This window comes from Mesorhizobium sp. M0074 (assembly GCF_040322975.1).
In the GTDB taxonomy this organism is placed as follows: Bacteria; Pseudomonadota; Alphaproteobacteria; order Rhizobiales; family Rhizobiaceae; genus Mesorhizobium.
In genome coordinates this window covers 55,774-168,941 of sequence record NZ_JAMYUM010000011.1, presented here as the reverse complement: position 1 = coordinate 168,941, position 113,168 = coordinate 55,774, and the positions used below count along the sequence as shown (strand labels likewise).

The 113,168-nt window shown below is 63.3% G+C and carries 106 protein-coding genes, 1 tRNA gene, 1 other RNA gene and 1 pseudogene (2 of these 109 only partly in view); 42 read left to right on the top strand and 67 right to left on the bottom strand.

Going from position 1 to position 113,168, the window contains the following annotated elements; all coding sequences use genetic code 11:
* The 5 genes from dnaA to NKJ73_RS17090 all read left to right on the top strand — a co-directional run.
* Window positions 1–325, top strand: the end of a protein-coding gene (gene dnaA, locus NKJ73_RS17110; RefSeq protein WP_352570349.1) for a chromosomal replication initiator protein DnaA. 1,148 nt of this gene lie to the left of the window's left edge; 325 of the gene's 1,473 nt are visible here — the last part of the coding sequence; the start codon falls outside the window, past its left edge; its stop codon occupies window positions 323–325.
* Between the two features lie 199 nt (window positions 326–524).
* The gene (dnaN, locus tag NKJ73_RS17105; protein WP_023676920.1) at window positions 525–1,643 is read left to right on the top strand and encodes a DNA polymerase III subunit beta; all 1,119 of its coding nucleotides are present in this window, start codon (window positions 525–527) and stop codon (window positions 1,641–1,643) included.
* A 26-nt stretch (window positions 1,644–1,669) separates the two neighbouring features.
* Window positions 1,670–2,818, top strand: coding sequence for a DNA replication/repair protein RecF (recF, locus tag NKJ73_RS17100; RefSeq protein ID WP_352570348.1), 1,149 nt, complete (start codon window positions 1,670–1,672; stop codon window positions 2,816–2,818).
* A gap of 76 nt (window positions 2,819–2,894) precedes the next feature.
* Complete coding sequence (locus NKJ73_RS17095) at window positions 2,895–3,656, top strand: molybdopterin-synthase adenylyltransferase MoeB (RefSeq protein ID WP_352570347.1); 762 nt, start codon at window positions 2,895–2,897, stop codon at window positions 3,654–3,656.
* The gene (locus NKJ73_RS17090) at window positions 3,653–4,141 is read left to right on the top strand and encodes a GNAT family N-acetyltransferase (RefSeq protein ID WP_352570346.1); all 489 of its coding nucleotides are present in this window, start codon (window positions 3,653–3,655) and stop codon (window positions 4,139–4,141) included. Before NKJ73_RS17095 ends, NKJ73_RS17090 begins: the two co-directional genes overlap by 4 nt.
* Before the next feature lie 64 nt (window positions 4,142–4,205).
* Here NKJ73_RS17090 and NKJ73_RS17085 read toward each other — a convergent pair whose 3' ends face one another.
* On the bottom strand, window positions 4,206–5,207 hold the full coding sequence (locus NKJ73_RS17085) for a 2-hydroxyacid dehydrogenase (protein WP_352570345.1): 1,002 nt from the start codon (window positions 5,205–5,207) through the stop codon (window positions 4,206–4,208).
* A gap of 157 nt (window positions 5,208–5,364) precedes the next feature.
* Between NKJ73_RS17085 and NKJ73_RS17080 the strand changes: the two genes are divergently transcribed.
* On the top strand, window positions 5,365–5,922 hold the full coding sequence (locus NKJ73_RS17080; protein WP_023676915.1) for an SH3 domain-containing protein: 558 nt from the start codon (window positions 5,365–5,367) through the stop codon (window positions 5,920–5,922).
* A gap of 81 nt (window positions 5,923–6,003) precedes the next feature.
* On the opposite strand, the gene NKJ73_RS17075 is transcribed toward NKJ73_RS17080, so the two are convergent.
* Both NKJ73_RS17075 and irrA read right to left on the bottom strand, forming a co-directional pair.
* Entirely contained in the window at window positions 6,004–6,363 is a 360-nt protein-coding gene (locus NKJ73_RS17075; RefSeq protein WP_352570343.1) for a DUF4260 domain-containing protein, read from the bottom strand.
* A gap of 10 nt (window positions 6,364–6,373) precedes the next feature.
* Window positions 6,374–6,805 (bottom strand): iron response transcriptional regulator IrrA, encoded by a 432-nt coding sequence (gene irrA, locus NKJ73_RS17070; protein WP_023676913.1) that lies wholly within the window; start codon window positions 6,803–6,805, stop codon window positions 6,374–6,376.
* 240 nt (window positions 6,806–7,045) lie between these two features.
* Between irrA and fabA the strand changes: the two genes are divergently transcribed.
* From fabA to fabI, 3 genes are all read left to right on the top strand, one after another.
* Window positions 7,046–7,564, top strand: coding sequence for a 3-hydroxyacyl-[acyl-carrier-protein] dehydratase FabA (gene fabA / locus NKJ73_RS17065; RefSeq protein WP_023676912.1), 519 nt, complete (start codon window positions 7,046–7,048; stop codon window positions 7,562–7,564).
* A 122-nt stretch (window positions 7,565–7,686) separates the two neighbouring features.
* Window positions 7,687–8,907 (top strand): beta-ketoacyl-ACP synthase I, encoded by a 1,221-nt coding sequence (gene fabB / locus NKJ73_RS17060; protein WP_352570342.1) that lies wholly within the window; start codon window positions 7,687–7,689, stop codon window positions 8,905–8,907.
* Between the two features lie 13 nt (window positions 8,908–8,920).
* Entirely contained in the window at window positions 8,921–9,733 is an 813-nt protein-coding gene (fabI, locus tag NKJ73_RS17055; protein ID WP_023676910.1) for an enoyl-ACP reductase FabI, read from the top strand.
* 36 nt (window positions 9,734–9,769) lie between these two features.
* Here fabI and NKJ73_RS17050 read toward each other — a convergent pair whose 3' ends face one another.
* The 10 genes from NKJ73_RS17050 to rimP all read right to left on the bottom strand — a co-directional run bounded on the left by NKJ73_RS17050 (window position 9,770) and on the right by rimP (window position 22,138).
* Entirely contained in the window at window positions 9,770–10,783 is a 1,014-nt protein-coding gene (locus tag NKJ73_RS17050; protein WP_352570340.1) for a class I SAM-dependent methyltransferase, read from the bottom strand.
* Window positions 10,784–10,872: 89 nt separating this feature from the next.
* Window positions 10,873–13,020 carry a polyribonucleotide nucleotidyltransferase gene (gene pnp / locus NKJ73_RS17045; protein WP_292654001.1) on the bottom strand — a complete coding sequence of 716 codons (2,148 nt, stop codon included), beginning with the start codon at window positions 13,018–13,020 and terminating at the stop codon, window positions 10,873–10,875.
* 407 nt (window positions 13,021–13,427) lie between these two features.
* Complete coding sequence (rpsO, locus tag NKJ73_RS17040; RefSeq protein ID WP_280940423.1) at window positions 13,428–13,739, bottom strand: 30S ribosomal protein S15; 312 nt, start codon at window positions 13,737–13,739, stop codon at window positions 13,428–13,430.
* 140 nt (window positions 13,740–13,879) lie between these two features.
* The gene (gene corA / locus NKJ73_RS17035) at window positions 13,880–14,974 is read right to left on the bottom strand and encodes a magnesium/cobalt transporter CorA (RefSeq protein WP_023676906.1); all 1,095 of its coding nucleotides are present in this window, start codon (window positions 14,972–14,974) and stop codon (window positions 13,880–13,882) included.
* 133 nt (window positions 14,975–15,107) lie between these two features.
* A complete protein-coding gene (truB, locus tag NKJ73_RS17030) occupies window positions 15,108–16,061 on the bottom strand; it encodes a tRNA pseudouridine(55) synthase TruB (protein WP_352455118.1) in 954 nt (317 codons plus the stop codon).
* Window positions 16,061–16,486 (bottom strand): 30S ribosome-binding factor RbfA, encoded by a 426-nt coding sequence (gene rbfA / locus NKJ73_RS17025; protein WP_023676904.1) that lies wholly within the window; start codon window positions 16,484–16,486, stop codon window positions 16,061–16,063. Before rbfA ends, truB begins: the two co-directional genes overlap by 1 nt.
* 123 nt (window positions 16,487–16,609) lie before the next feature.
* Window positions 16,610–19,177 (bottom strand): translation initiation factor IF-2, encoded by a 2,568-nt coding sequence (gene infB / locus NKJ73_RS17020; protein WP_352570339.1) that lies wholly within the window; start codon window positions 19,175–19,177, stop codon window positions 16,610–16,612.
* Window positions 19,174–19,824, bottom strand: coding sequence for an RNA-binding protein (locus NKJ73_RS17015; RefSeq protein ID WP_352455116.1), 651 nt, complete (start codon window positions 19,822–19,824; stop codon window positions 19,174–19,176). Before NKJ73_RS17015 ends, infB begins: the two co-directional genes overlap by 4 nt.
* Before the next feature lie 38 nt (window positions 19,825–19,862).
* Entirely contained in the window at window positions 19,863–21,458 is a 1,596-nt protein-coding gene (gene nusA / locus NKJ73_RS17010; protein ID WP_023676901.1) for a transcription termination factor NusA, read from the bottom strand.
* Between the two features lie 47 nt (window positions 21,459–21,505).
* A complete protein-coding gene (rimP, locus tag NKJ73_RS17005; RefSeq protein WP_023676900.1) occupies window positions 21,506–22,138 on the bottom strand; it encodes a ribosome maturation factor RimP in 633 nt (210 codons plus the stop codon).
* Window positions 22,139–22,419: 281 nt separating this feature from the next.
* On the opposite strand from rimP, the gene NKJ73_RS17000 reads away from it, so the two are divergent.
* A complete protein-coding gene (locus NKJ73_RS17000) occupies window positions 22,420–22,584 on the top strand; it encodes a hypothetical protein (RefSeq protein WP_352448601.1) in 165 nt (54 codons plus the stop codon).
* Window positions 22,585–22,644: 60 nt separating this feature from the next.
* Here the strand turns inward: NKJ73_RS17000 and trmB are convergent, their stop codons facing one another.
* The 18 genes from trmB to NKJ73_RS16910 form a co-directional block, all read right to left on the bottom strand.
* Window positions 22,645–23,346: a tRNA (guanine(46)-N(7))-methyltransferase TrmB gene (gene trmB, locus NKJ73_RS16995; protein ID WP_352570338.1), complete on the bottom strand. Its 702-nt coding sequence runs from the start codon at window positions 23,344–23,346 to the stop codon at window positions 22,645–22,647.
* Between the two features lie 11 nt (window positions 23,347–23,357).
* A complete protein-coding gene (metK, locus tag NKJ73_RS16990) occupies window positions 23,358–24,647 on the bottom strand; it encodes a methionine adenosyltransferase (RefSeq protein ID WP_023676896.1) in 1,290 nt (429 codons plus the stop codon).
* Window positions 24,648–24,976: 329 nt separating this feature from the next.
* Window positions 24,977–25,396 carry a helix-turn-helix domain-containing protein gene (locus NKJ73_RS16985; protein WP_023676895.1) on the bottom strand — a complete coding sequence of 140 codons (420 nt, stop codon included), beginning with the start codon at window positions 25,394–25,396 and terminating at the stop codon, window positions 24,977–24,979.
* Between the two features lie 137 nt (window positions 25,397–25,533).
* Entirely contained in the window at window positions 25,534–27,120 is a 1,587-nt protein-coding gene (gene lnt / locus NKJ73_RS16980; RefSeq protein WP_352570336.1) for an apolipoprotein N-acyltransferase, read from the bottom strand.
* Between the two features lie 93 nt (window positions 27,121–27,213).
* Window positions 27,214–27,684, bottom strand: a complete 471-nt coding sequence (locus tag NKJ73_RS16975; protein ID WP_352570334.1) for a VOC family protein — start codon at window positions 27,682–27,684, stop codon at window positions 27,214–27,216.
* A 17-nt stretch (window positions 27,685–27,701) separates the two neighbouring features.
* The gene (locus NKJ73_RS16970; RefSeq protein ID WP_023676893.1) at window positions 27,702–28,775 is read right to left on the bottom strand and encodes a hemolysin family protein; all 1,074 of its coding nucleotides are present in this window, start codon (window positions 28,773–28,775) and stop codon (window positions 27,702–27,704) included.
* 28 nt (window positions 28,776–28,803) lie between these two features.
* Window positions 28,804–29,301, bottom strand: coding sequence for an rRNA maturation RNase YbeY (ybeY, locus tag NKJ73_RS16965; RefSeq protein ID WP_023676892.1), 498 nt, complete (start codon window positions 29,299–29,301; stop codon window positions 28,804–28,806).
* A 17-nt stretch (window positions 29,302–29,318) separates the two neighbouring features.
* Window positions 29,319–30,368, bottom strand: a complete 1,050-nt coding sequence (locus NKJ73_RS16960) for a PhoH family protein (RefSeq protein ID WP_023676891.1) — start codon at window positions 30,366–30,368, stop codon at window positions 29,319–29,321.
* Between the two features lie 26 nt (window positions 30,369–30,394).
* Window positions 30,395–31,804 (bottom strand): tRNA (N6-isopentenyl adenosine(37)-C2)-methylthiotransferase MiaB, encoded by a 1,410-nt coding sequence (miaB, locus tag NKJ73_RS16955; RefSeq protein ID WP_352570332.1) that lies wholly within the window; start codon window positions 31,802–31,804, stop codon window positions 30,395–30,397.
* A 63-nt stretch (window positions 31,805–31,867) separates the two neighbouring features.
* The gene (gene olsA, locus NKJ73_RS16950; protein ID WP_352570330.1) at window positions 31,868–32,668 is read right to left on the bottom strand and encodes a lyso-ornithine lipid O-acyltransferase; all 801 of its coding nucleotides are present in this window, start codon (window positions 32,666–32,668) and stop codon (window positions 31,868–31,870) included.
* Window positions 32,669–32,689: 21 nt separating this feature from the next.
* Window positions 32,690–33,184 carry a ribosomal protein S18-alanine N-acetyltransferase gene (gene rimI, locus NKJ73_RS16945; RefSeq protein ID WP_023676888.1) on the bottom strand — a complete coding sequence of 165 codons (495 nt, stop codon included), beginning with the start codon at window positions 33,182–33,184 and terminating at the stop codon, window positions 32,690–32,692.
* Window positions 33,184–33,936, bottom strand: a complete 753-nt coding sequence (gene tsaB / locus NKJ73_RS16940; RefSeq protein WP_352570328.1) for a tRNA (adenosine(37)-N6)-threonylcarbamoyltransferase complex dimerization subunit type 1 TsaB — start codon at window positions 33,934–33,936, stop codon at window positions 33,184–33,186. The genes rimI and tsaB overlap by 1 nt, the downstream gene beginning before the upstream one ends.
* Window positions 33,937–34,095: 159 nt before the next feature.
* A complete protein-coding gene (locus tag NKJ73_RS16935; RefSeq protein WP_352570326.1) occupies window positions 34,096–35,202 on the bottom strand; it encodes a DUF1513 domain-containing protein in 1,107 nt (368 codons plus the stop codon).
* 2 nt (window positions 35,203–35,204) lie between these two features.
* A complete protein-coding gene (locus tag NKJ73_RS16930) occupies window positions 35,205–36,278 on the bottom strand; it encodes an imelysin family protein (protein ID WP_352570324.1) in 1,074 nt (357 codons plus the stop codon).
* Window positions 36,278–37,885, bottom strand: a complete 1,608-nt coding sequence (locus NKJ73_RS16925) for a di-heme oxidoreductase family protein (protein ID WP_352570322.1) — start codon at window positions 37,883–37,885, stop codon at window positions 36,278–36,280. Before NKJ73_RS16925 ends, NKJ73_RS16930 begins: the two co-directional genes overlap by 1 nt.
* A gap of 12 nt (window positions 37,886–37,897) precedes the next feature.
* Window positions 37,898–38,383: a bacterioferritin gene (bfr, locus tag NKJ73_RS16920; protein WP_023676883.1), complete on the bottom strand. Its 486-nt coding sequence runs from the start codon at window positions 38,381–38,383 to the stop codon at window positions 37,898–37,900.
* Window positions 38,349–38,660, bottom strand: a complete 312-nt coding sequence (locus NKJ73_RS16915; protein ID WP_352570320.1) for a (2Fe-2S)-binding protein — start codon at window positions 38,658–38,660, stop codon at window positions 38,349–38,351. Before NKJ73_RS16915 ends, bfr begins: the two co-directional genes overlap by 35 nt.
* Before the next feature lie 56 nt (window positions 38,661–38,716).
* Window positions 38,717–40,006, bottom strand: coding sequence for an imelysin family protein (locus NKJ73_RS16910; RefSeq protein ID WP_352570372.1), 1,290 nt, complete (start codon window positions 40,004–40,006; stop codon window positions 38,717–38,719).
* Window positions 40,007–40,431: 425 nt separating this feature from the next.
* On the opposite strand from NKJ73_RS16910, the gene NKJ73_RS16905 reads away from it, so the two are divergent.
* Window positions 40,432–41,685 (top strand): NAD(P)/FAD-dependent oxidoreductase, encoded by a 1,254-nt coding sequence (locus NKJ73_RS16905; RefSeq protein WP_352570318.1) that lies wholly within the window; start codon window positions 40,432–40,434, stop codon window positions 41,683–41,685.
* A gap of 9 nt (window positions 41,686–41,694) precedes the next feature.
* On the opposite strand, the gene NKJ73_RS16900 is transcribed toward NKJ73_RS16905, so the two are convergent.
* The 13 genes from NKJ73_RS16900 to ffs all read right to left on the bottom strand — a co-directional run bounded on the left by NKJ73_RS16900 (window position 41,695) and on the right by ffs (window position 55,082).
* Window positions 41,695–42,972: a 4-aminobutyrate--2-oxoglutarate transaminase gene (locus NKJ73_RS16900; RefSeq protein ID WP_352448587.1), complete on the bottom strand. Its 1,278-nt coding sequence runs from the start codon at window positions 42,970–42,972 to the stop codon at window positions 41,695–41,697.
* Window positions 42,973–43,258: 286 nt separating this feature from the next.
* On the bottom strand, window positions 43,259–43,573 hold the full coding sequence (locus NKJ73_RS16895; RefSeq protein WP_352448586.1) for a hypothetical protein: 315 nt from the start codon (window positions 43,571–43,573) through the stop codon (window positions 43,259–43,261).
* Between the two features lie 44 nt (window positions 43,574–43,617).
* Window positions 43,618–44,367, bottom strand: a complete 750-nt coding sequence (locus NKJ73_RS16890; RefSeq protein ID WP_352542927.1) for an ABC transporter ATP-binding protein — start codon at window positions 44,365–44,367, stop codon at window positions 43,618–43,620.
* Complete coding sequence (locus NKJ73_RS16885) at window positions 44,364–45,197, bottom strand: ABC transporter ATP-binding protein (protein WP_352570316.1); 834 nt, start codon at window positions 45,195–45,197, stop codon at window positions 44,364–44,366. The genes NKJ73_RS16890 and NKJ73_RS16885 overlap by 4 nt, the downstream gene beginning before the upstream one ends.
* Window positions 45,198–45,207: 10 nt before the next feature.
* Window positions 45,208–46,128, bottom strand: coding sequence for a nickel transporter permease (nikC, locus tag NKJ73_RS16880; RefSeq protein WP_352448584.1), 921 nt, complete (start codon window positions 46,126–46,128; stop codon window positions 45,208–45,210).
* Between the two features lie 13 nt (window positions 46,129–46,141).
* Window positions 46,142–47,209 (bottom strand): ABC transporter permease, encoded by a 1,068-nt coding sequence (locus tag NKJ73_RS16875; protein WP_023676874.1) that lies wholly within the window; start codon window positions 47,207–47,209, stop codon window positions 46,142–46,144.
* 31 nt (window positions 47,210–47,240) lie between these two features.
* Window positions 47,241–48,884, bottom strand: a complete 1,644-nt coding sequence (locus tag NKJ73_RS16870) for an ABC transporter substrate-binding protein (RefSeq protein ID WP_352570314.1) — start codon at window positions 48,882–48,884, stop codon at window positions 47,241–47,243.
* 201 nt (window positions 48,885–49,085) lie between these two features.
* Window positions 49,086–50,357, bottom strand: coding sequence for a lytic murein transglycosylase (locus NKJ73_RS16865; RefSeq protein WP_352570312.1), 1,272 nt, complete (start codon window positions 50,355–50,357; stop codon window positions 49,086–49,088).
* Between the two features lie 178 nt (window positions 50,358–50,535).
* Entirely contained in the window at window positions 50,536–51,141 is a 606-nt protein-coding gene (recR, locus tag NKJ73_RS16860) for a recombination mediator RecR (RefSeq protein ID WP_352448580.1), read from the bottom strand.
* A 335-nt stretch (window positions 51,142–51,476) separates the two neighbouring features.
* Entirely contained in the window at window positions 51,477–52,415 is a 939-nt protein-coding gene (locus NKJ73_RS16855; protein ID WP_352570310.1) for a cell wall hydrolase, read from the bottom strand.
* A gap of 289 nt (window positions 52,416–52,704) precedes the next feature.
* A complete protein-coding gene (locus tag NKJ73_RS16850; protein WP_023676870.1) occupies window positions 52,705–53,028 on the bottom strand; it encodes a YbaB/EbfC family nucleoid-associated protein in 324 nt (107 codons plus the stop codon).
* Window positions 53,029–53,060: 32 nt separating this feature from the next.
* On the bottom strand, window positions 53,061–54,881 hold the full coding sequence (locus NKJ73_RS16845) for a DNA polymerase III subunit gamma/tau (RefSeq protein WP_352570308.1): 1,821 nt from the start codon (window positions 54,879–54,881) through the stop codon (window positions 53,061–53,063).
* Between the two features lie 104 nt (window positions 54,882–54,985).
* Window positions 54,986–55,082, bottom strand: an RNA gene (gene ffs / locus NKJ73_RS16840) — signal recognition particle sRNA small type.
* A gap of 359 nt (window positions 55,083–55,441) precedes the next feature.
* Here ffs and NKJ73_RS16835 point away from each other — a divergent pair.
* Genes NKJ73_RS16835 through NKJ73_RS16825 form a run of 3 tightly spaced genes read left to right on the top strand, consistent with a single transcriptional unit; the run spans window position 55,442 to window position 57,169 of the window.
* Window positions 55,442–55,861 carry an HIT family protein gene (locus tag NKJ73_RS16835; RefSeq protein WP_023676868.1) on the top strand — a complete coding sequence of 140 codons (420 nt, stop codon included), beginning with the start codon at window positions 55,442–55,444 and terminating at the stop codon, window positions 55,859–55,861.
* A gap of 38 nt (window positions 55,862–55,899) precedes the next feature.
* Window positions 55,900–56,841, top strand: a complete 942-nt coding sequence (nudC, locus tag NKJ73_RS16830) for an NAD(+) diphosphatase (protein WP_352570306.1) — start codon at window positions 55,900–55,902, stop codon at window positions 56,839–56,841.
* A 25-nt stretch (window positions 56,842–56,866) separates the two neighbouring features.
* Window positions 56,867–57,169 carry a Dabb family protein gene (locus tag NKJ73_RS16825; protein WP_023676866.1) on the top strand — a complete coding sequence of 101 codons (303 nt, stop codon included), beginning with the start codon at window positions 56,867–56,869 and terminating at the stop codon, window positions 57,167–57,169.
* A 24-nt stretch (window positions 57,170–57,193) separates the two neighbouring features.
* Here NKJ73_RS16825 and NKJ73_RS16820 read toward each other — a convergent pair whose 3' ends face one another.
* The 7 genes from NKJ73_RS16820 to NKJ73_RS16790 form a co-directional block, all read right to left on the bottom strand.
* Window positions 57,194–58,135 carry a 2-hydroxyacid dehydrogenase gene (locus tag NKJ73_RS16820; RefSeq protein ID WP_023676865.1) on the bottom strand — a complete coding sequence of 314 codons (942 nt, stop codon included), beginning with the start codon at window positions 58,133–58,135 and terminating at the stop codon, window positions 57,194–57,196.
* A gap of 95 nt (window positions 58,136–58,230) precedes the next feature.
* A complete protein-coding gene (locus NKJ73_RS16815; protein WP_352570304.1) occupies window positions 58,231–59,862 on the bottom strand; it encodes an ABC transporter ATP-binding protein in 1,632 nt (543 codons plus the stop codon).
* Window positions 59,859–60,998 carry an ABC transporter permease gene (locus NKJ73_RS16810; protein WP_352570302.1) on the bottom strand — a complete coding sequence of 380 codons (1,140 nt, stop codon included), beginning with the start codon at window positions 60,996–60,998 and terminating at the stop codon, window positions 59,859–59,861. Before NKJ73_RS16810 ends, NKJ73_RS16815 begins: the two co-directional genes overlap by 4 nt.
* A complete protein-coding gene (locus NKJ73_RS16805) occupies window positions 60,998–62,092 on the bottom strand; it encodes a microcin C ABC transporter permease YejB (protein WP_352570300.1) in 1,095 nt (364 codons plus the stop codon). Before NKJ73_RS16805 ends, NKJ73_RS16810 begins: the two co-directional genes overlap by 1 nt.
* Window positions 62,093–62,122: 30 nt before the next feature.
* Window positions 62,123–63,991: an extracellular solute-binding protein gene (locus NKJ73_RS16800; RefSeq protein ID WP_352570298.1), complete on the bottom strand. Its 1,869-nt coding sequence runs from the start codon at window positions 63,989–63,991 to the stop codon at window positions 62,123–62,125.
* Window positions 63,991–65,874, bottom strand: coding sequence for an extracellular solute-binding protein (locus NKJ73_RS16795; protein WP_352570296.1), 1,884 nt, complete (start codon window positions 65,872–65,874; stop codon window positions 63,991–63,993). The genes NKJ73_RS16800 and NKJ73_RS16795 overlap by 1 nt, the downstream gene beginning before the upstream one ends.
* A gap of 173 nt (window positions 65,875–66,047) precedes the next feature.
* Window positions 66,048–66,707 carry a c-type cytochrome gene (locus NKJ73_RS16790; protein WP_352570294.1) on the bottom strand — a complete coding sequence of 220 codons (660 nt, stop codon included), beginning with the start codon at window positions 66,705–66,707 and terminating at the stop codon, window positions 66,048–66,050.
* A 192-nt stretch (window positions 66,708–66,899) separates the two neighbouring features.
* Here NKJ73_RS16790 and NKJ73_RS16785 point away from each other — a divergent pair, with 192 nt between their 5' ends.
* Entirely contained in the window at window positions 66,900–67,628 is a 729-nt protein-coding gene (locus tag NKJ73_RS16785; protein ID WP_023676856.1) for a 3-deoxy-manno-octulosonate cytidylyltransferase, read from the top strand.
* Window positions 67,629–67,661: 33 nt separating this feature from the next.
* On the top strand, window positions 67,662–68,525 hold the full coding sequence (locus NKJ73_RS16780; RefSeq protein ID WP_352570292.1) for a prephenate dehydratase: 864 nt from the start codon (window positions 67,662–67,664) through the stop codon (window positions 68,523–68,525).
* 7 nt (window positions 68,526–68,532) lie between these two features.
* On the opposite strand, the gene NKJ73_RS16775 is transcribed toward NKJ73_RS16780, so the two are convergent.
* Both NKJ73_RS16775 and NKJ73_RS16770 read right to left on the bottom strand, forming a co-directional pair.
* Window positions 68,533–68,889 (bottom strand): hypothetical protein, encoded by a 357-nt coding sequence (locus tag NKJ73_RS16775; RefSeq protein WP_352570290.1) that lies wholly within the window; start codon window positions 68,887–68,889, stop codon window positions 68,533–68,535.
* A 55-nt stretch (window positions 68,890–68,944) separates the two neighbouring features.
* A pseudogene (locus NKJ73_RS16770) lies at window positions 68,945–69,888 on the bottom strand (methyltransferase domain-containing protein).
* A gap of 107 nt (window positions 69,889–69,995) precedes the next feature.
* Between NKJ73_RS16770 and NKJ73_RS16765 the strand changes: the two are divergent.
* Both NKJ73_RS16765 and NKJ73_RS16760 read left to right on the top strand, forming a co-directional pair.
* Window positions 69,996–71,006, top strand: a complete 1,011-nt coding sequence (locus NKJ73_RS16765; protein ID WP_352570288.1) for a ligase-associated DNA damage response exonuclease — start codon at window positions 69,996–69,998, stop codon at window positions 71,004–71,006.
* Window positions 71,007–71,247: 241 nt separating this feature from the next.
* Window positions 71,248–72,849, top strand: a complete 1,602-nt coding sequence (locus NKJ73_RS16760) for a cisplatin damage response ATP-dependent DNA ligase (RefSeq protein ID WP_352570286.1) — start codon at window positions 71,248–71,250, stop codon at window positions 72,847–72,849.
* A 102-nt stretch (window positions 72,850–72,951) separates the two neighbouring features.
* On the opposite strand, the gene NKJ73_RS16755 is transcribed toward NKJ73_RS16760, so the two are convergent.
* On the bottom strand, window positions 72,952–74,109 hold the full coding sequence (locus tag NKJ73_RS16755) for a hypothetical protein (RefSeq protein WP_352570284.1): 1,158 nt from the start codon (window positions 74,107–74,109) through the stop codon (window positions 72,952–72,954).
* 355 nt (window positions 74,110–74,464) lie between these two features.
* Between NKJ73_RS16755 and NKJ73_RS16750 the strand changes: the two genes are divergently transcribed.
* Window positions 74,465–74,540, top strand: a tRNA-Thr gene (locus NKJ73_RS16750).
* 36 nt (window positions 74,541–74,576) lie between these two features.
* Here NKJ73_RS16750 and NKJ73_RS16745 read toward each other — a convergent pair.
* The 5 genes from NKJ73_RS16745 to NKJ73_RS16725 form a co-directional block, all read right to left on the bottom strand.
* Window positions 74,577–76,172, bottom strand: a complete 1,596-nt coding sequence (locus tag NKJ73_RS16745; protein WP_352570282.1) for an indolepyruvate oxidoreductase subunit beta family protein — start codon at window positions 76,170–76,172, stop codon at window positions 74,577–74,579.
* A complete protein-coding gene (locus NKJ73_RS16740) occupies window positions 76,165–78,318 on the bottom strand; it encodes a thiamine pyrophosphate-dependent enzyme (protein WP_352570280.1) in 2,154 nt (717 codons plus the stop codon). Before NKJ73_RS16740 ends, NKJ73_RS16745 begins: the two co-directional genes overlap by 8 nt.
* Window positions 78,319–78,360: 42 nt before the next feature.
* Entirely contained in the window at window positions 78,361–78,840 is a 480-nt protein-coding gene (locus tag NKJ73_RS16735; RefSeq protein WP_352455076.1) for a MarR family winged helix-turn-helix transcriptional regulator, read from the bottom strand.
* The gene (locus NKJ73_RS16730; protein WP_352570279.1) at window positions 78,840–80,411 is read right to left on the bottom strand and encodes a phytoene desaturase family protein; all 1,572 of its coding nucleotides are present in this window, start codon (window positions 80,409–80,411) and stop codon (window positions 78,840–78,842) included. Before NKJ73_RS16730 ends, NKJ73_RS16735 begins: the two co-directional genes overlap by 1 nt.
* Before the next feature lie 149 nt (window positions 80,412–80,560).
* Complete coding sequence (locus tag NKJ73_RS16725) at window positions 80,561–81,352, bottom strand: cyclase family protein (protein WP_023676844.1); 792 nt, start codon at window positions 81,350–81,352, stop codon at window positions 80,561–80,563.
* Between the two features lie 117 nt (window positions 81,353–81,469).
* On the opposite strand from NKJ73_RS16725, the gene NKJ73_RS16720 reads away from it, so the two are divergent.
* From NKJ73_RS16720 to NKJ73_RS16645, 16 genes are all read left to right on the top strand, one after another.
* Entirely contained in the window at window positions 81,470–83,044 is a 1,575-nt protein-coding gene (locus tag NKJ73_RS16720; protein ID WP_352570277.1) for a phytoene desaturase family protein, read from the top strand.
* Window positions 83,045–83,151: 107 nt separating this feature from the next.
* Window positions 83,152–84,678, top strand: coding sequence for an ABC transporter substrate-binding protein (locus NKJ73_RS16715; protein WP_023676842.1), 1,527 nt, complete (start codon window positions 83,152–83,154; stop codon window positions 84,676–84,678).
* 64 nt (window positions 84,679–84,742) lie between these two features.
* Window positions 84,743–85,750: an ABC transporter permease gene (locus NKJ73_RS16710; protein ID WP_023676841.1), complete on the top strand. Its 1,008-nt coding sequence runs from the start codon at window positions 84,743–84,745 to the stop codon at window positions 85,748–85,750.
* Complete coding sequence (locus NKJ73_RS16705) at window positions 85,743–86,591, top strand: ABC transporter permease (protein WP_352570275.1); 849 nt, start codon at window positions 85,743–85,745, stop codon at window positions 86,589–86,591. Before NKJ73_RS16710 ends, NKJ73_RS16705 begins: the two co-directional genes overlap by 8 nt.
* Window positions 86,588–87,478, top strand: coding sequence for an ABC transporter ATP-binding protein (locus tag NKJ73_RS16700; protein WP_352455070.1), 891 nt, complete (start codon window positions 86,588–86,590; stop codon window positions 87,476–87,478). The genes NKJ73_RS16705 and NKJ73_RS16700 overlap by 4 nt, the downstream gene beginning before the upstream one ends.
* Window positions 87,471–88,301, top strand: coding sequence for an ATP-binding cassette domain-containing protein (locus NKJ73_RS16695; protein ID WP_352570273.1), 831 nt, complete (start codon window positions 87,471–87,473; stop codon window positions 88,299–88,301). Before NKJ73_RS16700 ends, NKJ73_RS16695 begins: the two co-directional genes overlap by 8 nt.
* Before the next feature lie 80 nt (window positions 88,302–88,381).
* Window positions 88,382–88,981, top strand: coding sequence for a VOC family protein (locus tag NKJ73_RS16690; RefSeq protein WP_352570271.1), 600 nt, complete (start codon window positions 88,382–88,384; stop codon window positions 88,979–88,981).
* A 143-nt stretch (window positions 88,982–89,124) separates the two neighbouring features.
* Window positions 89,125–91,419: a bifunctional salicylyl-CoA 5-hydroxylase/oxidoreductase gene (locus tag NKJ73_RS16685; RefSeq protein ID WP_352570269.1), complete on the top strand. Its 2,295-nt coding sequence runs from the start codon at window positions 89,125–89,127 to the stop codon at window positions 91,417–91,419.
* Window positions 91,416–92,189, top strand: a complete 774-nt coding sequence (locus NKJ73_RS16680) for an SDR family NAD(P)-dependent oxidoreductase (protein ID WP_023676835.1) — start codon at window positions 91,416–91,418, stop codon at window positions 92,187–92,189. Before NKJ73_RS16685 ends, NKJ73_RS16680 begins: the two co-directional genes overlap by 4 nt.
* Complete coding sequence (locus tag NKJ73_RS16675) at window positions 92,183–92,653, top strand: MarR family winged helix-turn-helix transcriptional regulator (RefSeq protein ID WP_023676834.1); 471 nt, start codon at window positions 92,183–92,185, stop codon at window positions 92,651–92,653. The genes NKJ73_RS16680 and NKJ73_RS16675 overlap by 7 nt, the downstream gene beginning before the upstream one ends.
* Window positions 92,650–93,462, top strand: a complete 813-nt coding sequence (locus NKJ73_RS16670; RefSeq protein WP_023676833.1) for an enoyl-CoA hydratase family protein — start codon at window positions 92,650–92,652, stop codon at window positions 93,460–93,462. The genes NKJ73_RS16675 and NKJ73_RS16670 overlap by 4 nt, the downstream gene beginning before the upstream one ends.
* Window positions 93,463–93,686: 224 nt before the next feature.
* Window positions 93,687–94,835: an acyl-CoA dehydrogenase family protein gene (locus NKJ73_RS16665; protein WP_352570266.1), complete on the top strand. Its 1,149-nt coding sequence runs from the start codon at window positions 93,687–93,689 to the stop codon at window positions 94,833–94,835.
* 72 nt (window positions 94,836–94,907) lie between these two features.
* Entirely contained in the window at window positions 94,908–95,303 is a 396-nt protein-coding gene (locus tag NKJ73_RS16660) for a RidA family protein (protein WP_023676831.1), read from the top strand.
* Window positions 95,304–95,481: 178 nt separating this feature from the next.
* A complete protein-coding gene (locus NKJ73_RS16655) occupies window positions 95,482–96,273 on the top strand; it encodes an ABC transporter substrate-binding protein (RefSeq protein WP_352570264.1) in 792 nt (263 codons plus the stop codon).
* A gap of 109 nt (window positions 96,274–96,382) precedes the next feature.
* Entirely contained in the window at window positions 96,383–97,057 is a 675-nt protein-coding gene (locus NKJ73_RS16650; protein WP_292656040.1) for an amino acid ABC transporter permease, read from the top strand.
* A 30-nt stretch (window positions 97,058–97,087) separates the two neighbouring features.
* Window positions 97,088–98,380 carry a cysteine desulfurase-like protein gene (locus NKJ73_RS16645; RefSeq protein ID WP_023676828.1) on the top strand — a complete coding sequence of 431 codons (1,293 nt, stop codon included), beginning with the start codon at window positions 97,088–97,090 and terminating at the stop codon, window positions 98,378–98,380.
* Here NKJ73_RS16645 and NKJ73_RS16640 read toward each other — a convergent pair.
* Entirely contained in the window at window positions 98,311–99,183 is an 873-nt protein-coding gene (locus NKJ73_RS16640) for an NAD(P)H-dependent oxidoreductase (RefSeq protein ID WP_352570262.1), read from the bottom strand. The two genes, NKJ73_RS16645 and NKJ73_RS16640, sit on opposite strands and share 70 nt — an antisense overlap.
* A 93-nt stretch (window positions 99,184–99,276) precedes the next feature.
* Between NKJ73_RS16640 and NKJ73_RS16635 the strand changes: the two genes are divergently transcribed.
* Entirely contained in the window at window positions 99,277–100,197 is a 921-nt protein-coding gene (locus NKJ73_RS16635; protein WP_352570260.1) for a LysR family transcriptional regulator, read from the top strand.
* Window positions 100,198–100,219: 22 nt separating this feature from the next.
* Here the strand turns inward: NKJ73_RS16635 and NKJ73_RS16630 are convergent, their stop codons facing one another.
* From NKJ73_RS16630 to NKJ73_RS16610, 5 genes are read right to left on the bottom strand one after another with little or no spacing between them, the layout of a single operon-like run.
* Window positions 100,220–101,050 carry a dipeptide ABC transporter ATP-binding protein gene (locus tag NKJ73_RS16630; RefSeq protein ID WP_023676825.1) on the bottom strand — a complete coding sequence of 277 codons (831 nt, stop codon included), beginning with the start codon at window positions 101,048–101,050 and terminating at the stop codon, window positions 100,220–100,222.
* On the bottom strand, window positions 101,047–101,922 hold the full coding sequence (locus tag NKJ73_RS16625) for an ABC transporter ATP-binding protein (RefSeq protein WP_023676824.1): 876 nt from the start codon (window positions 101,920–101,922) through the stop codon (window positions 101,047–101,049). The genes NKJ73_RS16630 and NKJ73_RS16625 overlap by 4 nt, the downstream gene beginning before the upstream one ends.
* Window positions 101,923–101,926: 4 nt before the next feature.
* Window positions 101,927–102,844, bottom strand: coding sequence for an ABC transporter permease subunit (locus NKJ73_RS16620; RefSeq protein WP_023676823.1), 918 nt, complete (start codon window positions 102,842–102,844; stop codon window positions 101,927–101,929).
* Window position 102,845: 1 nt separating this feature from the next.
* A complete protein-coding gene (locus tag NKJ73_RS16615) occupies window positions 102,846–103,853 on the bottom strand; it encodes an ABC transporter permease subunit (protein WP_023676822.1) in 1,008 nt (335 codons plus the stop codon).
* 58 nt (window positions 103,854–103,911) lie between these two features.
* Window positions 103,912–105,504: an ABC transporter substrate-binding protein gene (locus NKJ73_RS16610; RefSeq protein ID WP_352570258.1), complete on the bottom strand. Its 1,593-nt coding sequence runs from the start codon at window positions 105,502–105,504 to the stop codon at window positions 103,912–103,914.
* Between the two features lie 13 nt (window positions 105,505–105,517).
* Between NKJ73_RS16610 and NKJ73_RS16605 the strand changes: the two genes are divergently transcribed.
* The 4 genes from NKJ73_RS16605 (at window position 105,518) to NKJ73_RS16590 (ending at window position 108,681) form a co-directional block, all read left to right on the top strand.
* On the top strand, window positions 105,518–105,787 hold the full coding sequence (locus NKJ73_RS16605) for a hypothetical protein (RefSeq protein WP_352570256.1): 270 nt from the start codon (window positions 105,518–105,520) through the stop codon (window positions 105,785–105,787).
* 126 nt (window positions 105,788–105,913) lie between these two features.
* Window positions 105,914–106,132: a hypothetical protein gene (locus NKJ73_RS16600; RefSeq protein WP_352570254.1), complete on the top strand. Its 219-nt coding sequence runs from the start codon at window positions 105,914–105,916 to the stop codon at window positions 106,130–106,132.
* A 61-nt stretch (window positions 106,133–106,193) separates the two neighbouring features.
* Window positions 106,194–107,939, top strand: coding sequence for a long-chain fatty acid--CoA ligase (locus NKJ73_RS16595; protein ID WP_352570252.1), 1,746 nt, complete (start codon window positions 106,194–106,196; stop codon window positions 107,937–107,939).
* An 85-nt stretch (window positions 107,940–108,024) separates the two neighbouring features.
* A complete protein-coding gene (locus tag NKJ73_RS16590) occupies window positions 108,025–108,681 on the top strand; it encodes a class I SAM-dependent methyltransferase (RefSeq protein ID WP_352570250.1) in 657 nt (218 codons plus the stop codon).
* Here NKJ73_RS16590 and NKJ73_RS16585 read toward each other — a convergent pair.
* Together NKJ73_RS16585 and pgi are read right to left on the bottom strand one after the other, a co-directional pair.
* On the bottom strand, window positions 108,665–109,387 hold the full coding sequence (locus NKJ73_RS16585) for an HAD family hydrolase (RefSeq protein WP_352570248.1): 723 nt from the start codon (window positions 109,385–109,387) through the stop codon (window positions 108,665–108,667). The genes NKJ73_RS16590 and NKJ73_RS16585 overlap by 17 nt on opposite strands.
* 5 nt (window positions 109,388–109,392) lie before the next feature.
* Complete coding sequence (gene pgi, locus NKJ73_RS16580; protein WP_352570246.1) at window positions 109,393–111,036, bottom strand: glucose-6-phosphate isomerase; 1,644 nt, start codon at window positions 111,034–111,036, stop codon at window positions 109,393–109,395.
* A gap of 254 nt (window positions 111,037–111,290) precedes the next feature.
* On the opposite strand from pgi, the gene pdxR reads away from it, so the two are divergent.
* Window positions 111,291–112,784: a MocR-like pyridoxine biosynthesis transcription factor PdxR gene (gene pdxR, locus NKJ73_RS16575; RefSeq protein WP_023676815.1), complete on the top strand. Its 1,494-nt coding sequence runs from the start codon at window positions 111,291–111,293 to the stop codon at window positions 112,782–112,784.
* Window positions 112,785–112,978: 194 nt separating this feature from the next.
* Window positions 112,979–113,168, top strand: the 5' end (the start) of a protein-coding gene (locus tag NKJ73_RS16570) for a trimethylamine methyltransferase family protein (protein ID WP_023676814.1). It continues 1,400 nt past the right edge of the window; 190 of the gene's 1,590 nt are visible here — the first part of the coding sequence; the start codon lies at window positions 112,979–112,981; the stop codon falls past the right edge of the window.

Sequence of the window (113,168 nt, the reverse complement as noted above, 5' to 3'; positions counted from 1 at the left end):
TGGCCACATCTATCGTTCGGGCGAACCCAAGCGGGTGCGTATCGAGGACATCCAGCGCATCGTCGCGCGCCACTACAACGTGTCGAAGACCGAACTTCTGTCCAACCGGCGCACACGCACCATCGTCAAGCCACGGCAGGTCGCCATGTATCTGTCGAAGGTGATGACGCCGCGCTCGCTGCCGGAGATCGGGCGGCGGTTCGGCGGTCGTGACCATACGACCGTGCTGCATGCGGTGCGCAAGATCGAGGATCTTTCCGGTGCCGACAACACACTGGCGCAGGAACTCGAATTGCTGAGAAGGCTGATCAACGACCAGGCCTGACGGCCCGAAAAACGCCGGCTCGCGGACTCCGGCCTTTTTATCCCCAGAAAGCCCGTGCAGCCGGTCCGAACCGGTGGCGCGGGCTTGCGTTTGCCGGGTTTTTCCTGTCAGTTTACGCAGATTCTGAGCCTGTTCAGACCTTTCGCGGGGCGCCGCTTGCCGGAGACCCGTTCATTCATTCAAGCGAGCCTGTTTCGTCATGCGTGTTATCCTGGAACGGTCAAATCTCCTGAAGTCGCTCAACCATGTTCACCGCGTGGTCGAGCGGCGCAATACCATTCCGATCCTGTCGAACGTGCTGCTCAGCGCCGAGGGGGCCAGCCTTGAAATGAAGGCGACCGACCTCGACCTGGAGGTGACCGAAGCAACGCCGGCAAAGGTCGAACGTGGCGGGGCGACGACGGTCCCGGCACATCTGCTCTACGACATCGTGCGCAAGCTTGCCGACGGCGCGGAGGTGGCGCTGAAGACCGACGAAGACGGCAACGCCATGACGGTGACGTCGGGGCGCTCGAGCTTCCGCCTGCAATGCCTGCCGCAGTCCGACTTTCCCGAGCTTTCAGCCGGGTCGTTCTCGCATATTTTCCGGCTCGATTCCGTCGGACTAAAGGGCCTCATTGAAAAGACCCAGTTCGCCATCTCGACCGAGGAGACGCGCTATTATCTGAACGGCATTTATCTGCACACGCACGAGGCCGGCGGCAAGCTGAAGCTGCGCTCTGTCGCGACCGACGGCCACCGGCTGGCGCGCGCCGAGATCGATGCGCCGGCAGGCTCTGAGGGCATGCCTGGCGTCATAATCCCGCGAAAGACGGTCAGCGAGCTGCAAAAGCTGGTCGACGATCCCGATGTTGCAGTCACCACCGAGTTGTCCGACACCAAGATCCGTTTCACCATCGGCAGCGTTATCTTGACCTCCAAGCTGATCGACGGCACTTTCCCGGACTACCAGCGCGTCATTCCGACCGGCAACGACAAGAAGCTGATTATCGATCGCCAGAGTTTCGCCGCTGCCGTCGATCGCGTTTCGACCATTTCGTCCGAACGCGGCCGGGCGGTGAAGCTTTCGATCGCCGAAGGGCAGGTCACGCTTGCGGTCAACAACCCGGATTCGGGCAGTGCCACCGAGGAACTGGCGGCCGACTATTCGTCCGATCCGATCGAAATCGGCTTCAACGCCAAATACCTGCTCGACGTTGCCGCGCAACTGACCGGCACGGAGGCGAAGTTCATGCTGGCGGATGCCGGTTCCCCGACGCTGATCCACGACATGGCCGACGAGACCGCGCTCTACGTGCTGATGCCGATGCGGGTGTAGGGCCCGAACGGGGCCATCTTGCTGTCGTGACCAGATCTGCAAAACCGCAGCAGACGTACATAAGTAAGCTCACACTTACGAATTTCCGCAACTATGCGGCGTTGGCAATCGACCTTGATCCCGGTGCTGTGGTTTTCTCCGGCGACAATGGCGCCGGCAAGACCAATCTGCTTGAAGCGATCTCGCTGCTCACGCCGGGCCGCGGCCTGCGCCGCGCACCCTATTCCGAGGTGGCGCGCGAAGGCGGCGACGGTGGCTTTGCGCTGCATGCCCGGCTTGACGGGCCGGAAGGCCAGGTCGAGATCGGTACCGGAATATCGGGCAGCAACGGCGAAGCCGGCCGGCGGGTGCGGATCAACGGCGCGACGGCACGCTCAGCCGAAGACATGCTGGAATGGCTGCGCGTGGTCTGGCTGACACCGGCCATGGACGGCCTGTTCCCCGGGCCGGCTGCCGACCGCCGGCGCTTCCTAGACCGGCTGGTGCTGGCGATCGATCCTGGCCACGGCCAGCGCGCGCTTGACTACGAAAAGGCAATGCGCGGCCGCAACAGACTGCTCGCCGACGGTTCACGCGACGGTGCCTGGTTCGATGCGATCGAGATGCAAATGGCCGAGACCGGCGTGGCGATTGCCGCGGCGCGTGCCGAACTGGTGCGCCTGCTCGCCGCCATGATCGACCGGCTGCCCGGCGACGGACCGTTTCCGCAAGCCGACATCGGCATCTCTGGCGAACTGGAAGGCGAACTCGGTATTTTGCCGGCCGTCGACGTAGAGGAACGGTTCCGTCGTGCGCTTGCCCAGGGGCGCGACCGCGACCGCACCGCCGGACGCACGCTCGACGGCCCGCACCGTTCCGACCTCGTGGTGCGCCACCGGCCCAAGGCGATGCCGGCCGAGCTCTGTTCGACCGGCGAGCAGAAGGCGCTGCTGGTCGGCATTGTCTTGTCGCATGCGCGGCTAACCGGCGAGATGTCGGGCATGACACCGATCCTGCTGCTCGACGAGATCGCCGCCCATCTCGACGGCGGTCGACGGGCGGCCTTGTTCTCGATCCTGGAGGAACTAAACTGCCAGGCCTTCATGACCGGGACCGATGCCGCGTTGTTTGACAGCCTCAAGGGACGCGCGCAATTCCTGACCGTCGATCACGGCACGGTCAGGCCGACCATTTGAATTTCGTCCATGGCGCATTTCTGAGCTGCATGCATTGACGCCTGACAAGTTTTTTCCTCCGTTATATGGTCCGGCGATGATCACAGCCGCCCTCACCGATGAAGAGCTCGAACGCTACGCCCGCCACATCGTGCTGCCCGAGATCGGCGGCGCCGGCCAGCAGCGGCTGAAGCGGGCGCGGGTGCTCGTCATTGGCGCCGGCGGATTGGGAGCGCCGGTGCTCGAATATCTCGCCGCCGCAGGGATTGGCACTCTCGGTATCGTCGACGACGACATCGTTTCGCTTTCCAACCTGCAACGACAAGTGATCCACGCCACGCGCGATGTCGGGGTGGCGAAAACCGACAGCGCCAGAGCGGCGATCATCCGCATCAATCCAAACGTCGTCGTGGAAGAGCACAATTTCAGGCTGACCGTGGACAACGCCCCTACCCTCATTGCCCGTTATGACATCGTCGTTGACGGCTCCGACAATTTCGAGACACGCTACGCGGTGGCCGACGCCTGCGCCGCGGAAAGCCGGCCGCTCGTGCATGCCGCCGTTGGCCGCTTCGACGGCTCGGTCACCGTACTGAAGCCATTCGAAACCGGCCCGGACGGCAAGTTGAACCCAAGCTACCGCGATCTCTTTCCCGAGGCGCCGCCGCCGGGACTGGTGCCATCCTGCGCGGTGGCCGGCATTGTCGGCGCGCTGACCGGGGTCATCGGCACGCTGCAAGCCATGGAAGCGATCAAGCTGATCACCGGGATTGGCGAGCCGCTGGTCGGACGACTGCTGCTCTACGATGCGCTGGCGGCACGCTTCGACACGATCCGCTACAAGCGAACCAGCCCGTGAGCCTGCCTGCCGACGTTTCCATCGTGCAGCTTGCAGCCGATTTCGACCGTTGGGACGAGGTGCTGGCGCTGGTCATGCGCGCCTTCGCCTTTATGGACGGGGTTATTGACCCGCCGTCCTCGGCGCATCGGCTCACCGTTGAAAATCTCAGGGCTAGAGCGCTGGAGGAGACAGCATTCCTGGCGCTGAAGGAAAACGAGATCGTCGGTTGCGTCTTCATCCTGAAGCGCGCAGACGAGCTCTATGTTGGAAAGCTCGCGGTCGAGCCGGTTCTTCAGGGACAAGGCATTGGAAAACAGCTGATGCAGGCCGTCGAAGATCTTGCCCGCAGCCACAACAGGACCGCCATCGAGCTCCAGACCCGGATCGAGCTGACCGGAAATCACGCAGCCTTTGCCCGCCTCGGTTTTCGTGAAACCGAACGGACAGCGCACAAGGGCTACGACCGGCCGACCTCAATCACCATGCGCAAGGCGTTTTCGTAAGCCAAAGCTATCCAACGACGAACGCGTGGTTGCCGCGGCAAGACTGTGCCGGCGTGACGGCAGGTCACGCCCTCAACGGCAGCACGCGGTCGGGCGGGCGATGACCATCGAAGAAGGCGCGGATATTGATGATCACCTTCTCGCCCATGTCGATACGGCCTTCGAGCGTCGCCGAACCCATATGCGGCAACAGCACGACCTTGCCTTTGTGGGCAAGCTTCAGCAGCTTGCTGTTCAGCGCCGGCTCGTGCTCGTAGACGTCGAGGCCGGCGCCGGCGATCTTGCCGTCATGGATGAGCTTGATCAGCGATTCCTCATCGATGATATCTCCGCGCGCGGTGTTGACTATGTAAGCGGACGGTTGCAGAAGCGCCAGCCGCCGTGCCGAAAGCAGATGGAAAGTTGCCGGTGTCGATGGGCAATTGACCGAGATAATGTCCATACGGGCAAGCATCTGGTCGAGGCTTTCCCAATACGTGGCTTCCAACTCCTCCTCGATTGCCGGCAGCACGCGGTGGCGGTTGTGGTAGTGGATCGAGAGGCCAAACGCCTTGGCGCGCCTGGCGACAGCGGTGCCGATGCGACCCATGCCGACAATGCCGAGCCGTTTGCCCCAAATGCGCCGGCCGAGCATCCAGGTCGGCGACCAGCCCGCCCATTTCTTATCGCCGGTCAGCACGTTGGCGCCTTCGGCCAGCCGTCGCGGTACGGCCAGCAGCAGCGCCATGGTCATGTCGGCCGTATCTTCGGTCAGCACGTTCGGCGTGTTGGTGACGGTGATGCCTTTCTTGGCCGCTGCCGCAACGTCGATCTTGTCGACGCCATTGCCGAAGTTGGCGATCAGCTTGAGGTTGTCGCCGGCCTGGGCAATCAGCGCCGCGTCGATATTGTCGGTCACAGTCGGCACCAGCACGTCGGCCTCCTTGACCGCCGCCACCAGTTCCGGCTGCGTCATCGGCCTGTCCTCCACATTCAAGCGGGCGTCGAACAACTCGCGCATGCGGGTCTCGACTAGGTCGGGCAACTTGCGCGTGATGACGACGAGGGGCTTCTTTTTGCCTGCCATTGTTTCCTCGAACCCGATCTCGTTGAGACCTCTTTAACCAAGAACGGCGAAACTGAGAGCCGATCGCGGTACCGGTCATCCATGTAACAAGCGGTTCCGCCGAAGACAAAGAAAAATGGGCGCGAAGGCCGATTGGCGGGCGCCGAAAGGAACGAAAGTGTCTGGTTTCGCGTCGCTCCGCCTGACCCTCAGTGCAGCATTCCTCGGCGCTCTCATCCATAGCCCACTGGTGATGGCGCAAAGTGCCGCCGCACCCGCCCAGAGCGTCACGCTCGGACCAAGCGGCTTGCCGCTGCCGCGCTTCGTCAGCCTGAAATCCGGCCGCGTCAACTCGCGCGTTGGGCCGGGCGTCAATTATTCCGTCGACTGGATGTATATGAAGCCAGGCCTGCCGATGGAGATCATCCAGGAGTTCGATACGTGGCGCCGTGTGCGTGATGCCGACGGCTCGGAAGGCTGGATCAATCAGTCGCTGCTTTCGGGCCGTCGCACGGCGATCGTCGCCCCCTGGCAGCGCGGCAAGGACGCTCGCGTCAACCTCCTTGACGACCCGGCAAAAGATGCAGGCGTCATCGCGATCCTCGAACCGGGGGTAATGGGCACGATCAAGTCCTGCGATGGCCAGTGGTGCGAAATGACCTTCGACGGCCATACCGGCTGGCTCGCGCAGTCGCTGGTCTGGGGTGCCTATCCCGGCGAAAAGGTCAAGAACTGACCTTTCCGAACCGGAGATCAGGCCAGCGCTGCAAGCACCGGATCCGGCATTTGTTTCGCTGATCTTCGGTTCGGGGATGGTTTAGCGGCCGATGCGGCCGAGATGGGTATCCTGGAAACTGCTCGACAGCTTCAAACCATAGCCCAGAGCGCGGTCGACGGCGATGTGGGCGATCCAGATCAGCGCGACAGCTATCGCCATTGCATTGTCAAAGACGCTGCCGACAAGCGCCAGCAGAACGGGCAAGATCAGTATGTGCAAGGCGTTGTAGGCGACGGCGCCGACGCGCGGCCCGGCCATGTAACCCAGCATCGACAGGTCGGGCGCCAGAATGAGCACGGCAAACAGCCACCAGGAAACACCGGCGATTGCATAGAAGACAAGAGCCGCCACCGCGACGGCGACCCATTCGAGCCGGAGCGTCAAATCCAGGAATTTCATAAGGCGCCGGTCAGTCGCAGCGTTTCGGACGCAGTCTCACCACGATATCGACATTGGCGATCTCCATGCCCTCCGGCGGTTCCGGCAGGTTGGAAACCGTCACCGGGCCGCTGTCGATATCGAAGATCCTGTTTTCGCCCTCGATATAGAAATGATGGTGATCGGAGGTGTTGGTGTCGAAATAAGTCTTCGATCCCTCGACGGCAAGGATGCGGAGAAGACCGGCCTGGGTAAACTGGTGCAGAGCATTGTAGACGGTGGCCAGAGACACCGGCACGCCGGCGGCAAGCGCCTCCTCGTGCAGTTCCTCGGCCGAAAGATGGCGGTCGCCCTTGGCGAAAAGCAGATCGGCCAGCGCGATGCGCTGGCGTGTCGGCCTCAGACCGGCCTCGCGAACCCGCTTGTCCACAGCGACATTATCCTTCCGGCAACCCAGATCCATCTATCCGTCGCGCTCACAGTTCCGCCTCAGACAGGTCCAAAATGGCAGAAATTGAGCATCTGCCGAAACTGGACGTGTCCTGACATATATTCTGTCGACCGAATGCGATCAATAGCGCGCATTGACCCGGGCAGACGGGCAGGTTAAGCGCAAGCGCCGGTTTCCGGCCTGAAACAGATTGTGTTAGGAAACCACCGACAAGGGCGCCTATCGCCCGGGACGATCACGGGGACGAGATTGATGGCGGGTTCGAAATCCAGCTACGGTTACGAGGAATTGCTTGCCTGCGCCCGCGGCGAGCTGTTCGGACCGGGAAATGCGCAGCTGCCCTATCCGCCGATGCTGATGTTCGACCGCATCACCGAGATCAGCGAGACCGGCGGTGCGTTCGACAAGGGTTTCATCCGCGCGGAATTCGATATCAAGCCGGATTTGTGGTTTTTCGCCTGCCATTTCATCGGTAATCCGATCATGCCAGGATGCCTAGGCCTGGACGCCATGTGGCAGTTGACGGGGTTCTATCTCGGATGGCTCGGTGAACCCGGCAAGGGGATGGCGCTGTCGACCGGTGAGGTGAGGTTCAAAGGCATGGTCACGCCTTCGGTCAAGAAGGTGGAGTATGGCGTCGACTTCAAGCGAGTGATGCGCGGTCGGCTTGTGCTTGGCATCGCCGATGGCTGGCTGAAGGCAGATGGCGAGCCCATATACGCGGCAACGGATCTGAAGGTCGGTCTGTCCAAGCAATCGGCCGCCGTCTGAACGAAGACCCTACAGTACGACGTCTTGGACGTCTGATGAACGCTGTAGCACTTTAATTTTGCGCATGGTTCCATTCCGGAAATTGATTTCAGGTTCGGGGTCCGCGCTGGAAGGAGTTGCGAATGAGACGGGTCGTAGTCACAGGTCTCGGCATCGTGTCGTCGATAGGCAACAATGCCAACGAGGTGCAGACCTCGCTGCACGATGCCAGATCCGGCATCAGCTTCTCCGACTCTTTCGCCGAGCATGGCTTCCGTTGCCGGGTGTGGGGTGCGCCGACGCTGGACCCATCGGGCATGATCGACCGTCGCGCCATGCGCTTCCTGTCGCAGGGTGCTGCCTGGAACCATGTCGCAATGGACCAGGCGATCGCAGACGCCGGCCTCGACGGGGCCGACATCACCAACGAGCGCACCGGTATCGTGATGGGCTCCGGCGGACCGTCGACCCGTGCAATCGTCGAGGCGGCCGAGACCACGATCAAAAACGGCAGCCCCAAGCGGATCGGGCCGTTCGCGGTGCCAAAAGCGATGTCGTCGACCGCGTCGGCGACGCTTGCCACTTGGTTCAAGATCCACGGCGTCAACTATTCGATCTCATCGGCCTGCTCGACGTCTGCGCATTGCATCGGCAATGGCTACGAGCTGATCCAGTGGGGCAAGCAGGACATCGTCTTCGCCGGCGGCCATGAGGATCTCGACTGGACGATGTCGGATCTCTTCGATGCCATGGGCGCCATGTCGTCCAAGTTCAACGACAGGGCATCGGTCGCCTCACGCGCCTACGACGTCGATCGCGACGGTTTCGTCATTGCCGGCGGCGCCGGCGTGCTGATTCTTGAAGAGCTCGGGCATGCCAAGGCACGCGGCGCCAAGATCTATGCCGAGATCGTCGGCTATGGCGCGACATCGGACGGCTACGACATGGTGGCGCCGTCGGGCGAAGGCGCGGCGCGCTGCATGAAGCAGGCGCTCGCAACGGTGTCCTCGCCGGTCGACTACATCAATACGCACGGCACCTCGACGCCGGTCGGCGACTCCAAGGAAATGGGCGCCATCCGCGAGGTGTTCGGCGAGAAGATGCCTTTCATCACGTCGACCAAATCGCTAACCGGCCATTCTCTGGGCGCCGCCGGCGTGCAGGAATCGATCTACTCGATCCTGATGATGCAAGGCGGCTTCATCGGCGAGAGCGCCCACATTGAGAACCTCGATCCGGAATTCGAGGGCATGCCGATCGTGCGCAAGCGCATCGACGATGCAAGGATCGACACCGTTTTGTCCAATTCGTTCGGTTTCGGTGGCACCAACGCAACGCTGATTTTCCAGCGCTATTCCGCATAAGGATTTGCCGACCATGGACGGATTGATGAAGGGCAAGCGCGGGCTTGTCATGGGTGTTGCCAACGATCATTCGATCGCCTGGGGTATCGCCCGCAAACTGTCCGAACATGGCGCGGACCTCGCCTTCACCTATCAGGGCGAGGCCTTCGGGCGCCGGGTCAAGCCGCTCGCCGAGAAATTGGGCGCATCCCTGGTGGTGCCTTGCGACGTCGAGGACAGCGTGTCGGTCGCCGCGACTTTCGAGACTTTGGGGAAGGCGTGGGGCGGGCTGGATTTCGTCGTCCATGCAATCGGCTTTTCCGACAAGAACGAGCTGAAAGGCCTCTACGCCGACACGAGCCGCGACAACTTCATCCGCACAATGGTGATCTCCTGCTACTCCTTCACCGAGATCGCCCGTCACGCCGCCACATTGATGAAGGATAGCGGTTCGATGATCACGCTGACCTATGCCGGTTCGGTCCGTGTCATGCCGAACTACAACGTTATGGGTGTCGCCAAGGCGGGGCTGGAGGCCAGCGTCCGCTATCTCGCCAACGACTACGGCCCGCGCGGCATCAGGGTGAACGGCATATCGGCGGGACCGGTACGGACGCTTGCGGGCGCCGGGATTTCCGACGCACGCCACATGTTCTCCTACCAGCAGCGCAACTCGCCGCTACGCCGTACAGTGACGATCGACGAAGTCGGCGGCTCCGCGCTCTATTTGCTGTCCGACCTGTCCTCCGGCGTCACCGGCGAAATCCACTATGTCGATTCCGGCTATCACATCGTTTCCATGCCGACGCTTGACGAATTGAAGCAGACCGACGGCGGGCGGGAATAGCGCGAGCGACGTATCGCCGGCTTGCCCCGCAGGATTTCAGCGTCGCGCCGATAAGACCTTGAACATGCCGTCGCGGGCGAGCTCCGCATGGCTGGAGAAGGCGGCCGCCAGCACCGGTTCGTAGGGAAGTTGACGGTTCGCCACCATGAACAGCCGGCCGCCCGGCTTCAGCGCCTTGCCTGCCGCGCGGATCATGCCGGCACCGATTTCCGGCTCAGTCGCCCGACTGCGATGAAAGGGCGGGTTCATGACGACGACGTCATAGCGGCGCTCGACCGGCTCGCTCAAAAGATCGATCCAGAAGAAACCTGGCTCCACGCCTGTGTTGCCGAGATTGGCCTTCGCCGCCTCCAGCGCCTCGAAATCCGCTTCGTAAAGGTCAAGCGCCGATATGCCAGGTGAGCGGGCGCCGACCTCGGCGGCGACATAGCCCCAACCGGCACAGAAATCCGCAACGCTGCCACGCAGATCGTTGGGCAGATTTTCGATCAGCAGTTTCGATCCGGCATCGATCTTGTCGAAGGAAAACATGCCTGGCGCCGTGCGGAAGCAGCCCTCGACCACCAAATCCGGATTGGCAGCGCGAAGCGTTGCCGCGGCAACGGTATCGGCCGGCCGGCGAAACCAGAAGGCAATGCCGTGATGCTTCGGCAGGTGGCCTTCGAGCGGCACAAGGGCGCCGACATGCTTGCGCAGGCTGGCGATTCCATCGTCCTTGCTGCCGGCGACGACGATCAACCCGCCTGGTGCTGCGCGTTCGACCGCTTCGGCAACGCGCAACTCGTTTTGGCCGCGATGGCGGCCAGCGAGCACAAATGCCGCGTCGAAAGCCTCGCCTTCGACCTGCGGCGTGACCGCGAAGCCGGACGCCTGCAAGGCGCGAAAGTGCGGCCTGAAGCCTTGGACAAGATGAAGCTTGGCATCAAACCCTTCCGGCAAGCGAAAGCCGGGCTCGGCACCGAGAAAGAGTATGCGTTCATCCTTTCGTGGCAGGGAAACAGCACCGGCCTCGAACGAATGGAAAAGCGTTTTCAGCGGCTCGGCGGACATTCACCACTCTTGAACTGCAAGGCTGTTGTTGAAACGCAAACGGGCGCGATCTTCCGGCGCGCCCGCTTCGATTGCATAGTTAGATCAGCTTAGGCGGCGTTTTCTTCGCCTTCGCTCTTCTTGTCGCGCACGATTTCCTTGCCGGTGGCCTGATCGACGACCTTCATCGACAGGCGGACCTTGCCGCGCTCGTCGAAGCCCATCAGCTTGACCCAGACCTTGTCGCCTTCCTTGACCACATCGGAGGTCTTGGCGACGCGGTCATTGGCGAGTTGTGAGATGTGGACGAGGCCGTCACGCGGACCGAAGAAATTGACGAAAGCGCCGAAGTCGGCGGTCTTGACGACCGTGCCTTCGTAGATTTCACCGACTTCCGGCTCGGCGACGATGGTGTGTATCCACTTCTTCGCCGCCTCGATCTCCTTGGCGTTGGCCGAAGCGATCTTGACGGTGCCGTCGTCCTCGATGTTGATCTTGGCGCCGGTCTTTTCGACGATCTCGCGGATGACCTTGCCGCCCGAGCCGATCACGTCGCGGATCTTATCGGTCGGGATGTGCATGACCTCGATGCGCGGCGCGAACTCGCCGAGCTCGGCACGTGCGCCGGACAGCGCGTGGGCCATTTCGCCGAGAATGTGCTGACGGCCATCCTTGGCCTGGTCGAGCGCGATCTTCATGATCTCCTCGGTGATGCCCTCGATCTTGATGTCCATCTGCAGCGAGGTGATGCCGTAGGCGGTGCCTGCAACCTTGAAGTCCATGTCGCCGAGGTGGTCCTCGTCGCCAAGGATGTCGGAGAGCACGGCGAAGCGCTCGCCTTCCTTGATCAGGCCCATTGCAATACCGGCGACCGGCTTGGCCAGCGGCACGCCCGCGTCCATCAGAGCCAGCGAGGTGCCGCAGACGGTAGCCATCGACGACGAGCCGTTGGACTCGGTGATCTCCGAAACGACGCGCAACGTATAGGGGAACTGGTCGGCGGTCGGAAGCATCGGCCGGATGGCGCGCCAGGCGAGCTTGCCATGGCCGATTTCGCGGCGGCCCGGCGAACCCATGCGGCCGGTTTCACCGACCGAATAGGGAGGGAAGTTGTAGTGCAGGAGGAACTTCTCCTTGTACATGCCGGTCAACGAATCGACATACTGCTCGTCCTCGCCGGTGCCGAGCGTGGCGACGACCAGTGCCTGGGTCTCGCCGCGAGTGAACAGCGCCGAGCCGTGCGTGCGCGGCAGGACGCCGACTTCCGAGACGATCTTGCGGACCGTCTTCAGGTCGCGGCCGTCGATGCGCGAGCCGGTGTCGAGGATGTTCCAGCGCACGACCTTGGCCTGGAGCTCCTTGAACACGGTGCCGATCTGTTCGGACGTGTATTTGGCCTCTTCGCCTTCTGCCGGCGCGAACGCGGCCTTGACCTTCGCCTTGACGGCGTCGACGGCGGCATAGCGCTTCTGCTTGTCGGTGATCTTGTAGGCGTCGCGAAGCTCGCCTTCGACGATCTTGAGCATCTCCGCTTCAAGTGCGGAATAGTCCGGCGCGGTGAAGTCGCGCGGGTCCTTTGCCGCGACTTCAGCCAGCTTGATGATCGCGTCGATCACCGGCTGGAAGCCCCTGTGGCCGAACATGACGGCGCCGAGCATAAGGTCCTCGCCGAGTTCCTTGGCTTCGGACTCGACCATCAGCACGGCGTCGGCGGTGCCGGCGACGACCAGGTCGAGCTTCGATTCCTGCATCTCGTCGACATGCGGGTTGAGCACATATTCGCCGTTGATGTAGCCGACGCGGGCGCCGCCAACCGGGCCCATGAACGGCACGCCGGACAAGGTCAGGGCGGCGGAGGTGGCGACGATCGACAGGATGTCCGGGTCATTTTCGAGATCGTGCTGGACGACGGTGACGACGATCTGGGTGTCGTTCTTGTAGCCTTCGGCGAAGAGCGGGCGGATCGGGCGGTCGATCAGGCGGGAAACCAGCGTTTCCTTCTCGCTCGGACGGCCTTCCCGCTTGAAATAGCCACCCGGGATCTTGCCGGCGGCGTAAGTCTTCTCCTGGTAGTTGACCGTCAGCGGGAAGAAATCGAGGCCGGGTTTCGGCTCCTTCATCGAGACGACGGTGGCGAGAACCTTGGTTTCGCCGTAGGTGGCCAGCACCGCGCCATCAGCCTGACGCGCGATCTTGCCGGTTTCGAGAATGAGCGGACGGCCGCCCCATTCGATTTCCACTTTGTGGTAATTGAACATGTCTTGTCCTTCATATGCGGAAAGGGCCGCGCCGTTTCAGCGTGCGCGGATGCCCCTTTCCCTTGGCTTCCTTTCTCGGGCAGCCACGGGCAAGACAACGGGAGGCTCGGTTTATTCGGCGCGGTGCCGCACGAGCGTCCTGCAATCCTGCCCCATGACCGTCCATGGGCGGTTTCGAGCGGCCCTCTGCTGTTTCGAAACCGGGTTGGCCAATCGATCCGAGTGGCCTTGCGCGTGAACCCGAAAACCAGGTTTTCGGAAAATATCCTGCGCAAATCTAAACTTCAGAGCGTCCTTTGCGCATCCAAACCGATGCGCGGCGCTCTACTTCCTTCATGGAGCCTTGGATGACCCGATGCTCCAATGCGCGACCGGCGGGCTCTCGAAAGAACCCGCCGGTCAATTCGTCAACGGCGCAGACCGAGCTTCTCGATCAGCGTCTGATAGCGCGCGTCGTCCTTGCGCTTGAGATAATCAAGCAGGCTGCGGCGCTGGGAAACGAGAGCGAGCAGACCACGGCGGGAATGGTTATCCTTCTTGTGGTCCTTGAAATGGTCGGTCAGGTTCTTGATGCGCTCCGAAAGGATGGCCACCTGGACTTCCGGAGACCCGGTATCGCCCTTGGCGGTAGCGAATTCGCCCATCAATTCCTTCTTGCGTTCGGCAGTAATCGACATCGTGTTTTTCCTTGTCTGTTTGAGGAAACGGGACGCCCTCAGCCGGGATGTCGTCCAGCAGGGGCCGGTGCAAGCAACGCGTCAAAGCGCGAGGCTGCGGCGCATATAGTGCAATTCCGACAAAAAGGCCAGCCTAATTCACAAGCCGGCTTTTTGCTGCATAAACGGGCACTTCCGCCTAGTCAGAGCCATTTCTTCCATTTGAAGTACGCAAAGAGCCCGACCGCAACAAGCGCCATGAAGACGAGCGACAGGGGATAGCCGTAATAGGCTTTCAGCTCCGGCATGTTCCAGGGCGAGGTGTCGGGGTCGAAATTCATGCCCCATACGCCGACGAGAAAGGTAAGCGGCATGAAGATCACCGAGACGATCGTCAGATAGCTGATGACGTCGTTGGTGCGCGCCTGGCTGAGCGACAAGTGCATCTCGATCAGGCCGGTCAGCATGTCGCGCTGGGTTTCGACCAGTTCGATCAATCGCAGCGAATGATCGAGCGTGTCGTTCAGAAATATCTTGGTTTCGGCCTTCACATAAGAGACGTCGTTGCGGATCATGGTCGCCAGCGCGTCGCGCATCGGCCAAAGCACGCCCTTCAGCACATTGGCATCGCGCCGCAATTCGTGAAGCTGCCGCATCTGATGCTTGTGCGCCTGGTTCAGCATCTGGTCCTCAATGCTGTCGACCAATTCGCCGGCAGCCTCGATCGGCGGGAAATAGCTGTCAACGATGGCGTCGATCAAAGCATAGGCGAGATAGTCGGCGCCGCGCGAGCGCAAGCGGTTGGGCACCGAGCTTGCGATCCGCTTGCGCACGGGATCGAACGGGTCGCCTTCGCGTTCCTGGAAGGTGACGACGAAGTTCCTGCCGAAGAAGACGGCGATCTGTTCGTAGCGATGCGCGGTGACATCGTCGATCATCCTGACGACGACAAAGGCATGGTCCTCGAAGAAATCCACCTTCGGCCGCTGGCCGGTGTTGACGACATCTTCCAGCGCCAACGGATGCAGGTTGAAGATCCGGCCGATCTCCTCGATCAGCTGGATGTTGGCGAGGCCTGTGCAATCGAGCCAGATAACCGGCCAATTGTGGCAATGGGTGTTGACGTCGTCGATGCTGGCATTGTCGATGGTCTTGAACTTTTCGGGCGAGATCAATGTCAGCCTAAGCTCGGAACGGCGTGCCGCCGGGTCGGCGATCAGCGTGCCGGGCGAAGCCCCGACGGGCGGCCGCCGTGTGTTGAGCACCGCCCGCTTCCTGCCCGTCTCAGCCTTTGCCATGTGCCCCCTCGAATGCAGCGTCGGTGCCGCGCATCCCTTCGGACGGCAAACGACGCCGTCGCCCTGTTGATTTAGCGCATGATCCTTTCCCAAAATAGAATCCGGTTGGAGATCATGCGCCGAGAGACAGCTGTTACCCGATAAAGACCCGCTTTGGCTTGAACATGCCTTGCTCGATGGCGCCGATGGCGACCAGCTTGCCGCGCGCGGTGGCGCAGGCCTCCTCCGCTTCTACCGGCGCGTCACGGCCGCGAATGATGACCGGATTGCCGAGGCGGATTTTGGTTGCCGCATCATCGCTGATCGCGACCTGCGGCAGGCATTCGAGCGCGGCGGCGGTGTCGACCAGAAGTGCATCGATGGCACCGAAGTCGATCGGGGCGTCTGCTTCTTGCGGCTCGCCCTGCTCGCCGAAGCGGGCGGCTTCCAGCTCGGCCAGGGTAACGAAATCTTCCTGCGTGAACGGCTCGACCTCGACCCGCCGCAGCTCGGCGATGTGACCAAAGCAGCCAAGGTCGCGGCCCATGTCGCGCGCCAGCGAGCGGACATAGGTGCCCTTGCCGCATTCGACCTCGAAGATGGTGCGATCGGCCATGTGCTCGACCAGATCGAGCCGGCCGATCTCGACCTCGCGTGCCGGAATGTCGATCGTCTCGCCATCGCGGGCAAGGTCGTAGGCGCGCTCGCCGGCGATCTTGATCGCCGAAAATTGCGGCGGCGTCTGCATGATGACGCCGGTATATTTCGAAAGCAGCGCCCGTACGTCGGCTTCCGCCGGACGGCGGTCCGAGCTTTTGGTCGCCGGGCCTTCGAGGTCGTCGGTCGAACGCTCCTCGCCCCAGGCAACCGTGAAGCGGTAGACCTTGGCGCCGTCCTGGACGTATGGCACGGTCTTGGTCGCTTCGCCGAGCGCGATCGGCAGCATGCCGGACGCCAGCGGGTCGAGCGTGCCGGCATGGCCGGCCTTTTCCGCCTGGAACAGCCATTTGATCTTGGAGACGGCTTCAGTCGAGCCCATGCCGACCGGCTTGTCCAGTACCAGCCAGCCCGAGATCGGCCGGCCCTTCTTCTTGCCGCGACGCGCCACTATTCGCTGTCCTTCCGGTCGTCTTTGTCTTTGTCGTCGGCGCTGAGATCGCGCGCCACTTCGGGCGAGTGCAGCAACTCGTTTATCTTCTGGAAATTGTCGTAGCTGGTGTCGAGCCGGAAGCGGAATTCCGGCATGTACTTCATCTGGCGCAGCGCGCCGGAGACGCGGCCGCGCACGAACTTCGCATGCTTGTTGAGCGCCTCGATCACCGCCCCGGCATCCTTGGCGCCGAGCGGCGAAACGAAGGCGGTGGCGATCTTGAGATCGGGCGACATGCGCACTTCCGAGACCGAAACCACCGTGTTCTCGATCAGCGGATCGAGGATCTCGCCGCGCTGCAAGGTTTCCGACAGAGCATGGCGCACCTGCTCGCCTACGCGAAGCATGCGCTGGGATGGGCCTGATGTGATTGAACGGGGCATTTTTCTCTATCCTGAAATCGTGGGGCGCGGGATAGGACCGCACCACATGTCTCATATGGTTTGGGCGGCGGTCTTTCGACCACCGCCCGGTCTCGATGGATGCCCGAACTCGAACGTTCGAGCTCAGAGCGTCCTGGTCACCATCTCGACGCGGAAGCACTCGATGACGTCACCGACGCGCATGTCCTCGTAGTTCTGGAAGGCCATGCCGCATTCCTGGCCGCCCGGAACTTCCGAAACCTCGTCCTTGAAGCGCTTCAGGGTCTTCAGCGTGCCTTCGTGGATGACGACGTTGTCGCGGATCAGGCGCACGCCCGCACCACGCTCGACCTTGCCTTCGGTGACACGGCAGCCGGCGATCTTGCCGACCTTGGTGATGTCGAAGATCTCGAGGATCTCGGCATTGCCGATGAAGGTCTCGCGACGCTCCGGCGAGAGCAGGCCGGAGAGCGCCGCCTTCACGTCATCCACGAGATTGTAGATGATGGAGTAGTAGCGGATCTCGATGCCTGCCGCGGCCGCTGCCGCACGCGCCTGCACATTGGCGCGAACGTTGAAGCCGATGATCGCGGCCCCCGAGGTCTCCGCCAGCGACACGTCGCTTTCGGTGATACCGCCGGCTCCCGCATGGACGATGCGCGCACGCACCTCGTCGGTGCCGAGATTGTCCAGCGCCGCGTTGATCGCCTCGATCGAACCCTGCACGTCGCCCTTGATAACCAGCGGGAATTCTTTCAGTCCGCTGGTCTGCAACTGCGACATCATCTGCTCCAGCGAACCGCGCTGGCCGGCATGCCTGGCAACCGCCTTCTCGCGTGCCAGACGCTGGCGGTATTCGGTGATCTCGCGGGCGCGGGCCTCGTTGTTGACCACGGCGAAGCGGTCGCCGGCCTGCGGCGTGCCTTGCAGGCCGAGCACCTCCACCGGCATTGCCGGCGGCGCTTCCTTGACCTGCTCGCCGCGATCATTGACGAGCGCGCGTACCCGGCCCCATTCGTTGCCGGCGACGAGAATGTCGCCCGGCATCAACGTGCCGGTCTGCACCAGCACGGTAGCGACTGGGCCGCGGCCCTTGTCGAGCTGGGCTTCGATGACCACGCCTTCGGCGGTGCGGTCCGGATTGGCCTTCAGGTCGAGGATTTCGGCCTGCAGCAGGATCGCTTCGAGCAACTTGTCGAGATTGATGCCCTTGGTCGCCGACACCTCGACATCCAGCACCTCACCGCCCATGGATTCGACGAACACCTCGTGGCGCAGCAGTTCCGAACGCACCTTCTGCGGGTCGGCGTCATGCTTGTCGATCTTGTTGATCGCCACAATGATCGGAACGCCGGCCGCCTTGGCGTGATTGATCGATTCGATCGTCTGCGGCATGACGCTGTCGTCAGCTGCCACCACGAGGATGGCGATATCGGTCGCCTGGGCACCGCGGGCACGCATCGCCGTGAAGGCGGCGTGGCCGGGCGTGTCGATGAAGGTAACCTTGTGACCGTTCTTCTCGACCTGATAGGCGCCGATATGCTGGGTAATGCCGCCGGCCTCGCCGGAGACGACGTTGGCATTGCGGATGGCATCGAGCAACGAGGTCTTGCCGTGATCGACATGACCCATGATCGTTACCACCGGCGGACGCGGCTGCAGGTCCTCGGGACGATCGGCGATGTTGAACAAGCCCTCTTCGATGTCGGACTCGGCGACGCGGCGGACCGTGTGGCCAAATTCGGTGGCGACGAGTTCGGCCGTGTCGGCGTCGATGACGTCACCAGGCTTCAGGATCTGGCCCTGCTTCATGAAGAACTTGACCACGTCGACAGCGCGCTCGGACATGCGCTGCGCCAGCTCCTGGATGGTGATGGTTTCGGGCAGGATCACTTCACGCATGACTTTCTCGCGTGGCTCGTTATGCAACGCGCGCTTGAATTTCTCCTGACGGCGGCGCATCGACGAGAGCGAGCGGGCGCGCGCATCCTCGTCGGAAAGCGCCGAATTCAGCGTCAGCTTGCCGCGGCGGCGGTCTTCCTCGCCCTTGGTCGGTTTGGCCGGACGCGCCACTTCCGGCGTGACCAGACGGCGCACTGGTGCGCCGGCACCGGCCCGCTTCGGTTTGACCTCTTCCTCGTCATCGACTGTTGCCAGTTCGGCGGCGAGCGGCGCACGGCGGCGCGCCTCTTCCTCGGCACGGCGGCGGGATTCGGCCTCGGCTTGCAGCCGTGCCTCTTCCTCGGCCTGACGGCGAGCCGATTCCTCGCGCTCGCGGCGGCGGCGCTCTTCGTCCTCGCTGCGGCGCTTGGCTTCCTCGATGGCGCGCTGGCGATCCTCGACATCGCGGACCTTCGAGCCCTCGAGAGCCCGGCGGCGTGCTTCCATTTCCTGGCGCGACAACTCGTTCAGCACCATGCCGCCGCGTTCGACCGGCGGCGGAGGGGGAGGCGCCTTGGGAGCTTCCTGCACGGCGGGCGCTGCCGCGACCGGCTTCGGCGTGAAGACGGACACAGGCGCTGCCGCCGGCTCCGGCTTGTCGCCGGGCAGCGAGAACTTGCGCTTCTTGGTCTCGACGACCACCGACTTGGTGCGGCCGTGTGAGAAGTTCTGGCGCACCGTGCCCTGTTCCATACCGGGGCGCTTCAGCGTCAAGGTCTTCTTCGGCGTAACACTCAGCGTCTTGTCGTCGCCCGATTTCGTATCGCTCATTCCATATCCTCTGCGGCATCATCTTCGTCAGCAACGGCCGCAAGCATTGCCAGATCGTCCGGGGAACCGCCCCGATATCGGTCGAGCGCAACCATGCGCTTCTGGACCGCCCTGCCCGCGTCTCCCGCGAGAACGGCAGCATGTATCACATTTGTACCCCCCAATGCCAAGCTCAACTCGGCCTCGGAGAAAAGTTTGTAAGCGCGGATCGCAGGCCCGCCGAGGTGGACGGTTGCCCGTCGCGCCTGGCTTATCTTGCGGACGCCATCGTCGGAAGCCTCGGTCGCGTGGAGCACGAAAAGTGCAAGTCCGCCGCGCACGGCGCTCTCGACCTTGGTCGCTCCGAGCGCTATGGCGCCCGCCTTGCGGGCCAGGCCAAGCATGCCCAGAGCGGACCTGGAAAGCAGCGCGTCGACCATGCCGCCAAGATCGGCCGGCACGCTCACCTGCGCCTTAAAAGCACGGGCAAACAGGTTTTTGGCCGCTGCCTTTTCTATATGTAGGCGGTCGGCCGTCACCCAGCAACCGCGGCCGGGCAGGTTTCTCTTGATGTCCGGAACGACGGCCGAATCCGGGCCGACGACGAAACGGATCAGTTCATCCGGTTCGGCTTGCCTGCGGGTGACGATGCAGGTGCGATCGTTCATCTCGTCCAAGGGCGGGTTCGGTGCGATGCGGTTTCACCTCACGCACCGACGGTTTCGTCAGCCGGCACGCCCTCGGCGGCAAGCTCGTCTTCGGTGATCCAGCCAGCCTTCAGGCGAGCGGCCAGGACCATCTGCTCGGCATCGGCGCGTGATACGCCGTGGTTGGCGAGCACACCCGGGAATACCTTCGTCTCGCCGTCCTTGCGTTCCTTCCAACCGGTCAGGTCGTCGGCGGCGTAGCCGGCGAAATCCTCAATCGTCTTCACGCCGTCCTCGCCGAGCGTCACCATCATGGCGGTGGTGATGCCGGGAATCTCGCGCAGCTCGTCCTTGACGCCGAGCGCCTTGCGCTTCTCGTCATGCTCGGCTTCGATCTTCTCCAGATATTCGCGGGCGCGAGTCTGGATTTCCGAAGCCGTGTCCTCGTCGAAGCCGTCGATCGACGCGATTTCGCCGGAGTCGACATACGCGACCTCCTCGACGCTGGTGAAGCCTTCAGAAGCGAGCACCTGGCCGACCATCTCGTCGACGTCGAGGGCTTCCATGAACAGCGACGACCGTTCGACGAATTCCTTCTGGCGGCGTTCGCTCTCTTCCTGCTCGGTCAGGATGTCGATATCCCAGCCGGTCAGCTGCGAGGCAAGACGGACGTTCTGGCCGCGGCGGCCGATGGCCAGCGACAGCTGATCGTCGGGAACGACGACCTCGATGCGCTCGGCATCCTCGTCGAGCACGACCTTGGCGACTTCCGCCGGCTGCAATGCATTGACAATGAAGGACGCCGCCGATGGCGACCACGGAATGATGTCGATCTTCTCGCCCTGCAATTCACCGACGACCGCCTGGACGCGGCTGCCGCGCATACCGACGCAGGCACCGACCGGATCGATGGAGCTGTCGCGCGAGATGACAGCGATCTTGGCGCGCGAACCCGGATCGCGGGCGACCGACTTGATCTCGATGATGCCGTCGTAGATTTCCGGCACTTCCATGGTGAACAGCTTCGCCATGAACTGCGGATGGGTGCGCGACAGGAATATCTGCGGGCCGCGCTGTTCGCGGCGTACGTCATAGACATAGGCACGGACGCGATCGCCATACTTGTAGTTTTCGCGCGGAATCAGCTCGTCGCGGCGGATGATCGCTTCGCCGCGGCCGAGATCGACGATGACGTTGCCGTATTCGACGCGCTTGACGGTACCGTTGACGATCTCGCCGATACGGTCCTTGTATTCATCATATTGCCGGTCGCGCTCGGCCTCGCGCACCTTCTGCACGATGACCTGCTTGGCGGACTGGGCGGCGATGCGGCCAAAATCCATCGGCGGTAGCTGTTCGGCAATGAAATCGCCGAGCTGGGCGTCCGGATTGCGCTCGCGCGCCGAGGAAATGGCAATCTGCGTCGCGTAGTCATCGACCTTCTCGACCACTTCCATCAGCCGCTGCAGCTTCATCTCGCCGGTGTTGGCATTGATGTCGGCGCGGATATTGGTTTCCTGGCCGTAGCGCGAGCGCGCGGCCTTCTGGATCGCATCGGCCATGGCGGCGATGACGATCGACTTGTCGATCGACTTTTCACGCGCGACCGCATCGGCGATCTGCAGCAGTTCAAGCCTGTTGGCGCTTACAACCATCTTCTTTCTCCCGAGCTTGTTGCCGACCCTTACGGCCGGCAGCCCAATCACATTTCCTGTTCGGTTTCGTCTTCCGCACCCTCTGGTGCGTCTTCGGGTTCGCCGCGGCGTTTCCTGGCTTCCTTGCGCGCCCGATTGTCCTTCGAGAGCGCATCGCGGATAAGGTCGTCGGTCAGAATCAGCCGCGCTTCGGCAATCGCATCGTAGGGAACACGTACCGTCGGCTCCTCGCCGTAAGCGGCCTTGTCACGCTCGATCAGCACACCGTCCGCGTCGCTTTCGGCGATCTTGCCCTTGAAGCGCTTACGGTCGGCGACGAGAACCGATGTTTCCATCTTCACCAGATGGCCGGTCCAGGCTGCAAAGTCCGATTTGCGGACCAGCGGCCGGTCGATGCCCGGCGACGACACTTCGAGATGATAAGCCTTCTCGATCGGATCATCGACATCGAGCGCCGGCGACACCGCCCGGCTGACCTCTTCACAATCCTCGACCGTCATGGTGCCGTCTTCGCGCTCGGCCATGATCTGCAGCGTCAGCCCGTTCTGGCCCGACAGGTGCACACGTACCAAGCGGAAACCAATGGCGCGCAGTACCGGCTGAACGATCAGCGCGATGCGCGCATCGATGCCGCTTTCGCGGATGATGCGGTCGTCGCCTTCGCTTGCCGTCACTGTCATTCGGTCCTGTCACTCGATTTCTGTTGGTCGGCAGGTAATAAAAAAGAGCGGGACCGGGTGGACCCACTCTTCGTCACAGCGACCAAGAATTTGAAGCTGATATAGACGATCGTGGTCCTCGTTTCAAGCCCGTCCTGCATGACGGCAAGGCTCCGAGTCCGCAGCGCTGCGCCAAATGCATGGCGCCCGTGCAGTGATCCCCCTTTGAGCACCGGCCACGCACGACTATCTATGTTGCATTGCACAATTGGAGCGCTCACTGCGCTCAAAAGGGTACCATCATGAACAATCGTGGATTTTTTTCAGCCATAGGCGATGTCTTTAGCGTGTTCGGCAGCGCCGTAGCCGCGTCCCGGGCTGTGGAAAGCGGTCGCAAGCCGCGTGCGCATGATCTGCGCAATCTCGGCATGGAGCCGGCAGCCTTCGACAAGATCCGTCGCTTCTGAGCCAAGTGAGCGCCGAGAGCCTTCGGCCCGCTCGCCTTGTGCTCAGCTCTACTTTCCCGCTTATTTCCGCACGAAGGTGAGATAGGCGGGCCGTCGGCCTTCGCGAATGGCCTTGGCCTCATAGCGCGTCCCCGGCCAGCCATCATAGGGCCGGTGCCAGTCGGCTGCTTCGCTTGCCTGCCACGTGAAGGCGTCGTGCGCCCGACAATGCAGGAGCGTCCAGTTCACATAGCTATCGATATCGGACGCAAAGTGGAACTTTCCGCCGTGCTTCAGGACGCGCGCGAAGCGGTCGAGATTGACCGGGCTGACGAAGCGCCGCTTCCAGTGCTTCTTCTTCGGCCACGGATCCGGATAGAGAAGGTCAATGCCGTCAAGCGAAGCCTGCGGCAGCCAGTCCAGCAGACGTGTGGCGTCGTCGTCATAGACGCGCAGATTGGCAAGCGGCCGCCCCCGGACCGCCATCATCATCTTGGCCATGCCGTTGACGAAAGGCTCGACGCCGATAAAGCCGGTCGCCTGGCTGGCCGTAGCACGGTGCAGAAGATGTTCGCCGCCGCCAAAACCGATTTCGAGCTGGACAGCCGAAACTTCGGCTTCGAAAAGGCTGCGCAAGTCGGCCGGCGGTTCAACCGTCAGATCGAGCCTGTAGGCGGCGAAGCCGCTCTCCAGCGCCGCGGCCTGTTGTGGTCGAATGGTCTTGCCTCGCCGGCGACCGAAAAAGGCCTCGGTCGCACGGCTTGGCCGGTCCTTCGGATCCATAGGCGCCGCGGTTAGGCGGCGACTGCTTCGGCGACCGGTTCGGCGAGAGCGTCCTTGAGAGCCTTGGCGAGATCGGTCTTCTCCCAGGAGAAGGATCCGTCGCGGCCGGCCTTGCGGCCAAAATGGCCGTAGGACGACGTCTTGGCATAGATCGGCTTGTTGAGATCGAGGTGGCGGCGGATGCCGGACGGCGACAGGTCCATCACGGCGCGCAGTGCACGCTCGAGTTTTGCCTCGTCGACCTTGCCGGTGCCGTGCAGGTCGACGTAGATCGACAGCGGCTGGGCGACACCGATCGCATAGGAAAGCTGGATGGTGCAGCGATCGGCGAGCTTTGCGGCAACCACGTTCTTGGCGAGATAACGCGCCGCATAGGCCGCCGAGCGGTCGACCTTGGTGGTGTCCTTGCCAGAAAAAGCGCCGCCGCCATGAGGCGCAGCCCCACCATAAGTGTCGACGATGATCTTGCGGCCGGTCAGGCCGGCGTCGCCATCAGGCCCGCCGATGACGAACTTGCCAGTCGGATTGATGTACCAATTGCAATTGTCGGCAATCTTCAGGTCGCCCAGTGCTTCGCGAATATAGGGCTCGACGACGTTGCGCACCTTCTTCGAATCCCACGTCTCATCGAGATGCTGGGTCGACAGCACGATCTGCGTCACTTCCGCCGCTTTGCCGTCGACATAGCGGACGGTGACCTGGCTCTTGGCATCCGGCCCGAGCCTGCCGGCATCACCGCTGCCTTCATGGCGCGCAGCCGCCAGCAATTCGAGGATCTTGTGGCTGTAATAGATCGGCGCCGGCATCAGGTCCGGGGTTTCGCGGCAGGCATAGCCAAACATGATGCCCTGGTCGCCGGCTCCCTCCTCGCCTTGCCGGTCGGAGGCGTTGTCGACGCCTTGGCCGATATCCGGCGACTGGCCGTGCAGCAGGACCTCGATCTTGGCTGTCTTCCAGTGGAAGCCGGCCTGCTCGTAGCCGATTTCGCGGATCGCCTTGCGAGCGACCGACTTGAACTTGGCCGGGTTGACAATCGGATGGCCGGCCGCATCCTTCAGGACGTTGCCCTCCTTGTCCTTCTTGAGCAGCGTCTCGGGGACGCGCACCTCGCCGGCGATGACAACGCGATTGGTCGTCGCAAGCGTCTCGCAGGCAACGCGGACCTTCCATGGGTCCATGCCGGTCTTTCTGGCTTCGCGATAGACGAGATCGACAATCTCGTCGGAGATGCGGTCGCAGACCTTGTCGGGATGGCCCTCGGCAACGGATTCCGAGGTGAAGAAGTAATTGTGCCGCGTCACGGGTGTCCCCTCTTGAAAAAAATATCGGCAGGCCGCCGATTTTGGCGCGCCAGTTGTTAACGGTGCCGGGCGTCGCTCGTCAAGCCATGCAGCCGTTCTGGCATGAATTTTGACGTTATTATCTTTGCATCCCGAGATGGCGGCAGGGCGCACTGCGATCAGCCCTTGCACCAACAGACTGAGGAAAACGGCTTCGAGGAAGCGTGTCGAGCGAAATCGATCTGCGCTTCAGCGCATCTGCGGAATGAACATCCCTCAATGGCGCAGCCGCGAGAAATTGCATGCCCAGCTACGACGACCCCTTCCTTGTTGAACTCTTCACGGGCCAGTCAATCGACTTCGTCGGTGGAAAGCGACTTCACCAGCTCGATGATCTTGCGGCGCACTTTCACGTCGGCGATCTTGACGAAGGCGCGATTCAGCTGGAGGCCTTCCGGGCTGCCGCAGAATTCGACGGCGGAGGTCATCGAAGCATCCTCGGCAAATCCACGGTTGCCCACGGGCTCCTGACCGGGCGCATCCTCGAAAAAGAAGGCGACGGGGACGCCGAGTATGGAGGCGATTGCCTGCAAACGGCTGGCGCCGACGCGATTGGTGCCCTTTTCGTACTTTTGGATCTGCTGGAACGTTATGCCGAGGTTTTCACCCAGTTTTTCCTGGCTCATTCCCAGCATATTGCGGCGAAGCCGGATGCGGCTTCCGACGTGGATGTCGATCGGATTCGGCTTTTTCTTGTTTTCTTCTGTCATTTTTTCCTCGCCGAATTTTTCCGGCTTTTTCTATTTTGCTGCCCAAACGACGCCGCGGCCCGTGCCCCAACAGAACGACCTTATCGACTTCGAAAATTTTCAGGCGCTTACAGTATGAGTTTCTAATGTGTCGGCTGTCAATTCGCCCGTAGCCTTTGCCTTACGTTCAAAATGCATGCCGTAACGGCAAGCAAAAACATGATCAGCATTCCGTTAATGCGTCGTTGGCCGGAGGAAACGACGGCTTGGTTGGAGATCGGCACACGCACATCGATCGCGCCGCGTGCATCGATTGCCAGCGCGTCGACGATGCGACCGCGCGGGTCGACAACGGCCGAAATGCCGTTATTAGCCGCGCGCAACAGGGGCACCCCATTCTCCACCGCCCGGATCTGCGCCTGCCTGAAGTGCTGGTACGGCCCCGGCGTGTCGCCGAACCAGGCGTCATTGGTGACGTTCACAATAAGCTCGGCTGACGTTGCGTCAACTGCGACCAGATCGGGAAAGATGACCTCATAGCAAATAAACGGCAGCGCCCGGATACCGCCGGGCAGCGCGATCGGATGCCGCTCATTGCCCGCCGCGAAGGTCATTGGACCGGCAACAAGCTGCTCAAGCCCGAAGCGGCCGAGCAGATCGGCGAAAGGCAGGTATTCGCCGAAGGGTACCAGGTGGACCTTGTCGACGGCATCGACGATTTCGCCCCTTTCGTCGATCGCCACCACAGAGTTGTAGTAACGGCTGCCGGCCGCCGAGCCGCCTTCCTCGCGAACGACGCCGGCGACCAGCATCTGGCCATCGCCAAGCATCTCTCCGATCGCAGGCAGGGCATCCGGACGTTCGGTGAACAGAAACGGCACGGACGTCTCCGGCCACAGGATCAATTGCGGCCTGTCATGGCCGGGTTCCGGCGCCTTGGCCGAAAGCCCCATCATGGTGGCGAAGATACGGTCACGCACCGAGGTATCCCATTTTTCCGTAAGGTCGACGGCAGGCTGCACGATACGGACGTCAAGGCTGCGGGCGGCCGGCTTTTCGGGGGCGGCGAGCCGGATATAGCCGAAGCCGGCATGGGCGGCGACGAGAACGACAAGCAATGCCGCGCCGAGGCGGAGATGCCGGCGGGCCGCAAGCAGCGCCGGCAGCGCAAAGACGAAGACCGCAAGCGCGTCCATGCCGACCATGCCGGTCACCGATACGCTCTGCATCAGCAAAGGCACCGGCATCGCCGCATAGCCGACGGCATTCCACGGAAAGCCGGTGAACAGGAAGCCGCGCAGCCATTCCGCCAGCGCAAAGCCGAAGGCGAGCGCGGCGATGCGCCCGATGTCGTTGCTCCACAACAGCCGGGCAACCACGGCAGCGAAACCGTAAAAGAGGGCCAGCGCGAGGGGGATGCCGACCACAGCGAACGGCAAGGCCCAGGCGAAGCTGTCGGCCTCGACCAGAAGCGCCGAGCCGACCCACCAGAGACCGGCAAGAAAGTAGCCGAAACCGAACCACCAGCCGATGGCGAAAGCCGGCAGCAAGCGCCGCAGAAAACCGTCCGAGGCTTCGCCGGTCGCGCCGTCGAGTAGCCACACCAGCAGGGGAAACGAAACGAAACAGACGGCGAAGAAATCGTACGGCGCCTGGGCAAGAACCGCCAGCGCGCCGGCAAAAAACGCAACCAGCGCGCGCCGCCAGCCCCAAAGCAGAATTATCCGGCCGGCCTGGCGCTCCATCTATGCTTCCGAGTCGTGCGAATCAGGAAGCAAGATTTATCAGGCCGCGGCCTTGGCTCCAAACCGGATAAGAGCGAACAAGTCCGCTCATAGCTATCGATGCCAGCCTTCGATCTTCAGTCCGCCCAGCCGCTCAGCCTCTTCGCGTGGGACGGAGCGGACAGTCTGGGAAAAGGTCCAGATATGGCCTTCAGGATCGCGCGCCCTGTACTGCCGTTCACCGTAGAGCTGGTCGGCAGGCCCCTCGACGATCTCGGCTCCCGCCGCCCTTGCACGATCGCAGTGGGCATCTATCCCGTCCTTGAGACGTACATAGACCGACTGCGTGTTCTTGCCTGCAATTGAAGCCGGGCTGGCTATATGGTCGGCCCATTCGGAATCGACGATGATATAGCCGTCGCCGAACCGCATCTCGGAATGGACGAGCCTGCCATTGGCATCGCTGACCACCATGCTCGGCTCGAAGCCGAAAGCCTTTTCAAGCCATGTCAATGCGGCCCGCGGATTCTGGTAGAAGACACCCGAGCCCAAGGTTGAGTGCTTGAACGGGTCCTCAACCGGCATCGGGCAAGCCGCGTCCTTCAAGCCTGCTCGGTGCGGACGGCGCGGCGGCGGCGCTCGCCCTTCAGGGTCTCGACGATGCGCACGCGCTTGACGCGGCGTGGGTCGGCGTCGAGCACATGAAACTCGAAGCCGGGTATGGCCTGCACCACTTCGCCGCGCGCCGGCACCCGGCCAAGCGTGTTGAAGATCATGCCGCCGATCGTGTCGACATATTCGCCGTGCTCGCCGGCGGCGAAATCCTCGCCGATCATCTTGGCGACGTCGTCGATCTCGGCCTTGCCGTCGACGATGAAGACGCCTTCGCCGGCCTGGGTAATCATCGGCTCGTCCTCGTCATGCTCGTCCTCGATGTCGCCGACCACCATCTCGACGATGTCCTCGAGCGAGACGAGACCGTCAGTACCGCCATATTCGTCGATGACCAAAGCCATCTGGGTCCGCGTCGTCTGCATCCGCCCCATCAGGTCGGAGGCGAGCATCGACGGCGGCACGAACAGCACCGGTCGGATCAGGTTGAGATCGCCGATGGTGCGCGCCAGATCGACCTGAGCGAGATCGAGAACCGTCGCGACCGGAGTTTTCCTTGTCGTCCTGCCCTTTCTGACGCGGGCGACCTTGGTGATGTGCGCCAGCACGTCGCGGATATGAACCATGCCGCGCGGATCGTCGAGCGTCTCCGAATAGACCGGCATGCGGGAATGGCCGGACTGCTCGAACAGCCCCAGAAGATCACCCAGCTTCGTGGTGATCTCGACCGCCTCGATGTCGGCGCGCGGCACCATGACGTCCTCGACGCGCACTTCGCGCAGGCGCAGGATGTTGTTGAGCATGGCGCGTTCGCCAGGCGAGAAGGATTCTGCATCGCTCGCCGTTTCGGCAAGCGCACCGGCAATCTCCTCGCGCAGGCTGGTGCCGTTGCGGTGCCTGAAAAGCCCGAGCACGCGATCAAACAGGGAAGGACCGGCAGGCGATGCCTCGCTGGCGAAGCTGCCGGTCGAGGTACTCGGACTCGAGCCCTCTTCCGTCGTTTCGGAAGGCTTGATCACACTGCCGGCGTCGGAGCGGGCGGCAGTCTCTGGTTTGTCGTTCATCATCGTCCGGTCAATTGGTCTTTTGTAATTACGTGTAGGGATCGGGAATGGCAAGCCTCGCAAGTGCTGCGCGCTCTGTCGCTTCCATCAGTTCCGCTTCGGCATCGGTTTCGTGATCATAGCCCAGCAAATGCAGCAGGCCATGGATGACGAGATGGGAGATATGGTCCTCGATGGGCTTGTCTTCCAGTGCCGCCTCGCGCGCGACAGTCTCGGCGGCCAGCACGATGTCGCCGAGCATCGGCGGCAGAGGCCCGCCCCTGGCAAACGGAAAAGCCGGAAAAGACAGGACGTTGGTCGGCTTGTCCTTGCCGCGCCAGCCGGCATTGAGCGTACGGATATGGGCATCGTCGGAAAAGACGATGCTGAGCTCGGAACGGCCGTCGGCACCGGTTTCGGCAAAGCCGGCCGAGACGGCGTGGTCGACCAGCCGCGTCAGCGTCGTCTCGTCGGGCCAGTCGCCCGCCTCGATCGCGATGTCGATCTCGACGGGAAGCGGCCCCCCCGCCTTTTGCTCCTCAGCCATGCGGCCGCATAATCATATCAGCTTTCGACACCCAGGCCCCTGGCCAGCTTGCCGTCGCGGTCATAGGCCTTGACGATCTCGGCGACCAGCGGATGCCTGACGACGTCGCCTTCGTTGAAGCGGACCGTCACCATGCCGGTGACGCCGTCGAGGATTCTCAGCGCCTCGACTAGGCCGGACTTGGTGTTTGGCGGCAGATCGATCTGGGTCGGATCACCGGTGACGATCATGCGCGAGTTCTCGCCGAGCCGGGTCAGGAACATCTTCATCTGCATCGGCGTGGTGTTCTGCGCCTCGTCGAGGATGACGGCAGCGTGCGCCAGCGTACGGCCGCGCATGAATGCCAGCGGCGCGATCTCGATGACCTCAGCAGCAATCGCCCGCTCGACCTTGTCGGCCGGCATCATGTCGTAGAGCGCGTCATAGAGCGGCCGCAGATAGGGATCGACCTTCTCCTTCATGTCACCCGGCAGAAAGCCAAGCCGTTCACCGGCCTCGACCGCGGGGCGCGACAGCACGATGCGTTCGACCATGCCGCGTTCGAGCAGCATTGCCGCATGCGCCACCGCCAGATAGGTCTTTCCGGTGCCGGCCGGGCCGATGCCGAAGACGAGTTCCGACCGCTCCAGCGCGCGCATATAGGCGTCCTGGTTGAGCGAGCGGGCATAGATGGTCTTCTTGCGCGTCGATATCTGGGCGGCGGACACCTTGCCCTTGCGCTCCAGTGTCGGCAGCGTCAGCTGGTCGTCGCTGGCGATCGCCATGCGCACGGCGCCGTCGACATCGGACTGGCCGATGTCGGTGCCTTTCTGCAGAATGCCGTAAAGATTGTCCAAGGCGCGGCGTGCCTGCTCGGCGGCCGAGGAAGAGCCCTTGATGGTCAATTGATTGCCGCGCGAGCGGATATCGACGCCGAGCTTCTGCTCGAGTCGGGCCAGATTCTCGTCGAACTGGCCGTAAAGGGCGCTGGCAAGCTTGTTGTTGTCGAAAGTCAGTACGATGTGCGCGATATCCGAGGCCCCCGAGGGTAGGTTCTGGGGCAGGTTCTTCACTTCAGCAGCGCTCAACCGTCTCTCCTCATCTGCCGAGACCTTCAGGCCAATTCGGCGAACAGGCTGTTGTAGCCCGTCTTCGTGATTCGTACCTGGATAATGTCACCGATTTCGCCGGCCTTTTCATCAACAATAACCGGCTGCAGCCAGGGCGAGCGGCCAACCTTCTGGCCGGCCTGGCGGCCCGGCTTTTCGATCAGCGTGTCGATGGTCCTGCCGACCAGGCTTGCGCCGAAATGCTGCTGCTGTTTCAGAAGCAGCGCCTGCAGCCGCTGCAGGCGCTCGTCCTTGACGGCCTCCGGCACGTGATCGCCCATCTCGGCGCCCGGCGTGCCGGGGCGCGGAGAATATTTGAACGAGAAGGCCGAGGCATAGTTGACGTCTTCGACCAACTGCATCGTCGCCTCGAAATCGGCTTCCGTCTCGCCGGGAAAGCCGACGATAAAGTCGCCCGACAGTGCGATGTCGTTCCGCGCGGCACGGATGCGGTCGATCAACGTCAAATAGTCCTTGGCCATATGCCTGCGGTTCATCGCCTTGAGTATGCGGTCGGAGCCGGACTGCACCGGTAAATGTAGATAGGGCATCAGCGTCGGCAAATCACGATGGGCGGCGATCAATTCATCCTCCATGTCGCGCGGATGACTGGTCGTGTAGCGCAGCCGCGCCAGGCCTGGAATCTCTGCCAGCCTGAACAGCAGCCGGCCAAGGCCCCATTCCTCGCCGTCTTCACCTCTTCCGTGCCAGGCGTTGACGTTCTGGCCGAGCAGCGTCACCTCGCGCACGCCGGCATCTGCCAGGCGCTCGGCCTCGGCGACGATCTGTGCCACCGGCCGCGAGACTTCCGAGCCGCGCGTATAGGGCACGACACAGAAGGTGCAGAACTTGTCGCAGCCTTCCTGAACGGTCAAGAACGCCGTCACGCCGCGCCTGATCAGTTCGGCGCGCTTCGGCTGCGGCAGATACTCGAACTTGTCCTCGACGGCATAGTCGGTCTCGACGATCTTTTCGCCGCCACGCGCCCTCGCCAGCACACCGGGCAGCCGGTGGTAGGTCTGCGGGCCGATGACCAGGTCGACGGCCGGCGAGCGGCGGATGATCTCGGCACCCTCGGCCTGCGCCACGCAGCCGGCGACGCCGACCAGCATTTCGCGCCCGGCCTTTGCACGCTCGGCCTTCAACTCACGGATGCGCCCAAGTTCGGAATAGACTTTTTCCGCCGCTTTCTCGCGGATGTGGCAGGTGTTGAGCAGCACCAGATCGGCCTCGCCGATAGCGTCTGTCGCGGCATAGCCGTCGGCCGCCAGCGCATCGGTCATGCGCTGCGAATCGTAAACGTTCATCTGGCAGCCATAGGTCTTGACGAAGACCTTTCTGGTCGCGGCAGGCGGAACGACCAGGTTTTCGGCGGCAGCGCCGATGTCGTCGCGTTCTATCGTGTTCAATTCCATTTCGCGGCTTCTAACGCCTTTCCCTGACAAAAAACAGACGAATCTGGCCGGAACCTGCGCAGCCTACCGGCTCGGACGCGGTTCGGCGAGCGCCGCTTGTACCATCTCGCGCACCTGGCGTTCCATCTGCTTTGCCGTCTCCTTGCGGCTGGAGCCCTTGGAGAAAGCAATCGCCTCGCCAAAATGCACCTCGACGTCGAGGGCGCCCTCGGCCATCAGCACCTTGAGGTGCGGCATCAGCTCTTCATCGCCGATCCAGGCGGCAACCGGCCGATGCCGGCGGCCGAGCGGCACGCCATGCAGGCGCGTATAGACGATCGCCACCGGCTGGACGAAGACCTGTTCGGCCGCCCCTTCCGCAATCGCCATTGTAGCGGCGCCGAACAGCGTGCTCTTGAACGGCAGGATCATGTTGCCGTCGCCGGTCGAGCCTTCGGCAAACAGCACCATGGCGTCGCCCTTGGCCATGCGGCCGGCGATCTCGCTCGCCTGGTCGCCCGACGAACGCTTACGCTCACGTTCGATGAATACCGTGCGCTGCAGCTTCGACAGCATGCCGATCAACGGCCAGCCGGCCATATCGGCCCTGGCGATGAACGTCACGTCGACCATCGACCCCAGCACCATGATGTCGGTCCAGGAGATGTGGTTGGCAGCAATCAGCAATGGGCGCTGGCCGGACAGCGCTCCCTTGACATGGATGCGCAGCCCCAGCGTCCTGACAATCATCCTGTGCCAGATTTTCAGGATGAAGGTCTCGCGCCAGAGCCCGGTCCGCATCGACAAGATCTGCAGCGGCACAAGCACCAGCGAGCCGACGACAACCAGCCCCAGCGCCAGGAAAATCCTGATTTTTCCGATCATCCGCACCACCCCGGCGTTTGGCTAACGAAGATCGCGGCGCATGACAAGCGCGCCGGTCGGGCCGTGCTCCGGCGACTTGTAATAGTTGGCACGCTTGCCGACCTCGCGGAAGCCGAACCGCCGGTAGAGCGCGATCGCGGCGACATTGGTCTCGTCGACCTCGAGGAAAAGCGCCTCGGCGCGCTGTGCGTGCAGTTCACGCAGCACCGCATCCATCAATTGCCAGCCGAGCCCCCGGCGCCGATGCGAGCGTGCCACCGCGACCGTCAGGATCTCCCCCTCGCCGGCCGCCAGCCGCGCCAGCACGAAGCCGACCGGCGGCTTGGCACCCTGTCCGGTCTCGCGCGCGGCATAGCCGAACACCGTGTCCTGCTCGAGCAGGGCGGCGAATTCGTCGTCGGTCCACGGCCGCGCGAAATCCTCGCGATGCAGCACCGACATGGCCGCGCTATCGGCAACCGTCAACGGCTCGAGCGCATAGTCCCTGCGGCGCGACTGGAGGAAGGGAATGCGCATCAGGACTTGTTTCCGTTTGGACCATGATCTTTTCCCAAAACCGGTTTCCACTTTTTGGGATCATGGTCTTGCCTCGATAGAATAAAGCCGGCCTGCGGCTTTGCGTCGGCGCCGCGCAGATAGAGCGGTTTCGGTTTTTCGCTCTCGCCGTGTTTACCGGCACCTTGGGCCGCGGCCAGCCGGGCATAGACGGCGATGTCGGCGGTGGCCGCCGTCCCGCCGAGATCGAAGCTGCGCCCGGCCGCCGCGGCAATCTGGGTTGCCGCCGTGCCGGCGAGAACCGCAGATCTGTCGACCGCCATGGCTGCGGCTTGCGAGAGTGTGGTCACAGCCGGACCATAGATCAGCACCGACCTCTCATCGTAAAGTGCCGCATGGATCTCCTCGCGACCTGCATCGAGCGCGGCGAGCACGGCGCGACCGGGAAATGCCGCTCTCGCTTGCGCCGCCAGGGCCTCCAGAGTCGTCACGCCGATCGCCGGGATTTTCAGCGCCAGCGCAAGGCCGCGCGCCGCCGAGACGCCGACGCGCAGACCGGTGAAGGAGCCCGGACCCGTCGAAACGGCAATGGCGCCGAGGCCGGAATAGTCGGTTCTGCTGGTCCCCAACGCCTTTTCGATGACACCCATCAGATGCTCGGCATGACCCTTACCGAGATCGAGCACCGAACGGCCGAGTTCTTTCCCGGCCGCCGCGTCGTAGACGCAGGCGGCGCAGAGATTGGCGGCACAGTCGACGGCAAGCAATTTCATGAAGCGGCCGGTTGAGACAGTTTCGAAAACAGCTTCCCTCTGCCCGCCAGGGCTCATCCCCGCAAGGGAATAATGGATAAATCATCAGGCGACTTGGCTTCGGCGCGGGTCCAAGAATGTAAGTTCCACCGCACGCAATCGCCACAATAGGTATCGGGACTAGCCGACCTGCTCGATACGCAGCACGTGATTATCCCAGACATAGTCCGGCTCGGAACGGGTCGCGCCACCGGCTTCGATGATTTCGCCGGCACCCGTCGTCGCGATGAAGCCTTTCCCATCGGGCGCAACGCCACAGACCTCGACCAGAGCCTTGGTAGCGACGACGCGGCCGCTGGCCGTGTCGATCACGGCAAGCGAATTGCCCTCAGGCGAAGACACGGCGATGGTGCCGGCGGCAGGATTGGCGGCGACCGAGCCGATATAGTTCCTGAAGCCGGAGAGCACATCCTGCGACATATCGAGCAATTGCAAGTCCTTGCCGCGCGGCGCGCGGCCAACCAGCGGGGCACGGTCGGTACCCGGCCCCCTGTACTGGCAGCCGAACCAGACGGTGCCGGACCGGTCGGCATCCATATGGCGGATCGACAATTGGTGCAGCGCCGGCGGCAATTCGTGCTTTTCGGTGAGATCGCCGGTAAGGCGGTCGACCAGAACATAGGAAGGCTTCATCGTTGCGATGTTGAGCTCGGCGCGGCCATAATCCGGATGCGTCTCGATGCCGCCATTGGCCACAGCGATCGTCCTGCCGTCGGAAAGCAGCAAAAGCTCGTGCGGGCCTGTGCCGTAGGTCGGAAACTCGCCGATGCGCTTGAATTTCGCATGCGCGTCATAGACGCCGACGACGCCGGCGGCATTGTCGAAATCGTTCTCGGTTGCGTAGAGCAGCGTGCCATCGGCCGAGAACACGCCATGGCCGAAGAAATGCCGGCCGGCAACGCTGGCAATGGTGCGCGGTTCACCGCGGCCGGTATGGTCGAAGACGACAGCAAAGGTGCCCGGCTGCCTGGCAAACACCACCGAACGCTTGGACACCGGGTCGAAGGTAACATCGTGGCCCCGATCGGGCAGATCGATCGTGTGCAACAACTTGCCGGCCTTGGACAGGACGGCCGCGCCATAGCTGCCGTCGCGCTTGACGAAAGCGGTGGCGAAGACCGCGTCGGCGTCGAGTGTCTTTGCCCAGGCCGACGGCGCCATCGCCGCTACGAAACCAGCGCCTGCGGCCCTCAGGAAATCGCGCCGATCGATCAGCGGCGTCCTCATGATCAGTCGCCATCCAATGACGAGAACCCGGCGGTCAGGCCGAATTCGGCGGTCAGCCTGGTGCCGATCAGGGTCGTCAGGCTGGATGTCACCAGCGAGAAATAGTCGAGCTTCTGGCGCAGCGCCGGATCGGCAAGTGCCTTGTCGATCGGTCCCCTGATCGCCTTGGCCGCCTCGATCCCGTTGGTGAGCTGGATGTGGACCGATTCTGCCATCCAGCGCGCATCGGGCGGCAGCGCGTCGCCAAGCTGCGAGGCCTGGAACAGCGTGTCCATGCCCGCCAGATTCCCGGTCAGCGAGCGGGCGGTGTTTTGCGAGCGCCAATAGATCGCCTGTTTCGGTTTGTCGGCCTCCGGCTTGGCGCCCAGGAAGCCTTTCAGGCGTACGTCGCGGACCATTTCCAGCTCGTTGATGAAGACGCCGACCAGTTCGGTCACCGCTTCAGTTCCGTCGTAGTAGAGCGCGTTCTGCGGACCCGGATTGGCCCAGAGCGCGGCAAAGCCGTTGGGCTCGTTCCAGGCATCGCCAACCTCGCCGGCAATCGTCTCGACATTGCCGGCAATGGCCGCACCGTAGGCGCAGCGATAGGTGTCGTCCCTGCCGACCAATTGACCGGCTCCGTCGCCGTAGAGGACGAATTCCAGTGCGCCGAGCCCTTGCGTGGCGACGCTCTTTGTAGCCAGCTGGGCGGGATCGGCGGCTGTCGGATCCTTGCCGGCAAGTGCTGCCTGCACCTGCTTCAGGCCGATGCTCTTGCGGTCCGGCCAAAACAGCATGCGCTCAAGCCGGTTGTTTTCCGCGATCGGCCCGAAACGGATGATTTCCACCACCGACCAGGCATCCACGACACCCGAGAATTCGGCGCGTGCCGCATCGAGATTGTCCCGCGAGGGCGCTTGGCAAAGCGCGTGCATGGTCTTGGCCAAGCTGTCCGCATGGTCATGCAGTCTGGCATAGGCCGGGCGGACGAAGCCGTCGATCGCCCGCTGGATCACATCCGAAGCCTTCACCGCCGCGGATGCCGGCAGCGCACCGGCGAGGACCAGCATCAGAGCGAATGCAAGACGCTTCCGCATCAGAGCGACCCCAGAAACTTGATCAGCGCGGCGCGGTCGGCCGCATCGGCAGCGGCAAAGCGGTCACGCGCCTTCTGGCCCTCGCCGCCATGCCACAGAATCGCCTCGGCCAGGTTTCGTGCGCGCCCGTCATGCAGGAAGAAGGTGTTGCCGCTGACGGTCTGGGTGAGCCCGATGCCCCACAGTGGCGGCGTGCGCCATTCGCTTCCCGTGGCCTCGCCCACCGCCTGTCCGTCGGCAAGACCGGGTCCCATGTGATGCAGCAGGAAATCGGAATAAGGCCAGATCAGCTGGAAGGCCTGCGCCTTGTTCGGGGTGCCGCGACGGGTGACGAATTTCGGCGTATGGCAGGAGATGCAGCCCATATCGTAGAACAGTTTTTTGCCGGCGAGCACGTCCGGTCTGTCGAGATCGCGCCGGGCCGGCACGGCAAGGTTTTGCGAATAGAAGGTCACGAGGTCCATGACCGGCGGCGGCGCTTCGACCGGACCGAGGCGCTCCTGTACACCGTTAGGTAGGGCAAGGCAGGTCTTTTCCGCGGCGCTGCAATCGCCCCAGTGCTTCGGCACCTCAGGCGTCGAAATGCCGATATCGCCGGCAAAAGCGTCCGCCGATTGCTGGCGGATCGATGCCGCCTGCGCCTTCCAGCCGAAACGGCCGAGCGTCAGTTCACCGCTGCTGGCGTCGCGTATTATGTTTGGCCTGCCGGAAATCCCGTCACCATCGCGGTCGGCCGCATCGGCACGCGTAAGGATGTTGGCAGGAGCGATCTGCTCGACCAGGCCAAGGCCGATCATCGGCGGCGTCATGCGCGGCGACAGCGTGGTGTGTGGATCGAGCGCCCCGTAGGCGAGACCGTCGACCGAATAGCTCGGCTTGCGCAGCGACACCGTGCTGCCGTCCGCCAATTTCACCTTCTCGTCCTGGTAGTCGACATGCATCCTGCCTTCGCCCTGCAGACCGGGAACGGCCAATTCCTGCAGCTGCGTGCCATAGACCGGGTCGGGAAAGTTGAGCACCTTGTGATCGGCGAGCGCGGCTTTCTCCTCCTCGGTACTGGCTTCCCTTGCCAGGCGCAGGAACATCGAGGTGGTGCCGCTGTCGCCTTCGGGCGGATGGCCGCGGCCGTCCTTCAGATGACAGTTCTGGCAGGCGCGCTCGTTGAACAACGGACCGAGCCCATCCGAGGCTTGTGTCGAGGATGGCGAGGACACCCAGTTCTTGCGGAAAATGGCGTTGCCGAGCTTGAAGGTACCCTCTTCCTCGAAGCTGATGTTGGCAGAGGATTGCGAGAAGGCGTCCTTGTTGACGTCCTTCTTCGAGGTGCCGGCGCCGCCCTGCATCAGCTCGAATTGCTCGGGCTTGGAGAAATCGCTGGTCGGCCTGGTGATGGCGATGACGCGCGCCAGATCCTTCGGCGTCAGATCCGTGCGGCTGGTGGCAAGCCCCGCCGGTTGCGGCGCCCCGGCCAGCGCCGAGGCTGTGAGCGTCGCCACCACGGCAAGAAAGGCGCCGCGAAGGATACCGTATCGCGGCTTCTTCTGAGGCGGCAGGCCACAATGCTCGGCCGGCCGCAAGCGGCGCATGAAATCTAGGGGGCGCCGCATTCCGGCATGTCCTTATTCCGCCTCGTCGGCCGACGCTGCGTTGAGTTGGCCGTACTTTTCTTCGCCGATCGAGGCGAGCAGGTCGAGTTGCGTCTCGAGGAAGTCGATGTGACCTTCCTCGTCAGCCAGCAATTCCTCGAACAGCTTCATCGTCACGTAGTCGCCTGCTTCGTTACAAACCTCGCGCGAACGCTTGTAGGCGGTGCGCGCGTCATATTCGCCGGCAAGATCGGATTCGAGCACTTCCTTGACATTCTGCCCGATGCGCAGCGGCGCCACGGACTGCAGGTTCGGATGGCCCTCGAGGAAGATGATGCGCGCCACGAGCCGGTCGGCATGGTGCATTTCCTCGATCGATTCAGCGCGTTCCTTCTTCGCCAGCTTGGCGTATCCCCAGTCTTCCAGCAGCCGGAAATGCACCCAGTATTGATTGACCGCCCCAAGTTCCAGAAACAGAGCCTCGTTAAGCCGCTCTATGATCTGCTGTTCGCCTTTCATGGGTTCTGCTCCCGTATTGGACGCGCAGGCCTCTGACGCGATCCAGGTGTGAAACGATGTCCACGCCACTCACCGCCGAGCGGGCATGGTAATTTTCGGTGACCCGAATGATCGTTTCGACCACATTTGGGAAGCAGCCGCAACAGCGACCGCGCTTGTGCATGGCGTGATAGACCTTCGCCGGCACGATCAGCTGCCAGGGGTCCTCATCCAGCAGTCCGACGATCGTCTGCTCTATCTCCTTTTCGGTGATGATGTTGCAATGGCAGATCAGCATTTGTCGCTCTGGCTAACGGCGCTTCGTTGCGTCGCGTGGCTGGTGGTTTCGATAGTCTATTGGAACACCTTGTCCGGTGAATCGAGGCTGTCCGAGCCCTCGAAGGCTATCGCATTGAGCTTCAGGGTACCGACGGCGCGTTCGATCGACTTGGTCTGATCGACCAGCGCGTCGATCGCCGCCTGCACAGTGGCATTGCCTTCCGTGTTGCCTTCTCCGATCTGCTGGTCATAGGCCTCGCCGGCAAGCGCCCGCGCCTTGATGGCCTCCATCTTGGCGATAGTGACGTCCAGTTTGTCCGACAATTCCTTGTCGACCGCCGGGTCGGCCGCCTTGACCATGTCGGCCACCGACGGCCCCTCGACGACAGTGCCGTCGAGCCGCTTGTAGCTGCCGTGATAGGCGGCACGGATGCCGATCGCATCGTAAAGATGGGAGTTGTAGGTATTGTCGGAGAAGCAATCGTGCTCCTCTTCCGGGTCGTGCAACAAGAGGCCGAGCTTCATCCGCTCTCCGGCGAGCTCGCCATAGGACAGCGAGCCCATGCCGGTGAAGATGGTCGAAATGGCGGCGTTCGGCTCGCCATCGACAAGGTTCTTGCGGGCGGCGCCGCCTTCCTTCCAGTCGTCGACCATATCCTTTAGATCGGAAACCAGAAGGTCGCTCGCCGATTTCAGATACTGTCCGCGACGGTCGCAATTGCCGCCGGTGCAATTGGCGAGGTCGTAATCGGTGTAGGGCCGTTCGCCGGCGCCCGGACCGGTGCCGTGCAGGTCCTGACCCCAAAGCAGGAATTCGATAGCGTGATAGCCGGTCGCCACATTGGCCTCGATACCGCCGGCCTCCTGCAGGGTGCCGGAGAGGAACTCCGGCGTCAGCTCGGTGGCGTCGACCTTCTTGCCGTTGATCTCGATCGACTTGTTGGCGATCACATTGGCGGTGTAGAGCGCGTTGGCGTCCGACTCGGTGCCGTGGCTCTTGGCGACATAGTCGATCAAGCCTTCGTCGAGCGGCCAGGAGTTCACCTTGCCTTCCCAGTCGTCGACGATGGCATTGCCGAAGCGATAGACCTCGGTCTGCTGATAGGGAACGCGCGATGCCTTCCAGGCCTCGCGGGCGGCGTTCAGCGTTTCGGCAGATGGCTTGGCGAGCAGCGCATCGACAGCCTTGTCGAGCGCCTCGGCCGTGATCAGCGAATCCTCGTATTTGGCGAGCGCAATGTCGGAATAGGTCTTGATGACCGCCTTGGCATCGGTTTGCGCCTTGGCCGGCAGCACGAACACGGCCGCCGTCAGCATCGCCGTGGCGCCGATCGTCGCAAGCCTGCCGCCATACCGCGCGGTCATCATCGTTCTCATGATTGTCTCTCCTCGGGAATCAATGAAATGCCGGCGCCGCGGCGGGCAGTTGCCAGCGGGCAAAGAAGGGTCGCGCCATCGCGCGGTTCGCGGAAGAAAGACACCGAAATGCCTCCAATCGAAAGGGTTCAAGGCCCAGACATCAAAGGGATGCGCTGACGCGCGAGCTTCCATAAAACGGCGAAGACGTCGGATGTCAACTGGTGACGTAGAAAAATTCAATTGAAACAACAGTTTAGAATTATTCTAAACTATAACTGTCAACTTTAACGCCGATGTATAGGGAATACCGGCGCATGACGCGGTTGACAGGCGGCCGTTCCGGGTGCGACCCGGATCGGCGCTCTTGCGGCGGCGCCGGACAATCGCCACCTGGCGAGACGTCCTAGATTTGGATGAGGAATCGGGCTGTTATGAAGAACGGGGTCGTCATTGTCGGTGCGGGTCATGCGGGCGTGCACGCGGCCGCCAGCCTGCGCGAAGAAGGCTATGACGGCCCGGTGATCCTGGTCGGCGACGAAAACGAACTGCCCTACCACAAGCCACCGCTGTCGAAGACTTTCATCAAGGATCAGCAAGCAAAGCCGCAGCCGTTGCGCGGCGAGCCTTTTTATACCGGCAGCAGCATCGACTACCGGCCAGGCCTCCGGGTCGAGCGCATCGACGTAGGCGGCCGCCGGCTGGAGATATCGGGCGGCGGCGTGTTGCCGTTTGACCGGCTGATCCTCGCCACCGGCGCGCGGCCGCGCCTGCTGCCGCTGCCGGGTTCGGAGCTTTCTGGCGTTGTGTCGCTGCGCTCGCTCGGCGATGCCCGCCTGATCCGCGAATTGAGCGCGCAAAGCGAGGAGGTCGTCATCCTCGGCGGCGGCTTCATCGGCCTGGAGATTGCCGCGACGCTCACCGCGGCAGGCCGCAAGGTTACGGTGGTCGAGGCGGTCGACCGGCTGCTCGGCCGCGCCGTGGCACCGGCCATCGCCGGCCATGTGCGCCAGCGGCTGGAGGCCACCGGTGTGCGCATCCTTACCGGCACCACCATCGAACGGCTGGAGGGCGAGAACGGCCGTGTTTCGGCTGCAATCACCTCGTCCGGCGAGAGATTGCCGGCGCAGATGGTCGTCATCGGCATCGGCGTCGTGCCGAATGTCGAATTGGCCGAAGCCGCCGGCATTGCCATCGCCAACGGCATCCGCGTCGACCAGCAGATGCGCACGTCGGTGCCGGAAATCCTCGCCATCGGCGACGCGGCGTCTTACCGGCACTGGTTCACCGGCGGCGACGTGCGGCTGGAATCGGTGCAGAACGCCACTGACCAGGCGCGGCTCGCCGCACGCACTATCGCCGGCCACACCGACAATTACTCGGCGGTGCCGTGGTTCTGGTCCGATATCGGTGACATGAAGCTGCAGATGGTCGGCCTGATTGCGGGTGGCGACAGCCATGTCGTGCTGGGCGACGTGGCCGAGAACAAATTCTCCATCTACCACTATGCCGGAAGCCGGCTGCTCGGCATCGAATCGGTCAACCGGCCCGGCGACCACATGCTTGGCCGCAAGATGCTCGGCGCCGGCTTTTCGCCGTCGCCGCAGATTGTCGCGACCGGGCCCGACGGGCTGAAGGCGGCGCTCGCCGCCTTCCAGCAGGCAGAGCCGGCCCCGGCGGCAGGATAATCGTATCGCTCAGGCGGCGCGGGCCTCGCGGATCGAACTTTCCAGGATGTCGAGCGCCTCGTTCATGACGCCGTCCTGGATGGTGATCGGCGCGAGGAAGCGGATGACGTTGCCGTAGACGCCGCAGGTGAGCAGGATCAGGCCCTTGTCGAGCGCCTTCAGCCGGACCGCATTGGCGAGTTCCGGCGACGGCAGCCCCTTCGTCACATCGTTGAACTCGACCGCGTTCATGAAGCCGGGGCCTCTGATATCGACGATTTCCGGGGCTTCGTCGCGGATCGCTTGCAGGCGCTGCTTCAGACGGTTGCCCAGCGTGTTGGCCCGGTCGCAGAGCTTCTCCTCGTCGATGACGTCGAGCACGGCATGCGCCGCGGCGACGCCGATCGGGCTGCCGCCATAGGTGCCGCCGAGTCCGCCGGGGTTCGGCGCATCCATGATCTCGGCACGCCCGGTGACCGCCGCCAACGGGAAGCCGCCAGCCAGGCTCTTGGCCATGGTGGTGATGTCGGCCGCCACCTCGTGGTGGTCCATGGCAAACATCTTGCCGGTGCGGGCAAAGCCGGTCTGCACCTCGTCGGCGATCAGCAGCATGCCGTGCTGATCGCAGATCTTGCGCAATGCGGTCATGAAATCGCGCGGCGCCTCGTAGAAGCCGCCCTCGCCCTGCACCGGCTCGACGATGATCGCGGCGACGCGGGCCGGATCGACATCGGCCTTGAACAGCCGGTCGAGCGCAGCCAGCGAATCGGCGACCGACACGCCGTGCAGCGCAACCGGGAACGGCGCATGGAAGACATCCGCCGGCATGGCGCCGAAGCCGACCTTGTAAGGCACGACCTTGCCGGTCAGCGCCATGCCCATGAAGGTGCGTCCGTGGAAGCCGCCGGAAAAAGCGATGACCGCCGGCCGGCCGGTGGCGTTGCGGGCAATCTTGATTGCATTCTCAACCGCCTCGGCGCCGGTGGTGACAAAAATCGTCTTTTTGTCGAACTTGCCGGGCAGCATGCCGTTCAGCCGTTCGGCCAGCCGGATATAGCTCTCGTAGGGCACGACCTGGTAGCAGGTATGGGTGAAGCGGTCGAGCTGCGCCTTGACCGCTTCGATCACCCTGGGGTGACGGTGGCCGGTGTTGACGACGGCGATGCCGGACGAGAAATCGATGTAGCGGCGGCCTTCCACATCCCAGATCTCCGAGTTTTCGGCGCGATCGGCATAGATCTGCGTGGTCATGCCGACGCCGCGCGAAATCGACTGGCTCTTGCGTTCGGAAATGGCTGAATTTGTCATCGTATCCCTCACCGGGCCGGCGCCCGCTCTCGTTTGATGGCTGTTGAGACTCTTCTGGGCTTATTTCAGGTTTTCCTCAAGTTGGCACTGGCGGCGGGCGATTGGGCCTGCGGTCCGGCAGCTACGCGATGATGGCCGGCACTATCGCCGGCGCAGCGATCATGCTGCTGTTCCTGCCGGCGCGCTATTCGGCGTGGTTCAGGTCATGGAGCCGAAAGGCTGGAAAGAGCTACCCGTTTTGGAGACCGGCGAACCGGTGCAAGGTCCGACTTAAGGCTTTGCCGGATCATTCGTTATCGTTGGAGGGTACAGGGCGCGACCTGGCGCGCTGCCACGGCGACGATTTTGACTCGCGCCAAGCATGCCAGCCTTCCGGCAAGTCGGCCAACGCAAGGATACTTTCATCCCGCTGCACAACGTTTTGCAAGCTGACAATCATTATGTCGCCTTCGTCAACAGGTCCAATTTCGCTGTTGTGGAATTGCCAACTGCCGTCGTCATCGTCATGCGAGACGTGTGCAATCCAGTCGCCGCGGGTAATTATGACCCGATCCAAAAACACCGCGACATTGGGCGGGTCTGGGAACGTCCATTGCTGCATGGGAATCTCCCGAAGACAGTTGGTCCTGCGCACCGTGAGAAGGTTCAAGCGGTTCTCACAAACCCTTCGCTGGCCCTCAGCAGATTGCGCGTGTAGTCCTTGGTGACACGGCGTTCGACAAGATCGTCCGCGGTCAGATTCTCCATCGCCTCGCCGTTCTGCATCACCATCAGCCGTTCGCACATGTGGGTGATGATGGCTAGGTCGTGGCTGACCATCAGGAAGGTCAGCTTGCGGCGGCGCCTGATCTCTTCCAGCAGGTTCAGCACCTCCGCCTGCACCGAAGCGTCGAGCGCCGAGGTCGGCTCGTCGAGCAGCAGGATCGACGGTTCCAGAATCAGGGCGCGGGCGATCGCCACGCGCTGGCGCTGACCGCCGGACAATTGATGCGAATAGCGAAAACGGAACCCGGTGCCGAGGCCGACCTCGTCGAGTGCCCGCTGGATGCGCTTTTCGCCGTCGGCGAAGCCGTGAATGGCGAGCGGCTCCTGCAGCAGGCGGTCGACGGTCTGGCGCGGGTGCAGCGAACCGTACGGGTCCTGGAAGACCATCTGCACCTCGCGGTAGAACGCCTTGTCGCGACGCGCGCCGAGCGTTTTGCCGTTGACCGCGATGGTGCCTGATGCGGCCGGCGCCAGGCCGGCGATTGCCCTGAGCAACGTCGACTTGCCGGAGCCGGACTCGCCGACCAGGCCGAAGGATTCACCGGATTCGACCTCGAGGCTGACGCCTTTCAACGCGCGGAAGCGGTCGAAGACCACCTCCAGCCTGTCGACGGAAAGGGCTGCCGTCATGCTGCCCACTCCGGCTTGCGGTCGAGCACCGGCAGCGGGTGACGGTCGGCGCCGATCTTGGGCATGCAGTTGAGCAGGCCGCGCGTATAGGGATGCTGGGCGCGGCCGAGCTCCGAGGCTTTGAGCTGTTCGACCACCTTGCCGGCATACATGACGATGACACGATCACAGAAGGACGAGACCAGGCGCAGATCGTGCGAGATGAAGATCAGCCCCATGCCGCGCTCGCTGACTAGCCGGTCGAGGATGCCGAGCACGTCGAGCTGGACAGTGACGTCGAGTGCCGAGGTCGGCTCGTCGGCGATCATCATTTCCGGCCCGGCGATCAGCATCATGGCGATCATGGCGCGCTGGCCCATGCCGCCGGAAACCTCGTGCGGATGCAGGTCGAAGACACGGGCCGGATCGCGGATCTGCACAGCCTCCAGCATGGCCAGCGCGCGGTCGCGGGCTTCGGCCTTGGAGACCTTCTCATGCGTGCGCAGCGTCTCGACGATCTGGCGGCCGATGCTCATCACCGGGTCGAGCGAATATTTCGGATCCTGCAGGATCATGGCGATACGCTTGCCGCGCAGTGCCCGGCGCTCGCGCGGCGAGGCTGCCAGCAGGTCGATGCCGTCGAAAGCGAGCCTCTTCGCGGTCACCTCGGCCTGCGGCGGGGTGACGCCCATGATGGCGCGGCCGGTCTGCGACTTGCCCGAACCGCTCTCGCCGACAATGCCGAGCCGCTCGCGGCCGAGCGAGAAGGAAACGCCGCGCACCGCCTCGATCAGGCCGGTGCGCGTCGGGAAGGTAACGCGCAGGTCGTTGATTTCGAGAAGCGTGCTCATTGGTCGCCACTCATTGGTCACCGCTTCGGGGATCGAGCGCGTCGCGCAGGCCGTCGCCGAGCAGGTTGAAGCCGAGGCTGACGATGAGGATGGCAAAGCCCGGCGCGCCCGCAACCCACCACTGGTCGAGCACGAAGCGGCGGCCCGACGCGATCATCGCGCCCCATTCGGGCAGCGGCGGCTGCGCGCCGAGGCCGAGGAAGCCGAGGCCGGCCGCGGTCAGGATGATGCCGGCCATGTCGAGCGTCACCCTGATGATCAGCGAGGAGATGCAGAGCGGCATGATGTGGCGAAGCACGATGCGAAACGGCGAGGCGCCCATCAATTGCACCGCCTTGATATAATCGGAATTGCGCACCGTCAGCGTTTCGGCGCGGGCAATGCGCGCATAGGGCGGCCACGAGGTGATGGCGATGGCAAGCACGGCATTTTCGATGCCGGGGCCGAGCGCCGCGACAAAGGCCAGCGCCAGGATCAGCTTCGGAAAGGCGAGGAAGATGTCGGTGATGCGCATCAGGATCGCATCGGTCCAGCCGCCGGCGTAACCGGCGACGGTGCCGACCAGCAAGCCGATCGGCGCGGCGATAATGGCAACCAGAATGACGACGTAGAGTGTCCAGCGCGAGCCGAAGATGATGCGCGAATAGATATCGCGGCCGAGATCGTCGGTGCCGAACCAGTGCGCCGCACTCGGCGCCAGCAGCCGCGAGCCCTTGAGGTCGCCGAATGTCGGCGAATAGGGCGCCAGCACATCGGCGAATGCCGCGACCACCAGCAGGGCGACGATGATGAGCAGGCCGGCAAACGCCAGCCGGTTGGCGGAAAAGCGCCGCCACGCCACATAGGCGCGGCCGAGCCTCGCCTGCACGCGCGACGCCGGCCGCTCGCTGAGCAGCCAGTCGCGGCGGGTTTGAATCGCTTCCGTGCTCATCCTGCCTTGGTCCTCATCCTGCCTTGGTCCTTGGATCGAGCAGCCGGTAGAGCAGGTCGGAGAATAGATTGATGGCGATGAAGACCGAGCCGATGATGATCGTGCCGCCAAGCACGGCATTCATGTCGGCGTTCTGCAGCGAGTTGGTGATGTAGAGGCCGATGCCCGGCCACGAAAACACTGTCTCGGTCAGCACCGAGCCTTCGAGCAGCCCGGCATAGGACAGAGCGATCACCGTGACCATCGGCACCGCGGCGTTGCGCAGCGCGTGACCCCAGATGATGCGCGTTTCCGACAGGCCCTTGGCGCGCGCTGCGACGATGTATTCCTGGGTGAGTTCGTTCAGCATGAACGAGCGCGTCATGCGGCTGATGTAGGCGAGCGAGAAATAGCCGAGTAGCGAAGCCGGCAGGATGATGTGGCGGAAGGCATCGGCAAATACATCCCACTGCCGCTGCCAGAGCGCATCCAGCAGGTAAAAGCCGGTAATCGGCGTGAAGGTGTATTCGTAGACGACGTCGAGCCGGCCGGGAAAGGCGACCCATTGCAGCTTGGCGTAGAACAGCACCAGCGCCAGCAGCCCCAGCCAGAAGATCGGCACGGAATAGCCGACAAGGCCGATGATGCGCACGATCTGGTCGATGACGCTGCCGCGCCGCACGGCGGCTAGCACGCCAAGCGGCACGCCGATCACCGAACCGATCAATGTTCCCAACGTCGCCAGTTCGAGCGTCGCCGGAAAGGCGCGGCGGATATCGGTCATCACCGGATTGGTGGTCAGCACCGAGGTGCCGAAATCACCGTTCAGGGCATGTTTGACATAGATGTAGAACTGCTCGACCAGCGGCAGGTCGAGGCCCATCTCGCGGCGCGTTCGTTCGACGACGTTGGCCGGCGCCCGGTCGCCGAGCACCGCCAACACCGGGTCGATCGGGATCACGCGGCCGATGAAGAAGGTCACCGCGAGCAGACCGAGATAGGTCGTTATCGCGATGACCAGGAACCGGGCGATAGATGAGGCCACGGCAACGGCGCGGGCGCCGCCGCGCCCTGCCGTCACCTCGCTTTCAGCCACACTCATACGGCGCGTCCGCCGGCGTCACTCCCCGGCATCACTCTTTCGAGACGGGGCCGACGAAGTTGGTGTCGAAGCTCGGGCCGAGCGCAAAACCCTTGAGGTTCTTGCGCAGGCCGGCCACTTCCAGCTGCTGGTGGATGATGACGAAGGGGCTGGTATCGAGGATCTTCTTCTCGAGATCCTGGTACATTGCGGCGCGCTTGGCCGCGTCCTTCTCGAGCAGGGCGGCTTCGGTCTGCTTGGTCAAGTCCGGGATGTCCCAGGCGTTGCGCCAGGCCAGCGTCTTGGTCTTGCCTTCATCCGAATTGTCGGGGTTGCTGGCGAAGGTCTGGGCGTTGGAGTTCGGATCGAAATAATCCTGGCCCCACTGGCCGATATAGATGTCGTGGTTGCGGGCGCGGTATTTGGTCAGCGTCTGCTTGCCGTCGCCGGGGATGATCTCCAGCTTGATGCCGGCCTGTCCCAGCGTCTGCTGGATCGATTCCGCCATGCCCGTCGTCGGCTGCCCGGTACGCACGTCCATGGTGACGCTGAAGCCGTCGGCGAGGCCGGCCTTGGCGAGCAGTTCCTTGGCCTTGGCGACGTCGAACTTGAACGGGTTCTCGTCCAGTTCGCCGAGCACGCCCTTGGGCAGGAAGGTCTGGTGGATCTCGCCGATGCCCTTGAGGATGGTCGTGCTCAAGGCGTCGTAGTCGACCAGATATTTGAAAGCCTGGCGAACCTCGGGCTTGGCGAGGTTCGGGTTCTTCTGGTTGAGGCTGATGTAATAGACCGTGCCCTTCGGCGCGCTGGTGGTGGTGAGGTCGGCATTCTTGGCGATGGCATCGAGGTCGTTCGGCTCGAGATTGCGGGCGACGTCGATATCGCCGGCTTCGAGCGCCAGGCGCTGGCCCGAGCTTTCCTTCATGTTGCGATAGATAACGCGGGCAAGCTTGGCTTTTTCGCCGTAGTAATTGTCGTTGCGCTCAAGGACGACGGCCTCGTTGGCCCGCCATTCGCGCATTTTGAAGGCACCGGAGCCGGCATAGCCGGTCTTCAGCCAGGCGTTGCCGAAATCATTGTCCCATTTGTAGTCGGCGCTCGGGGTGACCGCAGCGACATGCTCTTTGACCAGCTTGGCGTCGACGACCGAAGCGACGGTCGCCGAAAGGCAGTTCAAGACGAAGCTCGGCGCATAGGCCTTGTCGACGGTGAACTGGAACGTCGTGTCATCAACGGCCTTGGCCTTCTCGGTGACGTTGCCGCCATCGATACCGAACTGGCCGATAATAAAGGCCGGGCTCTTGTCGAGCTTGATGGCGCGCTCGAACGAATAGGCGACGTCGGCCGCCGTGATCGGATTGCCGGAGGCGAATTTGAGGCCGGGCTTGAGCTTGAATGTGTAGGTCAGGCCGTCGTCGGAGACGCTCCAGCTTTCGGCGAGATCGCCCTTGACCTTGGATGTGTCGCTGAGGTCGAGGCGTACCAGAAGATCATAGGTGTTGCCGGTGACCTCTGCGGTCGACAATTCGAATGCTTCGCCCGGATCCATGGTGATGATGTCGTCGATGGCGAAACCCTCGACCAGCGTGTCGGCGGGCGTGACCGCGAAGGCAGGCGCAACGGCCAGAAGCAGCGCGGACATGGCCGCGCCCGCGAGCAAGAAGCGGGAGCGTAGAGCAAACTTTTCCATCATCATTTTAACTGTTCCCTGTTTTTGTTGACCTGAGTTCCCGGCTCAGGGTTGTGGCATTTCTTGCCGCGTCGAACGGTGATCCCCGGACCGTTGTCTTGGCAATTTTTTGTGCGGTTCCGGTTCACCATATCCGGCGGTTTCGAGCGCGGCAACGAGCATTTGCAGAACGGTCGATTGGGCCAGACCGGCGGTGCGAAAATCCGGCTATTTCAGCGCGGTAACCAGGTCGGCGTCGGGAAAGCAGGTAGCGGAACGGCCGTTGCTGGCCTGCCATTTGCCGATCGAGCGGCGCGTCTTGAAGCCAGGCAGGCCGTCGGCGCTGCCGACATCGTAGCCCTTAGCTTCCAGCGCCCGCTGCAGGGCGGCGATGTCGGAGCGGTAGAGCCCGCCGACCGCGCCCCAATTGCCCGAGAAATTGCTGTCGCCATGGGCGATGCGATCGGCGCCATGGCCGATGAACAGGGCATAGAGATCGCTGGTGTTATACTGCTTCAGCACATAGAAATTGGGGGTGACGATGAAGGCCGGGCCGCTACGCCCGGCCGGCATCAAAAGAAAGCCCTCGGCTTTCAGTTCGCTCGCCGGGAACGGTTTACCCGACACACGCCTGATGCCCATATCAGCCCACTGGGAAATCTTCTTGCCCTGGTCCGGACCTTCGAGCGAGCACGAGACGCTGTCCGGCACAGTCACCTCGAAGCCCCAGCCGCGGCCCCTGACCCAGCCATAATGGACGAGATAATTGGCGATCGATGCCAGTATATCGGGCGTCGAATTCCAGATGTCGGTGCGGCCGTCGCCGTCGAAATCGACGGCATGCTTGAGGAACGATGTCGGCATGAACTGCGGCTGGCCAAGCGCGCCTGCCCAAGACGATTTCATCGCGCCGACCGGGGCAAGCCCGCGCTCGACGATCGCGAGCGCAGCCAAGAGCTCGGTGCGGAAGAATTCCTTCTTGGTCGACATGAACGCCTTGGTGCCCAGCACCTCGAAGGCGTCATAAGGCATCTTCGCCGCGCCGAAGCCGCTCTCGCGGCCCCAGATCGCCAGCAGCACTTCGCCAGGCGCGCCGTAGCGTTTCTCGATCGCGGCAAGAGTCCTAGCGTTGGTCGCCTCGCGGGTGCGGCCGCCGGCGGTCACCGTTCGGATTATCTTTTCAGCGAAATAGGCGCCCGGCGAACCGAACTCGGCCTGATGCTGCTTCTGCGGCGTCGTCGCCTTCTCGCCCGGCTTCACCAGGTCGGGCAGCTTCAGGTTCGGCTTGACGCCTTCGAAGGCGGCATCGAAGGTTTTCCTGGAGATGCCTTTGGCCTTGGCTTCGGGCCAGAGGTCGTTGCCAAGCCAGGCGCGGAACTGGTCGTCGATCTTTGCCGCCGAGGCGGGGGTGGCGAGGAGGAAGGCAAAGAGGACTGCAAGAAAGATCGCCAATCCACAAAGCCGACGTTCTGTCGCGCCCCCCTCTGTCCTGCCGGACATCTCCCCCTCCAGGGGGGAGATTGGCTGTCGCGTCTGTTTTCGCCAATCTTCAACGTCGCAAGCTTGGCGGGGATGTCGAGGCTGCCGATCTCCCCCCTGGAGGGGGAGATGTCCGGCAGGACAGAGGGGGGCGCGACGGAACGCAATCATCTCGGAAGCACTCTCCCCGCAACTCGCCTCAAAACACCGTCCGCGAGCGCAGTGCGGCGGCCAGCGTGCCTTCGTCGAGATAATCGAGTTCGCCGCCGACCGGAACACCGTGCGCCAGGCGCGTCACCTTGATGTCGAAGCCGGAAAGCTGGTCGGTGAGGTAGTGCGCGGTGGTTTGGCCCTCGACCGTGGCGTTGACGGCGAGGATCACTTCCTTGACTTCGCCGCCGGCGACGCGATCGACCAGCGAACGGATGTTTAGCTCATCAGGACCAATGCCGTCGAGCGGCGACAGCGTACCGCCGAGCACATGGTAGCGCACGTTCATGGCTGTCGCCCGCTCCAGCGCCCAAAGGTCGGCCACGTCCTCGACGACGATGAGCGTAGTGGGGTCGCGGCGGGGGTCGGTGCAGATCATGCATGGATCCGAGGTATCGACATTGCCGCAGGTCGAGCAGATGCGCACCTTGTCGACCGCCTCGCCCATGGCGGCGGCGAGCGGCGCCAGCAGCTGTTCCTTCTTCTTGATGAGGTGGAGCGCGGCGCGGCGTGCCGAACGCGGACCGAGCCCCGGCACCTTGGCCAGCAGCTGGATCAGGCGTTCGATCTCGGGACCGGCGATTCGCTTCGACATCGCACCGGTTTAGGATTTTTCCGCACGCTTTGGAACTCTGCTGAGGCGGGCGACCGGGCAATCGCTTCAGGCTTGAATTCGCCCGTCACCCTTTTCCGGGCGTTGGCGCTGCCCCTCACCCGCCTGCCGGCGACCTCTCCCCGTATAGTGACGGGGAGAGGAACGCTCTTATCGACGGTTTCGCCAATCATCATCGTTGCAGAATGTACGCCAGGATTGCGGCCGTCCCCCTTCTCCCCGTCACTATACGGGGAGAAGTGCCCGGCAGGGCGATGAGGGGCGGCGCCGACTCCACGTATTTGTCTGTCCGAAGCGACTGCAAGCCACTAGGGCCGTCAGTTTTCTTCCAGTGGCCGGGTCTGGCCGGCGATCATCGCGCCGATGGCGTCGGTGTTCTCGGGCGTCGCCTCGAACGACATTGTCGGCTCTGCCGGCGCGGCCTGGAAGGAGGTGACAGGCCGCTCGCTCACGGTTCCGCCAAAACGGGCCGCATCCGGCTCCTGCATTGGTTCCTGCAGCGCCACAAGCATCGGCTTCTCCGGTGTCGCCCTCGCCGCGGTTGCCATCCCGGCAGTCACCCTTGTCTGCTTTGCCGGCAGCGATGCCGCGGCGGTCACATAGGTCGCTTTGGCGAATGTCGGCTTGGCGCTGCGTGCCGGCTCCGCCGAGGCGACAAGTATGGCCTGAGCGGCAGGCGCTTGCGGCTTGGCCTGGGCCATGGCGACCACCGGTTCGTCCGGCAGCGGCTGCCAGTTGCGGCCGCGCTTTTCATAGAAGGCATTGCCGCCGGCGACCATGGTGTAGTGCATGTTCTTGTAGGGGAAGCGCAGGCCGGCGGTGTGGAAGAACATGGTGTTCTTCAGCTTGGCTTTGCGCTCGCCCTTGAGCACCGCCTCGGCGGCTTCCTCGACGTCGGGCATCGCCTTCGAATTCATCGGCCGTGTCATGACGCCCGGCGCGAACTGCCCGCGCTCGCCGACGACCTGGCAGATGGTGTTGCCGTGATTGCCGGACCGCAGCCGGTTCATCACCACCGTGCCGACCGCAATCATGCCGTCACGGCTCGACCGGTTGGACTCGAAGAACATTGCCCGCTCCAGGCACTCCTTTTCCTTCGGCGTGGAATTGTAGGAGCGCGAGCTCAGGAAACTCGGCGTAATAGCATCGGTCAGGCTGGACATGCCGTGCGAGGCGGTCTGACTGCAAGCGGCCAAAAACAGCGGCGAGATAACGACGCCGAGCCGCAACGGCGTCTTCCATCGGGTAGAGATCAACAGGTGTCCCCTCAATTCTGCTGCCAGCCCGCCTCTGGTTGCGGCAAGAATGAGACACTTTCAGGCAAAAAGATGGCTAAAGCGTTATTAAGTGTGGGGAGTTGCCTAATAGACACAGCTGGCGGTAGAGCGAGCACTGGGCCGCTGCACTCTTCGGCCACTGTAACGGCATACCGATTGACTAGCGCGTCGCGTTCGACCGGCCTCATGCGACGCGCTTTAGGTTCTTGTTTTGATGCATGTCGTTATCGCAAAACCGCTGCACACTTTTGCGCGACATGCACTAGCCTTAGAACGGCAGTTTCATTCCCGGCGGGATCGGTAGGCCCGCGGTCAGCGCCCTGGTCTTCTCCTGCATGATCTGCTCGACCTTGGTCCTGGCGTCGTTGTGGGCAGCGAGAAGCAGGTCCTCGAGAATCTCGACCTCGTCTTCCTTGAACAGCGACGGGTCGATCTTCAGCGACTTCATCTCGAATTTGCCGGTCAGCGTGACGCTGACCAGGCCGCCGCCGGCCTGCCCGGTGGCTTCCAGCGTGGCGATCTCATCCTGCATGGCCTGGAACTTGGCCTGCATTTCCTTTGCCTTGCCCATCATGCCGAGAAGGTCTTTCATCGCACGGTCCTTTGCAGCTGGTGCTGGTTGTTTCAGGTTTCGTCGTCGTCGGCCGGCGGCTCGACCGGCACGTCGGCCTCGTCGGCTTCCGGCGCGTCGGGAATGCGCACGTCGATGATCTTGGCGCCGGGAAAGCGCGCCAGGATGGCGGCGACCGTCGGGTCGCTCTTGGCATCGAGGAAGGCGTTTTCGCGCTTTGTCGATTCCAGCTCGGCCAAGGTCTGGCCGCCCTCTTCCTTCGACAGCGACACCAGCCAGTTGCGGCCGGTCCAGGCGCGCAGCTTGGCGGTCAAATCGTTGAGCAACATCTTCGGCGCATCGTCGGTCAGGCTGACGTCGATACGACCGGGCTCGACGCGCACCAGGCGCACGCAACGCTTCACCAACACCTTGAAGGCCATGTCGCGCTGGGCGTCGGCAAGGGCGACAATGTCGGCCAGCGATTTCACCGGCACCGGCGGCGCCTCGACCGCCGGCTCCGGCGGAGTAACGAAGTTGGTCGGCACCGGCTCGGCCTCGACCAGACGCATTGTCTGGGCGCCGCCATTGGCCATCGGCATCCGCGCCTGCGCCACGGCGCCGGCACCACCGCTTGCAGGCGCATGGTTTGCGGGGCCGGGGCTTGCCGGCGTGCCATTCACGCGCGGCGCAGTGCCCGGCAGGGTACCGCCGTTCTCCAGCGATTTCAGCGCCTCGTCCAGCGTCGGCAGGTCGGCGGCATGGGCCAGCCGGATCAGCACCATCTCGGCGGCGCTGACCGGGCGGTTGGAGGTCTGCACCTCGGGAATACCTTTCAAGAGCATCTGCCACGTCCGCGACAGCACCTTGACCGACAGCATGCTGGCGAAATCGGCGCCGCGCCGGCGCTCGTCCTCGGACAGCGAGGCGTCGTCGATGGCAGCCGGCACGAAACGCAGACGGGTGACCAGATGGTTGAACTCGGCAAGGTCGGTCAGCACCGCGGCAGGATCGGCGCCGGTATCGTACTGGGCACGGAATTCGGCAAGTGCGGCGGCGACGTCGCCCTTCATGACATGTTCGAACAGGTCGACGATGCGGGCACGGTCGGCAAGGCCGAGCATAGCACGCACCGCTTCGGCGCTGACCGCGCCGCCGCCATGGGCGATCGCCTGGTCGAGGATCGACTGCGCATCGCGCATCGAGCCTTCGGCCGCGCGCGCGATCATCGCCAGCGCATCGTCTTCGACTTCGATGCCCTCCAGACCGGCTATCCTGGCAAGGTCGGCCTTGATCATTGCCGCATCGATGCGCCTGAGGTCGAAACGCTGGCAGCGCGACAGGACGGTGATCGGCACCTTGCGGATTTCGGTGGTGGCGAAGATGAACTTGACGTGCGGCGGCGGCTCTTCCAGCGTCTTCAGCAGGCCGTTGAAGGCCTGGTTGGAAAGCATGTGCACTTCGTCGATGATGTAGACCTTGTAGCGCGCCGACACCGGGGCGTAGCGCACACGCTCGATGATGTCCCTGATGTCGTCGATGCCGGTATGCGAGGCGGCGTCCATCTCGATGACGTCGACATGCCGGCCTTCCATGATCGCCTGGCAATGCTCGCCGAGCACGGCAAGGTCGACGGACGGCTGGTCGACGGTCGATGTTTTGTAGTTCAGGGCCCGCGCGAGTATGCGCGCGGTCGTCGTCTTGCCGACGCCACGCACGCCGGTCAGCATCCAGGCCTGGGCGATGCGGCCGGTGGCAAAGGCATTGGTCAACGTGCGGACCATCGGCTCCTGGCCGATCAGTTCGGAGAAATTCGACGGTCGGTATTTGCGCGCCAGCACGCGGTAGGCGGCAGGCTTGTCCAATTTCCCGGCCTCGTTTCCGGCTTCGCTCATTCGCCCGTTAAGCTCCAAGGGCTGCCACTGGAGGCGGCCGATTCCTGCGCATAGTTTCGCCCGCTCGGCTTGGCGCCGTCAATGTCAGGGCAAAAGGCGAAGAGGCGGGAGGCTGGAACAATGACCCGTTCCGGGCTCGTTAGGGCTGCTTCCTTCCGGACCTGACCCGGTTGGCGAGTGGACCGTCCACCACCAACCTCCCAGCCTCCATATCGGCAATCCGGCGATGAAATGCAAGTGCGGATGATAGGGGCCTTGAGCGACGGCGAAAGCTGAAACCAAAAACCCGCCTCGGCGGGCGGGTCGTTGGTGCGAATAATCACCATAGCGAAATTAGTAGCATAGCTGCCGGCACAAAGCAAGAACAAAATGTGGCCGCGATCAAAATCGTCGACCTCGGCGGGGCAGCGCCAACCTGATGCAATTTGCCCGGGCCCTCACTTCTTCGCGCACAATCAGCGCCGCGACGGCCAATGTTGGTTGCTGCCCCTTGCGGCCCTTCGGAAGCCGCTCTAGCGTCGATGGAGTTCAAAAAACGTCAAAAAGTGAGGGAAACGCCGATGCTGCCGGGCCTCAAGGCCGGATTCACGCTTGACGCCCAGCTGGAAGCCGACAGCGAACAGTTGATGTGGCTCGGCCTGTGCGAATTGCGCGTCATGAACGACCGCCGCTGGCCATGGCTGCTGCTGGTGCCGCAGCGGCCGGGCATCGAGGAAATCCACGACATGACGCCGCTGGACCAGGCGATGCTGACCTTCGAGACCAACATGGTGGCGCTGGCGCTGAAGCGGGTGACCGGCTGCACCAAGATCAACACCGGCGCACTCGGCAACATCGTGCGCCAGTTGCATGTACACGTCATTGCGCGCTCGGAAGGCGATCCCGGCTGGCCCGGCCCGGTGTGGGGGCACGGCCTGCGCGAGCCCTATCAGCGCTCCGACCTTCGCAAGTTTGCGGAAAAGATCAAGGCAGCGCTATAAGCCTCTCCCGTGTCCACCTTGAACCTTCCCGAGTCTGCATGAGCTTTCGCCTGTTTGACGCGCCCTTGCGCGAGCCGAGCCAGTTCGTCGGCTTCGCCGGCAACATTATCGACCGGCAGTCCGAAAACCGCGCCGACGATTCCGTCGAAAAGGCACTCGCCGATCCCTCGGCGCGGCTTTTGCTGATGCGTGGCGGCCGGCTCTATTTGAAGCTTGCGCAAGGCGCATTCGACCCCTGGTTCGGCGTGGCCGAATGCCGACCGCTCGAAGCGTCGCTCGAAAACGGCGTCCTGCTCGGTTTTTCCGAAAGCGGCCCGGTGCTGGCGGTGCCGGCCGGGGTCGAGCCCGAGCAGCTTCCCGAGACGATCAAGGCGATCGACTATCGCTCGGTCTATATGCAGGGGCTGATCGACGAAGCGGCGGCCGGCGCGCTGGCGCAAGGGGCGGCGCTGCTCGCCTGGCATGCCAGCCATCGCTTCTGCAGCAAATGCGGCACCGAAGCCGAGATGCGGGCGGGCGGTTACAAGCGGCATTGCCCGGCCTGCGGTACGGAGCACTTTCCGCGCACCGACCCGGTGGCGATCATGCTGACGGCAACACGCGAAAAATGCCTGCTCGGCCGCGGCCGGCATTTCGGGCCCGGCATGTATTCGGCGCTCGCCGGTTTCATCGAGCCGGGCGAGACGATCGAGGCGGCGGTGCGCCGCGAAACGCTGGAGGAAGCCGGCATCCGGCTAGGCCGTGTCGTCTACCACGCCAGCCAGCCCTGGCCGTTTCCCTATTCGCTGATGATCGGCTGCTTCGGCGAACCGCTCAACGACGATATCCAGCCCGACCTCAACGAGCTGGAAGATTGCCGCTGGTTCTTTCGCGACGAGGTGCTCTTGATGCTGGCCCGCGAGCATCCGGGCGGCCTGATGACACCGCCGAAGGGGGCGATCGCCTATAACCTCATCCGCGCCTGGGCTGACAGCGCGTGACACGAAGATATCGCAGGAGCAAAAAATGATCCGTCACACCGTCGTGTTCACGCTGAAACACCCGCCGCATTCGCTCGAGGAAAAACGGTTCCTCGCCGACGCCAAGAGGATTCTCACGGCGATAAAGGGCGTCACGCATTTCGAGCAGTTGCGGCAGGTCAGTCCCAAGAACGACTACCGCTTCGGCTTCTCGATGGAGTTCGCCGATCAGCGGGCCTATTCCGGCTACAACGACCATCCCGACCACGTCGCCTTCGTCCGCGACCGCTGGATCCCGGAAGTCGAGGCGTTTATGGAGATCGACTACGTGCCGCTCGGCTGGGGCTGAGACTGGAAAGCGGCGCTCTAAAAATTAATACCCGGCGTCGCGATCCACCACATTTTCCAGCGGTTCGCCGCTCTCGAAAGCATCCATCTGGCGCAGCATGATCGGCGCCAGGTGGACCGGATCGGAAGTTGCCGCCGCATGCGGCGTCACGAACACTTTGGGGTGGCTCCATAGCGGGCTGGTCTTCGGCAGCGGCTCGACCTCGAAAACGTCGAGGCTGGCTTCCTTCAGCGTGCCGTCGTCCAGCGCGCGCAAAATGTCGGCGTCCTTCTGCAGCCTGCCGCGCCCGGCATTGATCAGCACTGAGCCGCCGAGGCCGTTGCGCTTCCGCAGCTCCTTCAGCACGCCGTGGTTGATGATACCGTGCGTCTGCGGCGTCAGCGGCAGCAGCACCACCAGGATGTCGGTGGCGTTTAGGAACGGGATCAGGCCGGCCTCGCCCGCGTAAGTCGAGACACCTTGCATCGGCCGATCGCTGCGCGACCAGCCATTGACGGGAAAGCCGAGCGACAACAGCACCGATGCCGCCGCGCGGCCAAGCGTGCCGAGCCCCATAATGCCGACCGAGATGTCGCTGGCCGGCCGCTGCTGCGGTTCATGCCAGATCTTCTTCTGCTGCTGGGCGCGGTAGAGCATGCCTTGGCGATGGTGGTCGAGCACCCGCCAGACGACGTATTCGGTCATGTACTGGGTCAGGTTGTCGGCCACCACCTTGACGACCGGTACGTCGGGCAAGGTGGGATCGGCGAAGATGTGGTCGACGCCGGCGCCGATCGAGAAGATGGCGCGCAGATTGGGCAGCGACGACAACAGGTTCGGCCGCTGTTTCCACACCACAGCATAGGTAATCGAGGGATCGCCGGCGCCATTCGGCTCGAGCACCACCTCGCGCTCCGCCGACAGCAGTTCGCGCCAGCGCAGCGGATGAATACCGGTGAGGGCAAGCAGGATGCGGCCTTTTTCCATTGTGGATTGTTTTTCCCTTTTTACCAACAGCGTTCGCGTTCCGACGCGCAAGGCGCGGCAGTGTTTTGATTTTGTGCATGATCTCTGGCGAAAATCTACTCGCTGACGATGCCGACCGGCGCCGTTTCGATCTTGAAGGCGGCCGAGATCAACGCCTTTGTGTAGTCGGTCCGCGGGTTGCCGAAAATCTGTTCGGAAGGACCGGCCTCGACGATCCTGCCGTTACGCATGACGATGACTTCGTTGGCGAGCGCGCGGATGACCCTCAGATCGTGGCTGATGAAGAGGTAGGCGAGGTCGTGCTTGGCTTGCAGGCTGCGTAAGAGGTCGACGACCTGCGCCTGCACGCTCATGTCGAGCGCCGAGGTCGGCTCGTCCAGCATGACGAAACGCGGGTTGAGCACCATGGCGCGCGCGATGGCGACGCGCTGGCGCTGGCCGCCGGAGAATTCGTGCGGATAGCGGTTGCGCGTCGCCGGATCGAGGCCGACTTCCTTCAGCACGTCGACGACACGCTCGTCGCGCCCATCAGGAGACAGCTTCGGCTCGTGGATCTTCAACCCTTCCTCGATGATCTCGGCGACCGACATGCGCGGACTGAGCGAACCGAACGGATCCTGGAAGACGATCTGCAACTCGCGCCGCAGCGGCCGCATTTCGTTGAAGGACAGCTGATTGATGCCGCGTCCGTTGAACTGGATGGTCCCGGTCGACGAGATCATCCTGGCCAGCGCCAGGCCGAGCGTCGTCTTGCCTGAGCCGGATTCGCCGACGACGCCAAGCGTCTGGCCGGCCCGCACGGTGACGTCGATGCCGTCGACCGCCTTCACATTGTCGACGGTGCGCCGGAAGAAGCCCTTCTTGATCGGAAACCAGACCTTGACGTCCTTGCCGACCATCACCGGCTTGGCGGCCTGGTTGGCCGCCGGCGGCTTGCCTTTCGGCTCGGCGGCAAGCAGATGCCGCGTGTAGGCGTGCTGCGGATTGGCGAATATCTCCTTGGTCGGGCCGGTCTCGACGATCTTGCCCTTGGTCATCACGCAGACCCGGTCGGCGATCTTCCTGACGATGCCGAGATCGTGGGTGATGAACAGCATCGACATGTTCTTGCGGCTTTTCAGGCCGGCGAGCAGCTCGAGGATCTGCGCCTGGACGGTGACGTCGAGCGCCGTCGTCGGCTCGTCGGCGATCAAAAGTTCAGGCTCGTTGGCCAGCGACATGGCGATCATGACGCGCTGGCGCTGGCCGCCGGAAAGCTGGTGCGGATAGGCGTCGAGCCGCTTCTCCGGCTCGCGGATGCCGACCTCGTGCAGAAGTTCCAGCGTGCGCGCCTTGGCTTTGCGATCCCCCAGGCCCTGATGCAGCTTCAATACCTCGACGATCTGCTGCTCGATCGTATGCAGCGGGTTGAGCGAGGTCATCGGCTCCTGGAAGATCATGGTGATCTTGTTGCCGCGCACGCGGCGCAGGTCTCTCTCGTCGGCGGCAAGCAGGTCGGCGCCGAGGAACAGGATCTTTCCCGACGGGTGGCTGGCGGTCGGATAGGGCAGCAGCTTCAGAACCGACAGCGCGGTGACCGACTTGCCGGAGCCGGATTCGCCGACCAGCGCCACCGTCTCGCCCCTGGCGAGGTCGAAGGAAATATGGTCGACGGCGATCGACTGGTCGCCGCCTTGCGTGAAGGCGACGCTGAGGTCCTGGACCGAGAGCAGCGGGGTGTCGCTCATCTGAACGTCTTGCGCGGATCGAAGGCGTCGCGGGTGGCCTCGCCGACGAAGACCAGCAGCGACAGCATCAGCGAGATGACGACGAAGCCGGAAATGCCGAGCCAGGGCGCGTTGAGATTGCGCTGTGCCTGCTTCAGCAACTCACCCAGCGAGGCGGCGCCGGGCGGCAGGCCGAAGCCGAGATAGTCGAGCGAGGTCAGCGTCGAAATCGAGCCGCTGAGCAGGAAGGGCAGGAAGGTCAGCGTCGCCACCATGGCGTTGGGCAGCAGATGCCGGAACATAATGGTGACATTGGATACGCCGAGCGCGCGCGCCGCGTTGACATATTCGAAATTGCGGGCGCGCAGGAACTCGGCCCGCACCACGCCGACCAGTGCCACCCAGGAGAACAGCAGCATCAATCCGAGCAGGATGAAGAAGCCGGGCGGCAGGATGGCGGCGACGATCAAGAGCAGATACAGCACCGGGATCGCCGACCAGATCTCGATGAAACGCTGGAACAGGAGGTCGGTCCAGCCGCCGAAATAGCCCTGCAGAGCGCCGGCCGCCACGCCGATCAGCGCCGAGCCGGCGGTCAGGATCAGGCCGAACAGCACCGATATCCTGAAGCCGTAGATGACGCGCGCCAGCACGTCGCGGGCCTGGTCGTCGGTGCCCAGCCAGTTCCAGTTGCCGACGTTGCAATTGGGGTCTGCCTCGCCTTTCGGATACTGGTTGCAGCGCGTCTTCTTGTCGTAGAGCCAGGACGGCTTGGTCGGTGCTGCTTCGGGAATAGCGTTGTTGACGGTCTGGTAGGAGTAGCGCACCGGCGGCCAGACCATCCAGCCATTGGCGTTGATCTCGTCCTGGATCACCGGGTCGCGGTAGTCGGTGACCGCATAGAAGCCGCCGAACTTCTCCTCGGGATAAGCGACCAGGACCGGAAACAGGATCTCGCCCTTGTAGGAGGCGATGATCGGCTTGTCGTTGGCGACCAATTCCGAAACCAGCGACAGCACGAACAGGAACAGGAATATCCACAACGACCAGTAGCCGCGCCGGTTGGACTTGAAGTTCTGCAGGCGCCGCTGGTTGAGCGGCGACAGAAAGGGCCGCGCGATCCGTGCCGGCGCCGTTTCGGCTGTGGCCTGCGCCATCAGACGTCTCTCCGCTCGAAATCGATGCGTGGATCGACCCAGGTATAGATCAGATCGGACAAAAGCCCGACGAACAGGCCAAGCAGCGAGAAGATGAAGAGATTGGCGAACACCACCGGATAGTCGCGCTGCACCACCGAGTTGAAGCCGAGCAGGCCGAGGCCGTCGAGCGAAAATATGTTCTCGATCAGCAGCGAGCCGGTGAAGAAGGCCGAGATGAAAGCACCGGGAAAACCGGCGATGACGATCAGCATGGCGTTGCGGAAGACGTGGCCATAAAGCACCTGCCGCTCCGACAGGCCCTTGGCGCGGGCTGTGACCACATATTGCTTGCGGATTTCCTCGAGGAAGGAATTCTTGGTCAAAAGCGTCGTCGTGGCGAAGGCCGACAATACCAGCGCGGTCAGCGGCAAGGTCATATGCCAGAAATAGTCGACGATCCGCGCCGGCCACGACAGCTGGTCCCAATTGTCGGAGGTGATGCCGCGCAGCGGAAACCAGTCCCAGAACGAGCCGCCGGCAAACAGCACCATCAGCAATATGCCGAACAGAAACCCGGGAATGGCGTAGCCGACGATGACGACGCCGCTGGTCCAGACGTCGAAGGTGGAGCCGTCCTTGACCGCCTTGCGGATGCCGAGCGGGATCGAGATCAGATAGGACAAAAGCGTGATCCACAGCCCGATCGAGATCGACACCGGCATCTTTTCCAGGATCAGGTCGAGCACCGATATGTCGCGGAAATAGCTGTCGCCGAAATCGAAGCGGAGATAGTTCCACAGCATCATGCCGAAGCGCTCGAGCGGCGGCTTGTCGAAACCGAACTGCTTCTCCAGCTTCTTGATGAATTCCGGGTCGAGCCCTTGCGCGCCGCGGTATTTCGAGCCGACGTCGCCGGCGACGTCGAAATTGGCGCCGCCGGCATCACCGCCGCCGCCGCCGAGGCGATCGCTGCCGCCCTGGTTGGTCAGCCTGGCGATGACCTGCTCGACCGGCCCGCCCGGCGCGAACTGGATGACGGCGAACGACACCGCCATGATGCCGAACAGGGTCGGGATCATCAGCAGGATACGGCGCAGTATATAGGCGCCCATCAGGCTCTCTGCCTCGCTTGTGCGAAAATCTCAGGCTTTGCCAATTTTTGCCGCCTTGTCTTTGTCGAACCACCACAGCGTCTCGACCGGAAAGTCGTAATCCGGCTTTTGAGCGGGAAAGCCGAACATATCCCAGAAGGCAGCCCGGTGATTCGCCAGATGATATGTTGGAATCCAGTCTAGCCGCGCGCGCAAGACCCGATCGAGCGCGTTGAGCGCTGTGACGAGTTCGATCCGGCTCTGCGCCTTGCCGGCTGCCTCGATCAGCGCGTCGATGGCTTTGCTTTCCGTACCCGGATAGTTGCGCATCCCCGGCGTTTTCGCCATCCGGGAATTGTAGAGGATTTCCAGGCCGTCGGCAGTAGGCGTCGCCCCGATCAACCAATGTAGCATGTTGAAATCGAAATCGTAGTTGCTTTGCCGCGCTTCAAATTGCGTCGAATCGACCTGCCGGATCGAAGCGTCGATGCCAATCGCCTTCATATTCTCGGACCACGGCGCGAAAATGCGAACGAGACCCTCGTCCTCGGCCAGCATTTCCACCCGCAGTCGCTCGCCCTTCTCATTGACGACGAAATTGCCCGCTCGCTTCCAGCCGGCTTCGGCAAGCAGTCTCGAAGCTTCGCGCAGCAGCTTACGGTCGTGACCGGAACGGTCCGAGACGGGTTGCACCACCGGTTCGCCGAAGGTTTCCGGCGGCAACTCGGCTCGAAACGGCTCCAGCAGTTTCAATTCCTGGGGCGAGGGCGGGCCCTCGGCCTTGTAGTCCGATCGTTCGAAGTTCGATTGCGAGCGCTCGTAGGAGCCGAAAAACAGTACCCGCTTGGTCCATTCGAAATCGAAGCAATAGGCGATCGCCTGTCTCACGCGCACATCGCGGAATTGCGGCCGGCGCTGGTTCAGCGCGACAGCCTGCATGTCGGGCGATTTCTCGCCGGGAAATTCGCGTTTGACGACCCTGCCATCCTTCAGCGCTGGAAAGTCGTAGCCGGTCGCCCATACGCGCGCGGTGAACTCCTCGCGAAAATGCGTATCGCCTTTCTTGAACGCTTCAAACGCTGCCTGGCGATCAAGGTAGAAATCGATACGGATACGGTCGAAATTATTAAGCCCGCGGTTCACGGCGAGATCGCGCCCCCAATAATCGGCGACGCGTTCATATTCGATAGTCTGCCCGGCCACGACCCGTCCCATCTTGTACGGCCCGGAGCTGAGCGGCGGGGTCATCGTCGAGGCGTCGAAATCATTGGCCGTATAGAAGGCTTTGGACACGATCGGCATTACGGCGATCGCGAGGATATTCTGCGCCGACTGTTTGCCGTTGAAGGTAAGGCTGACAGTAAGCGGATCGATTGCGACCGCATCCGTCATATGCCGCAGCGCTTGGGAAAGGTTCGGGTGTCCCCGGTCTTTGTAGAGGTTCAAGGCGAAGGCAACGTCCTCAGCCGTCAGCGGCGAGCCGTCATGGAAGCGCGCTTGTGGCCGCAGGCTGAAGCGGAAGCCGTTGCGGTCCTGCGACAAGGTAACGAATTCGGCAAGCACGCCGTAGACCGCATCCGGCTCATCGAGCGCCCTTGCCATCAGCGAATCGAAACAGAGCTCGGTGCGCGGCGGCGAATCCCCCTTCAACACCAGCGAGTTCAACGTGTTGAAAGTCAGAAAGCTCTGATTGAGGGTGGAGTTCGGCGGGCCGAAATTCATCCGGCCGCCCTTGGGAGCGTCTGGATTGACATAGTCGAAATGCGTGAAATCCGGAGGATATTTGAGATCGCCGAAGGCAGACAGCCCGTGCAGTTTCACGCCGGTCGGGATGGCGGCGAAAGCCCGGCCGGGCAGCAGCGCTGCAGCGGCGGCCGCACCGCCAAGGGCCAGGAAATCGCGACGGGGCAGCGCCGCCATCAATTGCCACTCTTATATTTGGCGGCCAGCGCTTTTTCCTTGTCCGGGTCGATCCACCAGGAATTCTGGTCGACGCCGCTATAGGCGGGCTGTTTCTCCGGCATACCGAACTTGTTCCAGTAGGCCAGCCAAACCACGGCGCGGTAATATTGCGGCACGACATAGTAGTTCCACAGCAGCACCCGGTCGAGCGCATGGGTGGCGGCAACCAGATCGTCGCGGTCGGTGGCAAAGATGATGCGGTCGACCAGCGCATCGACGACCGGATTCTTGATGCCGGCGTAATTGCGCGATCCCGGCGAATCGGCGGCCTTGGAACTCCAGAAATCGCGCTGTTCATTGCCGGGAGAGTCCGACTGCCCGAGTATCGAAGTGACCACGTCAAAGTCGAAGTGGGTGACTCGGTTGATATACTGGGTTTGGTCGATCAGGCGCAGCGTTGCGTCGACGCCGATTTTGCGCAGATTGGCGATATACGGGCTGGCGATGACCTGGTCGGTGTCGTTCCAACCGAGGATCTCGAATTTGAACGGTTCGCCGGTCTTGGCGTTGACCATCTTGCCGCCCTTGATGATCCAGCCTGCCTTGGCGAACAGATCGACCGCGGTCTTCAGGTATTTGCGCTCAGCCTGCGGGTTGTCGTAGACCGGCAGCTTGAATTCCTGGGTAAAGACTTCAGGCGGCAGCTTGTCACGGTACTGCTCGAGGATTTCGAGTTCCTTGCCCTGCGGCAGGCCACTCGACGCCAGTTCGGTGCCCTGGAAATAGCTGCTGGTGCGGGTGTTGGAACCGAAGAACAGGGTCCGGTTCATCGTCTCGAAATCGAACGGATACATCAACGCGGCGCGCACCAGGCGATCCTGGAACAGCGGGCGCCTGGTGTTGAGCATGAAGGCCTGCATCGGTTCGGGCGACGCGGTCTTGAATTCCTTCTTGATGACGTCGCCGGCCTGAACTGCCGGGAAATTATAGGCCGTGTTCCAGCGCCTCGAACTGTTCTCCGGCTTGATGTCGTCCAGCCCGCCCTTGGTAAAGGCCTGCCAGGCGGCATTGTCGTCGAGAAAATAGGTGAAACGCTGCCTGTCGAAATTCTCGCGGCCGATTTTTACGGGCAGCTTGGCCGCCCAGTAATCGGGCACGCGCTGCCAGATGATTTCGGAGCCAGGCTTGAAGCTGGCGATCTTGTAGGCGGCGGAGCCGAGCGGCGGCTCCTGCGTCGGCTTTGTGACGTCGCGCTTCTTGCCGTTGGCGTCGGTGCCTTCCCACCAGTGCTTGGGCAGCACAACGAGATCGCCGATGATCTTCGGTAGCTCCCGGTTGCCCTTCTGGCTGAAGTGGAATTCGACCTCGCGGTCGGACACCGCGACGGAGTCGGTGACGTTTTCGAAATAGCGGCTGTACATCGGGCTGTTGGCCTTCAGCACCTGGAACGACCAGATCACGTCCTCGGTGGTGATCGGCTGGCCGTCATGCCATTTCGCCCGCGGATCGAGCCGGTAGGTCGCCGAGGAATAGTCGGCCGGATATTTGTAGGCGTCGGCGATCAGCGGATGGCTGGTGCTGCCCTCGTCGGTCGCCTGCTCCATCAACGTGTCGTAGAGCAGGCCGCCGCCGAACTGCGCGAAGCCGGCGGCCGGCGAACCCTGCACGATATAGGGGTTGAAGCTGTCGAACGTGCCGAGCACCACTGAGTTCACTGTGCCGCCCTTCGGCGCATCCGGATTGACGTAGTCGTAGTGCTGGAAGTTGTCGCCGTATTTGGATTCGCCGATCAGCGAGGAGGTCGTACGCCATTCGTCCGCGAAGGCCGCCTGCAATCCGCCGGCAAAAGCGGCCAGCATCAGCACTGATTTCAGAAGCGTCCGCGCTCGGCCAACCGTCATGCGTTCTCCTCTTCGCGATATAGCGCCGTCACCATAGCGTCTGGGCCCAATCTAGATCATTTGGCGGCGCTGAAAACCGCAACCGAGCGGCTTTGTCGTCGCATATGCATTTTTCCTAACGAAAAAGCCGGGCTGAACCCGGCTTTTTCAAGGATTATGCCATTACAGTTTTGTTATTTTGCGGGCGCAGCCGGCGCCGGAGCGGCTGGCGCCGCGCCTTCTGCCGGCTTGGCAGGGGCCGCACCTTCGGGCGGCTTGGCGGCCTCATTTTCGGCCGAGGCGCCGGGCGCCGGCAGCGGCTTCGGATTGTCCGACAGCGTGCGCAGATAGGCGATGACGTTGGCGCGGTCCTCATCCTTCGGCAGACCGGCGAAGCCCATCGCGGTGCCCTTTACGAACTTCTTCGGCGAGGTGATGAAGTGGTTTAGATTGTCGTAGGTCCACTTCTCGCTGCCGCCCTTGGAGAACTCCTTCATGCCGGCCGAATAGGCAAAGCCCTCATGCTCGGCGACCGGACGGTCGATGATGTCCCAGAGATCGGGGCCGACCTTGTTGGGGCCACCCTTTTCGCCGGAGTGGCAAGCCTGGCATTTCTTGAAGATGGCGGCGCCCGCTTCGGCGTTGGCAGTGGTCAGCAGCTCGGCAATCGGCTTCACGGCCGCGGCGGGAGCGGCCGGGCCGCCTTCGGCGGGCTCGGTCGCCTCGATGGCGAAGCCGGGCTTTTCCGGCGCCGGCGAGGCAAACAGCGCGTCGGACACGATGCCAACGGAAAAGACGATGAACACGGTGCCGAGGAGACCGGCGAGCAGCTTGTTGACTTCGTTGGAATCCATACGCCCCAGGCTCCCTTTTCCGGCGGACCGATCCGTCCACTCCGTCCGTCGGTATCGTGAACCACCCTGCGAGGCGGTCAAATCGCGCGGAAACTAGGTCTTTTGCTCCGGAGTTGCAACACCTATAAGGGCGCTGCCAGTGAGACCTTTTGCCACTTTTGTCCTCCTCTTTTTCGAGCCCCTGCCCGCCTCATGTCCACCCTCATCCTGATCCCGGCCCGCATGGCCTCGACCCGCCTGCCGGGCAAGCCGCTCGCCGACATTGCCGGCACTCCAATGATCGTCCACGTCGCCCGCCGCGCTGCCGAGGCCGGGCTCGGCCGGGTCGTCGTCGCCACCGATACGCAAGGCGTTGCGGAGGCGGTGCGCGCGCATGGTTTCGAGGCGGTGATGACGCGGGCGGACCACGAAACCGGTTCCGACCGCATCTTCGAAGCGCTGACCATTCTCGACCCTGGCAACAGCGTCGAGACCATCGTCAATGTGCAGGGCGATCTGCCGACCATCGACCCCCTTGTTATCGGCGCCGCGCTGAAGCCTTTCGAGAACGCAGCGGTCGACATCGCCACGCTCTGCGTCGAGATCGTACGCGACGAGGAAAAGACCAATCCGAACGTCGTCAAGCTGGTCGGCTCGCCACTCTCGACGACGCGGCTCAGGGCGCTCTATTTCACCCGCGCCACCGCCCCTTGGGGCGAAGGCCCGCTCTACCATCATATCGGCCTCTATGCCTATCGCCGCGCCGCACTCGAACGCTTCGTTGCGCTAAGGCCGTCGCCGCTGGAGCGCCGCGAGCGGCTGGAGCAGTTGCGGGCGCTGGAGGCCGGCATGCGCATCGATGCGGAGATCGTCCAGTCGGTGCCGCTTGGCGTCGATACGCCGGACGATCTCGAACGCGCCAGGGCGCTCCTTTCCAACTAAGAAATTCTTCCCCCAATTCCCGAGACTCTGCGCATGCCTGAAAAGACCAACAAAATATCCTTCCAGGGCGAGCCGGGCGCCAATTCCGACACCGCCTGCCGCAACATGTTCCCGTCGATGGAGCCGTTGCCGTGCCCGACCTTCGAGGACGCCTTCAACGCCGTCGAGACCGGCAAGGCCGATCTGGCGATGATCCCGATCGAGAACACCATTGCCGGCCGCGTCGCCGACATTCATCACCTCTTGCCGGAATCGAAGCTGCACATCATCGGCGAATACTTTCTGCCGATCCACTTCCAGCTGATGGTGCTGCGCGGCGTCAGGCGCGACGAGATCAGGACCGTGCACAGCCACATCCACGCGCTCGGCCAATGCCGCAAATACATCCGCAAGAACGGCTGGAAGGCGACGGTTGCCGGCGACACCGCGGGCGCCGCCAAGATGGTCGCCGCGATGAAGGACCGCACCATGGCCGCGCTGGCGCCGGCGCTGGCCTCGACCCTCTACGGGCTCGACATCATTGAGGAGAATGTCGAGGACACCGACAGCAACGTCACCCGCTTCGTCGTGCTGACCAAGAACAAGCAATGGGCCGAACGTCCCTCGGCCGACGCCAGGATGATGACGACCTTCATCTTCCGCGTCCGCAACGTGCCGGCAGCGCTCTACAAGGCGATGGGCGGGTTTGCCACCAACGGCATCAACATGACCAAGCTGGAAAGCTACCAGCTCGGCGCGTTTACAGCGACGCTGTTCTACGCCGACATAGAGGGCCATCCCGACGATCCGCTGGTGAAGCTGGCACTCGACGAGCTCGCCTTCTTCTCGCGCGAAATGCGCATTCTCGGCGTCTATCCCGCCAGCGCCTCGCGCGAGCAATGGAAGGTGGCGGATTAGGATCCGGTCAGGTCAGGCCGAGCTTGTTCTGCTTGGCCGGCTTGCCGCATTCGCGGCGGGCAATCGACCGGTTCATGGCGTCGATCTTGCCGCTTGCCTGGTCGGCGTCGCGTTTGGCTTTCGAGCGCATGTCCGGCGTGAACGGGCCAAAGCCCGTCGCCGGGTTGGAGAAGGACGGCTTGGCGTCCACCGGCAAATGATATTGCTGCGCCAGGCCGTTTCGTTGCGCCAGCAATTGATCGCAAGGCACATTGTCATATAGCAGCGAGGACTGGACGTTTTCGTCCTGCCGTTCGGACATCGAATTGCCGACGCAGCCGGCCATCGCCAGGCAAGACGCCAAGACCATCATGTTCCAGCGCATGAACGTGCTCCTTGTCGTTCGCAGCTGCGGCTTCTCATGCGCAGCGGCAGAAGTCTTAGCCAGATTTTACGCTGCCGGAAAGCAAGCTTGCCACTACGGCCAGCCCTTCGACCGGTTGGCGGCGATCCTGCCGGATGATTGTTGCCTGCAGCGACAGGACCGAAAAGCCGTTGGCGTCCAGAACCCGCTCTACATAGCTTTGGGAATGCGCGTAGCGGCGGGACGGCAGCAGGGCGAAGCCGGCGCTGTCAGACGATTCTCCGCCCGGGAGCGTCTCGACGGAGAACGCAAACAGACCGCCGCCGGCAAGCATTCCGGCAATCTTGTTCACCACCTTTTCGAGTGCGCCGACATAGATGAACACATCGGCCGCCGTCACCAGATCGGCTTCGGGCCAGAATAGCAAAAATCCTGCAGGTCCGTCTTGACGAGCAGATCGTAGACGCCTTTGGCGCGCGCCTGCCTCAGCATGGCGGTCGAGATGTCGTAGCCCTCCAGCCGATCGGCGATCGGCCGCAGCCTCTGGCCCATGAGGCCGGTGCCGCAGCCGAGATCGAGCGCCAGCGAAAACCGGCCCGGCCGTGCTGCCTGGATGGCGCGGTCGAGGCATTCGGGCAGACGATAGCCGAGCCTGTCGACCAGCTCAGCCTCGAAGCTCCCGGCATAGTGGTCGTAAAGCGTCTCGACAAAGGCGCTGGGCGGCGCCGGGGCCGCCGCTGCCCTGCCGATCAATTGCAGCTTGAGCACCGCGCCGAGCCTGTCCGCCGGGTCGAGCCGCAGTGCCGTCGTCCAGGCCTGCGCGGCACGATCGGGCGCGCCTGCCGCTTCCTGCATCTCGCCGAGGCGGAACCAGCCGGCTGGCCATTGCGGCGCCAGTTCGAGCGCGCCGAGCAGCAATTCCGCCGCTGCCGCATGATCGCCGGATGCATAGAGCATTTCGGCATAGTCGGCGCGGCGGTCGGCGGTCAAATCGCCGGACGAGGTCTGGAGCGGTTTCATGCGATCGGGTTCCGCCGGGTGTTTGCAGCCGGCTTGCGCTCTATGCTGGAGTCAGCAGTGACTTACAACAGGCTTCCCGCGCCGGAATTAGCGCCTATCTTGGGGCCATGCGCGCCAGCGACCTGCTTCATCCCCGGCCGGAAGGGCTGTATTGCCCGCCCGGCGATTTCTTCATCGACCCGGTGCGGCCGGTCAACCGGGCGCTGATCACACATGGCCATTCCGACCATGCCCGCTCCGGCCACCGCTCGGTGATGGCGACGCAGCAGACGCTCGATATCATGGGGCTGCGTTACGGCGAAGGTTTTGCCGGAACGACGCAAGCCGCCGTGCTCGGCGAGACGATTGCGCTTGGCGGTGTGGCCGTCAGCTTTCACCCGGCCGGCCATGTGCTGGGCTCGGCGCAGATCAAGGTCGCGCATCAGGGCACATGCATCGTCGCGTCCGGCGACTATAAGCGCCAGAAGGACACGACCTGCGAGCCGTTCGAGCCGCTCAAGTGTGACGTCTTCATCACCGAGGCGACGTTCGGCCTGCCGGTGTTTCGGCATCCGCCCGATTCCGAAGAGATCGCCCGGCTGCTGAAATCGACCGAACAGTTTCCCGAGCGCACGCATCTGGTCGGCGCTTATGCGCTGGGCAAGGCGCAGCGTGTCATGCGGCTGCTGCGCGATGCCGGCTACGAAAAGCCGATCTACATCCACGGCGCGCTGGCCAAGCTCAGCGAGTATTACCAGAGCCAGAATATCGATCTCGGCACATTGGAACCGGCGACCGTCGAGACCGGCCAAAAAAGCGACTTTGCCGGCGCCATCGTCGTCGGCCCGCCATCCGCCTTCGCCGATCGCTGGGCGCGGCGTTTTCCCGATCCGATGTCTTGCTTCGCCTCAGGGTGGATGCGCATCCGCCAGCGCGCCAAGCAGGGCGGCGTCGAGCTGCCGCTGATCATTTCCGACCACTCCGACTGGGACGAGTTGACCGCCACGATCAAGGAGACCGGCGCCGAAGAAATCTGGGTAACGCATGGCCGCGAGGAGGCTCTGGTGCGCTGGTGCGAACTCGAAGGCATTGCGGCTCGGCCGCTGCATCTCGTTGGCTATGAGGACGAGGGCGATTGATGGTGTTTTTGGATCCAGCAATCGCCGGTACGGCGCTCTACGGCGCCCCCCTCTGGCCTGCCGGCCATCTCCCCCTCAAGGGGGGAGATCGGCAGCTTTGGTTTTGCCGCTCATCCTGCAACGTTGGAAATTGGCGAAAGCAGTCGCGACAGCAAATCTCCCCCCTTGAGGGGGAGATGTCCGGCAGGACAGAGGGGGGCGCGACAGAACGCAAGCCTTTCCCATTGGCGTCGCCCCTCCGATGAACCGCTTCGCCGAGCTTCTCGACCGGCTGGTGCTGACGCCGTCGCGCAACGGCAAGCTGACGCTCTTGACCGATTATTTCCGCAGCGTCGAGGATCCGGACCGCGGGCTGGCGCTGGCTGCCATCACCGGCGATCTGTCCATCGCCGCGGTCAAGCCGGCGATGCTGCGCACACTGGTGATCGAGCGCATGGATCCGGTGCTGTTCGGCTATTCCTACGACTATGTCGGCGACCTGGCCGAGACCGTGTCGCTGGTCTGGCCGCAATCGCCTCTCGATATTGCGAACCACGAGCCGACGCTGGCCGAGGTGGTGGCGAAGCTGCAGGCGGCGAGCCGTTCCGACGGGCCGCAGGTGCTGGTCCGGCTGCTCGACAGCGCCAGCACGTCTGCGCGCTTTGCCATCATAAAGCTGGTCACCGGCGGCCTGCGCATCGGTGTCTCGGCGCGGCTCGCCAAGCAGGCTCTGGCCGATTTCGGCAAGGTCGATGTCGCCGAGATCGAGGAACTCTGGCACGGGCTGACGCCGCCCTATCTCGCGCTGTTCGCCTGGCTCGAAGGCAAGGCCGAAAAACCCAGGAAGACGGCGCTGGCGCTGTTCAGGCCGGTGATGCTGTCGAATGCCGTCGGCGACGGCGACCTCGAAAAGCTCGACCCGGCCGACTACGCGGCCGAATGGAAATGGGACGGCATCCGCGTCCAGGCGGTTTGCCAAGGCGGCATTCGCCGGCTCTATTCGCGCACCGGTGACGATGTCTCCGGCGCCTTTCCGGATCTTGCCGAGGCGATGGATTTTTCAGGCGCCCTCGACGGCGAGCTTCTGGTCGGTGACCCCAGGCAGGCGACGGGCACGTTCTCGGACCTGCAGCAGCGGCTGAACCGCAAGAGCGTGTCACCCAAGATCCAGCAGCAATACCCGGCCTTCATGCGCTGCTACGATGCGCTGCAGATTGGTGACGAGGATGTGCGCGGACTTCCCTTCCGCGAACGGCGCGGCCGGCTCGAGGCCTTCGTCAGGACACTCGATCCGAGCCGCTTCGATCTGTCGCCGCTGGTCGAATTCACCAACTGGCAGACGCTGGAGGAATTGCGCCGCAAGCCGCTGCATCCGGTCATCGAAGGCGTCATGCTGAAGCGCTGGGATTCGCCCTATGTGGCCGGGCGGCCGAAGGGCCCGTGGTTCAAATGGAAGCGCGATCCGCACACGGTCGACGCGGTGCTGATGTATGCCCAGCGCGGCCACGGCAAGCGTTCGAGCTTCTATTCCGACTACACATTCGGCGTCTGGTCCGGGCCGGAAGGATCGGAGGAGTTGGTGCCGGTGGGAAAAGCCTATTTCGGCTTCACCGACGAGGAACTGAGGCAGATCGACAAATATGTCCGCGACAATACGATCGAGCGCTTTGGCCCGGTCCGCTCGGTGCGTGCCGACCGCAGGAACGGGCTGGTGCTTGAGGTAGCCTTCGAAGGGCTCAACCGCTCGACGCGGCACAAATCCGGCGTTGCCATGCGCTTTCCGCGCATTTCGCGGCTGCGCTGGGACAAGCCGGTGGCGGAAGCCGACCGCATCGAGACGCTGCAGGCGCTGCTCGATAGTTAATGCATGTCGCGCAAAAAGTGTGCAGCGGTTTTGCGGTAACGACATGCATCAAAACAAGAACCTAAAGTGCGTCGCATGAGGCCGGTCCGAACGCGACGTGCTTTAGGGAACGACTGAAACGCGGATCTCGTAGATGTCGACCGCCTTGCCCTGCTTGTCGAAGTCGGAATTGATGGCGATGGTGCCGGCAGCACCCGGACGCTTGTCGGGAAAGCGCACGTCGAACAGATATTCATTGCGCTCGCGACCGACCGCATAGCGCTTGCGGCCGCAGTCGCCGAGTTCGCCGAAATTGCAATCGACGGAAATCTGCGTCTCCTGCCCCTCCTCGGAGCGCGCGATGATGTCGAATGTGGCATGCTTGCCGGCTAGTTTTTCCAGCACGCCTTGTCCGACGTCGAAGCTGATGGCCGAGCCGGATGCCCCCGAGCGGATGCGCAGGAAGGAACCGCTTTCGTCCTGGATGACGTCGGCCTTGGCGTCCGACGGTGCATTGACCTGCGTCGGGTCACCCGGCGAAAAAACGTTGATCCAGTCGCGCGCCTGGTCCTCCTCGCCCTGCTTTGGCGGCGAAGCGGTGTCGTCCGGCGTGAAATCTTCGCCATCGACCGTTGGCGGCGCTTCCGGTGGCGCTGTGTCGAGCTCGGTCGCCGATTTGAAGACGCCGGTCTGGTTGGCGAAATAAAGGCCGATGCCGGCGGCTGCGAGCAGCGTCACACCGAAGAAGATCGCGGTCAAGGGCAGGCGGCGCCGCCTCGCCCGCCGGTCGTCGCGGTCGGGCGTCACTTCCGCGTCGTCGGTTTCGACGTCGGCTTCGGTCGGAACCGAGGCCCCCATGTCGATAACCGGCGCCTCGGGAACAGGCGCATCGGGCATGATGTCGGGAACGACCGGCAGGACGCGCGACCGGGGCGCATCGGATTCGGGCGGCTGCGCCGGACCGTCAACGACGACATCGGGCGACGGCGCGGGCTCGGCTTCGGCTTCGGCCGGAGGCTCCACCTCCGGTGCTGCCTCTAAACTGTCGGTCGGCGCGGCAACGTCGGCAACCGCCGGCAGGAATTCCGATTCGATTTCGGTGATCTTCGCCTGGACCGCCTTGCGGCGCTTGATGGCGACCTCCACCGTGACGTTTGGATTGGCCTGCAGGGCACGGTCGAGTGCCGCGAAAGCCGATCGATAGACCCGCTCGCGAAACGCCCGGTCGTCGGCATTGCCTTTCTCGAAGGCATTGCGGATCGCTTTTTCGATCGCGTCCAAGCGAATTCCCTCTGCAATTTCACTCACTTTGTCATGATCGTTAGCCGCAGGCGACCAATCAATCAACAAGCGAGCGGCCGCATTCTGCCTTGCCGAGGGGTACAAAACCGATTTCGGTGATTTTCGGTAAAGGAATCAACATTTTTCGCTGATTTTCCGGTCACGGCCAACGTGGCGGTCGCGCGGCGTGCCGATGCGGCATCACGCGGCCAATGGTAGATCCGCGCGGCGGCTGCCCCTGCGCGCCCGGCCGGAGGCGGCACGAATTGCCTCGTCCTGAAATCGCGACTGCCATCTTGAATTCGCGGCCGGTTGCGTCTATCACGCAGCCCATCCTGGAAGCTCGGCTTCCCGGGCCGCTTTAGCTCAGTTGGTAGAGCACATCATTCGTAATGATGGGGTCAGGTGTTCGAGTCACCTAAGCGGCACCAAAATTCTCGATGAATTAAACGGGACCATTTCACAGATCAACTTGATGGAACGTCGCCGTCGCCCAGCGACGCCACGGTCTTCAGCGCGCCGTCGAGCATGTCGCCCTTTTCGTCCTTCAGCGCGGCTTCGCGCAGGCGCCGGGTCCAGTCTGCGGCGTCCGGGCGGCCCTTGACCAGGTCGAGCGCCGACAGCACGCGGTCGAATTTCGACTGTGCGCGGGCGTGGGTGTCGCTGTAGCCCTTGATCAGCCGGCGGCAGTTGAGGATCTCCGTGCCAAGCGCGTAGTCCTCGCCGACTTGGCCCAGCGCCAGCGCATACCAGCGCTCGAGATGCGCGGTCTCGATCTTGTGGCGCAGCAGCCGGCGGCGCCAGCGGCGCAGGCCGCCGATGAACCACAATGCGGCAAAGCCGGCAAAACTGTCGGTGCGGATATGGCGGCCGCGGTTGATGCGGCGGTCGAGGAAGGCGGCGAGCTTCGGCCGCGCCTCGATGTAGCTGCCGAGCCCGGCCGGCAGCGTGCCGCAGAATTCCTCGATGCGCGGATGGAAATATTCGGTCACCTGCAGGACTGAGCCTTGCTTGACACCAACCTCACGGCGTACGCGCTGGTCGCGCGTCGAGCGTGTCTTCAGATCGGCGACGCGGATCATGTCGTCGTAGCACATCGCGTTGGCCAGATGCTTGGCGGCGGCGATCGACAGCGCGTAGGCGTGTTCGGCATTGTCCAGGACGACCGCCCGGTCCAGCCGGTCGAGATACTCGCCGCCATAGGCGATGTCCTGATAGTCGACGACTTTTTTCAGGCCGCGAAGCGCCATGTCGTGCACAGGTGCCGGCAACGCGGCGACGCGCGCCGCCAGTTGTTGCCAGCCCTTCAACAGGCTTTCCGGGCCGCTGACTTTTGTCGCCGCGCCCGAGCCGGTTTCAGCGGCCGCCGGCTGTGCAGTCTTGTCGCCCGAAGGCGCACTCGCGATGCCGCGCGCCCGATCGTAGGCGGCGCCGAAGGCGGCGAGGCTGGCCTTGACACCACGGCCGCCGGCACTGACCGCCTGCTCATAGCTTTCGCGACTGAACGGCAAGGCGTCGGAGCCGGCCAGCGCGCCGAGCAGGCTGGCCGAGATCATCGAGCCATTGTCGGCGGCGATCTTCTCCATGTCGAAGGCAATGAAGCGCTTGGCCGCGGCTTCCGCCGTGGCATGCACCTTCGAGGACGAAGCGAGGCCATCGCCGGGCTCGATCTTCTCCGAGACCGCGGCGATGCGGTGCGACGAGGCGATCAGCGTGGTGCGCTCGGGCGTGACGAAGCCGCGGATGATGGCGCGGCCGGCCTCCATCAGTTCGGCGGCAATCAGGATGTCGACGTCGCCCTGCGACGGCGACAGCGCGAAGACCGGCAGGCGGCCGGTGTCGCGGCACATTTCGACATAATAGATGGTGGCGCCGGTGCGCTGGGCGACGCCGGCGACCGAGGTCGATTGCGCGACGTAGCCGTTGCGCTCGGCGACGTCGGTGATCCAGTCGGCCAGCACGCCACCGCCCTGGCCACCGACCGCCAGCACGGCAAGCTTGATGACGCGCTCGTCTTCGGGGGCGCCGGCTTTCGAGCGCGATGAGGGCACGGCGTCAAGCATCGGCGAATATCAGGCGCCGGCTTTCACGGCGCCGCTGCAAGAGACCGATCATGGCGCGGCGAGCGGCTTCAAGGAAACGGTCCCAGCGGCTCGGATTGTGCACGACATCGGCGCGGTAGAAGGATGGGCAGAGCACCGCCGCATCGGCGACCTCGCCGCAATTGCCGCAACCGACGCAGCTTTGGTCGATATGCGCCACCGGATCGTCGCGCAGGGGGTCGTCCAGCGACTTCACCGACAGCGACGGGCAGCCGGAAAGCCGCATGCAGGCATGGTCGCCGGTGCAGATATCTTCGTCGACGCCGAATTTCGGCTTGACTATGCGCGCCCCGCCCTTGATCGCCTTGTCGACCAGCGGCTTTTCGCGGCGCTGCCGGTTGAGCATGCATTCGGACGAGGCGACAATGACTTTCGGGCCCTTTTCGTCCGTCGTCAGCGCCTCGCGCAGCGTGTCTTGCATCTTGGTTACGTCGTAGGTGCGGTCGATGTGGCGCAGCCATTTGACGCCCATGCCCTTCACCGCCTCGGTGATCGGGTGCTTGGTCGACTTGGTCTTGTTGCCGGCGCGGGACGACAGGATGTCCTGGCCGCCGGTGGCGGCCGAATAGAAATTGTCGACGATGACGATGACGCCGTCGTTCTTGTTGAACACCGCGTTGCCGATCGACGAGGTCAGACCGTTGTGCCAGAAGCCGCCGTCGCCGACGAAGGAGATCGAGCGGCGCTTGGCATCGGGCGAATTGAACGCCGAAGCCGAGGCCGGCCCCAGCCCGTAGCCCATGGTAGTGGCACCTAGCTCGAAAGGCGGCATGATCGAGAACAGATGGCAGCCAATGTCGGAGGCGATGTGGTGCTTGCCCAGCTCCTGCTCGACCAGCTTGGTGGCGGCGAAGATCGGCCGCTCCGGGCAGCCGACGCAGAAGCCGGGCGGCCGGCCCGGGACGACGTTGATCAGGTCGGCGGTGTCGAGCCCGTCGCCGATCTTGTTCGGCGCGCGGACCTCGCTTGGCAGCAGATGCGGGATGGTGGCGCGCAGGAACGATCCGATGCCGTCGAGCATCACCTGGCCGGTATATTCGCCGGCCATAGGCAGATGTTCCTTGCCGACGAGCCTGGTGCCGCGGCCGGCCTTGTGCAGCATCGCGGCAAAGGCCTGTTCGATGTAGTTGGGCTGGCCTTCCTCGACGACGAGGACGGCGTCCTTGCCTTCGCAGAAAGACAGGAACTCGTCGTCGACTAAGGGATAGACGGCGTTGAGCACATAGAGCGGCACGTCGGTGTCGCCATAAGTGTCGGCGAGGCCAAGCCGCTGCAGCGCCCGGATGACCGAATTGTACATGCCGCCCTGCATGACGATGCCGACCGAGCCGTGCTCCGGGCCGAAAAACTCGTTGATCTTGTTGGTGCGGATGAAATCCACCGCCGCCGGCCAGCGTTTCTGCACCTTTTCCTTCTCGTGCAGGAAGGACGCGGGCGGCAGCACGATGCGGCCGGTGTCGCGGCGCGGCGCCTCGAGCGCATCGGCCACAGTCATTGCCGGGCGCTTGTTGTCCTTGGCGATGAAATGGCCGTGGACATGGCAGCAGCGAATACGGACCTGCAGCATGACCGGCGTGTTGGAAACCTCGGACAGCTCGAAGCCGTCCTGCACCGCCTTGACGATCGACGGCAGGTTCGGTCGCGGGTCGAGCAGCCAGACCTGGCTCTTCATGGCAAAGGCGTGGCTGCGCTCCTGCATGATCGAGGAGCCTTCGCCGTAATCCTCGCCGACGATGATCAATGCACCGCCGGTGACGCCGCCGGAAGCGAGATTGGCGAGCGCGTCGGAGGCGACATTGGTGCCGACCGTCGACTTGAAGGTCGCCGCGCCGCGGATAGGATAATGCACCGATGCGGCAAGCATGGCGGTGGCCGTGGCTTCCGAGGCGCTCGCCTCGAAATGCACGCCGAGCTCGCCCAGGATATCCTGCGCGTCGGCCAGCACGTCCATCAAATGGCTGATCGGCGCGCCCTGATAGCCGCCGACATAGCCGACGCCGCATTGCAGCAGCGCCTTGGTGATGGCGAGAATGCCTTCGCCGGAAAACTCCTCGCCGGCGCCGAGCCTGAGCTTTTCGACTTCCTTGGCAAAAGACCGTTCGGCCATTTTGGGCTCCTTCCGTTACCGCCCCGATGGCGGCGCGTAAGATCAGATGTCGTGCTTGCGAATGTTCTTCAGCATCTTCTGCAATGTCGCGATCAGCGCCGCGTATTCGGCATCGTCGACATCGTCGAACATTGCCTCGAAAGCGTCGTGCATGGCCGGCCAGGCGCGCGCGAACTCGGCGCGGCCATCGTCGGTCAGGAATACATGGCGGATACGGCTGTCGGTGACCCCCTGCTCGCGCCGCACAAACCCTTGCCCCTCCAGCGTGTCGAGCGTCCGGCTCAAGGTCGACTGCTCGATGACGGTATAGACCGAGAGATCGTTGACGGTGACGCCATCGGTGACCGACAACACCGCCAGCGTGCGCACCTGCGGAATGGTCAGGCCCTGCTTGCGGAAATTGTCGCGCAAGGTGGCGTTGTAGCGGCCCATGATGCGGTTCATCAGATAGGGCGCGAATTGCTGCAGGCCGATCTGGCCCAAAGTCGAGATGCGCTGGCGCTTTTCAACCTTCTGTTCCATCACAGCCTCCCCGCCAGGAGAAAGCCGGAGCCGCCGCCCAAGCCAGCACCCGGATGGGTCGAGGCACCGATGTGGTAGAGACCCCTGACCTCGGTGGCGTGATTGCGGCTCGTCTTGAACGGCCGCCACAGAAACGACTGGTCGATAGCCGAGGAACCGCCATAGGGGTCGCCGCCGACCAGATTGATGTTCATAGCTTCCAGGTCGGTCGGCGAACAGGCGCGGCGTGCGATGACGCTGTCCTTGAACCCATCGATATGGCTGGCGAGGATCGCTTCGGCACGGTCGGCATAGGCTTCGCGCAGCGCCTCGGTCCAGCGACCGTCTGCCGGTGTTTGCAGTTTGCCGGCGGCATCGCCCTTGATATGCCGTGGCGCCTCGGGCAGTTGCAGCCACAGGACCGCCTTGCCGGCCGGGCAGCGCGATGGGTCGAGCGCGTGCGGCTGGCCGACGCACATGGTCGGCACCTCCGGCAGCATGCCGCGCACGGCTTCGTTGCAGGCCTTCGAGACGCCGTCGAGCCCCGGCGTCAGATGCAGCAGCGCGACCTTGTCCAGGCCCTCGCCGCGCCATGCCGGCGGCTTGTCCAAGGCATAGTGGATCTGGAAATTGCCCTTGCCGTAGCGGTATTTTTGCGCTGCCTCGACGTCGGCTTTCGGCGCCGCGTCGCCGAGCAGCCGCTGGTAGAGCTGGGTCGGCGTGACCGAGCAGATGACGCTCTTGTTCACGTTGATCGTTTCGCCCGAAGCCAGCCGCACGCCGGCGGCGCGGCCTCCGCTTTGGACAATAGCCGCGACGTCGGCGCCGGTGCGGATTTCGCCGCCGCGTTCCCTGATCAAGGCTTCGAAGGCGGCCAGCAGATTCCTGGCACCGCCCTTGACGATCGGCGCGCCGGCCGCCTCAAGCGCGAAGGCGATGACCTTGGCGATCTGGCCGGAGAACGCGTCCTCAGGCCCGAGGCCGGCATGCAGCACCCAGGGTGCCCACAGCGCGCGCATGGTTTCCGACTGGTAGGTGCTTTCCAGCCAACCGCGCGCCGGCACCAGCGCGCTGCCGAGAAAGGCGGCAAGGCCACGCGGGCCGCACCGCCAGGCTTCACCCGCCAGCAGCCTGGCCGTCGGGTAGGACCACAGGCTGCCACCGAGCAGTCCGAACAGCAGACCGGCGTTGCGCTCGATCTCGCCGACATCGTTTGCGTGCCGGTCGCCGTCGCCCGCGGCAAGCGCATTGATCGCCGCTACATTGGCGATACGATCGGTGCGCAGGACGGCATGGCTGCCGTCCGGGCGCAGCACACCGGTCGGCGTGGAGGTGTTGCAAAACTCCAGGCCGTGCCGCGCCAGATCCTTGCCCAGCGCCGCATACGCCGGCGAGGTGATGAACAGGACAAAGGTCGTCGCCATCACGTCGTGGATGAAGCCGGGCGCGGTGATTTCTTCGGTTCGCATGCAGCCGCCGATGCGGTCGTTGCGCTCGAGCACCAGCACCTTCGCCCCCTTGCCGCCAAGCATCGCCGAGCAGACCAGCGCGTTGATGCCGCTGCCGACGACGATGTGATCGGGAGCGCTCATCGATGCGTGCTCCTAGCCGGCAGGAGTTCAATTGCAGAGATTGGCGCTCTACGGCGCCGTAGAGCCGCAGCTTTGCAAGGCTGCCGCTCCCACTCCGTCACCACAGTGCCATTTCCGCACATGATCTTCTCCCGAAGACCGCAGCTACCCTATTGCCTTGGCACCAACGCCAACGCGCGGATCGGACTGCCGGTGCCGTGCTCGATCTTGAGCGGTGCAGCGATCAGTATCGCGCCTTTCGGCGGCAGCCGGTCGAGGTTGCAGAGGCTGGCGAGGCCGTAGCGGTTGGCCTTGTGCATCAGGCTGTGCGCCGGAAACGGCGGCTCCATTCCCCCTGCTTTTCCAGCATCCGTGCCGATCGTCTCGCTGCCCCAGCCCTTGATGTCCTTGCTAATCAGATACTGGATGGCTTCGGCGGTCGGGCCAGGCGTGTGCGGTCCGGTCTCATTGGCGTTGAGGAACTCGGCTTCCGAGCCGTTGCGCTTATACCAGTCGGTGCGCATCACCACCCACTCGCCGGGATTGATAGCGCCATGTTCGGCTTCCCATGCCTTGATGTGATCGACGGTGAGCAGGAAATCGTGATCGGCTGCCGCTTGCTTCGAACAGTCGATGACGTTGACCGGGCCGACGAAGTTCTGCGCCGGAATGGTGTCGGTGGCGCCGTCCGGATAATCCTTGCCGGTGATCCAGTGGTTGGGTGCGTCGAAATGGGTGCCCGAATGCTCGCCGAGCTTGAGCCAGTTCCACGCCCACCACGGGCCATTCTTGTCATAGGCGGAGATGGCGTGGATCTCGATCTTCGGCGTGTCGACCGCCAGTTCCGGCGGCAGCTTGATCAGTGGCGTGTTGGGCCCGAGCGGCGCCGTCAGGTCGACCACCTGGATGGCGCCTGAAAGCAGCTGGCCGGCGACTTCGCCTAGAAGTTGTTGTGTGTCCATGGTCTCTGTTCCCTCTTGCTCGATGGTGCTGAAGGCTCTCGCGGCCCTTAATATCCTACTAGACGAAAACATATGCATCTGCAATTATCTTTAAGCATAAAGCAAATGGGACGGGGCGTGAGCGAGTTCGACGCCATATTTGTCGGGGCAGGCCACAACAGTCTGGCATGCGCCGCGCATCTGGCGCTCAAAGGCTGGAAAACGGCAGTTTTCGAGCGTAATGCAACGATCGGCGGCGCCGTCCAGACGCGCGAATTGACGCTTCCGGGCTTCCGGCACGATTTCGGCGCGATGAATCTCAGCCTGTTCGCCGGCTCGGCCTTTCACAAGAAATATGCAAATGAATTGAAAACCCACGGGCTGGAATTCGTGCCGGTGGCCGACTGTTTTGCCAGCGCCTTCCCCGACGGTCGCTGGTTCGGCGTCAGCAGCGACCTGGAAAAGACCGCCTCGCGCATGGCCGCTTTTTCCGACGCGGACGCACAGACATGGCGCCGTCTGGTTGCGGCATTCCCGGCGGAGGCCGAGCATCTGTTCCGGCTGCTGGGCTCGCCGATGAGCGGCCGTGCGCTCGCCGGCACCGCCTGGAACCTCTGGCGCAAGAAGGGTTTTGCGGGCGCGCTCGATACTGGTCGGTTGCTGCTTTCGTCACCCCGCGCCTGGCTCGAGGAGACTTTCCAGTCACCGCATGTCAGGGCGACGCTCGCCACCTGGGGCATGCATCTCGACTTCGCCCCCGATATCGCCGGCGGCGCGGTGTTCCCTTACCTCGAATCCATGGCCAACCAGCGCTTCGGCATGGTGCTCGGCAGAGGCGGCGCCGACACCATTATCCGCGCTCTGTCGGGCATGCTCACGGCCGCCGACGGCAAGATCGTCACCGGGGCTGATGTCGCCGAGATCACGGTTTCGGCCGGCAAAGCGACCGGCGTGCGGCTCGCTTCCGGCGAGACCCACACAGCCACCAAGGCCGTCATCGCCGGTGTCGCGCCCAAGGCGCTGACCGGGAAACTGTTGCCTAACGGATCGGGCGACACCGGCTTCGACACGGCCGTGAAAAAATTCCGCCACGCGCCGGGGACGTTGATGATCCATCTGGCGCTCGACGATCTGCCGGACTGGCGCGCCGGCGCCGAGCTTCGGCAGTTCGCCTATGTGCACCTTTCGCCGTCGCTCGACGCCATGTCGCTGACCTACCAGCAGGTGATGGCAGGCATGCTGCCGGATGAACCGGTGCTGGTCGTCGGCCAGCCGACGGCCGTCGATCCCTCGCGCGCGCCGGACGGCAAGCACGTACTTTGGGTGCAGGTGCGCATGCTGCCAGCCGAGATTGCAGGCGATGCAGCGGGCACGATCACGGCGGCTCACTGGGACGAGGCTAGGGAGCACTACGCCGAGCGCGTCCTCGACATTATCGAGCGCTATGCGCCCGGCCTTCGTCGGAAGATCCTCGGCCGCGCCGTGTTCTCGCCCATCGACCTCGAACGCGAGAACCCGAACCTTGTCGGCGGCGACCAGATCTGCGGCAGCCATCATCTGGCGCAGAATTTCCTGTTCCGGCCGGCGCGCGGTTACGCCGGCTGGAACACGCCGGTCGGCAATCTGCACCTGACCGGGGCGGCAACATGGCCCGGCGCCGGCACCGGGGCGGCGTCGGGCTACATGCTCGCGCAACAACTTGGCGGGAGGTAGGCTCCATTTTTCATCTAGGGTGAAGGAGGACAAGGCGCGGTTGCCCAAGGAGCCTGAACCCACCGATTGACAACGACACCGCGCATAAAAGCAACAGGGGAACGACCATGACAATCAACAGACGAGAATTGCTCGGATATGGCGCGGCCGCACTTGGCGCCACGGCGCTCGGCCTGCCGCAAATCGCCAAGGCTGCCGGCGAACTGACCATCGCCTACAATGTCAATTTGCCGTCCTGGGACCCGACCACCGGGCCTTCGGCGGTCAACCCGACCATCCAGGGTCTCTACCAGTCGGTGTTCGACCAGTTCATCCCGCAGAAGCCGGATCTTTCTTTCGCGCCCGGCCTGCTCACCGAATGGGGCTGGAACGAGGATCGCAGCAAGATCATGATGACGGTGCGCGAGGGCGTCACCTGGCATGACGGCTCGCCATTCACGGCCGAAGACGTGGTCTGGTCGCTGCAGCGGGCGGGCGATGAAAAGACCGGCAACCCGATCCAGTTCGTCTGGAAGAACGTCAACAACTTCAAGATCGACGGCAACAAGATCACCGGCGACGTCGTGCAATTCGACCCGGTGTATTTCAAGTGGATGTCGTTCCTGACCGGCTACATCATGCCGAAGGCCTATTACGAAAAGGTCGGCGCCGAGGGTTTTGAGAAAGCCCCGATCGGCACCGGGCCCTATATGGTCGACAAATTCGAGCGCAACGCCTTCCTGCGGCTCAAGGCCAACCCGAACTACTGGGGCGGCAAGCCGGCCTTCGAAAACGTAACCATCAAGTTCGTCACCGATGCGGCGAGCCGCGTCGCCGAGATCGAGTCCGGTTCCTCGCAGGTGACGCTGGAAATCCCCTATGAGGAATATGACCGCCTGATCGCCAAGGATGGACTTGCCGGCTCATGCAAGAACGTCTCCGACATCGGCATGATCTTCTTCAACGACATCGACGTGATGCTGGACAAGAACGTGCGCCAGGCGGCGGTGATGGCGGTCGACAAAAAGCTTTTGGTCGACCGGCTGCTGCGCGGTTACGGCCAGCCCATCGATACGCTGGAGACGCCGGAATACGAGGCCTACGATGCGTCGATCAAGGTGGAGCACAATCCGGACAAGGCCAAGGAACTGCTGGCCGCCTCCGGCTATTCGCCGGAAAAGCCGGTCAAGTTCACGATACAGACGACCAAGGGCTTCAAGCCCAAGGACTACGAGATGATCCAGGCGATCGTCGGCATGTGGCGCAAGGTCGGCATCGAGGCAACGATCGAGGTCTACGAGATCGCCAAGCACTACGAGCTGCGCGCCGCCGACAAGCTGGCGCCGGCGGCCTTCTACAATTGGGGCAATGCCATCGGCGATCCCACCACGTCGACCGGCTTTGCCATGTATGGCCCAAGCCCGCATTCGGTATGGGACAGCCAGGACCTGATCGACATGATCAATCCACTATGGGGCGAGAAGGACGAGGCCAAGCGCATTGCCGGCTGGAAGGCCGTCGACAAATACATCGCCGAACAGGCCTATGTGCTGCCGCTGATCCAGTATGCGCAGCCGATCGTGCATGCCAAGGGCGTCAATGTGGTGCAGCATGTGTCGGGCGCACTTCTGCCGGCGCTGATGAGCCCGGCCTGAGACAGTCTTCGGCTTGCCGCGCGCCGTCCGGAATGACGGCGCGCATTTTCCGCCACGGGCGACCATGCTGCTGCAAAGATTCCTGATCCGTCTTCTGACGATGGCGATCACGCTGTTCGGCGTGGCCGTCGTCGTCTTTATCGTCATCCGTGTCGCGCCGGGCGACCCGATCGCGATGATGCTGCCGCCCGGCGCGACCGATGCCGACATCGCTCGGCTGCGCGCGCTTTACGGGCTGGACAAGACCATCGTCCAGCAATTCTTCATCTGGCTGGCCGGTGTCGTCAGGGGCGATTTCGGCACGTCGATCTCACTGCGGCAGGACGTGCTTGGGCTGGTCTTCAATCGCCTCCCGGCCACGCTGGAACTCGCCATCGTCGCGCTTGTGATGGCGCTGGCGATCGGCGGCACGACGGCGATCCTCGGCGCGCGCGAACGCGGCACCGCGGTCGAAGCCGGCATCGACATTGCCAGCGGTGCGGCACTCTCGATTCCCGATTTCCTGTGGGGCCTGGTGCTGATCCTTCTGTTCGGCGTGCTGGTGCCTATCTTCGACATTTCTGGCCGGGTGTCGCCGCAGCTCGACCTGCCCTTCGCCACGCAATTCTATCTGTTCGAAAGCATCGTACGGCTGCGCTTCGACCTGACCAGGGACCTGCTGGCACACATGCTGATGCCGGCGATTGCGCTGGCGCTGCCACTGGCCGCGATCATCTCGCAGCTGCTGAAACAGTCGCTGAAGGAAGTGCTCGACCTCGACTACGTCGTGCTGGCGCGGGTAAAGGGCTTTTCGGAAACGCAGGTCATCCTGCGCGAGGCGCTGAAGAACGCGGCCCTGCCGACGCTGACGCTGGTCGGCGTGCAGTTCACCTTCCTGATCGGCGGCACGGTCATCGTCGAACGACTGTTTTCCTATGAAGGTCTCGGCAACATGGCGATCGATGCCGTCATCAACCGCGACCTGCCGCTGATCCAGGGCATCGTGCTGGTCTTCGCGCTGCTGTTTGTGCTGATCAACCTTGCCGTCGACATGATGTACGCCCTGCTCAATCCGAGGCTGCGCCATGGATGAGGCCCGCATTTCGAGACATGGCTCGCGGGCACGCCTGTGGCTGGCCGGCGGCTGGCTGCTGATTGCGCTGCTGGCCGCAATTTTTGCGCCGCTGGTCGCACCGCAGGACCCGCTGGCGCAGGATTTGATGCTGGAGCGCCTGCCGCCGTTCTGGCTCGATGGAGCCGAGCCCGGCTACTGGCTCGGCACCGATAGTCTCGGCCGCGATCTCCTGTCACGGCTGATCTTCGGCGCCCGCATCGCCTTCATCGTCGCCTTCGCCGCCGCCATCGCGGCCTGCCTGGTCGGCTCGACGCTCGGCCTGATCGTTGGTTATTTCGGCGGCTGGGCCGACCGCATCATCTCGCGCGTTGTCGATGTCTGGATGGCGTTTCCGCCGGTGCTGTTTGCCATCCTTTTGGTCGCCGTGCTCGGCACCGGCTTGAGCTCGGTCATCATTGCCATTGCCGTCATCGACTGGACGCGCTTCTGCCGGGTGATCCGCGCCGAGACCATGGGCCAGTCGCGCATGGATTATGTCGAGAACGCCCGCATCGCCGGCTACGGCCGCATCGGCATCATGCTGTGCGAGGTGCTGCCCAATGTGGTGCCATCGATCGTCGCGCTGCTGTCGCTGGAGATGGGCATTGCCGTCATCGTCGAGGCGATCCTGTCCTTCGTCAATCTGTCGATCTCGACCGACGACCCGACCTGGGGCGGCATCATCGCCGAGGGCCGCCTGTCGATCCATCAGGCTTGGTGGGTGCTGGTGTTCCCGCTGGTCACGCTGATCCTGACGGTGCTGTCGTTCAGCCAGTTTGGCGAGGGCCTCAGGGCACGTTTCGATCCGGTGCTGCGATGAACGCGCTGGCGAAACCCTGCCTCGACATACGCAGCCTTAGCGCGGTGCTGCCTAATGGCTTGCGCGTGCTGCGCTCGGTGTCGCTCGCCGTCGAGCCCGGCGAGGTGCGCGCGCTGGTCGGCGAGAGCGGCGCCGGCAAGACGATGATCGGCAAGGCGGTGCTTGGCGTGCTGCCTTCGAGCGTGCGCATCGTCGAAGGCGACATGCTGCTTGAGGGCGAGGACCTCGGCAAACTGCAGGCCAAGGCACGGCGCACCCTGATCGGCGCGCGCACGGCGCTGATCCCGCAGGATCCGCTGACCGCACTCAACCCGTCACGCCGCATCGGCCCGCAGATGACCGACCGGCTGGTGCGCATCCTCGGCTGGAGCGGCGAGAAGGCCGATGCACGCATCCGCCAATTGCTGGACGAGGTGCAAATCCGCGACCCCGAGCGTGTCCTCAAATGCTATCCGCACGAGCTGTCCGGCGGCATGCGCCAGCGCGTGCTGATCGCCGCGGCGTTTGCTGCCGAACCAAGGCTGATCGTCGCCGACGAGCCGACCACGGCGCTCGACGTGACTGTGCAGAAGCAGATCCTGCGGCTGATCGCGCAACTGCAGCGCGAGCACGGCACGGCGATCCTGTTCGTTACCCATGATCTCGGCGTCGTCGCCAAGATCAGCCAGAAGGTCTCGGTGCTCTATGCTGGCAAGGTGGTCGAGGAGGCCGAAACGGCCGCTCTCTTCGCCGCTCCGCAGCACCCCTACACGCGAGCTCTGATGGCCGCGACGCCACGCTACACCGATCCCTTCGCCTCGCTGAAGCCGGTGGACGAGGCGGTGCTGGCCGGGCTTGCTTCGGAGATCGCCGCCGCCGATCAGGCCTGGAGGCGCCCGCATGGCTGAGCCGCTGTTTTCCGTGCGTGGGCTGAAGGTCGCGCTGCCCGACATGACGCGCAAGCCGCTGATCGGCCGCGCGCCCTTGGCCGAGATCCTGAAAGGGCTGGATTTCGACCTGCCAAAGGGATCGGTGACCGGCATCGTCGGCGAATCCGGCTCCGGCAAATCGACGCTTGGCCGCGCCTTAGTGCGGCTTCTGGAGCCGAGCGCCGGCAAGGTCATCTTCGACGGCCGCGACATCACACATCTGCCTGAGGCCGAGCTCCGGCCGCTGCGCCGCAATCTGCAGATGATCTTCCAGGATCCGATGTCGTCGCTCAACCCGCGCCGCACCATCTTCAGCATCATCGCAGCACCGCTCAAGCAGAACGGGCTTGGCGACAACCTCAGGGATCGTGTCGCGGAGGCGCTTCAGCGCGTCGGCCTGCCGCAAGGCTTCGCCAGCCGCTATCGTCATGAATTGTCGGGCGGCCAGCGCCAGCGCGTCGGCATTGCCCGCGCGCTGGCGCTGTCGCCGAAATTCGTGCTGGCCGACGAAATCGTCTCAGGCCTCGACGTGTCGACGCAGGCACAGATCCTGACACTGCTGGAAAAACTCGCCGCCGAAATGGGCCTGACCGTTGCCTTCATCAGCCATGACCTGTCGGTGATCCGGCGGCTCTGCCGGCAAGTGATCGTCATGCGCGAAGGCGCGATCGTCGAAGCCAGCGCGACCGACGCTTTGTTCGAGCAGCCGCAGCAGCCCTACACGCGCGATCTGCTCGCCGCCATTCCGCTGCCCGAGATCGATGATGCCTGGCTACTTCCCGCCGCAAAGGCGCCGGCATGAAACACAATCCTATTCGCACGCTAAAGAGCGGGCCTCGGGCGTGCGGCCGGCAAAATGTCCCGCGATGGAGGATGACTGACATGAAGAATGCAATCCGCTACGCAGTGCTCATCGCCACCGTGCTGGGAAGCATCGGCACCGCTTACGCCAGTTCCATTCCCGGCATGCGTGGCCACGACCACACCGGCGTCACCGTCCCCGACATGCAGCAGGCGGTCGATTTCTTCACAGAAGTGGTTGGCTGCAAGAAGGCGATGTCGTTCGGCCCGTTCGCCGACGACAAGGGCACATTCATGCAGGATCTGCTGGGCGTCGATCCCAAGGCGGTGATCGAGGAGATCACCCTGATCCGCTGCGGACACGGGTCGAACATCGAGCTGTTCAAATACACCGCGCCGGACCAGAAGGACCTGACGCCTCGCAACAGCGACATAGGCGGCTTCCATATCGCCTTCTATGTCGACGACATCGCCGCCGCAAAAGCCTATCTTGACGGCAAGGGCGTCAAGACGCGGATGGGACCGCTGCCGGTTACCGAAGGCCCGGCCGCCGGCCAGACCATCCTCTACTTCCAGGCGCCCTGGGGCTTGCAGTTGGAAGCGATCAGCTATCCCAATGGCATGGCCTATGAAAAAGATGCGGAGACGGTGCTGTGGAGCCCGAAGAACCCGGAAAAATAGCCCGGGGCGTCCCTGGCCTGCGCAAGCCGACTGCCGGCAAGCTGGGTTTCTGGGGCGGATTGTTTCAATCCTGAAACTTCAAGCTTGAATTAATCCGTCTCAGGCGTAAACTCGACAAACAGAAGCGAAGAGGAGATCGCACGATGAAAGTTGCGGTTCTCGGCGGCGGACCAGCCGGGCTCTACTTTGCCATCTCGCTGAAGCTCAGGGATGCCGCGCATGAGGTCACGGTGTTCGAGCGCAACCGTGCCGATGATACGTTTGGCTGGGGCGTCGTGCTGTCGGCCGAAACGCTGGAGAACCTGACCAAGAACGACCCGGTCAGCGCCGTCTGGATCCGCAAGCATTTCGCCTATTGGGACGATATCGCCGTCATCCATGATGGCGTGCGCACGGTCTCGACCGGTCACGGCTTTTGCGGCATTGGCCGCAAGCGGCTGCTCACGTTGCTGCAGCGGCGGGCGCGCGAACTCGGCGTCAAGCTGGTCTTCGAAACCGACATCGCCGATCCCAAGCCATATATGGAGACGCACGACCTGGTTGTCGCCGCCGACGGGTTGAACTCGAAAGCGCGGAGCGCCTTCGTCGACGTGTTCAAGCCCGATATCGACATTCGTAGATGCAAGTTCGTCTGGCTCGGCACCCACCAGAAATTCGACGACGCCTTCACCTTCATCTTCGAAAAGACCGAGCATGGCTGGGTGTGGGCGCATGCCTACCAGTTCGACAGCGATACCGCGACCTTCATCGTCGAATGCAGCGAGCAGACCTGGCAGCGCTTCGGCTTCGGCGCGATGTCGCAGCAGGAATCGATTGCCGTCTGCGAGCGCATCTTTGCCCGTCATCTCGGCGGCCACGCGCTGATGACCAACGCCAATCATATCCGCGGCTCGGCGTGGATTAATTTCCCGCGCGTCTTGTGCGAACGCTGGTCCTACAAGAACCTGGCGCTGATGGGCGACGCGGCGGCGAGCGCGCATTTCTCGATCGGTTCCGGCACCAAGCTGGCGCTGGAAAGCGCGGTGGCGCTGGCCGACTATCTCGAGTCCGAGCCAGACCTCGAGGCCGCCTTTAGCAAATATGAGGACGCCCGCCGCACCGAAGTGCTGAAGCTGCAGTCGGCGGCGCGCAATTCGCTCGAATGGTTCGAGGAGGTCGAGCGCTATCTTGGCCTCGATCCGGTGCAGTTCAACTATTCGCTGCTGACGCGTTCGCAACGCATCAGTCACGAGAATTTGCGGCTGCGCGATGCCGAATGGCTGGCCGGCGCCGAGGAGTGGTTCCAGCGCCAGGCCGGCGCCGGGGGCAACAATCTGCGTCGCGCGCCGATGTTCGCGCCGTTCCGGCTGCGCGGCATGGCGCTGCAGAACCGCGTCGTCGTCTCGCCGATGGCGCAGTACAAAGCGGTCGACGGCTGTCCGACCGATTGGCATTTCGCCCATTACGCCGAACGGGCCAAGGGCGGCGCCGGTCTCCTCTACATCGAGATGACCTGCGTCAGCGCGGAGGGCCGCATCACGCCTGGCTGCCCCGGTTTCTATGCGCCCGAGCATGAGGTCGCCTGGAAGCGGCTGGTCGAGTTCGTCCATGCCGAAACCGAGGCCAAGATCTGCGCCCAGATCGGCCATTCCGGTGCCAAGGGGTCGACCAGGCTCGGCTGGCAGGGAACCGACGTGCCGCTGCCCTTAGGCAATTGGCCCGTCATGGCAGCGTCTTCCGTGCCGTGGTCGCGGGAAAACCAGGTGCCTAAGGCGATGGACCGCGCCGACATGGATATGGTGCGCGACCAGTTTGTCGCTTCGGCCGAGATGGCGGCGCGCTGCGGCTTCGACATGCTCGAAATCCACGCCGCGCACGGCTATCTCCTGTCCTCCTTCATCACGCCCTTGACCAACCGGCGCACCGACTCCTATGGCGGCTCGCTGGAAAACCGCATGCGCTACCCCTTGGAAATCTTTCATGCGGTGCGCGCCGCGTGGCCGGCCGAGAAGCCGATCTCGATGCGCATCTCCGCCAATGACTGGCTGGGCATCGAAGGCGTGACGCCGGCCGATGCCGTAGAGATCGCGCGGCTGCTGCATGAGGCCGGCGTAGACATCTGCGACGTATCGGCCGGCCAGACTTCGGCCGTGGCAAGACCGGTCTATGGCCGCATGTTCCAGACGCCGTTTTCCGATCGCATCCGCAACGAGGTCGGCATGGCGACGATGGCGGTCGGCAATATCTATGAGCCGGACCACGTCAACTCGATCCTGATGGCGGGCCGCGCCGATCTCGTCGCACTGGCTAGGCCGCATCTTGCCGATCCGTATTGGACGCTGCACGCGGCCGTCATGCTTGGCGATCGCGGCGTCAAATGGCCGGATCCCTATCTGCCCGGCCGCGACCAGCTCTACCGGCTGGCCGAACGCGAAGCGGCAGCGGGGTTGAAAGTATGAGTGCCGCGGCGACGATTTCGGGGCGTCATGCGCTGGTCACCGGCGGCGGCTCCGGCGTCGGCCGCGCGATCGCGCTGGCGCTGGCCGGCGCGGGCGTTGACGTGACCATCTGCGGCCGGCGCGTGGAGCCGCTTGCCGAGGTCGCCGCGGAGAACAAGTCCATCTTCGCCATTGCCGCCGACGTCACCGACGAGACGTCGATGGCGTCGCTCTACGAGGCCGCGGAAGCGGCACGCGGAGCGTTCGACATCGTCGTTGCCAATGCCGGCATGTCCGGCAGTGCCCCGGCGCAGCGGACCTCGCTGGCAGACTGGCAGCGCACGCTCGACGTCAACTTGACCGGTACGTTCCTGACGGTGAAGCCGGCGTTGGCCGGCATGGCAGTGCGCAAGACTGGCCGTATCATCTTCGTCGCTTCCACCGCCGGACTGAAAGGCTATCCCTATGTCGCAGCTTACGTTGCCGCCAAGCATGGCGTCGTCGGCCTGATGCGGGCACTCGCCGTCGAGACCGCCAAGTCCGGCATAACAGTGAATGCCGTGTGCCCAGGGTTTGTCGAAACCGAGATGCTGGAGAGCACCGTCCAGCGCATCGTCCAAACGACCGGCCGCTCGTCCGAGCAGGCACGGACAAGCCTAGCCGCGACCAACCCGCAAGGCCGCTTCATCCAGCCGGAAGAAATTGCGGCCGCGGTACTTTATCTGTGTGGCGACGCCGCCCGGTCGATTACCGGGCAGACGATTTCGATCTCCGGAGGTGAGACATGGTAGCCGGTCCCCTGCCCGCCCCTTCCGGACCCGGCAAGGACCGCCTGCGGCTGTGGATACGCCTGCTGCGCGCCTCGCGCACCATCGAGGCCGAGCTGCGCGAACGACTGCGGCAAGAGTTCAACACAACGCTGCCACGCTTCGACGTGATGGCCGCGCTCTACCGCGCGCCGGAGGGCATGCTGATGAGCGATCTTTCGCGCTTCCTGCTGGTGTCCAACGGCAATGTCACCGGCATCATCGACCGGCTGGTCTCGGAAGGGTTGGTGATGCGGGCCCGACGCAATGGCGACCGCCGCACCTCGATGGTGCGGCTGACAGAAGAGGGATCGAAGATTTTCGCCGTGATCGCCGCCGCGCATGAGAAATGGGTCGGCGAGTTGCTGGGCAATGTGAGCGAGGATGAGGCGCGCCGGCTGACCGGCATGCTGACCTCCTTCCGCAGCAATTGGGAGGGACGGGAATGACGAAGCTGGCCGGCCGCAAGCCGAAGCATTTCCTCTGGCAGGTCGAAGGCAAGATCGCAAAGATCCGGCTCGATCGACCGGAGCGCAAGAACCCGCTGACCTTCGACAGCTATGCCGAATTGCGCGACATATTTCGCGACCTTGTCTACGCCGATGATGTCGATGCTGTGGTGGTCCTGCCCAATGGCGGCAATTTCTGCTCGGGCGGCGATGTCCACGAAATCATCGGCCCACTGGTCAAGATGGACATGAAGGCGCTGCTCGCCTTCACCCGCATGACGGGCGATTTCGTCAAGGCGATGCTGAATTGCGGCAAGCCGATTATTGCGGCGGTCGATGGCGTGGCGGTCGGCGCCGGCGCGATTATCGCCATGGCCTCCGATATCCGCATCGCCACGCCCCAGGCCAAGACAGCATTCCTGTTCACCCGCGTCGGCCTTGCCGGCTGCGACATGGGGGCCTGCGCGATCCTGCCGCGCATCATTGGCCAGGGCCGGGCCGCCGAGCTGCTCTATACCGGCCGCACGATGAGTGCCGAGGAAGGCGAGCGCTGGGGCTTCTACAACCGGCTGGTCGATACCGCAACGCTTGAGGCCGACGCGCTCGACATGGCCGCGCGCATCGTTTCCGGCCCGACCTTCGCCCATGGCATGACCAAGACGCAGCTGAACCAGGAATGGTCGATGGGTCTCGACCAGGCGATCGAAGCGGAAGCGCAGGCGCAGGCGATCTGCATGCAGACCCGCGATTTCGAGCGGGCGTACACGGCTTTCGTGGCCAAGGAGAAGCCGGTGTTCGAGGGAAATTGAGATGATCGCTTCCACGCTGGCGGGACAGCACCCCCCTCTGGCCTGCCGGCCATCTCCCCCTCAAGGGGGGAGATTGGATATCAGGCCCGCTTTCGCCAATCTCCAACATCGCAGGGAGAGCCGTGGCAGCGAAGCCGCCAATCTCCCCCCTAGAGGGGGAGATGTCCAGCAGGACAGAGGGGGGCGCCGTGGAGCGCCAGGGCCGGAGAATTGTGGAGGCAGCAATGCCTGACCGTTCCTTCCTCTCCTGGCCGTTCTTCGAGGATCGCCACCGCGATCTGGCGGAGCGGCTGGAGGCATGGTGCGCCAAGAACCTGCCGGTTGCGCATGACGATGTCGACGCCGCCTGTCGCGAGCTGGTGGCCAAGCTCGGTAAGGACGGCTGGCTAAAGCCGACGGCGCTCGATACCGACAACCCTGCAGCACTCGACGTGCGCACGCTCTGCCTCACGCGCGAGACGCTGGCCCGGCATGACGGGCTGGCCGATTTCGCCTTCGCCATGCAAGGGCTCGGCACCGGCGCACTCAGCCTGTTCGGCTCGCCCGACCAGCAGCATTGGCTGGCTAAGACACGGGCCGGTAAGGCGATTTCGGCTTTCGCGCTGTCGGAGCCGCGCTCGGGCTCGGACGTCGCCAATATGGAAATGACGGCCACGCGTGACCGCGACAGCTATCTCTTGTCCGGCGAAAAGACCTGGATCTCCAACGGCGGTATCGCTGACTTTTATGCTGTCTTTGCCCGCACCGGCGAAGCGCCCGGCGCCAAGGGGCTATCCGCCTTTGTCGTGCCTTCCGAAACCGAGGGGCTGATCGTTGCCGAGCGGCTGGAGGTGATCGCGCCGCACCCGCTCGCCCGGCTGTCCTTCGACAATGCACGCATTCCAGCCTCGGCGCTGATCGGCAAACCCGGTGACGGTTTTCGCATCGCCATGTCCGTGCTCGACGTGTTCCGTTCGACCGTCGGCGCAGCGGCGCTCGGCTTTGCCCGGCGCGCGCTGGACGAAAGCATCACAAGAGTGGCCGAGCGCAGGCTGTTCGGTGCGCCGATGGCCGAGCTGCAGATGGTGCAGGGCCACATCGCCGACATGGCGCTGGATGTCGATGCCGCCGCGTTGCTGGTCTATCGTGCCGCCTGGACCAAGGACATGGGCGCGGCTCGGGTTACCCGCGAAGCCGCCATGGCCAAGCTGTTCGCTACCGACAAAGCGCAGGAGGTGATCGACAAGGCTGTGCAGCTGCATGGCGGCGACGGCGTCCGCAAGGGCCATATCGTCGAAAGCCTGTATCGCGAGATCCGGGCGCTGCGCATCTACGAGGGAGCGTCCGACGTGCAGAAGGTGGTGATTGCACGGCAAGTGATGGGAGCGGCCTGAGACAGGAGTTTGCGTGAAAATTATTGTCTTCGAGTTTTGAGCGACCGGATTTGAGCATTGGGAGGTTTTGACATGCACACCATCCTGCAGCCGGAAGGCTGGGCGAAACCCGTCGGCTACGCCAATGGCGTCGCCGCGCGTGGGCAGCTTGTCTTCGTCGGCGGGCAGGTCGGCTGGAACGGACAGGGCCGCTTCGAGACCGATGATCTTGTCGGCCAGGTGCGGCAGACGCTGGCCAATATTGTTGCTGTGCTCGCCGAGGCCGACGCCAAGCCGGAACATATCACCTCGATGACCTGGTACTTTACCGACAAGGCGGAATATTTGGCCAATCTCAAGGGGATCGGAGAGGTCTATCGCGAGGTGATCGGCCGGCATTTCCCGGCGATGGCCGCCATGCAGGTGATGGCGCTGGTCGAGGATCGCGCCAAGGTTGAGATCCAGGCCACGGCGGTTATTCCGGAGTGACGGCAACACGTGGCAATTTTTTAAGCTTAAAACTTTCGCCTTGAAAAGCGCGGTACTTTGGATAGCATCCAATGTCTTGCGACTGCCGTGCCGGGAGGGCTTTCCGGCAGTCCCGTCACTTGGCGCATCAAAACCGTGCGGGGCCAAACCCGTCCGATCACAACCAGAGGGAACGAAAATGAACTTCACCCGTCGCAACCTGCTGCTTCTTGCTGCTGCCATCGGCATCGCTGGCGGCCCGGCCTACGCCGAAGGCACGCTGAATGTCGGCGCCTATCCGACCAATCCGCCTTTTGAATACAAGAACGAGAGCGGCACGTTCGAGGGTTTCGAAGTCGACATCATCAATGAGGCGGCAAAGCGTATCGGCATGACCACTGATATCGCCGATCTCGGTTTCCAGGCGCTGTTCGCCGCCACCACCTCGAAGCGCATCGACGTCGCCATCTCGTCGATCACCATCACGCCGGAGCGGCTGAAGTCTCAGTCGTTCACGCAGCCCTACTATGATTCCGACATGGGCATCGCCGCGAAGGCCGACAGCCCGATCAAGGCCGAGGCCGACCTCAAGGGCAAGATCGTCGGCGTGCTGTCCGGCTCGACCGGCGAAGCCTGGGTCACGGCCCACCAGGAAGCGGACGGGTTCAGTGACGTCAAGGGCTACGACACGCAGCAGAATTTGCTGCTCGATCTCAGCTCCGGCCGCGTCGATGCGGCGGTCAGCGATATTCCGGGCCTGGAATATTCTTTCACCAGGATGAAGGATCTCGCCGTAAAAGAGCGCATCAAGACCGGCGAGCAGTACGGTCTGATGATGACCAAAGACCACCCGCTGCTCGGCAAGCTGAACGACGCGCTGACCGCGATGAAGAAGGACGGCACGCTGGCCGCGATCCACAAGAAGTGGTTCGGCAGCGACGCACCTGCCGATTCCTCGACCGTCAAGGAAATGCCTATGCCGAAGGCCTGAGCGGCAGTTCGCGCTTAAATGTCGTGCCGGCTTTCGATGCCGGCACGATGTCGGATTTCGGGCTCGGGCTCGAGCGTCGCGGGACGCCAAACGTTTCGGAAATGCTGCGATGTCGCTGCTGGACACCTTCTTCAACGCCGACGTCATGGTCTCCAGCCTGCCGGCGCTGCTGCGCGGTTTCCTGAACACCCTGCTGCTCGGAATCATGAGCATCGGCATCGGTATTCCCGTCGGCCTCGCGATCAGCCTGGTGCGGCTCTATGCGCCAAAGCCGCTTCGGCTGCTGGCTGTCGGCTACATTGACATTTTCCGGGCGATGCCGGTGCTGGTCGTGCTGATCCTGATCTACTATGCGCTGCCGTTCCTCGGTATTCGCCTGTCATCGTGGACGTCCGCGGTGATGGCCTTCGCCATCATCATGGCGGCCTATTCGGCCGAGGTGTTCCGCTCCGGTATAGAGAGCATTCCGCGCGGCCAGTTCGAGGCGGCGCAGGCGCTCGGCCTGCCGTTCTTGCTGACCTTGCGCAAGGTAGTGCTGCCGCAGGCGATCCGCGTCGTCATTCCGCCAATGACCAGCAATTGCGTTTCGATGTTCAAGGATACTTCGCTCGCTTCCACCGTGGCGCTGCCCGAACTGCTGAAGGAAGCGACCAACGCGCAATCGCTCTATGCCAATCCTTCACCGCTGATCGGCGCGGCGCTGGTCTATCTCATCTTTCTCTGGCCGATGGTCCGTCTCGTCAGCCTCCTTGAACGCCGCTTTCAAACCGAAAAGACCCGCTGAATCTGTCAGCGCACCTCGCAGGAGACGACCTTGAACCAGCATCAGATTTCGAAAACCGGCGATGCCGCAGCTTTCCCGGTCGAGACGATCCGCGCCATGTTTCCCGCCTTGCAGCAAGCCGGGGACTTCGTCTTCATGGACAATGCCGCCGGCGCGCAGATCCCGCAAAGCGTGCTCGATGCGGTCACCAACCATTTGGTCGCGCATAATGTGCAGCGCGGCGGCCGCTATGGCCGCAGCGTCACCGTCGACCAAGCCGTCGCCGGCGCTCGCGAAAGCGTGGCCTTGCTGATCAACGCCACCGACCCGGCGGAGATCTGTTTCGGCATGAACGCCACTTCGTTCATCCGCCTGGTCAGCCTCGGCATCGGCCAGATGCTTTCCGAGCGCCCAAACGGGGAGCGTGACGAGATCGTCATCACCGACATGGATCACGATGCCAATATCGCGACGTGGCTGGCGCTGGCGCCCGCCGGCGCCAAGTTCAAATGGTGGCGGATGCGCGAGGACGGCAATCTGCATGTCGACGATTTGCGCCCGCTGGTCTCAGAGCACACCCGGCTCGTCGCCTGCACGGTAACGGCGCATTCGATCGGCTCGATTGTCGACGTTGCCTCCGTGGCTGGGATTGCGCATGCGGCAGGCGCCGAAGTGTTCCTCGACTGCGTGCATTTTGGGCCGCACGGGTTGATCGATGTGCAGGCCTGGGATTGCGACTATCTGGTCTGCTCCGGCTACAAGAATTTCTCGCCGCATATGGGCTTCCTGTGGGGCCGCTTCGAAACTCTGAAGCGCCTGCCGACCTTCCGCGAAGATTTCATCCCCGACGAGCCGCCCTACAAGATCGAGGCCGGTACCTTCATTTACGAGAACGTCTCCGGCATGGATGCCGCGGTGCGCTACCTCGAATCGATCGGCCGCAATTTCTTGTCAGAGAATAACCGGTCGCGCCGCGACAACATCGTCGCCGGCATGAATGCCATCCGCGACTACGAACAGGTGCTGGCGCGCGAAATGCTGGCGGTGCTCAAAGATTGCGGCGCGACGATCTACGGCGTGGCCGAAGAGGCACGCCTCAGCGAGCGCGTGCCGACCTTCTGCTTCAATGTCGGCACGCTGTCGCCGCAGAGGATCGTCGAGGAAATGGCCGAGATGCAGATCGGCATTCGCGACGGCCACATGTATGCGCCGCGTCTGATGAAGCGGCTCAACCTCAGCATGGACAGCGGCGCCGTGCGCGCCTCGCTGGTGCATTACAATACGATCGAGGAAGTCCGGCGCTTCGGCGAGGCGCTGCGCACCATCATCGCCCGGCTGTCCTGATCGGACTGGGCGGCGGCGCCGGCGCGATCCTCGTGAAGCGCAAAGGCGGTCGCACCCGGGTTCTCCAAGCCGGGGCGCAATTGCATGCTTGGGATCAAGTAATCGCCGCCATTCTGCTGCCGATAACGAATGGGCCGGATTGTCTCGAGCGTTCGCATCCTTTCGCGCAGTCGCTCCGCGACAGGCTCGAAATCCGCCTCCCCGAAACGGTCCACCCTGTAAACCACGAACGGCGGAAGCACGTCGTAGCCCGGATAGTATAGAATCCCGTGATTGATCGGGAACAGCAGGTCGTCGATCGGGCCGTTGACGCCGCGGGCGGAATAATGCTCCTCCCAGCCGCCGGTGGTCACGATCAGCATTGCGCGCTTGCCGGCGAGCGTTCCCTCACCAAAGCGGTCACCCCACCGCTTGTCGCTGTGCTCGCCAACGCCATAGGCGAAGCCGTAGGCGTACACGCGATCGACCCAGCCCTTGAGGATCGCCGGCATGGCGTACCACCACAGCGGGAACTGGAGGATCAGGGTATCGGCCCATAGCAGCTTGTCGATCTCCACTTTGACGTCTTCGGTCAGAGTGCCGCTCGCAAAAGCTTTTTTGGAGGCGCCGGCCGGCAGGAAGCGTGCTTCAGGCGGCCACGACGGAAAGTCGGCACGGTCTACCTCGGCTTTCCAGCCATCGGCGTAGAGGTCAGACACCCGCACCTCATGGCCTTGGGCCTCAAGTTCCCCGATGGCGACGTCACGCAGTGCGCCGTTGAGCGAACGCGGTTCAGGATGAGCAAAAACAAGCAGGACTTTCATGGGTCTACTCCGAAGAAGGACGATAGACACCAAAGGTAGCCAGCTGTGGGCTGATCCACTATATGTAGGAAATGTATAAGATAATGCCGAATAATGGATAGATCGGACGTCACCCTTGAGCGCATGCGCACCTTCGTTCGCGTCGCCGAGCGCGGCAGCCTCTCGGCGGTGGCGCGCGAGCTCGGAGTTGGGCAGTCGACGGTCACACGGCATTTGCGAGAACTCGAGGAGGCCGTCGGAGTGCCCTTGCTCAGCAGGACCACCCGGCGCGTCACGATGACCGATGAAGGCAGCCGTTACTATGCCGACAGCGTCCAGATCCTGCGCCTCGTCGAGCAGGCCGGCGATGAGGCGCGGGGCACGCGCGGCGCGTCAGCCGGCACGATCCGGATATCCTGCACGGCGGCGCTCGGGGTCTTACATGTCAGCCGGCTGATCTTCGCCTTTCAGGACCGCTATCCCTACATCGGCATCGATCTCAGCCTTACCGACGAGCGCATCAACCTTGTGCGGGAGGGCGTCGACATCGCGCTTCGCCTCGGCCCGCTCACCGACAGCTCAATGAAACTGCGGGCGCTCGGGCAATCCCGGCGTCTGCTGGTGGCGGCGCCGGCCTATCTGGCGGCGCGGGGCAGACCGGCTGTCCCGCAGGATCTGCCTGGCCATGAAGGCATCCGGATGTCGAACATCGCGGGAAGCGACACGCTCACCTTGCAGGGGCCGGGCGACGAGACCTTTGCGGTGCCCTTTGGCGGCAGATTTCTGGTCGACCATGGGCTTGCTGCGCGCGAAGCCCTTGTCGCCGGACGCGGCATCGCACCCGCCCACCACTGGCTTGTCGATGATCTTCTGGCGGCCGACCGGCTGGAAGTGGTCCTGCCGGGCTATTTTCCGCCTCCCGTCCCGCTGAGCATGCTAATCGTTCCGGAGCGTGCGGGCATTGCCCGGGTGCGGCTGCTGGTCGACTTTCTCGCCGAGCAGATCTCCGGCATTCCGGGGATCGAGAAGCGGTAGCCGGCCGGCAAACCTCGCCGGATCAGGCGGCCTTCTTCTTGGCCAACCGTGCCTTGATGCTGGCAACGTCGGCACGCGGCGTCGCCGCGAACAGCGTCCTGGTGTAGCTGTGCTTGGGGTCGGCGAAGACCTCGTCGCGCGAGCCGTATTCGACCGCTTCGCCGAAGTACATTACCATCACGTCGTCGGCGATGTAGCGCACCACCGACAGGTCGTGGCTGATGAAAACATAGGTTAGCTGAAACTCGTCCTGCAGGTCGGCGAGCAGGTTCAGCACCTGCGCCTGCACCGAAAGATCAAGTGCCGAGACCGGCTCGTCCAGCACCAGAAGGCTGGGGTTGAGCATCAGCGCGCGGGCGATGGCGATCCGCTGGCGCTGGCCGCCCGAAAACATATGCGGGTAGCGATTAAAGTGCTCGGGGCCGAGACCGACCTTCTTTAGCATCTTCATGGCAAGATCGCGCCGCTCGTCGGCCGTGCTGTCGGTATTGATGAGCAGCGGCTCGCCAAGCACGTCGCCGATCTTCTGGCGTGGATTGAGCGAACCATAAGGGTTCTGGAAGACGATCTGGACCTTGCGGCGCATTTCCTTCGACAGGCCGTTCCTGCCGATGTCTACCTTCTTGCCGTCGATGAAAAGCTCGCCGGAGGTCGCCGGGTCGATCAGGGTGATGATGCGGGCGAGTGTTGACTTGCCGCAGCCGCTCTCGCCGACGATGGCCAGCGTCTTGCCCTTGTCGACGCTGAACGAAACACCCTTGACCGCATGAACCGTACGGGAGGGGCGGAAAAGCCCGCCACCGACATGATAGTCGCGCACGATGTTCTTGCCTTCGACTACGGTCACGCTCATGAGGCGGTTCCTCCTGCGGACCGGGCTGCGACTACAGATGGGGCCGGCTCAAACAGCATGTCGGAAACAGTAGGCAACCGGTCGCCGACGGCGTTTTCGGGCAGTGCCGACAGGAGCGCGCGCGTGTAGTTGCTCTTGGGGGACTCGAACAGCGACAGCACGTCGGCCTCTTCCATCTTGCGGCCCTTGTACTGGACGATGACACGGTCGGCGGTCTCGGCAACCACCCCCATATTGTGGGTGATCATGATCAGGCCCATGCCATATTTGGCCTGCAGGCCGACCAGCAGATCGAGGATCTGCTTCTGGATGGTGACGTCGAGCGCCGTGGTTGGCTCGTCGGCGATCAAAAGCTTGGGATTGCAGGCGATGGCGATGGCGATCATGACGCGCTGACACTGACCACCCGACATCTGGTGCGGGAAGGAGCCCAGCCGTTCCTCGGGGTCGGCGATGCCGACCAACTTCATCAATTCGATGGCACGCGCCCGGCGCTGGGCGCGGTCCATGCCCATATGGAAGCGCAGCACCTCCTCGATCTGGAAGCCGACGGTGAAGCACGGGTTGAGGCTGGCGACCGGCTCCTGGAAGATCATCGAAATGTCCTTGCCGACGATCTTGCGCCGCTCGGATGGGCCGAGCTTGAGCAGGTCGATGCCGTCGAAGGCCATGCGGTCGGCCCTCACCGTCGCGGTGTTGGGCAAAAGCCCCATCACCGCCAGCATCGCCACCGACTTGCCCGAACCGGATTCGCCGACGATCGCCAGCACCTCGCGCGGTTCGACCGACAGGTCGATGCCTTGTACCGCCATGAATGGTCCAGCGGCGGTGTCGAAGGAAACGGTCAGGTTCTTGATCTCGAGAAGAGGCATTGGATTATGACCTCTTCAGCTTGGGATCGAAAGCATCGCGCAAGCCATCGCCGATCAGATTGATGGCAAGCACAGTGATCAGAATAGCAAGGCCGGGGAAGGTCACCACCCAAGGCGCGCGCAGGATGAACTCGCGCGCCGAGGCGAGCATCGTGCCCCATTCCGGCGTCGGCGGCTGCGCACCGACACCGAGGAAGCCGAGCGCCGCAGCCTCGAGAATAGCGTTGGAGAAGGACAACGTCGCCTGCACGATCAGCGGTGCCAGGCAGTTCGGCAGGATCGTCCTCACCATCAAGCGAAGATGACCGGCACCAGCCACCTTGGCGGAGATGACATATTCGCGGTTCTTTTCGGCCATCACGGCGGCGCGGGTGAGGCGCGCAAAATGCGGCTGCAGCACCAGCGCGATCGCCAGCATGGCATTGAAAAGGCCGGGGCCAAGGATCGCCACCAGCACCAGCGCCAGAAGCAGCGACGGGAAGGCCAGGATGATATCCATGATGCGCATGATCAGCGTGTCGACCCAGCCGCGGAAATAGCCGGCGAGCACGCCAAGCACGATGCCGCTGGTGAGCGAGAAGACAACGACCACCAGGCCGATGAACAGCGAGAAACGCGCCCCGAAGATCAACCGTGAAAGCATGTCGCGGCCGACCGCGTCGGTGCCGAGCAGGAACATCGATTTGCCGCCTTCCTGCCAGGCAGGGGGTGCCAGCAGCGCATCGCGAAACTGCTCGTCGGGCGAATGTGGGGCGACGAACGGCGCAAAGATCGCCACCAGCACCAGCGCCGAAAACACGACAAGGCCGATGACCGCGCCGGTGTTCATCGAGAAGTAGTGCCAGAACTCGGCGAAAGCCCGTTGCCTGCCGCCTGTCGGGATGGAGGCGGCGGTAGCTTCGGCGGCGGATTCGTCGGTCATCTCACTGCACCCGGATGCGCGGATTGATGACGGCGTAGAGCACGTCGACGATCAGGTTCACCGCCATGACGATCAGCGCGATGATCAGCAATCCGCTCTGGACGACGACATAGTCGCGCTTGCCGATGGCATCGATCATCCATTTGCCGATGCCCGGCCAGGAAAAAATGGTCTCGGTCAGAATGGCGCCCGCCATCAAGGTGCCGACCTGCAGTCCAATGGTGGTGACTACCGGGATCAGCGCGTTGCGAAAAGCGTGCAGACCGATGACGCGGCGCGGCGCCAGGCCCTTGGCGCGCGCGGTGCGGACATAGTCCTCGCCCAGCACCTCGAGCATCGCCGAGCGCGTCTGGCGCGCTATGACGGCAAGCGGGATCGTCGCCAGCACGATCGACGGCAGGATCAAATGGCTGACGGCAGATTTGAAAGCGCCGCTCCTGCCGGAGATCAGGCTGTCGATGAGCATGAACCCGGTCGTCGGCCTGAAGAAATACTGCAGGCCGATACGGCCGGAAACCGGCGTCCAGCCGAGATAGCCGGAGAAGAAGATAATGAGCAGCAGCCCCCACCAGAAGATCGGCATCGAATAGCCGGTCAGGGCGACACCCATCGTCGCCTGGTCGAACCAGGAGCCGCGCTTGACCGCGGCGAAAATGCCGGCGGGGATGCCAAGCAGGACGGCGATGATCAACGCCACCGTCGCCAGTTCCAGCGTGGCCGGAAACAGCGCCTGGAATTCGCCGAGCACTGGCCGCTTAGTGGCAATGGATATGCCGAAATCGCCGGTCAGAACCCTGCCGATATATTCCAGGTATTGGATGACATAGGGCCGGTTGTAGCCAAACTGCTCGATGAGCTGGGCGTAGCGCTCGGGGCTGACGCCGCGCTCGCCCGCCAGGGCCAGGATAGGATCGCCGGGCAGAAGCCGGACGAAAGCGAACGCCGCCAGCGATATGCCGAACACGGTCGGGATGATCAAAGCGAGCTTGTGGAGGAGATAACGGAGCATCTTGCTTCATAGAACGGCGGCGCGGGAAGTCCAGCGCCGCCGTTCAATTTCTCAGGACTTATTCGGTGGCGTCGACGCCGTCAAACCGATGAATGCCGAGCGGGTCCATAACGAAGCCCGACACCTTCTTGTTCATCGGCATGAAGACCTTGGAGTGGGCGATGGTCAGCCACGGAGCCTCACGCTTGAACACCACCTGAGCTTCCTCGTAGATCTTGGTGCGCTCAGCGACGTCCGTCGTCGCCTTGCCTTTTTTCAGCAGGGCTTCGAATTCCTGGTTGCACCAGATCGCATAATTGGACTGGCCGATGGCATCGCAACCGAGCAGGAAAAAGAAGTTGTCCGGATCGCCATTGTCACCGGTCCACCCCAGTTGGAAGGCGCCATCGCGATCCTTAGCCTTGCCGCGCTGGCGATACTCGGTCCATTCGTAACTGACGATCTCCGCCTTGACCCCGACGGCGGCATAGTCGGCCTGGATCAACTCGGCGACGCGCTGGGCGTTCGGGTTGTAGGGGCGGCTGACCGGCATAGCCCAGATCTTCATCGACAGATCCTTGACGCCTGCATCGGCCAGCATCTTCTTGGCCGCCTCCGGATCATAGGGATCGTCCTTGATGTCCTTGTTATAGGACCACATGGTCGGCGGGATCGGGTTGATGGCCGGCGCACCGGCGCCCTGATAGACCGCGTCGATGATCGCCTTCTTGTTTACCGCCATGTTGAGGGCCTTGCGGACCTCGACCTTGTCGAAGGGCGGCTGCGTCGTGTTGTAAGCCATGTAGCCGATGTTCAGGCCTTCCTGCTCGTCGACCTTGAGGTTCGCGTCGGCCTGCAGTCCGGCAATGTCGGCCGGCGCCGGGTATGACATGATATCGCATTCGCCCGCCTTCAGCTTCTGCGCGCGCACGGCGGGGTCGGGCGTGATGGCGAAGATCAGATCATCGATCTTCTGGCGGCCGCCATAGTAGCCGTCCCATGCTGCATAGCGCACGACCGCATCGACCTGATAGTCGACGAACTGGAACGGACCAGTGCCGACCGGCTTCTGGGTGAACTGCTGCCTGGTGCCGGCCTTGTCGAGCTGGTCGGCATATTCCTTGGAAACGATCGAGGCGAAATCCATGCCGAGGTCCGGCAGGAAGGCGACTTCAGGCTTGTTCAGCACGAATTTCACCGTCAGGTCGTCGACCTTGACGATTTCCTTCAGGAGATCGGGGAAGCCCATGCCGGTGAAATATTCCCAGCCGGTGCCTTCCAGATAGCTGTACCACGGGCTTTCTTTCTTCCACTGGCGTTCGAAGGAAAAGATCACGTCGTCGGCGTTGAGGTCGCGCGTCGGCGTGAAATAATCGGTCGTCTGGAATTTCACACCCGGGCGAAGCTTGAAGGTGTATTCGAGACCGTCATCGGAAACCGTCCAGCTCTCGGCCAGGCCGGGCGAGATGGTGGTCTTGCCATGCTCGAACTCGACCAGGCGCGAATAGATGGTGCGCGACGAGGCATCGAAGTCGTTGCCGCCGCTCCATGGCGACGGGTCGAAGCCGGCCGGCGATGCCTCCGAGCAATAGACCAGTTGTTTTGCATTGGCCACGCCGCCGAGGACGCTTGCAGCCAGCAACGCGGCTGCAAAAGTCAGTTTCTTTTTCATTGAGCACTCCCTGATGTTCTTCCAAGCCCCTCTGTCAGGCTCGCGAAGGCCGCATATAAGCACCGTTTTTCTAGCTTTGGAACTGCTTGTTTGCCTAACCCACGGGAAGCAGAAAAAAATTCCGGCATGCGGCGAATTGTGGAAAAAACCAGCCGAATCCGCAGATCACGACATTATTAGCGACTTCAATTTTTTGTTGATCGGCAATGCCGCCAATCGGGGAATCGAGCCGTCCGGTTCAAGCGATGCGCGTCCGAAAACCGGTCCCGGCCAAGAGGTTTGACGGCAAGTCTTACCGCACTCCAGGTAGCGAGGCTTGCACGGCCGCTTGTGGCAATACATAGATAGATGGGCAGCGTGCCGGATTTTCCCAGGTTCCGGACATTGCGGCAAGCGTGGGATATCTTTGTTGATCAGGGTGGTGGTGGCGCGCAAGCATGCCGAAACAATAAGAACGATTGAGGGAGCGACAGGTGGCAAAACCGGCAAAGACAACCAACGCGGCGAAAGCAAAGGCCGAGGCAACATCGAAAGCGGTCAAGTCAAAAGCGGCCGCCGCCAAGCCGACGGCTACCGCGAAGGCAAGCGCGAAGCCGGCGGCGAAGACCACGGCTGGAACGGCTGCTAAACCGGCAACCGGCAAGACTGCGCCTGCTGCAAACTCTGCCGCCAAGCCGGCGGCGAAGGCAGTGCCGACAGCGCCACGACCGCCGGCAGGTCCGGCCAAGAGATTACCGAGGGCGATCACCGCACTGGCCGCTGGCCTGCCTGAAAAACCGTGGCTCCAGAGTTACCCAAAGATCGTGCCGGCCGAGATTGGCGACCTGCCCTCCAGCTCGATCGGCGACTTTCTCGTCGCCGTGTGCAAGCAGTTTGCGAATCGGCCGGCCTTCGTCTGCATGGGCAAATCGATCACCTATGCCGACCTCGAGCGACAGTCGGCCGCCTTCGGCGCCTATCTGCAATCAACGGGGCTGCAGAAGGGCGCGCGCGTCGCCCTGATGATGCCGAATGTGCTGCAATATCCGGTGGCGATTATGGCAGTGCTTCGCGCCGGCTATGTCGTGGTCAACATCAATCCGCTCTACACGCCGCGCGAGCTGGAGCACCAGCTCAAGGATTCCGGCGCTCAAGCCATTGTCATCCTCGAAAATTTTGCCTGTACCCTGCAGGCGGTGATCGCCAGGACCGCGGTCAAGCATGTCGTGGTCGCCTCGATGGGCGACATGCTCGGCGGGCTCAAGGGAACGATCGTCAACTTCGTTGTACGCCGCGTCAAGAAGATGGTGCCGGCATGGTCGCTGCCCGGCCATGTCAAGTTCAACGCCGCGCTGAAGGCCGGCACCGGCATGGCCTTCAGGCCCGCAAAGGTCGCGGCCGACGACATCGCCTTCCTGCAATACACTGGCGGCACGACCGGCATCTCCAAGGGCGCGATGCTTTTGCACTGCAACATTTTGGCGAACGTCGCGCAGAACGCGCTGTGGGCCGAAGACGCTTTTACCGTCAAGCCGAAGCCAGCGCATCTGAACTTCCTCTGCGCGCTGCCGCTCTATCACATTTTTGCGCTGACGGCGAACGTGCTGGTAGGCATGCAGCAAGGCGCGCAGAATGTCCTCATCCCCAATCCGCGCGACATTCCCGGCTTTGTCAAGGAGCTGCAGAAATACCCGATCCACATCTTTCCGGGCCTCAACACGCTGTTCAATGCGCTGCTCAATAATGAGGATTTTCGCAAGCTCGATTTCAAGCCGCTGATCCTGACGCTGGGTGGCGGCATGCCGGTGCAGAGGGCCATCGCCGAACGCTGGAAGGCGCTGACCGGCTGCCCGATCAGCGAGGCCTACGGGCTCACCGAGACCTCGCCGGGGGCAACCATCAACAAATTCAGCGACGGCGTTTACACCGGCACGATCGGCCTGCCGCTGCCCTCGACCGAGATCGCCATCCGCGACGACGACGGCAACAATTTGCCGCTCGGCGAAGTCGGCGAAATCTGCATCCGCGGACCGCAGGTGATGGCCGGCTACTGGAACCGGCCGGACGAGACCGCCAAGGTGATGACCGAGGACGGCTTCTTCAAATCGGGCGACATGGGCTTCATGGACGAGCTTGGCTACACCAAGATCGTCGACCGCAAGAAGGACATGATCCTGGTTTCCGGCTTCAACGTCTATCCGAACGAACTCGAGGAAGTGGTGGCGCAGCATCCAGGCGTACTCGAAGTGGCGGCGATCGGCGTGCCGGACGAGCATTCGGGTGAAGTGCCGAAGCTGTTCGTCGTCAAGAAGGACCCGGCACTGACCGCCGACATGCTGACGGCTTATTGCCGCGAGAACCTGACCGGCTACAAGCGTCCCAGGTATATTGAGTTCCGCACCGAGCTGCCGAAGACACCGGTCGGCAAGATCCTGCGACGGGCGTTGCGGGGCTAGGCGCAGCTTGAGCGATTGCATCGCCGGCGCCAACGCCGTGAGTATAGGTTCGCGCCCAGACCCGGCAGAGTTCATCCGGGCGAACATGCGGATCGCCCCCGTGCCCGCGCTTCCCGAAATTCGGCTTTACACCGCCCATCCGGGAAGCGGGCTCAGGCGGCTTCTCGAATGGAACCAACATGCGACCGAAAAAGACGGACCTGAACCGGAGCCACCGTACTGGGCCTATGTCTGGGCCGGCGGCGCGGTGCTCGCCCGCTACATATTCGACCGGCCGGAGACCGTGGCCGGCCGTCGCGTACTCGACCTCGGCGCCGGTTCGGGTCTCGTCGGCATTGCAGCGGCAAAAGCCGGGGCAAGCGCGGTCGTCGCGGCCGAGATCGATCGCAATGGTGTGGTTGCGCTCGGCCTCAACGCGACTGCGAACGGCGTCGCTATCATGATCATTGGCGAAGACATCACCAGCGGTCCGCCGCCACCGGTGGATGTCGTGGTGGTCGGCGACCTGTTTTACGCCCATGATCTTGCCGGCCGGGCCCTTTCTTTCCTCGACCGCTGCCTTGCAGCCGGCATCGCCGTGCTGATCGGCGATCCGGGCCGCGCCTATCTGCCCCGCTCGCGGCTTCGCCTGCTGGCCGAATACGAGGTGCCGGATGTCGGCGAAGGCAGGAATGCGGCGATGAAACCGAGCGGCGTGTTCTCGTTCGGACCAGCTAGCTGCGAGTCTAGACTGTCTCGCTGACCCGCGCCGCAAGAAAATCGGGCAGATCGGCCACCGAATCCAGGATGACGTCGGCGATCTGGGACAGCGATTCACGTGTGCCGGTGCCGGACAGTACGCCAATCGCCAGGCCGCAGCCGCCGGCGCGCGCCATCTCCAGATCGTGACGATTGTCGCCGACCATTGCGATCGTCGCCGGCCTGAGCCCTGTCAGATCCGAAAAGGCAAGGATCGTATCCGGCGCCGGTTTTGGATTGGCCACCGCGTCGTAACCATAGGCGGCTTCGAAAAGCTGCGCGACGCCCAGCGTGACCAAGGTTTTTTCCGCGCCGCTGGTCGAGTCGTTGGTGGCGACGCCAAGCCGGTAGGATTTTCTGTGAAGCAGCCCAAGCGTCTCGACCACACCCGGCAGCGCCACGGCCATCGCCGATCCTTGCGCCGAAGTGATGGCATTGAAACGGGCGACGGCAAGCATCTGGTCCTCGTCGGACAGTCGCGGAAACCACAGCTCGACGACGTCCATGTTGGTGCCGGAGGCAAAAATTGAATCCGGCTTGAAGCGCTTGGTGGCGAAGTCGAAGCCCGCCGCCGCAAGCAGCCTGTCTGCTTTCCACCGATCGCCTTCGGCCGCATCCATCGCCATGAAGTCGGCGATGCCCAGCCATGTCGCGTTGAAATCTACGAGCGTGCCGTCCTTGTCGAACAATATTCCCTTGATGTCCGCCAAGCTTTTCACTCCAGGCCGCGCAAGCGGTGAATGTATTCCACCAGTCCGGCAGTCGAGGCATCCCGCTTTGCGGCGTTCTCCTTGCCTTCAACGACGGGCAGCAGCCCGGTCGCCAGTTCCTTGCCGAGTTCGACGCCCCATTGGTCGAAGGAGTTGATGTTGAACAGCGTGCCTTCGACAAAGACGCGGTGTTCGTAAAGCGCAATCAGCCGTCCGAATGTATGCGGGTCGAGCTTTCTGTAGAGAATCGTCACCGAGGGGCGGTCGCCGGAGAAGACGCGGTGCGGAGCAATCCTGTCGACATCGGCGGGCTTCATGCCTTTCGCCAGCATCTGCGCTCGGGCTTCCTCAAGCGTGCGGCCCTTCATGAAGGCTTCCGACTGCGCCAGGCAATTGGCAAGCAGAAGGTCGTGGTGATGCTTCAGTTCCGGCTCGTGGCCGACGGCAGCGGCAAGGAATTCGACCGGAATGAAATCGGTGCCCTGATGCAGAAGTTGGAAGAAGGCATGCTGGCCATTGGTGCCGGGCTCGCCCCAGACCAGCGGGCCGGTCGGCGTCGTTACAGCGCCGCCTTCCAGGGTGACGCTCTTGCCGTTCGATTCCATGTCGAGCTGCTGCAGATAGGCCGGCAGCCTGGACAGACGCTGATCGTAGGGGATGACGGCGCGAGCGGGGTATTTGCAGATCACGCGGTGCCACCAGCCAATCAGCCCCATCAGCGCCGGCAGGTTCTTCGCCAGCGGCGCGGTGCGGAAATGCTCGTCCATCTCATGGGCGCCGTCGAGAAAGGCGCGAAAATCCTTCGGGCCGATGGCGATCATCACTGGCAGACCGATCGCACCCCAGACGGAATAGCGGCCGCCGACCCAGTCCCAGAAGCCGAAGACGCGATCGGGCGCGATGCCGAATTTGGCGACCAGGTCGAGCGCCGTCGAGACGGCGGCGAAATGCTTGCCGACCGCTTCCTTGCCGAGCGCCTTCTCGACCCATCTGCGCGCGGTTTCGGCATTGGTCATCGTCTCGACCGTGGTGAAGGTCTTGGAGGCGATGATGAACAGGGTGGTTTCGGCGGAAAGACCCTTCAGCGTGTCGTGGATATGGGCACCGTCGATATTGGATACGTAATGCGCGCGCGGCCCGTCATGATAGGGCGCCAGCGCCAGCGTCGCCATGGCCGGGCCGAGATCGGAGCCGCCGATGCCGATGTTGACGATGTCGGTGATTTTCTTGCCGGTCGCGCCGGCCGCCTTGCCGGAACGCACCGCGTCGGCGAAGGCACCCATCGCGTCGAGTACGGCAAGGACGTCCGCCTTCACGTCCTGGCCGTCGAGCACGATGCCCTTGCCGGTCAGGTTGCGCAGCGCCGTGTGCAGCACGGCACGGCCTTCAGTGACGTTGATCTTCTTGCCGGCAAACATCGCGTCGCGCCGGCCTTCGAGGTCAGCGGCCTCAGCCAGTTTCTCCAGCAACTCCATAGTCCGCGCATCGACCGCGCATTTCGACCAGTCGAGCAGCAGGTCGCCGTCACTGGCGGAGAATTTCTCGAAGCGCTGCGGATCGGCAGCGAAAGCCTCGCGCATCGAGCCCGATTTGGCCGCACGGTGATCGCGCAATGCGTCGAGCTGCTTTTGAAAGGACGATTGATCCACTGCTTCGCTCCGGTCTCTTGAGATGCATCTTATCAGGCCGGATGTTTCCGGCGCGTGTCGTCGCGGCAAACTATCGGGTCGAATTCCATCTGTTTCAATGCGCAGCGATGCCGCAGCGCAGCGTGGGCCGGCTCAAAGGATCACTGGCATAAATCCCAGCGATCAGAAAAATTGATTGGCGCAACACCTTGTGCCACCGGTACATTCGACTGGTCCAGCCAAGTGAAAAAGCTGGCCATCGAGGAACATCTCCCATGCCACAGCGAAACGACACGGCCATATGGTCCGGCCTGTTCCGGATTTCGGCGGAATCCGGTCAGACCCTGCAGGCGCAGATCCGCCAGGCGATCGTCGCCGCCATCCTCGACCGGCAGATCGCGGCTTCCATGCCGCTTCCGTCCTGCCGGATTCTTGCCGAAAAACTCGGCGTGGCGCGCGGCACCGTGGTGCTGGCCTTCCAGCAGTTGGTCGATCAGGGCTTCCTGGTGGCGCGCGAGCGCCGCGGCCATTTCGTCAATCCCGAAGTGCTGGCGACGCCGGCCAAGCCGCATCAGAAGGCGCCCGACCAGGCCAACGAGATCGACTGGAAGGCGCGTCGGCAGATCGCGGCGAGCGACATGCCGCCGCCGGCCAAGCACGACAACTGGATCAAGTCGTCATACCCCTTCGTCTATGGCCAATTCGACCCGGCGCTGTTCCCGACCGCCGAATGGCGCGAGTGCAACCGCATGGCGTTGGCGGTGCTCGAAATCCGCAACTGGGCATCCGACATGGTCGATCGCGACGATCCGCTCCTGATCGAGCAGATCCAGGCACGGCTGCTGCCGCGACGCGGCATCTTCGCCAATCCGGACGAGATCATCGTGACGTTGGGCGCGCAGAACGCGCTTTACATGCTGGCGACGCTGTTGATGACCAAGGGCTCCAAGGTGGCGATGGAGGACCCGGGCTATCCCGATGCACGTTCGATCTTCCGGCTGGCCGGCGCCGAGATCCAGCCGGTTCCGGTCGACCACTCCGGCATCGTAACCTCGGCCATTCCCAATGATTCCGGCTTCGTCTTCGTCACGCCCAGCCACCATTGCCCGACCATGGTGCCGCTGTCGGCAGAGCGGCGGCAGGAGCTTTTGGCGCGCGCCAACCGGCACAACCAGATCATCATCGAGGACGGATATGACAGCCAGCTCCTGGACGAGGCGCCGCAGCAGGCGCTGAAGAGCCTCGATCGCTCCGGCCGGGTCGTCTATGTCGGCTCGATGTCGAAGACGCTGGCTCCCGGCCTCAGGCTCGGCTACATCGTCGCCTCGGCCGGGCTGATCTCCGAGCTTCGGGCGCTACGCCGCTTCATGCTGCGCCATCCGCCGGCGAACAACCAGCGCGCCGTCGCATTGTTCCTGTCGCTCGGCCATCACGAGGCGCTGGTGCGGCGGCTGTCGAGCGCCTTCGACGAGAGGCGCAAGCGTCTGGTCCATGCGATTTCCGCCTTCCTGCCGGAGTGGCGCTCGACCGATTCGGCCGGCGGCACGTCGCTCTGGCTCGAGGGGCCGCGCGGCACCGATTCGCGCGGGCTGGCGGAGGCCGCGGCCTCGCGCAGCGTCATCATCGAGCCTGGCGACCGCTTCTTCGACCGTACCGAAAAGCCATCGCGTTTCATGCGCTTGGGCATTTCCTCGATCGCGTTGCAGCACATCGAACCCGGCATCCGCGAACTGGCGACGGCAGCTGGACGCAGGCCGGCAGCGGCCTGATCTCCCTTCCCCGACCGGAGCCTGGCGCATGTAGTGCGGCTCCGGTTCTTTAGCTCCTTGGCATATGCGACGGGACCGGCTGGCACATAGGCTGTGCCAATGCCGGCGGCATAGTCGCTGCATAGAGGGGACGAAGCAGGCCGATGGTGGACCAACCGCCGCGCCCGCTCCGCAGCTAAAGTTGGAGTGCCTTCATGCCAATGGCCCATGAGAAGCAGGACGTGTCCGCAGACCAGCGTTCGCGGCGGTCCGGCGGGCGCGAGGCGCGCCGCGCCATGCGGGCGGCACCGCTTGCCGACGACGTCAAGCCGGTGCGTGCCGGCCTCGAAGGCGGAAGCTACAGCCCGCTCAGCGGCAGCGATTGCGAACGTATCCACGAGGCCG

What these genes read in the sequence shown, in the direction of transcription:
- NKJ73_RS17000 (WP_352448601.1), top strand. Translation starts at nt 22,420, where the DNA reads ATGAACAATCGTGGATTTTTTTCAGCCATAGGCGATGTCTTTAGCGTG.
- NKJ73_RS16970 (WP_023676893.1), bottom strand. Translation starts at nt 28,775, where the DNA reads ATGAACGACAAACCAGAGACTGCCGCCCGCTCCGACGCCGGCAGTGTG.
- NKJ73_RS16775 (WP_352570290.1), bottom strand. Translation starts at nt 68,889, where the DNA reads ATGCGCTGGAACATGATGGTCTTGGCGTCTTGCCTGGCGATGGCCGGC.
- NKJ73_RS16825 (WP_023676866.1), top strand. Translation starts at nt 56,867, where the DNA reads ATGATCCGTCACACCGTCGTGTTCACGCTGAAACACCCGCCGCATTCG.
- NKJ73_RS16765 (WP_352570288.1), top strand. Translation starts at nt 69,996, where the DNA reads ATGCGCGCCAGCGACCTGCTTCATCCCCGGCCGGAAGGGCTGTATTGC.
- NKJ73_RS16705 (WP_352570275.1), top strand. Translation starts at nt 85,743, where the DNA reads ATGGATGAGGCCCGCATTTCGAGACATGGCTCGCGGGCACGCCTGTGG.
- corA (WP_023676906.1), bottom strand. Translation starts at nt 14,974, where the DNA reads ATGGCAAAGGCTGAGACGGGCAGGAAGCGGGCGGTGCTCAACACACGG.
- nusA (WP_023676901.1), bottom strand. Translation starts at nt 21,458, where the DNA reads ATGGTTGTAAGCGCCAACAGGCTTGAACTGCTGCAGATCGCCGATGCG.
- ybeY (WP_023676892.1), bottom strand. Translation starts at nt 29,301, where the DNA reads ATGGCTGAGGAGCAAAAGGCGGGGGGGCCGCTTCCCGTCGAGATCGAC.
- NKJ73_RS16650 (WP_292656040.1), top strand. Translation starts at nt 96,383, where the DNA reads ATGTCGCTGCTGGACACCTTCTTCAACGCCGACGTCATGGTCTCCAGC.
- NKJ73_RS16975 (WP_352570334.1), bottom strand. Translation starts at nt 27,684, where the DNA reads ATGCCGGTTGAGGACCCGTTCAAGCACTCAACCTTGGGCTCGGGTGTC.
- irrA (WP_023676913.1), bottom strand. Translation starts at nt 6,805, where the DNA reads ATGGATCTGGGTTGCCGGAAGGATAATGTCGCTGTGGACAAGCGGGTT.
- NKJ73_RS16815 (WP_352570304.1), bottom strand. Translation starts at nt 59,862, where the DNA reads ATGAGCGACACCCCGCTGCTCTCGGTCCAGGACCTCAGCGTCGCCTTC.
- NKJ73_RS16660 (WP_023676831.1), top strand. Translation starts at nt 94,908, where the DNA reads ATGCACACCATCCTGCAGCCGGAAGGCTGGGCGAAACCCGTCGGCTAC.
- NKJ73_RS16935 (WP_352570326.1), bottom strand. Translation starts at nt 35,202, where the DNA reads ATGAGGACGCCGCTGATCGATCGGCGCGATTTCCTGAGGGCCGCAGGC.
- NKJ73_RS16715 (WP_023676842.1), top strand. Translation starts at nt 83,152, where the DNA reads ATGACAATCAACAGACGAGAATTGCTCGGATATGGCGCGGCCGCACTT.
- NKJ73_RS16790 (WP_352570294.1), bottom strand. Translation starts at nt 66,707, where the DNA reads ATGGATTCCAACGAAGTCAACAAGCTGCTCGCCGGTCTCCTCGGCACC.
- NKJ73_RS16670 (WP_023676833.1), top strand. Translation starts at nt 92,650, where the DNA reads ATGACGAAGCTGGCCGGCCGCAAGCCGAAGCATTTCCTCTGGCAGGTC.
- fabI (WP_023676910.1), top strand. Translation starts at nt 8,921, where the DNA reads ATGGACGGATTGATGAAGGGCAAGCGCGGGCTTGTCATGGGTGTTGCC.
- rbfA (WP_023676904.1), bottom strand. Translation starts at nt 16,486, where the DNA reads ATGCCCCGTTCAATCACATCAGGCCCATCCCAGCGCATGCTTCGCGTA.
- NKJ73_RS16820 (WP_023676865.1), bottom strand. Translation starts at nt 58,135, where the DNA reads ATGGAAAAAGGCCGCATCCTGCTTGCCCTCACCGGTATTCATCCGCTG.
- NKJ73_RS16630 (WP_023676825.1), bottom strand. Translation starts at nt 101,050, where the DNA reads ATGAGCGTGACCGTAGTCGAAGGCAAGAACATCGTGCGCGACTATCAT.
- NKJ73_RS16895 (WP_352448586.1), bottom strand. Translation starts at nt 43,573, where the DNA reads ATGCAGCAATGGACGTTCCCAGACCCGCCCAATGTCGCGGTGTTTTTG.
- NKJ73_RS16675 (WP_023676834.1), top strand. Translation starts at nt 92,183, where the DNA reads ATGGTAGCCGGTCCCCTGCCCGCCCCTTCCGGACCCGGCAAGGACCGC.
- NKJ73_RS16665 (WP_352570266.1), top strand. Translation starts at nt 93,687, where the DNA reads ATGCCTGACCGTTCCTTCCTCTCCTGGCCGTTCTTCGAGGATCGCCAC.
- NKJ73_RS16850 (WP_023676870.1), bottom strand. Translation starts at nt 53,028, where the DNA reads ATGAAAGACCTTCTCGGCATGATGGGCAAGGCAAAGGAAATGCAGGCC.
- NKJ73_RS16930 (WP_352570324.1), bottom strand. Translation starts at nt 36,278, where the DNA reads ATGCGGAAGCGTCTTGCATTCGCTCTGATGCTGGTCCTCGCCGGTGCG.
- tsaB (WP_352570328.1), bottom strand. Translation starts at nt 33,936, where the DNA reads ATGAAATTGCTTGCCGTCGACTGTGCCGCCAATCTCTGCGCCGCCTGC.
- pdxR (WP_023676815.1), top strand. Translation starts at nt 111,291, where the DNA reads ATGCCACAGCGAAACGACACGGCCATATGGTCCGGCCTGTTCCGGATT.
- NKJ73_RS16805 (WP_352570300.1), bottom strand. Translation starts at nt 62,092, where the DNA reads ATGGGCGCCTATATACTGCGCCGTATCCTGCTGATGATCCCGACCCTG.
- NKJ73_RS16845 (WP_352570308.1), bottom strand. Translation starts at nt 54,881, where the DNA reads ATGAGCGAAGCCGGAAACGAGGCCGGGAAATTGGACAAGCCTGCCGCC.
- NKJ73_RS16730 (WP_352570279.1), bottom strand. Translation starts at nt 80,411, where the DNA reads ATGAGCGCTCCCGATCACATCGTCGTCGGCAGCGGCATCAACGCGCTG.
- pnp (WP_292654001.1), bottom strand. Translation starts at nt 13,020, where the DNA reads ATGTTCAATTACCACAAAGTGGAAATCGAATGGGGCGGCCGTCCGCTC.
- NKJ73_RS16780 (WP_352570292.1), top strand. Translation starts at nt 67,662, where the DNA reads ATGCCTGAAAAGACCAACAAAATATCCTTCCAGGGCGAGCCGGGCGCC.
- NKJ73_RS16695 (WP_352570273.1), top strand. Translation starts at nt 87,471, where the DNA reads ATGGCTGAGCCGCTGTTTTCCGTGCGTGGGCTGAAGGTCGCGCTGCCC.
- NKJ73_RS16760 (WP_352570286.1), top strand. Translation starts at nt 71,248, where the DNA reads ATGAACCGCTTCGCCGAGCTTCTCGACCGGCTGGTGCTGACGCCGTCG.
- NKJ73_RS16900 (WP_352448587.1), bottom strand. Translation starts at nt 42,972, where the DNA reads ATGACAAATTCAGCCATTTCCGAACGCAAGAGCCAGTCGATTTCGCGC.
- NKJ73_RS17050 (WP_352570340.1), bottom strand. Translation starts at nt 10,783, where the DNA reads ATGTCCGCCGAGCCGCTGAAAACGCTTTTCCATTCGTTCGAGGCCGGT.
- NKJ73_RS16605 (WP_352570256.1), top strand. Translation starts at nt 105,518, where the DNA reads ATGTTCTTCCAAGCCCCTCTGTCAGGCTCGCGAAGGCCGCATATAAGC.
- NKJ73_RS16905 (WP_352570318.1), top strand. Translation starts at nt 40,432, where the DNA reads ATGAAGAACGGGGTCGTCATTGTCGGTGCGGGTCATGCGGGCGTGCAC.
- NKJ73_RS16985 (WP_023676895.1), bottom strand. Translation starts at nt 25,396, where the DNA reads ATGACAGAAGAAAACAAGAAAAAGCCGAATCCGATCGACATCCACGTC.
- NKJ73_RS17085 (WP_352570345.1), bottom strand. Translation starts at nt 5,207, where the DNA reads ATGGCAGGCAAAAAGAAGCCCCTCGTCGTCATCACGCGCAAGTTGCCC.
- NKJ73_RS16885 (WP_352570316.1), bottom strand. Translation starts at nt 45,197, where the DNA reads ATGAGCACGCTTCTCGAAATCAACGACCTGCGCGTTACCTTCCCGACG.
- NKJ73_RS16615 (WP_023676822.1), bottom strand. Translation starts at nt 103,853, where the DNA reads ATGCTCCGTTATCTCCTCCACAAGCTCGCTTTGATCATCCCGACCGTG.
- fabA (WP_023676912.1), top strand. Translation starts at nt 7,046, where the DNA reads ATGGCGGGTTCGAAATCCAGCTACGGTTACGAGGAATTGCTTGCCTGC.
- NKJ73_RS16590 (WP_352570250.1), top strand. Translation starts at nt 108,025, where the DNA reads ATGCGGATCGCCCCCGTGCCCGCGCTTCCCGAAATTCGGCTTTACACC.
- nikC (WP_352448584.1), bottom strand. Translation starts at nt 46,128, where the DNA reads ATGAGCACGGAAGCGATTCAAACCCGCCGCGACTGGCTGCTCAGCGAG.
- miaB (WP_352570332.1), bottom strand. Translation starts at nt 31,804, where the DNA reads ATGGAATTGAACACGATAGAACGCGACGACATCGGCGCTGCCGCCGAA.
- NKJ73_RS16610 (WP_352570258.1), bottom strand. Translation starts at nt 105,504, where the DNA reads ATGAAAAAGAAACTGACTTTTGCAGCCGCGTTGCTGGCTGCAAGCGTC.
- NKJ73_RS16685 (WP_352570269.1), top strand. Translation starts at nt 89,125, where the DNA reads ATGAAAGTTGCGGTTCTCGGCGGCGGACCAGCCGGGCTCTACTTTGCC.
- fabB (WP_352570342.1), top strand. Translation starts at nt 7,687, where the DNA reads ATGAGACGGGTCGTAGTCACAGGTCTCGGCATCGTGTCGTCGATAGGC.
- NKJ73_RS16875 (WP_023676874.1), bottom strand. Translation starts at nt 47,209, where the DNA reads ATGAGTGTGGCTGAAAGCGAGGTGACGGCAGGGCGCGGCGGCGCCCGC.
- nudC (WP_352570306.1), top strand. Translation starts at nt 55,900, where the DNA reads ATGAGCTTTCGCCTGTTTGACGCGCCCTTGCGCGAGCCGAGCCAGTTC.
- NKJ73_RS16635 (WP_352570260.1), top strand. Translation starts at nt 99,277, where the DNA reads ATGGATAGATCGGACGTCACCCTTGAGCGCATGCGCACCTTCGTTCGC.
- dnaN (WP_023676920.1), top strand. Translation starts at nt 525, where the DNA reads ATGCGTGTTATCCTGGAACGGTCAAATCTCCTGAAGTCGCTCAACCAT.
- NKJ73_RS16700 (WP_352455070.1), top strand. Translation starts at nt 86,588, where the DNA reads ATGAACGCGCTGGCGAAACCCTGCCTCGACATACGCAGCCTTAGCGCG.
- NKJ73_RS16800 (WP_352570298.1), bottom strand. Translation starts at nt 63,991, where the DNA reads ATGGCGGCGCTGCCCCGTCGCGATTTCCTGGCCCTTGGCGGTGCGGCC.
- NKJ73_RS16910 (WP_352570372.1), bottom strand. Translation starts at nt 40,006, where the DNA reads ATGACCGCGCGGTATGGCGGCAGGCTTGCGACGATCGGCGCCACGGCG.
- NKJ73_RS16835 (WP_023676868.1), top strand. Translation starts at nt 55,442, where the DNA reads ATGCTGCCGGGCCTCAAGGCCGGATTCACGCTTGACGCCCAGCTGGAA.
- NKJ73_RS16735 (WP_352455076.1), bottom strand. Translation starts at nt 78,840, where the DNA reads ATGGAACAGAAGGTTGAAAAGCGCCAGCGCATCTCGACTTTGGGCCAG.
- NKJ73_RS16620 (WP_023676823.1), bottom strand. Translation starts at nt 102,844, where the DNA reads ATGACCGACGAATCCGCCGCCGAAGCTACCGCCGCCTCCATCCCGACA.
- NKJ73_RS16870 (WP_352570314.1), bottom strand. Translation starts at nt 48,884, where the DNA reads ATGATGATGGAAAAGTTTGCTCTACGCTCCCGCTTCTTGCTCGCGGGC.
- NKJ73_RS17075 (WP_352570343.1), bottom strand. Translation starts at nt 6,363, where the DNA reads ATGAAATTCCTGGATTTGACGCTCCGGCTCGAATGGGTCGCCGTCGCG.
- bfr (WP_023676883.1), bottom strand. Translation starts at nt 38,383, where the DNA reads ATGAAAGGCGAACAGCAGATCATAGAGCGGCTTAACGAGGCTCTGTTT.
- olsA (WP_352570330.1), bottom strand. Translation starts at nt 32,668, where the DNA reads ATGATCGGAAAAATCAGGATTTTCCTGGCGCTGGGGCTGGTTGTCGTC.
- NKJ73_RS16810 (WP_352570302.1), bottom strand. Translation starts at nt 60,998, where the DNA reads ATGGCGCAGGCCACAGCCGAAACGGCGCCGGCACGGATCGCGCGGCCC.
- NKJ73_RS16795 (WP_352570296.1), bottom strand. Translation starts at nt 65,874, where the DNA reads ATGACGGTTGGCCGAGCGCGGACGCTTCTGAAATCAGTGCTGATGCTG.
- trmB (WP_352570338.1), bottom strand. Translation starts at nt 23,346, where the DNA reads ATGGATCCGAAGGACCGGCCAAGCCGTGCGACCGAGGCCTTTTTCGGT.
- recR (WP_352448580.1), bottom strand. Translation starts at nt 51,141, where the DNA reads ATGTCGAAGCGAATCGCCGGTCCCGAGATCGAACGCCTGATCCAGCTG.
- rimP (WP_023676900.1), bottom strand. Translation starts at nt 22,138, where the DNA reads ATGACAGTGACGGCAAGCGAAGGCGACGACCGCATCATCCGCGAAAGC.
- NKJ73_RS16745 (WP_352570282.1), bottom strand. Translation starts at nt 76,172, where the DNA reads ATGCTTGACGCCGTGCCCTCATCGCGCTCGAAAGCCGGCGCCCCCGAA.
- NKJ73_RS16740 (WP_352570280.1), bottom strand. Translation starts at nt 78,318, where the DNA reads ATGGCCGAACGGTCTTTTGCCAAGGAAGTCGAAAAGCTCAGGCTCGGC.
- NKJ73_RS16710 (WP_023676841.1), top strand. Translation starts at nt 84,743, where the DNA reads ATGCTGCTGCAAAGATTCCTGATCCGTCTTCTGACGATGGCGATCACG.
- lnt (WP_352570336.1), bottom strand. Translation starts at nt 27,120, where the DNA reads ATGGAGCGCCAGGCCGGCCGGATAATTCTGCTTTGGGGCTGGCGGCGC.
- NKJ73_RS16865 (WP_352570312.1), bottom strand. Translation starts at nt 50,357, where the DNA reads ATGTCCGGCAGGACAGAGGGGGGCGCGACAGAACGTCGGCTTTGTGGA.
- NKJ73_RS16680 (WP_023676835.1), top strand. Translation starts at nt 91,416, where the DNA reads ATGAGTGCCGCGGCGACGATTTCGGGGCGTCATGCGCTGGTCACCGGC.
- NKJ73_RS16640 (WP_352570262.1), bottom strand. Translation starts at nt 99,183, where the DNA reads ATGAAAGTCCTGCTTGTTTTTGCTCATCCTGAACCGCGTTCGCTCAAC.
- NKJ73_RS16725 (WP_023676844.1), bottom strand. Translation starts at nt 81,352, where the DNA reads ATGGACACACAACAACTTCTAGGCGAAGTCGCCGGCCAGCTGCTTTCA.
- infB (WP_352570339.1), bottom strand. Translation starts at nt 19,177, where the DNA reads ATGAGCGATACGAAATCGGGCGACGACAAGACGCTGAGTGTTACGCCG.
- NKJ73_RS16655 (WP_352570264.1), top strand. Translation starts at nt 95,482, where the DNA reads ATGAACTTCACCCGTCGCAACCTGCTGCTTCTTGCTGCTGCCATCGGC.
- NKJ73_RS16925 (WP_352570322.1), bottom strand. Translation starts at nt 37,885, where the DNA reads ATGCGGCGCCCCCTAGATTTCATGCGCCGCTTGCGGCCGGCCGAGCAT.
- NKJ73_RS16915 (WP_352570320.1), bottom strand. Translation starts at nt 38,660, where the DNA reads ATGCTGATCTGCCATTGCAACATCATCACCGAAAAGGAGATAGAGCAG.
- NKJ73_RS16690 (WP_352570271.1), top strand. Translation starts at nt 88,382, where the DNA reads ATGAAGAATGCAATCCGCTACGCAGTGCTCATCGCCACCGTGCTGGGA.
- NKJ73_RS16785 (WP_023676856.1), top strand. Translation starts at nt 66,900, where the DNA reads ATGTCCACCCTCATCCTGATCCCGGCCCGCATGGCCTCGACCCGCCTG.
- NKJ73_RS17095 (WP_352570347.1), top strand. Translation starts at nt 2,895, where the DNA reads ATGATCACAGCCGCCCTCACCGATGAAGAGCTCGAACGCTACGCCCGC.
- NKJ73_RS17015 (WP_352455116.1), bottom strand. Translation starts at nt 19,824, where the DNA reads ATGAACGATCGCACCTGCATCGTCACCCGCAGGCAAGCCGAACCGGAT.
- rimI (WP_023676888.1), bottom strand. Translation starts at nt 33,184, where the DNA reads ATGCGCATTCCCTTCCTCCAGTCGCGCCGCAGGGACTATGCGCTCGAG.
- NKJ73_RS16890 (WP_352542927.1), bottom strand. Translation starts at nt 44,367, where the DNA reads ATGACGGCAGCCCTTTCCGTCGACAGGCTGGAGGTGGTCTTCGACCGC.
- NKJ73_RS16625 (WP_023676824.1), bottom strand. Translation starts at nt 101,922, where the DNA reads ATGCCTCTTCTCGAGATCAAGAACCTGACCGTTTCCTTCGACACCGCC.